This is a genomic window from Paenibacillus dauci (assembly GCF_000971985.1).
In the GTDB taxonomy this organism is placed as follows: domain Bacteria; phylum Bacillota; class Bacilli; order Paenibacillales; family Paenibacillaceae; genus Saccharibacillus; species Saccharibacillus dauci.
This window is the reverse complement of sequence record NZ_KQ040799.1, coordinates 115,344-230,686: the sequence shown is the minus strand read 5'-3', so window position 1 is coordinate 230,686 and position 115,343 is coordinate 115,344. Positions and strand designations below refer to the sequence as shown.

The following is a 115,343-nucleotide window of genomic DNA, read 5'->3' as shown; positions in this document are numbered from 1 at the left end:
GCTAATCGGACGATTTGTACTGCTGGATATAAGCAATACAGCCGGACTATATGCCGGAATAGCAATGCTCATTCTGGCTTTTGTGCTTTCGGGTGCTTTATTTGACGGGAAGCATAATCACTCTTGGAAGCGGTGGGTTATTGTTGTCGGAAGCAGCATGATTTTGCCCGGTCTACCTGTATATATGACGTATGACGGCAATATTATGCTGCCATTTTTGCTTGTTATGTTTGTTTATACGCTTGGTGGGTTATTTACGTATCTACTGCTGACTTATCTGAGCCGTTCGAATCGATCTATTTATCTGCTCAAGGAAAGCGCCAGTCGTGACTATTTGACCGGACTGCATAATCCGCGGGCATTTGAAGCGATCTTTGAGCAAAAGGTGCTGCATGCGACGCGTACCGGGGAGCCGTTTGCCCTGCTGATGCTGGATATTGATCATTTCAAATCTGTAAATGATACATATGGTCATAGTGCAGGGGACGCTGTATTGGCGGGAATGGGAGAGCTGCTGCATCATTTTGTACGTTCCTCGGATGATTGTGCACGCAAAGGTGGAGAAGAGTTTGTTGTGTTGCTGCATTGCTGCAATTACAATCAGGCCAGGCAGGCAGGTGAACGCCTGCGTCAGCAGATTGAGCAGCATGTCTTCCTGCTGCCGGATGATCAGCAGCTGAGAATTACTGCTTCGATCGGAGTATCTGTTTTTCCGGATCGATCAGCAAGGGAACTGTTGGATGAGGCGGATCAGGCACTATACCGGGCCAAACACGAAGGACGCAACCGGGTATGTGCAGCCGGTATATGAAGCAAATGAAAGGGCACCTGTGCGCGTTTTTTGACAGGTGGTTATACAGCACGGGATAATAGATGTAAAGACAAGTATTCATTACAAGGAGGTGAACCAAAGTCTAATCTTAGGCTTTGGAACATAATGAAAATTACAGATACAATACAAGTTATTGAACTCAAGTCGAAATATGGCGAGCATGAAATGGTCATTCATCCGGTAGTAATCTATGAAGGAGATCAGGCCGTATTGATCGATACCGGAATTCCAGGTGGCTACAATACCATGATGCAGCATATTCGTCCAGGATCCACGATAAGTTCCGTTATTCTGACACATCAGGATCTGGATCATGTGGGTACTCTGCCACAGCTGCTGGATGCGGCACCCGGCAAGCTGAATGTCTATGCGCATATCGGTGATCAGCCGACGATTGACGGAAGAGCGCCATTTCTCAAAGCTTCACCGGAACGCTTGAAAGGGATGCTGTCTGAACTACCGGAGTCAGAGCGCGATGCATTTTATTCGGTCTTCTCGCCGGAGACGCCGGGCAATGTAACCCATACCTTGCATGGCGGGGAATTGCTGCCATTCGCAGGTGGTCTTCAGGTTATTCACACACCGGGACATACGCCGGGTCATATCAGTCTGTACCATCCTGCGAGCAAAACGCTGATTACTGCGGATGCCATGGCCATCGAGGAGGGTCAGCTGATGGGGCCAGTTCCTAATTTCACACCGAATATAGATCAGGCACTGCAATCACTGAATGCGTTTCGCGAGCTCGATGTAGATACTGTCGTCTGCTATCATGGTGGATTGTTCCGTGGCGATTTGCAGCAGCGGCTGGATGAGCTGGTACCTTCTTCGTGAGCAGCCGCTTCCCATGGCTGAGCTGGGGATATACGCTGCTGCTGGCAATGGTTGGCGGTCTCCTGTTCAAATGGTTTAATCTGCCGGTGCCTTGGCTTCTTGGTCCGATGATTCTGATATTTATCGGCTCCCGATTGCTCCGCGGGCGCAGGCTGCAGCTGGCCTGGCCCGCAGCAGCAAGAGATGCCGGTACGATCATTGTTGGCTACTCGCTGGGATTATCACTGACATTCTCTACGCTATCCCGGATCGGGCAGCAGCTACCGTCAATGATCGTTATGACGGTGCTGCTGCTTTTGTTCTCTACGGCGACCGCTTATCTGATTTCCCGGTGGACACGTATTCCTTTTCCGACTGTACTGATCGGTAGTATACCCGGCGGACTCACCCAGATGGTACTGCTGGCACAGGAACTAAAAGGTATTGACCTTACCGTAGTCACTTTCCTGCAGGTCTCACGCTTGATGATGATCGTTATTTTTGTGCCGCTGCTTATTTTTAGTCCACTGTTTGGCGTGGATCTGAATACGGTCACGGAGGCGATTACCCATTCTTCGCCAGGCTGGTCATCATTGCCACCGACGATCTGGCTGTTTGTTGTTGTCTGTCCTGTCGCGGCAGTGATCGGCAAGCGGTTTAATTTTCCGACAGCCTATATGCTTCTGCCTATGCTGGTCACGGCAGTCATCCAGCTGGCCGGCATCCCGGGTCCTGCACTTCCGGCAACTATACTGGATGCGGCGCAGCTGATGATTGGCAGCTCGATCGGGCTGATGCTGCACCCCGAGCAGCTGGAACGCAAATTGCAGATGATTATACTCGCTGTCGGCAGCGGGGTAGTACTGCTGATTTTTGCCTGTGTTATGAGTATTATTCTGATCCAGTGGCATCATCTTACACCGGCGACAGCACTGCTCAGTATGGCTCCCGGTGGCATGGACCAGATGGGGATTATTGCGCATGAGGTCAGTGCCGATATTGCTACAGTCAGCTGCTATCAATTGTTCCGTACACTGCTGATTTTCCTGGCTGTCCCAACCTTTTTACGTATGTTTATCCGTAGGATATCGATGCACTGATGATTCATCCCCTCGCAGAATCGGTATTAATTAGAGAATGAATACGCCTGCTGCATCATATAGAAGCAGGCAGGCGAATACGGATACGAGAGGGGAATAATCATGTCAGTAACCGATAATCAGGTATGGATGTACATTGGTACATACGCAGGCAAGGAAGAAGCCGGTATACATGTCGCTGTGATGAATCAGGAAACAGGAGAGCTGCATATCACCTCGGAGACAGCGGGAGTAGAGAATCCATCTTACTTGGCGTTGTCTGCGGATGGCCGCCATCTCTATGCAGCATGTGAGATCGATGAAGGAGAGATTGCTGCCTATACGATCGACGAGCAGACCCATGAGCTGCATCTGATCGATCGCAAAGCCACCGGTGGAGGCGCTCCCTGCTACGTACAGCTGACACCGGACGGTCAGTATCTGCTGGCAGCCAATTATACCGGTAAGAATGCCAACATTTTCCCGGTACAGGAAGATGGAAGTCTCGGCGAAATGAGTGGCGAAGTGCATCACGAGGGCAGTGGTACGCATCCCGAACGCCAAGATGCTCCGCATCTTCACTCTGCTGTATCCTCTCTGGATAGCGGGATGGCTTATGTATCCGATCTGGGCCTGGATCAGATTGTCAGCTATGCGATCGAGAATGGTGCACTGGTCAAAGCCGGTGTAACCGAACTTCCGCCTCAATCCGGACCGCGTCATCTGGTGTTTCATCCGAATGGACAGCTTGCCTATGGTATTAACGAGCTGAACAGTACAGTCACTTCGTATGCCCGTAATGTCGAGAACGGCGTCTTGGAGATTCTGGGGACCGTATCGACATTGCCAGACGATTTCGAGGGCGAAAATACAGGCGGTGATATTCGTCTGTCCCTGTGCGGTCGCCATGTGTACGCGTCTAATCGTGGACATGACAGTCTCGTCCACTATCATATCGATGAGCAATCCGGCGAGCTGACACCTGTAGAATGGGTACCTGTCAAAGGGAAGACACCGCGTAATTTTGCCGTTGTGCCTGGTGGTTATGTACTTGTCTGCAATCAGGACAGCAATAATATCGTCCAGTTTGCCGCTGAACCGGATACCGGCCGTCTGACGCCTACCGGACACGAGCTGACGCTGAATCGTCCAGTCTGCCTGATGGCAGATCTGAATGAAGTAGAAGGCTGATTGGATTACGATTCAGCCGACTATTTTTAATAAAGGTTCCTGTTTAACCTATCAAAAAAGGTGCAGTATCTGAATAACCCGATCCAGGTTATGGCAGATACTGCACCTTTTTTATTCATATTCTCCCGCATAGGGACGTTCCTTGCGCTTGGGTTCCCGGGTGAGCCGGTATCCGGCGGCATACATCAGCACCTGCGCAACCAGAATATACGGCGCAGCTGTTAGTCCGAGAAGATGCAGCAAGGCCAGCCCGCAAATCATCAGCGTCACGATGACAAAGGAAGCCCGGCGTCCGCTTTCCCGGAATTCGGCGCTAATCACACCGTACAGCAGTAGCAGCGCTCCGCTGCAGGACACAAACCGCAGAATAGCAAATAATGATGCAGCCGGTCCCGGCAGTGCCGCATTGTACAAATCGGCAATCAGCTGCCAGCAGAAGATCATCTCTACAATCAGCGCTGTAAATGGCAGCAATGGACGGAGAGTTACCCAGTACAGCATCCCCCAGCGAGGATGCTCGCCGCGTGTCAGCAATCCGCTGCGCTCCCGGGTCAGCCGACTGATCTCCATCTCAAGTGTACGATAAAGCAGTAGTGTAGACTGCCGATCCGGACGCTGCAGATATTCGTCAACCCGTTTCACTAGCTCATCCGAAGCATATGGAGCCGCCTTACAGCCCAGAATGGTTGCTGAAGCCGAACTCTCATCATTGGTCACCTTATAGGAATTGGCTACAGCGACAGACTGCGTAGTGGCAGGCATAACAACAGCCGGATACAGTTGTCCGGCTGCTTGGGTAAAATAATCCAGACTGGATTGAATCCGGCGCATGCGTTCCCGATCCGTACTGTACCGCTGTCTGGCAGACAGGCCGTACGTCAGGGCAAGCAGCGCAAATCCGGCAAGACTGACCGTAACTAGCAGTGCCGGATAATGTTGAAGCAATGTCCATTCCAGTGATCCCACCCGATTCACTCCTTTATTGATCCATTGATACGAATGATATGGTTATGCTGATGATATCACTATTTATGATACAAGAACAGGTGGGAGACTAACACTTCCTGACTCAGTAACGACGGTAACGATCCGTGCTGCGGGTTCCGGTGACTGCGATAGATTCGATCAGCAGCAGAACGGCAGCGATACAGTGCATGATCCAGCCAAGGAATGGAATCCAGGCAAGTGCCGAAGTAATCACACCAAAAGCGTTCCCGAACGGCGAGCGCCCAAGACGTACCGCCAGCACCAATGCTACCAGATGCAGTACAAAAGCGATAAACAGCGGTGAATATCCGTAAGAGATGACAAAGGTTCCTCCAATGATCGGAATGGCCATCAATGCTTCCAGCGCGAAGGTGATCCATTTTAAAACAGGCAATGCGGTTGACATCGTATCAGCTTCCTTTCTGGATAGGTCTATATCGAACCGACAGTATGATAAAATACTCACTTCTATTCTATTAAACGAAAAATTAGCTTTTGAGTTTCAAAAAGAGACCGATATTCGGTAGATCTACTGTTACAATCGCTGATTCCCTCTTTTCTCCATGAAATGTATCTACAAAAAGCACGGTTTGTCCCTACCCGATGGATAAACCGTATTGGTTTTGCGCCAATTGCTGGTATACTGAATTATGGACTGGAATTGTAATCATTATAAATAAACAATTATTCATATAAATGGGAACCTGATCATTGGATCAGAATGCCAGCAGGAAAGGAGGAACCCAAATGGCGTACAATAGCCGATTCGCTGTAGCCATTCATACATTGTCGCTGCTTGATTCTACAGAGGGGCGTATTACTTCGGAGATGATTGCGGGCAGCGTCAATACCAATCCGGTGGTGATCCGCCGAATGATTAGTCAGTTGACCAAATCGGGTCTGCTGCGTACCCAGCCAGGGGTAGCCGGTGCACAGTTGACACGTCCGGCTGGTGAGATCACACTGCTCGATATTTACCGGGCTGCACAGAATGAAGCACGGGATGAATTATTCGCGATTCATGATAATCCCAATCCGAATTGTGAAGTTGGGCGCAATATCCAGCAGGAACTGGAACAGGTATTTGCCCGTGCCCAGCGTGCGATGGAGCAGGAGCTGGAACAGATTACACTTCGCCAGATTACGACCGATATCCAGCAGATGGAAGAGGTTCGTCAGGCGATCCGCAGCTAAGATTGAATCATGAGCAGCTGCTCAGGGTATGTAAAAGACAGAAACAGGCATAACCTGTCATGACGGAAAGGATGAATAACAATGAAAGTAATTATTATTGGTGCAACAGGCACGATTGGACAGCGTCTCGTACAGGAGGGGCTGCGCCGCGGTTATGAAGTCACTGCCGCTACACGCGATTCTTCCAAAATTGATCCGAATACCGAGCGTCTGAGTGGCATTCGTCTGGATGTAATGGAGCCATCCAGTGTTGAAGCGGCTGTCGCCGGACACGATGTAGTTATTAATGCATTTGGTCCACAATTTGGACAGGAATCCGATCTGCCGGAAGCAGCGCGTTCCATTGTGGAAGGGATGAAAAATGCCGGCGTTTCCCGGCTGGTTATCGTAGGCGGAGCAGGTAGTCTGGAAGTAGAGCCGGGTGTGCGCCTGATGGACACGCCCGATTTCCCGGCAGAGATCAAGCCGCTCGCATTGGCACATGTAGAAGCCTACGACGTATACCGTCACAGCGATCTGGAATGGACATATGTCAGTCCTGCCAGCTGGATCGAACCCGGCAAGCGTACAGGCAATTTCCGTATCGGTACATCCCGTCTGATCACGGATGATGACGGAGCCAGCCGTATCTCTGCGGAGGATTACGCAGCTGCATTGTTCGATGAAGTAGAAGATCCACAATTTGTTCACGACCGCTTTACGGTAGCTTACTGATCCGCCAGTTAGCTAGCAAAAAGTGTGGCTGACCAGATATTTTTTCAAATGAATACTTTAGAAAATAATAAGCAGTATTGGCCGGATTCGTTATAAGGTCAATGCTGCTTATTTAATATGTTCAGTAAGGTAAGCAGGATACTCTCGGCATAAAATAAAAAACCTTTTCTCTTTTTAGCGAGAAAAGGTTTTTTATTTGACAGCATTATCAGCTAATCCTGGAAATCTCATTTGTATTTGCTGAACAAGCCAGATTTTTGTATACCTGCAATTACGGTTATATAGTAAGAGAACGTCTTATACGGTGAATCAGGAAAGGAGCAGAACCATGTACATTGTAACCGCGCAGCAGATGCGTGATCTGGATCAATATACGATTGAACAGCTGGGAATTCCGGCGATGTCCCTGATGGAGAGTGCAGGCAAAGCAATTGCGGAGGAAGTGATTGCCTGGTGCGGCGGACAGCAAGATGAGCAGGCTGATGTGCCGCGCGGACGGGCACTGACCAATGAAGGAGGCATCCGCAGTGATGAGAAAGTCATTCCGGACCGCTCCCGTCAGCACTGGCTCGTACTGGTGGGCAAAGGCAATAATGGTGGAGACGGACTGGTTGCTGCCCGTTATCTGACCAATGCCGGTATAGCCGTAACGCTGCTGTATGCCTATGATCCACAGGAACTGACAGGAGGCGCAGCACTTCAGCGGGATGCTGCGCAGCGCTCAGGTATTCCTCATCTGGTCTGGAATGAAGAATGGAATCTGCATCCGCAAGAATCTGATCCTGATGCAAAGGGAACCCATACCGGGCATGCCGCTTCACAATCAGAAGAGATATTCTCCAGTCATTGGAGCCGCTATACCGGTATTATCGATGCTCTGCTTGGCACAGGCAGCAAGGGAGAACCCCGTGAACCGTATGCATCGATAATCCGATCCGCTAACACATCGGGTAAACCGATTATTGCTGCGGATATTCCGAGCGGCCTGAACGCAGATACCGGAGAGCTGGCGGACAACTGTATTCAAGCCAAATTGACAGTCTGTCTGGCCTTTCTCAAGCAGGGACTTACCCAGTATCCCGGCGCTGGAGCAGCCGGTGAAGTAGTTGTGCGTTCTATAGGGATTCCGCGCTCTACAGCTCAGCATGCTGGATTACGCACCCATCTGATCACGGATGATGTGCTGCAGGATGTGCTGAAGATCGATACGAGCCGTTCACGGGCGATTGATGGTCACAAGGGGACATATGGTCATGTGATGGTGATTGGCGGGAGTATGAATATGAGTGGTGCCGGATTGATGGCTTCGCGTTCTGCGCTGCGTATCGGGAGTGGTTTGGTAACGTGGGCTCTGCCGGAGCAGCTGATGAAGCATATGGTTGGGCATGTGCCTGAGCTGATGATGATCCCTGCTTCCGAGGACCCGGATGGACAATGGAAGGCCGATACTGCACGAACAATCATCGAGCAGACTGCCAAAGCGGATGTACTCGCAATCGGTCCGGGACTGGGCCGATTCGAACAGGATGGAGAATGGCTCCATACCTTGTGGGAAGAGACCAAGCAACCCTGGGTACTGGATGCAGACGGACTGAACATATTATCCGAAGCCGGAGGATTGTCTCATTGGTCCCGCCGAACGGCAGATACGGTACTGACACCGCATCCAGGGGAAATGGCAAGGCTGGCTGGTGTATCCACTGCGGATATTCAGCGCAACCGGATCGGTATCGCTCGTGACTTTGCGCAAGAGCATGGCGTAGTGCTGGTACTCAAAGGTGCGCGAACAATCGTCGCTTCGCCGCAGGGAGATATACTGGTGAACACTACCGGTCATCCGGGGATGGCTACCGGCGGTTCGGGGGATGTACTGACTGGCGTAATCTCCGGACTCATGGCCCAGGGACTAAGTGGACTGCAGGCAGCTGCTTTTGGTGTGCATTTGCATGGACATGCCGGAGAAGAAGCCGCTCGCAAGCGGACGGGTCACCCGGCGTCCCTACTGGCAGGTGATATTATCGAATCGTTGTAACTAGTAAATCAGGCCTTATACATCAAAGCATCCTCCTGTACCGCTGCAAAGTACTCAGCGAACAGAAGGATGCTTTATTTCTTTATTTGGAATTAGATTTTGAATGTATTGATGGATGAATGCAGACGGTCAGCGAGCTGTGCCAGATCCTGGGAAGAACTTGCTGTCTGTTCACAGGCTGAAGCGACTTCTTCACTAGCGGAAGCAATCTCTGTGACAGAATGCATGACTTCGACCGACTGTGCACTTTGTTCTTCACTGGCTGCGGCGATTCCATTGATTTTCATTGCGGAATCACTGACGCGATTTATAATATCGGTAAAAGCTTCACTTGTATGAATGGAATGCTGCGCATTGTGTTCAACAGCGCTCAGACTCTGCTTCATATTGGACTGCATGGAGCGGATAATACCGGTGATTTCTTTGGTAGCAGCGCTGCTGCGTTCAGCCAGTTTGCGTACTTCGTCAGCCACGACAGCGAACCCAAGACCTTGTTCTCCGGCACGTGCCGCTTCAATCGCAGCATTGAGTGCGAGCAGGTTGGTCTGATCGGCGATATCATCGATCACCCCGATAATCTCACCAATCTGATTGGAATCTTTTTCGAGCTTGCACATCTGCTGATTCATTTCCTGCATACCTGTAGTGGACTGAGCGACAATTTCGCCACCTTTTTGTGCTTTGTTTACTGTGTTATTGGACAGCTCAGCGGCTTCTTCTGCACTATGGGCGACATCATCAATAGCTACCGACATATCTTTGAACAATTGGGCGATCGATTGGGCATATTGGGACTGATTGGCACTGCTGCCGGCGATTTCTTCGGTGCTGGCAGAGATTTGTTCGGAAGTGGCAGCTACAGTCTGGGCAGAATCGATAATTTCGGATACTAGTACGTTCAGGCGTTCGGTCATTTCATTGGCAGCTGTAGCAAGCTGGCCGATTTCGTCCTGACCTGTCAGGTTGGAACGTTCACGGAGGTCACCTGAAGCTACTTTTTTGAGCAATCCGGCAATATTTTTGAGTGGAGCACTAATCATTCGGGCAATAACGGTTCCGAGCAGCAGACAGAACAGGAAAGCGACGACAATCCAGATCGTTGTCCACAGCTTTGCACTATTGAATACATCATTGGCTTTATTATAAGATACTCCGGCTTGCTGAATATTCAATTCATTCAGCGTACCGATACTTTTGTACATTTCGGTTCCGGCAGGCAGTACCTGGGTTTGTACAAAACGCTGGAATTGTGCAGGAGAAGCATTCTCGGCCAGCTTGATAGCACGGTTATATAACTCATGATAAACAGCCCACGATTTATCAAAGTTCTTCAGTTCTGTACTTTCAGCAGTACTCAGTGGAGTATTGCGGTATTTATCTATATTTTCATTCACGGTAGCAATCAGATCAGGGACGGTATCGAGTACTTTTTGCTTGTCGGCCGTACTGCTGCTCAGGGCAATATCACGAGAGGCTACACGCATTTTTTGAAGAGAAAGTTCGGCAGCGGACAGGGCTTGTACAGAAACGAGGTTGTTCGTATATAAACTATCGATGTTTTTCTTCATAACATTCTGATTGTTCAGTCCATAGATTCCTATCGCTGCAAGGATAAGAGCTACTAAAATAAAGGCACTGATCAATTTGGTGAATGTTTTGAAATTACTGGCTAGGCGCATAATATTCACTCCAATGTATGATAGTGTGAGTGTCTTGCAGAGCTTATGTAACACAGTTATCCAAATTATATAAATATCAATCTTTTAATTTCTATAATTTGAAATATAATCCATCTATAGCTCTGAAGAACTCACCTAAGTTAAGCTTGTATGTTTATTATTTCGTCCATAAATTCAAAATTATAATAGTTAATTCAAAATTATGGAAAATTAATTAGTGAGTCTATGTATATCGAATTTCTAAGTATCGACCTAACCAAATTACATAAAAAAAAGCGAAGCTCCAAATGGAGACTTCGCTTGAAGGAACCTGTTTACAGATCCTGTTTGATTTCTTCTTTGACTTCTTTAACTGCATTCTCATCTTCTGTGATTGTCTTTTTACTGGACAGGAACCAGCCAGCCAGTGCGATGCCGACGAGGACGATATAGAAGCTTAGCTTCCAGATCGAGTTTTCCGGGAAATGTTCCGGCAGAATAGCCAGAGACGGATGCGCCAGTGTGATCACAGTCAGCTTGATACCTACCCAGCCGACGATAACGAATGCTGCAACTTCCAGACCCGGACGCTCTTGCAACAGTTTGACGAAGAAGGAAGCAGCGAAACGCATGATGATCAATCCAATCAGACCACCCAGGAAGATAACAATAAACTGTCCGCCATCGAGTCCGCCGATAGGTGGCAATCCACTGGCTGGTAGAGCAACTGCCAGTGCTACTGCTGCCAGAATCGAGTCTACGGCAAAAGCGATATCGGCTACTTCGACCTTGAATACAGTCATCCAGAAGCCGGACTTCTTTTTCGGATTGGCTGCAGGACCTTTATCATCGGCAGCTTCCTCGGTCTCACTCCGCCTGGAGAGAAACGCACGGACGATGTGATTGATGGAAATGTACAACAGATAAAGAGCACCAATCGCCTGCACCTGCCATACATCTACGAGGAACGAGATAACGAACAGGGAGCCGAATCGGAAAATAAATGCTCCAAACAATCCATAAAACAATGCCTTTTTCCGCTGATCGTCCGGCAGATGTTTAACCATAATCGCCAGTACAAGCGCGTTATCTGCGGCCAGCAAACCTTCCAGTGCAATCAGCACGAGTAATACCCAGCCATACTCTAACAACAAAGCTGCATCCATGAGACTCCTCCTAAAAATAGAATATATTTCAGCCATGTAGCTCGGCTGTGTATAAAAAAGACCTTTACCACAAAGGTAAAGGTCTCTCGAAAAATAGCGAGTCTTCACCAATTTGTGGTAAAGGTCTCGCTAACAATGTTTGTTATTCATTGCCAGGCAGAACCGGGGTTATTCACCCGTAATGACGACTGTGCCTGTACAGCTACTCCCCTTTAACAGGAATAGAATTATGAGGTTAATACCGCTGCTTGTGCCCGGTATGGATAACGCCTGTTTTTTGCAAAATTAATCTACTATAAGCAAATCATATGCAATTCAATCGCGAAAGTCAATCTTTTTATTTCCAGCATTTTTCTAATATAGCATAATTTACATACTAGTTATTTCAGAAATAGGATTAAAGTAAGCATACTGCTTTCCCCTGATCCATGCTGCGATTAATATCAACTATACGCTGATTACGGCTTCCCCGATAGAGCAGTGATACATCGCGCTGCTGCTGAACGAATCGACCATCTATCAATACGTCGCATAATTGCAAAAGTTTCAAATATTCCGGAATCGCAGAATGAATAAGTTCTTCCCATGTATATCCACTGTAGATCCAGATCGAGAAGTTCGGGATAGCCTCCCGCACACGCTGTACAAATTCACTTACTTCCGCAGCGGAAAAGAAAGGATCGCCGCCAGCAATTGTCAGACCGCTGAGCAATGGATTCTCTGCCATTTCTTCAATAATCTGCTGCTGCAGCTCCGGGGTAAATGGCTCACCGGCACGAAAAGACCATGTATGCGGGCTGAAGCAGCCAGGACAGCGGTGGGTGCAGCCGCTAATAAATACAACTGCGCGCAGCCCCGGCCCTTCATTGATCGACTCGGGAATATAACCACAAATATTCATCAGCTGTGCTTCAGTCGGTCACGGACTTCAGCCTGTTTGGCTGGATTGAACCGGGTCTGATAATCGCCTGTCAGATAGCCGGTTACCCGGCGTAGTCTGGCAATATGCACTTCCTGTTCGGAAGCACCGCAGTCCGGACAATGAGAACCGATGATACCCTCGTATCCGCAGGAAGTGCAGCGGTCAATAGGGTGATTAATGCTAAAGTAACTGATATTCTGCGACAATGCATACCGGATAATGGACGTCATCGCTTCCGGATTCTGTCTTGCGTTGCCATCCAGCTCAATATAGGAGATGGACCCGGCGTTGCAGTGATGATGAAACGGAGCTTCCATCCGGATTTTACGTGCTGCCGTTACCGGATAATAGACCGGAATATGAAATGAATTGGTGTAATATTCCCGGTCGGTCACGCCTTCAATCGAGCCGTATATCTGACGATCCATTTGCACGAATTTGCCGGATAATCCTTCGGCAGGTGTTGCCATCAGCGAGAAGTTCAGATTATGCCGCTCACTCAGTGCGTCACAGGCACGACGCATATAGGTGATCAGTTCCAGTGCATGTTCATAGACCTGTTCATCCTCACCATGATGCGCACCATATAGAGCTTTCATACATTCGGCCAGCCCGATAAATCCGATCGACAGCGTGCCATGCTTGAGACAATCGCCGACCGGCTCGTCCGGCTGTAGATGATCTCCACCTTCCCATACGCCTTCCCGCATCATAAAGTCCGATGCTTTGGCAGGTTGCACCGCCTGAATCCGGTAACGATGCAGCAGCGCTTCTGCGGCAATCGCAATACACTCATCCAAGGCACGATAGAATTCTTTTTCGTCTGGCAGTGCAAGAGTAGAATCAGTCAGATGGATAGGAGCATCCGTGAACTTGGAATTCTCCAGTCGGCTGTCTATTCGCTGCGCCTGCTGACGATTGACAGAAGCAAGCTGGTGGCGGTGAATCCCATGATCTATCCCCAGCTTCACCAGATTAATCGTATTAAATGAAAGGTTTCCTTTGCCGGACAGATGGTTGCGTCCGAATCGATCAGCTACGACCCGTGTACGGCAACCCATGGTAGCAAATTCGGTATCGGGTTCGCCGGGAATCATATATTCCGCATTCAGAGGTGCATCCAGATTGGCGAAGTTCGGATACAATCTCCGGGATGAACATTCCACAGCCTGCAGGAACAGATCATAATTGGGCTCGCCGGGTTGTTGATTAATACCCTGTTTGCATTTGAAGATCTGTATCGGGAAAATCGGTGTCTCGCCATGCCCCAGTCCGCGTACCGTAGCCGCCAGCAGACTCTGTACAACAAGCCGTCCTTCCGGTGATGTGCAGGTACCATAATTGATGCTGGTAAATGGAATCTGGCCACCGCCGCGGCTGGACATCGTATTCAGGTTATGAATCAGGCTCTCTGCCGCCTGATACGTCTCGGTACGGGTTTCTTCCACCGCATAGGCATAAGCATGAGGATAACGGACAGCCAGCTGCTCATCGCCCATAGAGGCGGTCAGAATCAACTCTTCCCAATCATTTCTAAGTGTATCCTGGAACAGCGTGGACTCCGGCTGCTCTATCAAACCGGATGACTGGGCAGCAGATACAGAGGAGACAGCCGATGAACCGGTCGACGCTGCAAAGTCGACTTCTCCTGCAGCAGCATTGGCGCTGGTATGTATTGCAGCCGATTCAAAATAGCGCAGGCCTTTACGCAGATGCTTGCGGAAGGAACGGGTCACATAGGGAGCCAGATCATAATCCAGCTTGTTGGCGGCGACGCCTCCATACTGGGCATTTTGCTGACATTGGAAAATGATTGCGACTTGCGCCATCGCGGTCATGATGGAGTTGGGTGTACGCAGGCTGCCGTTGCCGCTGCTGAATCCGTCCCGCAGCAGTTTCTCAAATGGAATAAAGATGCAATTCGTCGTGCCCAGAGCATAATGGTCCAGGTCATGGATATAAATGCGATTCTGCTGTACAGCTTGCAGGACCGGTGCAGGCAGCACGTTCTGGCGAGTATACCAGCGGGCATATTCACTGCCGAGACGGCTCATTTTACCGGAAAAGCTGTCACCATTCAGGTTGGCGTTCTCTCGGGCAGACTCGTGTTCACCGTGAATAATATGATCTCCCAGTTCGGCCAGAGGCAGCAGATGGGCATAGGAATCCGAAGTAGCCGCCGGTGAGGCGGAAGGGTAAGTGGAAGAAGGTCGCAGTATAGTCATAGGTCATCATCCTTTTCCGATATAGTATAGGATCAAGCAGTTCCGTCATTAGACAACAAAATCTCATCTTATTCTATATATAGATGTGTATGCGATGATATGACCCAATATATTGACAAAATGAACGAAAGAAGCATAGGCAGATAAGCAAAGAACAGGCTAGAAAAATAGCGAACAAACAAAGCAGGCTGTCCGGCTGAAAATCATGGAAAGACAGTCTGCTTCTGATCGAATAGACTATCTAAGAAGATGTTGTACGGTTCCTTTCCTACAGCGCATAGTTGGAAAGGGGACTCAACAGGTTTAATATAAGAATAGACCTATTTTGATTTGACCAAGGAGGAGATCGTATGGCAATTGCAGAAGTAACTGTTATCCCGATCGGTACAGGCAGTACGAGTCTGAGTGCTTATGTCGCGCAGATGCAGCGAGTACTGAATAGCCAGCAGGGAATCACATTTCAGCTGACACCAATGAGTACGATTATTGAGGGAGATATCAAGGATGTGATGCAGGCTATTCTGGCGCTGCATGAATGTCCATTTGATGAGGGAGCAGGCCGGGTATCGACTTCTGTCAAAATTGATGATCGACGTGATCACCCTACATCTGCCCAATATAAAATCGAGTCGGTTCGGCAAAAATTGGCGGATTCCTAAAGGGATTCCGGGCAGAATAGTGCCTTTGCCAATAGCTTTCGACAAAATTAATGCGATTTTTAGGTACCATTCATGAACCTTTAAGATAACCCGGTTATAGTAAATGCATACCCCTTTTGAATATATAAACGAATTGAACGCCATGGACTGCGACCGTGGCGTTCACTTTTTTTGGCATAATATTATAAAAGAAGATACCTAAAAATCGAAAATTAATGTTTCTTTCAGGTTTCTCTCAGGTTATTTTAAGATGAGCAAGCTACAATGTCTGTAATAACCCCTTTTGAATTACTATATCTGGACTCCATCAGCTGCGAATGATGGAGTCCCTTTTTTTGTTCTTTTATGAAATTCCGTTTTCCGCAGACTGAATTGTAGATGAAGAGGATGATTTGGAACCGATCAACCATTTGCCAAGCCATACTGCTGTTGCAAATAAGACATAACCGATTATACCGCCTGCTGTATTGAGCATCAGATCATCTACATCAAATATGCCCATACCGGTCAGCAGCTGTGTACCTTCGTAAATCAGACTGAGCAGCAGCGAAATGGGTAGTACCAGAATGCCTGACCATACCGGATGGCGCATCAGCAAAGGAATAAACATCCCAAGCGGTACAAATGCCAGCACATTGCCGATAAGCTGAATCGATGTACCGGTCGGATGAAGGGACAGTCTGCTCCAGTCTCTGGAAATTTCCTGAAACGGTGTTAGATTGATGGTACGTGTATAGATTAGATCGGGCTGCTGCAGCCATTCGAGTAGTCGTTCCTTGATTAGCCCAGGGTCGATAGGACCTCCTTTGAACAGAATCATCTGGGTAAGCAAATACAGATAGGTGACGAGCAGGATAAACGGAATGATCCGAAAGCCGTTTTTGTTGTGGCGGCCAGTTGGTGCTGAGGTATGCTTCATGCTAGGTTCCTTTCCGGTACATGACCATTAATCACTGGCGGTTACAATGATACCTTCCATATTATCTCCGGATATTTCGTACGAGTCCTTTCGAGGAACATAAATGGTCGTTTCGGAGTCGAGAGGATAATAGCGGATATTATAATTATGATCGTCGAGTGTGCACGAGATTTCTTTCTTTTCCCTGAGCAATTGCAGATACTGTTCGAGTACCAGCTGCTTTTTGTACATAATAGCGCTGTGCGGTAGTCCTACATAACGAAAATGCCACGGCTCATACTGAATGCCTGTAATCTCGACTTTATCCTTGGGATAGCGCAGAATGAAGCCGTATTTCCATGCATTTTTCTCCAGCCATTCTCCTTCGGGAGCTTCATCCATCGTGGTCAGGGAAGATCCAATATCAAGCGACAGGCCCGAATTATGTTCACTATACCCCGCAGGTAGTGCATACTCGGCTCCTTTTTCCTGATATAGCTCATCCTGTTTGTCCAGATCACGATATCCACTGCTCATCAAAAAGGAATGAACCCCTTCCTCGGCAGCTGCTGTAGTCATTTTCTGAAATTGCTCGGCAACGTGACGGGACAGCATCATATTCCGATCCAGCAGCACAAAGCCGGAGTTCAGTTCATCTTCGTCTGCAAGGGTGATAATATCTTTTTTCACACTTTCCGGGCGGATTGCATATGATGTATTGACGAGCACCAAGTCGCCTTTATGTACCCAGTTCTGCAGATTTGTAGTCAACGGTATACTGTAGTCCCAATCGTTTTTTCGGGTAGACTCCAGATCAATCAACAATCTATCTTTATATTTGAACCATATTGCCGCTTCCAGTATCGCGCAGCCCAGCAGTATGGCAACAATCCAAATACCCCACTTTTTCTTCATCCGTGATCCTCCTTATCCTGTATAGAATCAAGGATAACGGAAACGGATTAAAGAAATTATCAAGACTATAATAAGAAGAAGGATGCAACGTATTTTACGTTAGTATTTCCTATCCGTACTTTCATCACATACAAATTATGTATACCTGTGTAAAGTAAGTATTTAACGTATCCATCGATAGGAGGAATTAGATGAATCAAGTGATTAAAATACCATATGGAGGAGGAAGCCGATGGGTTGTAATCGATGAACATCAACAGATGATTAATCCTATCATGAAGTATATTAAATACTTGGATCAGATTGGTCGTTCAGCGAATACATTGAAGTCATATGCTTACCAATTGAAGGTATATTGGGACTTCCTAAAGGATATTCAGGAGAGCTATGAAAACCTAGATCTTAATCTACTGGCTAAGTTCATGGCTTGGTTAAGAAATCCTATGCCAATCGATAAAGTGTCTTATATCGAAGCTACTACAGCAAAAAGAAGAGAACGAACCATTAATCTAATGATCCAATGCGTGATTAATTTTTATGATTACCTACACCGTATAGACGAATTCGAAAAGAATATTAAAGTATCTTTGACAAAGCAAATCAAACGGTTTAGACACTCCTATCGTCCCTTTTTAGACCATGTTTCGCAGGATCATACTTTACGAAAGAATATTCTTAAAGTGAAAGAACCACGACGAGCACATAAAACACTAACTAAGCAGCAACTTCATCATCTTGAAATGCAGGAGTTGCATATTCGTGATCGATTAATCATCCGGATTTTACTTGAAACCGGCATCCGAGCCAGCGAATTACTTCAATTAGAGTTAGGTGATTTTGATATTGGCAATAAGAGTATCCTTATAAGAGCCTCCAAAACGAAAGCTGGTGAGAATCGACTGGTATATATCACAGCAGATACGATGAATCTATTTCAGAATTATCTGTTGGACTTTCATTGTGTTCATACCTGGATTGATCGCGTCTTTTTTAATCGGAGTGGTAAGCACAAGGGAGAGGCCATGACGTATGAGTCTTTGCAGGCGTTGATCAAACGTTTAAATAAGCGAACCGGTTTACATTTTACTGCCCATATGTTTCGTCATACATGCGCTACTCATCTGTATGAACAAGGAATGAGCGCCGTTTCTTTACGAAAGCTGATAGGACACGCACACATCCAAACGACATTACACATGTACGTGCATCCTTCAGAGGATCAGATTCGAAATGATTGGGAACAAGCCATGTCAAACGATCCAAAGGAGCCCTTATGAACTCGATATTACGTCAGTTGGTTCAAGAGCACAGCCATTTCACCCTCCCTCTTCCCCTCTATTTTCAGCAGGACATTTGGCAAACGGATCAGTTATCTGAAATGCTGCAGTTGCCTAGACCAGTAGGGTACAACAAGTATCTTCATTTTGATTACATTGAGAATCGATACCTACGTGAAGAGATTAAAAGATACTTCTATATCCATTTAATCAGTGGGCGATTGTCCTTACGATCAGCACTAGCTATGCCTTATACCTCCACTCTTTTATTCGCTCAGTTCTTCTCGAATGCTTATCCAGAGGCAAAAAGCTTACTAGATTACTCCTTCCCCGTGATTCAAGTTCGCTATGAACGATTTTTAAAAAAAGAAAGAAACAAAGCGCAGCATTTTGCTCGTTCAATCCCAAAATATAAAGCAGGTCACTACGACTATTACAAAAAAATCATAGGTAAACTATATACCTTCCTTCAAGACTACTATGATGATCGTCCTGAATATGAGAAAGACATGTGGCATCTCGATAAACTAGGACTACCTTATAATATGTCACGCCAAGAAACTCGGATTAATTTCACCTCGATCCTTCCTCCTTACCGGGATCTCGTCAAAAAATATTTTTACCATGTATTGATCCTTCAGCGTCAAATTACAGTAGCAACAGCTTTTAATATCCTTAAGAAAGTGTTCTTATTTTTCAACTTTATTCATGAACGTCATCCCAATTGGACAGGTTTACAACATTTACAGCGAAGTGATATTGAAGCCTTTTTAGCCTATATTTGGACGGTAGATATGGGAGGGAAAAGTCATTGTAAGAATCGTATGCCTAGCAATCGTCATGTGAGCGAGTGTCTGGCGAACAGCCGACGAATTATAGAATATGCCCAACTGTACGATTGGCCTGAAGCGCCAAAGCAACCGATCCATTTGCTTTTAGTCTGGGAAGATTTACCGAAGCGAGAAAAGAAAAATTATTATGACCATATTAAACATATCCCTGATCCCATTTGGGAACAAGTCCAGCATCATCTCCATTTGCTGCCTCCTGCTTTGGCTAGGCTTATTCTCGTCATGGAAGCCAGCGGTTTTCGGGTTTCGGATGTTTGCCAGTTACATCAAGATTGCTTAGTGTACAAAGCAAATGGGTGGTGGCTTAAAGGCGACCAGCGCAAAGTGAATCGTGTCGATCATCTTGTTCCTATTTCTGAAGAAATAGTTACGGTCATTAAGATTCAGCAAGAGTATGTACGGGATGAAAAGATCTATAATCCACATCATTTTTTATTTCCTCAATCCATTGGACGAAAAGCGTCTGGAAAAGCGATGTGTCAGCGCTCGGTAACTCATGCTCTTGCTCGCCTAGCCGAACAATTAGATTTACGAGATGCTACAGGAAATATCTATACTTTTAAAAATCACGCTTTTCGTCACAGGTACGGTGTCAACCTCATTAATAATGGAATGCAAATTTTGCATGTCCAAAAATTAATGGCTCATACCAGCTCTGAAATGACACTGACGTATGCTCGAATCCTGGATAGTACACTACGAAAAGAGTGGGAAAAAGTGCAAGCCTCTATTCGGCTTAGTGATACGGGAATGCCAGTTCGAACCGATCTGTCAATTCAAGCGGAAGAAAATGGCGTAGAATTAGACTGGATTCGTCACCATTTAGATGCGATTCGTATGGATCATGGGTTTTGCATTAAGAGTCCCAAGCTACACTGCGAATTTTTAGAACAGACACTGGAGCCTCCATGTATTAAGAATAATTGTCGCAGCTTTCATGTCGATCAAACTTTTCTACATTACTATCAAGAGCAAATTGAGCAATTATTACGGGATGTACAAGTATATGAAGCACAAGGAAGACTGCGATCTCTGGAATTGGTTCAACTCAAAATTAAGCGCTTTACGGATATTCGAGATTCGTTACTATCCGAAGTGCCAATTGTCGGAATTGCTAAAGAAAAACGTGAGTATGTAGGAGGAGAACGAAATGGCTAATGCCTATCCTAATCGGTCCGGACTGCAGCAGCATGCCATTCAAAAAAGAGAGCACGCTATAGCGTCTAGCTGGACAGCGATCCAGCAGCTGCAGCAAGCTGGGCTAAACATCAACTTCAACACCGTATCTTCTCACGCTAAGGTATCCAAGGCTTTTTTGTACGGGCATGATTCACTTCGATCTAAGATAGAAGAATTACGTCTTCAGAAACCTTCTAACGGTCGTATACAAGTTTTAAGCGATTCATCTAAGAATGTCATTATTGAATCTCTTCAGCAGCGTGTAGCAAACCTTACTATCCAAATAAATAAATTGCAAAATGAAAATAAAACCTTGCAGCAACGTTTACAAATGGATTTGAAACAGAATTACGAACAACTATAAGTTTAGAAAGGAACAACCCAATGAATGAATTTACTAGAAGGAGCAGAGATCCTAACAAAACGTGGAGTTCTGCTTTTATTTTGCCTGAACATCGTGAACGTCTTACTGCATTTTATGCATCTCAACAAGACATCTCTCGCCCTCGACTAGATCAGCAAAAATTTGAGGAACTACAATATACTACGCTAGAATATTTAAAGGATTCTAGCAACGTATGTATTGAATATTTTAATTATAACCGCATTCAACAAGTAACTGGACACTTAGTAAAGTATGATCTCATTACAAAAAAAATTGTTATTGAACCAATAGGTGAACATCCAATCTTCATTTCTCCTCAAGATATATTAAATATTTCCAAAATCTAACTACCTTTTATCCTCTTTTATTGTCCATATGCCATTCCAAATACATAATAGAGTGCATCTTCTATTTGAAGTGCACTCTATTATGTAGGTGTATCCTTATTTTCAATTTTCCAAGTATCGATAAAGCGTTGTTTTGCTAATACCGGTTTCTTCTCTAATTTGCAACAAACTATACTTTTTACTCTCATACATTTGGATGGCTTTTTTAATATTGTCATCTAACTTACGTGGTCGTCCCACTTTACTTCCTCTTTGCTTCGCTTCATACATACCCTTTTTTGTATTCTCGCTAATAATATCCGTCTGAAAATGTAAAAGTGAATGAATATTTTTGTAAAAATATTGACCTTCTTCAAGACGTGTATCAATCGATTCATACAGCGAAATAAAATTGATTTGTCGTTCATTAAAGTTGTGGAGTAACTCAGCTAAATGTCTTGTAGAATCCGCTAAAGCAAACAGTTTAGTAACAATCAAAACATCGTTAGATTGTAGTAGCTGTAGTAGCTCTTCCAACTTTATTCTTTGTTTAGGTGAAGCATGTTCCTCTATAACCCAATGATCGCAACCCGATTCTCTTAACTGGCTTGCTTGATCTTTACACTCCAAATCACCCTGATAAGGTCGCATATACCCAATTAACATTATCTATTCTCCTTACCCTATCTACGACGTAATAAAATTATAACACAAACAAGTACCAAAAAGGTTCCATTTTGGTACTTGTTGTGATAAGATCGATTTATCTTTAACGGACCTGACTTTTATGAGAGTTAAAAGTCACTATAAATAAAAAAGGAGTTGAATGTAAGGCAATGAACACAGTGAAAGAACAATGGTTTTCTAATGTAAGAGGTGACATACTTGCAGGTATCGTCGTTGCTCTTGCTCTTATCCCAGAAGCGATCGCTTTTTCAATTATCGCAGGTGTTGACCCCATGGTAGGTCTATATGCTTCATTTTGTATTGCTGTTATTACTGCTTTTATTGGCGGTCGTCCAGCCATGATTTCAGCAGCTACAGGGGCTATGGCTTTACTAATCGTTCCTTTAGTGCGCGAATACGGTGTCAATTATTTGCTTGCAGCAACGGTTCTTACCGGTTTCATCCAAATTTTGTTCGGAGTTTTTAAGGTGGCTAAATTAATGAAGTTTATTCCTAGAGCCGTCATGATTGGTTTTGTAAATGCTCTAGCCATTTTGATTTTCATGGCTCAGGTTCCTCACTTTTTTGGCATTTCAACTATAACATACTTGTTTGTGGGCATTACTTTACTCATTGTCTATATCGTACCTCGTTTTTTTAAAGCCATTCCAGCTCCACTTATTGCGATCGTCGTCTTGACTGCGGTTGCCATCTGGGGAAAGGTAACGGTCGGAACGGTTGGTGACCTAGGAACTATTACGCAAACGTTACCTTCATTTCTGATTCCTCATGTACCTTTTAACCTAGAAACATTGATGATTATCTTACCTTACTCGATCTCTTTAGCTATAGTGGGTTTGGTCGAATCGCTTTTAACAGCCTCCATTGTAGACGACATGACAGGTACAGGAAGTAATAAGAACAAAGAAGCACGAGGACAGGGTATCGCCAACGTTATCACTGGATTTTTTGGTGGTATGGCTGGCTGTGCTATGATTGGTCAATCGATCATCAATGTTAACTCAGGTGGGCGAACGCGATTATCTACACTTATTGCAGGTATCTTTCTCATGTTTTTAATCCTCGTTCTCGGTGGTCTGGTCATCCAGATCCCAATGCCAGTCTTGGCAGGGATTATGATTATGGTATCTGTTGGCACATTTGATTGGTCTTCCTTTTCCTATTTACGTAAAGCACCAAGGAGTGACGCAATAGTTATGCTGCTTACCGTTATCGTAGTTGTAGCCACACATAATCTAGCTCTTGGTGTTATGGCAGGAATTTTGCTCAGTGCTATTCTATTTGTAGCCAAAATTTCTAAAATTCATATCGCTACTCAACAGACTAACGATGCTGTTCTCTATCGTATCGAAGGACAATTATTTTTTGCTTCGGTTGAACGTTTTGTTGATGCGTTTGATTACACTATGAGTGATTCGGATATTATTCTTGATTTTACAGAAGCTCATGTCTGGGATGATTCTGGTGTAGGCGCTGTAGATAAAGTAGTAATTCGGCTACGAGCTCTTGGTAATCGGGTTGTTGTTAAAGGATTAAATGCGGCTAGCGAAAAGATTATTAACCGTGTGGGCTTATATCATGATGAGCATGCGAAGTTAAAAGCTCATTAATCTAAAGGAGAGATTGCTATGTATTCTCGTATTTTGCTTGCTGCAGATGGTTCGGATAATGCTGTACGTGCTGCTAAAGAAGCAGCGATCATTGCCTCATCTATGCCGGATGCTATAGTTGAAATTTTGTTTGTTGTTGATCCTTCTAAAGTCAAAGAAGAAGTCCTTCACTCGCAGAACCACAATGAAATTGAATTTAAACGTAAACAAAAATTGATTCCAATTCAAGAGCAGTTTGAACATAAAAGTGTTCCCTACCAGATCACTATCAAAACTGGTGATCCAGGACCAACAATTGTTGATTACGCTAAGCAACATCATCTCGAATTAATTGTCATGGGCAGCCGCGGTTTAAATGCGTTACAAGAATTTGTTCTTGGAAGTGTCAGTCACAAAGTCGTTAAACGAGCACACTGTCCTGTCATCGTTGTAAAATAAAATATTGACAGTGAATAGGATCTTTATCATTTGTAAAGATCCTATTCACTATATTTATTATTCCTTATATTGGAATATAGTTATACTGTAATTAAATGTTTTCCCTGTTTATAAAACGAGATCTGCTTTTGTACTCTCTCCTTTTTGAATTTAAACAATCCAAAATACGTACAGTACTGAGCTCCAAATAATTTAGACTTAATATAAGGACAAGATCAAATACATGATGCATATTTTTAAAACTATTAAACCCACTTCTAGAATAGTAATTATCTTCATCTAAAATGTAGCTTATAAGAGAAGGGAATGTATTCCACATGGAAATGATTCAAAAATTTGTTCATCATAGTTTAAACTCATTGGAAGGTAATTGTTATGAACGCAAGGCAGCACGAGCAATTGTTATGCGTGGCTCAGAAATATTGCTTTTATATACAAAAAGATACAATGATTATAGTTTTCCAGGCGGCGGTCTAGAATCTGATGAAGATCTGTATACAGGTCTTTGCCGTGAATTGACGGAGGAAACAGGAGCTACAGATGTTAAGATTCTACGAGAGCTTGGTTATATTGAAGAGTTTCGACCTTACTACAAACCAGAGTATGATCTAATCCATATGTTATCTTATTATTATGTATGCTCTATTAGTCAAGAGCTGAAAGCTACACAACTGGAAGATTATGAAATTTCAAACGGAATGTCTGCTGTGTGGATTGACATCAATCAAGCTATTCTGCATAACCGCCAGGTTATTATGAATCAAGAATCTTCAATGGGATTTTCCATTGAGCGCGAAACTTTTGTACTAGAATTAATTGCGGCGGAACAATTATTTTGAATTTAAAATCTTTTATAATACTCTACCTTGTAAAGAAACCTTATCTATATAAACAATGTGCTAGAACTAATAGAATAGTATTTTTTAAAAAAGAGTCTTGATAAATACTCCTTATTTTCATATTTTTCTCATTCCATATTGGATGATAATTCCCCAAAAATAAAAAGGCGCTCTTTATAGCAGAGCGTCTTTTTATCCTTCGTTTTTAAGTGTTTGGAAAAAGCAGTTGCAATGCTTCTCGCTGCGTCTCTTTAATAGAGATAACTGAGCGAATCTCTTTGGCCAGACGTTCAGCTTCTTCCAATGTATTCGCTTTGTCAAGAGCCAGCAGGGTTCCGATCGCTACAGCTCCAGTACGTCCTTTACCACCACCGCAGTGAAATCCGACCTTTTTCCCTTGACGATAATTTTCAACAATTTGGTCGATTGCCTGCTTAAATACTTCGGGCTGCGTCGTTTTGGCATGATCATCTAATGCGATTTGAATCCATTCCACTTGTTCTGAACCAGAATAAGCTATACCGGTTGCTTCTTCACGTAGATCCACGATGACTTCGCAGTGGGCATCTCTAATCATTTTTTCAACATCGGTAGCTCCGCCCATATAGATGTGTTCATCTATCAGTGCTTGATAAGTTTGAGTCATGTTATTCTCCTTTATTGGTGTAATGTTGCCAGCAGGACGGGCTAGATCAACTAGCAAATAAGATACCGTCAGATCTTTACCTGATTTCTAGTCCTTTTATTGACCGGTTTCAGAAAAGTGCTTAATACGTTCCCCAATCTCATCACGTACACGCTGGAAGAACGCCCACTTCTCTTCTTCTGTACCTTGAGCTTTGGCTGGATCTTCAAAGCCCCAGTGTTCCCGGCGTACGTGTGGCGGTGTCATGGGACATTTATCCGCTGCATCTCCACATAACGTTACAACAAAATCCGCATGATTTAGAATTTCCGGATCAATAATGTCTGAGGTTTGGTCGGAAATATCAATTCCAGCTTCTTGCATAGCTTTAACCGCATTAGGATTTAGACCATGAGCTTCAATCCCGGCGCTGTATACATTCCACTCCTCCCCTAGATACTTCTTCCCCCAACCTTCAGCCATTTGACTACGGCAAGAATTACCTGTGCATAAGAAATAAAGCGTTTTTTTAGACATGTTGATTCTCTCCTTTAATCGTTCTCTATTAATCAGTAAATCATTAGCCATAAATAAAGACCAAGCAACGTAATGAACAGCGTAGGAACAGTTAATATGATCCCTGTTTTAAAATAAGTCCCCCATGAAATCTTGATCCCTTTGGTGCTTAATACATGAAGCCACAGCAGTGTCGCCAGCGATCCGATCGGTGTGATTTTAGGACCCAAATCCGAGCCAATTACGTTGGCGTAAATCAATGCTTCTTTGATATTGCCTGAAGCATTGGTGGCATCAATGGCCAGCGCATCAATAAGTACAGTTGGCATATTGTTCATTATGGAGGAAATGACGGCTGCCAGAAATCCCATCCCCATGGTTGCTGCAAACATTCCCTGGTCCACGAAGCTTTGAATAACGACAGCCAGCAAGTCGGTAAGGCCTACATTACGTAATCCATAAATGACCACATACATACCAATAGAGAAGAATACAATCGCCCAGGGTGCGCTTTTAACCACATCAGGAACCGATACTGCCGGGCTGTGACCAGCGATGAGCAGAAATACAACAGCAATAATGCCTGCCACAATAGAGACCGGAATATTAAAGAATTCACTGGCAAAGTACCCCATGAGCAGCAACGCCAAGACACCCCAGGATAAGGTAAACATACGTTTATCCCGAATAGCATCTACCGGTTCTTTCAGCTGTGCAGCGTTAAAACGTACAGGAATACTCTTTCGGAAAAAGAGATACAACACCAGAATACTAGCAAGCAAGGAAAAGAAATTTGGAACAATCATATGACCGGCATACTCCATAAAAGTAATGCCAAAGAAATCAGCGGATACAATATTCACCAGATTGCTTACAATGAGCGGAAGCGATGTTGTATCCGCGATAAACCCACTCGCAATAATGAACGGAAATATCTGTTTCTCATCCAGATGAAGCGCACGTACCATAGCGAGCACAATAGGCGTTAGGATCAGTGCAGCTCCGTCATTAGCAAAAAAGGCAGCTACAATCGCACCGAGAATACTGACATAGACAAACATACGCAGACCATTTCCATGTGCTGCACGAGCCATATGAAGGGCTGCCCATTCAAAGAAACCAATACGATCCAGGATCAGTGAAATCAAAATAATAGCTACAAAGGCAAGCGTTGCATTCCAAACAATTTGCGTAACTTCCCATACATCTTGAAAATTAACGACTCCAACCAAAAGGGCAAGTATAGCACCACCGCAGGCCGACCAACCAATAGATAAATTCTTGGGCTGCCAGATCACAAGGGTTAACGTGATAATAAAAATGAGGCAAGCGAATACGACAGATACCACAAAGAAACCTCCAGTAAGATAATAAGTATACATTTCTTTTATTTCCGTACATCAACATATAAACATGTGATTATATATAAAATACAGCTATCCCACTTAGGGATAGTGTATGAGCCTTATAAAGCGCAGCTCGATGTTTCCGGATCACAAACAACAATCGATTCTTCTCTCCCCATCTTACGTACAATATCAGCCGGAGCTGGAAGCGATGACAATACAGCCTGTATATGAGGTTTATCTTTAATGTTTAGAGAATAATAGACCCATTGTCCACGCCGATCTTCTTTGACCAGATGAGCTGTTTTTAATTTACGCATATGTTGACTGATACTCGGCTGAGACATGTTGAATATCTCAACAAATTCACATACGCACCATTCGCGTTGTTGTAGAAGAGCCAGCATAGTTAAACGCGTTTTATCTCCTAATAATTTCAAATCATCTGCTATTGTTGCCATCAACTCCATAACCATTCCTTCTTTCCATATAAGTACATGCTTATATACTAATAGAATGTTCTCCTATATACAAGAGATTATATGTTCTAAATATAACTTGCATTATGCAAATAAAATGAGTTATAACAAGATAGAGGTGAAACGTAATGCATAATAAGCGCGAATTATTTCAAATCATGACTCGTCGATTTGGTCTATTGAATAAAAATTGTTGCACAATTGATGGTCACGACCTATCCGCTGCCCAAAGTCATATCCTGTATGAAATTGATCGCCAGGCGGAGGCTTCGATGCAGCAGATTGCAGAAACACTCGGAACAGATATCACTACTTTTAGTCGACAAGTTCAAGCCCTTATTAAAATAGAACTTGTACAAAAAGAACCTGATCCTATGGATCGACGAGTCTCCCTTCTTTCTTTAACAATGACAGGCAAGTCTATTGCCGATACGATTGATGAACAGATGAATAGTTATTTGGATGAAGTATTCTCCTATCTCACAGAATTTGAGCAGGAAACGATTTTACGCTCCATTTATTTGTTGAATGAAGCGATGGCAAAGTCTAGCCGTTGTTGTTCTCCAGTAGGTGAAAAGCAGCTTTTTTAATTGCTTTTTGCAAATAAAAAAGCTGCTTTAATTTTGAATATCCAATCTTCAAAGGAGCGATTTAAATGACACATACTAACCCTAATGAGATTCGCAACTATGTGCGGGAACGATATGAAGAAATTGCCTTACAAACTGTAGAGCCAACTTCCTGCTGTCAGACTAATTCTTCTTATGACCCTATTAAAGATGTAACTAGTGTATCGGCAAAACTAGGATACTCTGCCGAGGAACTACAAGCTGTTCCCGAAGGAGCCAATTTAGGACTCGGATGCGGCAATCCGCAAGCAATTGCTAGTTTGCAACCAGGTGAAACTGTACTGGATCTGGGAAGCGGTGCCGGCTTTGACTGCTTTCTTGCTGCTCGGCAGGTAGGGACAAAGGGAAAAGTCGTTGGTGTGGATATGACACCTGCTATGATCACCAAAGCTCGCTCTAACGCAGAAAAGGCTCAAAATACCATTGTCGATTTTCGTCTTGGAGAAATTGAACACCTACCCGTGGCTAATGAGACGGCAGATGTCATTATTTCGAATTGTGTAATCAATCTCTCTCCCGCCAAAAGTCAGGTTTTTCATGAAGCTTACCGTGTACTTCGCTCGGGTGGTCGTCTCGCCATCTCTGATATCGTAACTACCGCGGAATTGCCACCGGCTATTAAAAATGATTTAAAAGAGTTGTACAGCGGCTGTATATCTGGAGCTTCTTCCATGCAAGAATTAACCCTAATGCTGGAACAAAGTGGTTTTACTCAAATCCGGATTGACCCCAAAGAAGAATCTCGAGAATTTTTGAAAGACTGGCTGCCTGAAGCTAATATTGAGGATTACATCGTATCTGCTGTTATACAAGCAGTGAAACCATAAAGAAAGGTGGAGGACATACCAATGGTCAATTTTACTTCGTCTACTCCGTCTCTTCTCATTCGGTCCGCACAGAAAGAAGATCTCCCGGCTATTCGGCAGATCTATAATCAAGGAATCGAAGATCGTATCGCTACGCTGGAATCAGAAGCCAAAGATCAACACTATATGGAAAATTGGTTTAAGAGCCATCAGGATCGTTATACTGTTTTAGTCGCCTATCAGCAAGAAAAAATGGCTGGATGGGCTTCTCTAAACCCGTATTCACAGCGCTGTGCTTACGATGGTGTAGCTGACTTATCTATTTATATTGCTCGAGATTGTAGAGGGAAGGGTATAGGAAGCCAATTGCTTTCTGCCTTGGAAGCATCAGCCAAATTACAGCAATTCTATAAAATTGTCCTGTTTACTTTTCCTTTTAACACAGCTGGGCAGCAGCTATATCAAAAACACGGTTACCGCACAGTCGGTACCTTTGAAAAGCAGGGCATATTAGACGGACAAATGATTGATGTCATGATTATGGAAAAATTGTTAGAGTAGAAAACGGGTTTAGCGCCTTTCACTATGCTTTTTCTTAATCACAACTTCTTAAAAGAGACAACGCTCTATCAATACATTTATGTATTCAATGATTTATTCTTGTTATTTAAAGGTTTTTTCAAAGTAAGTCTTGATAATCATAAAAAGTGGGGCATTTCTAAAGTTTTTCTTAAATTTGGTCGTTTATTCACGCCAGCAGAGGAAGGCGCACTTCAAACATGGTTTGTACAATATCGCTTTGGACCGAGATGGTACCGTCATGCTGTTCTACAATATTCCGGGCGATAAACAGTCCCAGACCTGTTCCGCCTTCTTGCGGAGTACGTGCACGATCTGCCGTATAATACATATCAAAGATATATGGCAGATCCTCGGGATGAATATAGCCACCATAATTAATCACACGAATAACGACCTGACCGGCTTCACGGAAGCCATGAATATCAACGTATACCCCGTCTTTGCCATGACGTGAAGCGTTCATCAACAAATTCTCAAATACACGTGCCAGCAGTTCACCATCACCGGAGACAACCAGCTCATTATCCAGTGTAAGCCGGGTAACGAGGTGGTTTTTCTCGAATACAGGATACAGTTCTTCATTCATCTGCTTCAGCAGTTCACTCAGATTCAGCCGGGATTTTTGAAGAGGCAGCATCCCATAATTCATACGCGTCATTTCAAACAAATTGTCAATTAGCTTCTCAAGCCGCCGGGATTTGGTAAAAGCGATCGAAGTGAAATGCCGTACCTGCTCATCAGTCAGCTGATCATCCTTCATCAGCAAATCGAGATAACCGAGTACCGAGGTTAACGGTGTTCGCAGATCATGCGCCAGATTCACAACCAGCTGATCCTTGCTGCTCTCGGCAAAATCGCCACGTTCGATCGCTTGCTGCAGCTTCTCACTTGCCAAATTTACATCCTCGGCGATCATCCCCAGCTCATCCCTGGATGAAATCTGCACCCGATGCTGAAAATCTCCATTCGCCAAATGGCTGATCCCTGCAGAAATATCGCGGAAATACGCTGCATACGGCTTGGTAAACCAGAAGAAAAACAAAATAGCGAGCGGTATAAACAGCAACAGAAAAAAATAAATATCTCCGATATTGCGCATGAAATGGCGGTATTGGGCAAGCGGATCTTCCGCTCGTACGCCCGAATAATAGGCCTGCATCAGTTTGTATACACCATATGTAATGGCGCCGGAAGCGAGCATGCTCAGACCAAGCAGCAGAATCATGGTTGTGCGGAAGCTTCTTCGTTTAGTCATTGAACGTATACCCCACACCCCAGATCGTTTTGATAAATTTGTTCTTATCCAGATCTTCTCCGAGTTTTTTGCGCAGAGTACGTATATGGACCATGACGGTATTGCCGCCCTCGTAATAAGCTTCTCCCCAGACCTGCTCAAAAATACTTTCTGCACTGAATACCTGCTTGCTGTGACTGGCGAGCAGATACAGAATATCGAATTCCTTGGGCGTAAGCTCCAGTGATTTGCCATAGAGCGTTACGCTGTGCTGATCCGGCATAATCACCAATCCGCCTTTTTCCAGGATGGCACGCTGCGCGGGAGCAGACTGGTTGAACTGTAGAGAGCGCCGCAATTGGGAATTCACGCGCGCGACCAGCTCCATGGGATTGAATGGTTTGGTCATATAATCGTCAGCTCCGGTAATAAGCCCTGTGATCTTGTCCATATCGGACGTTTTGGCACTAAGGAAAATAATCGGCATATGATGCTGTTCCCGTATTTTGCGGGTCACTTCGTAGCCGTCCATACCTGGCATCATAATATCCAGTACCGCCAAATCAATGGGCTGCGTCTGAACCGCATGCAGTGCCGATTGACCGTCCAATACTTTGACCGTGTGGTACCCTTCTTTTTGCAAATGCAGAGCAACCAGATCGGCGATCTCTGCTTCATCATCCGCAATCAGGATCGTAATTCGCTTCATGATGCAGTTCACCTCTGTATCTAATGGTCTATAACATAATCTATTTGAATGTAACAGATAGTGTAGAGCGGATACAATGTGGAAAATAGGAGAAGGGAGGGGATAGGAGGAGATGGTAGAGGAAAAATACCCCTATAAATTGGACGATCTCCGGAAGACAACCTGTTGGGTCGTCCTGCCGGAGATCTGTGGTGTTGCGTCTTATGTTTGATTTACTTGAAATGCCATAAGCCGTGATACAGCCTACGAGCCATATGTGAATTGCTTCATGCTCAACAATGTGTGTAATTGATGTTTCCGGATTTTGCAAAATGGCATATTGGTATGCCGTGGGGTGCAAAATGTACTGCTTTAGTTACAGAGTCAGGCTGCGTAATCCTGCTCTCCGGTATCCATATGGCTGCTTAACTGCAGCTATTATTAACCCGTAACCCCGTGTGCGGTGAATGTGAAATGTGTAGACGGGGACGGTTTTGGTTCGCTTGCTTGGTGTATACAGACGGGACATACATGGAATAGTCTATGTCTGAACACGTTGAATCCAAAACAACAAAAGCCCTACCTCTCTTCTGTCCTTGCGGCTCCGATGACCGCGCCAGTGTGAATCAGATCGTCAAATTTCAAATGAGTTTGGAATAAAAAGAAATTTGGGATGATTCCGGCAGCACCCGGAAAAATTTGCGAAGGATAAAACCGAGGGTTAAAAACAACTCTTCTATCGTAACATAGACCAAATATAAAGTCAAATTATTACAGTATAACCTGTATTATTAAATAAATAATCTAGTTTGCGTATAAAAAAACAGGTACTTCTCTACAGGAAAGTACCTGTTCAATCGATATATCGGAATAAAATTCACAATATTTTTCCTCAAATACTGTATCTGTACAGAATGACAAACATCCATCAAAACGAATTTTAATAGCGTTTGTAGAGTGTTATCAGTCCATTTTCATATACCAGTGTCCAATCCAGTGTATCTGCTACCCATGAAGCAGGAATCAATACATGACCTTCTCTGGACAGGATAGGCGCATCTGCACGCATCTCCATATTGTCTACTCTGTAACGGCTGCTGTTATCCCAGAATTCATAACGAGCAAGTCCTGTATCCAGCCAGGTTGTACCTGTTGCAGCATCGTAGGATACTGTAGCACCATCCATACTGTCAGCCAGATCGCGCAGAGGGATATAAGCGACATTGTTGTACACGGTCGCTTGGGTATCTACTGCTTCGAACAATCCATTAACCATATATCGATCACTGCCAATGGTAAATTGGATAACTTTGGTCTCCAGCTCCGGATTCTGGTCAGCCGTCGTCTCGGCAGCAAAGCCGTTGGCGGCAGGAAAAAGCAGGGAAAGCGATAAAACAGGGACGATCCATTTTCTTGATTTCATATGCACAGCTCCTTTTCAAATCACGAGATTGGAAAAGCATCGGAAACAGCGGCGGCATGGAAAATAGGAAAAATAGAACGCTTACTTGAGTAATCATTAATAAATAAACAGGGTGTAGAGCGCTTAATCAGAATGTGTAATAAATAGATACAAAAATGTAAACTTTTTCTATTTATAATGTGACTATTGTATACAGATTTTTTTATCCTTGTTAAGGAAGTGTGGAAGTGTGGAAGTGTGGAAGTGTGGAAGTGTGGAAGTGTGGAAGTGTGGAAGTGTGGAAGTGTGGAAGTGTGGAAGTGTGGAAGTGTGGAAGTGTGGAAGTGTGGAAGTGTGGAAGTGTGGACAGAAATTAAAAGCCCTGACCGCTATAAAGCAGTCAGGGCGAGAGAGCTGGGAAGATCATTCAATCTATCCGCAGCGCGTGTATTATAAGATGAAAATCAACCGGCTTAGTATGTTTTGGTAAGAGTGATCATACCTTTGTCATACATCAGATCCCATTCGAAGTTGTCTGCGAACCAGCGAACCGGTACGAGTACGTGTCCGTTGCGGGAGATCACCATATCGTTCATGCCTTTACGCATGTTGTCGACTTTGTATACTTTGGAGTTGACCCAGAATTCATAACGCTGAATACCTGTATCCAGCCATGTTGTGGAAGTCGCTTTGTCATAAGATACTTTCATGTTGGCATTGTTAGCCAGGTAACGAAGCGGCACATATGTAGTACCCATGTATTCAACAGGCATGATGCTCATGCTCATGGACTTGCCATTAACCATGTACATTTTGCTGCCCATATTGAATTGGATAGCTCTTGTTTTCAGTTCCGGATTGTAATCAGCAGTTGTACCTTCTGCAGCGAATGCGCCAGCAGCTGGCAGTAACAGGGAAAGTCCAAGAACGGGTGCGATCAATTTTCTCATTTTCATCGTGTATTGCTCCTTTGTGTATTGTATTTTTATGTCTGTACCTAGATGAGTGAATTTTAATTAAAGCGCTATCATTGATTGAGGTCAATGTAGTGGATCTTTCGGTCTTTGCCAGCCGTACTGGACTGCATATAGGAGCCAGGGCGGAGAGCCCGGAGATCAATGAATTACCTTGCTGTCTATGTATTGTATAAACCTATTAGAGAGTAGTTAATCAGATAGTACCAAAAAAGGTGAATTCAAGCGTTTCCTGCTATAGAAGACCCATGTCTCTGGAAATGGATTACAGTAAAAAGACTGTACAACTGCATAGCAGCTGCACAGTCCGGGATAGACATGGGTAGAATCACCCTGCTGTCTGATAATGAATGTTGAATAAGGATATCTCTGACTCATCCGTGAAAACCAGCAAATACGGATTAATACGTTTTGGTCAATGTAATCATACCGTTATCGTATGCCAGGTTCCATTCAAAGTTGTCTGCGAACCAGCGAACCGGTACGAGTACGTGTCCGTTTCGGGAGATTACCATATCGTTCATGCCTTTGCGCATGTTGTCGACTTTGTAGACTTTAGAATTCACCCAGAATTCATAACGCTGAATACCTGTATCCAGCCATGTTGTGGAAGTGGCTTTGTCATAGGATACTTTCATATTGGCATTGTTAGCCAGGTAACGCAGCGGTACATACGTTGTACCCATGTACTCAACAGGCATAATACCCATGCTCATGGACTTGCCATTGACCATATACGTCTTGCTGCCCAGTGTAAACTGGATCATACGCATTTTCAGCTCTGGGTTATAGTCAGCGGATGTTCCTGCTTCACCGCCACCCGTAGCAGGTTGCGATGGTGGGGTTGGAGTCATACCCGGCATATTGCTGTGATCCGGTTGTGCTGGAGTTGGAGCCGGAGCTGGAGCTGCCGGAGCACTTCCACCAAATTTATCAGGGAACTGCATCACGATTGCTTCGCTTAGTGTGTTACCGAACATGAACATATGGGCATAAGCCATGCGCTCCTGTGCATAAGCGGAAGTATAGTTTTTGCCAACATAATCATCAAAAGCTTTGAGCAGCATATTGATATGCTCTTCCAAACCTTGCTCCAGAGCAGCCTGTGGCAGATTTGGATTAGCATCAGCAAAGAACTTGGCCTGCTCAACTTTGTATTCTTTCAGCTCATCTTTGGCTTTTTGCTGTCCAGTTGTATCTTTGGCTGCTGTAGCTTTGACATAATCGACAAAGTAGCCGATATGGGAAGCCCAGATGGTTTTGAAGGCTTCGCCGGCTTTGTCGCCATATACGGAAGCAACAGCTGCGCTCAGTTCATTGGTATTTTGATTCAGTAGTCCGGCTGCTTGTTCAAAATCAGGAGCGCCGTCAATCCCTTTTTGCATCGCCCAGACAGCCAGAGTTGCGTGTTCGCCCAGTACGTTGCCCAGAGCAGAACGCAGATCGGAAGCAGGCATGCTGGACATGTCACCGGTGAATTTGTCCGGGAACTGCTTTACAATCGCAGCACTCAGAATATCGCCAAACATGAACATATGCTTGTAGGCTTTGTCGGCCATTTGATAAGCGCCGTTGTAATCTTTGGCTACATAATCATCAAAGGCGGTAAGCAGCATATTGATATGCTCTTCCAGACCTTGCTCCAGGGCAGCCTGTGGCAGATTAGGGTTGGCATCAGCGAAGAATTTGGCCTGCTCAACTTTATACTTGGCCAGTTCATCTTTGGCTTTTTGCTGACCTGCGGTGTCTTTGGCAGCTGTGGCTTTGACATAATCGACAAAGTAGCCGATATGGGAAGCCCAGATCGTTTTGAATGCAGCGCCGGCTTCATTGCCGTATACGGAAGCGACTGCAGCAGACAAATCATCGGTATTGGCATTCAGAGAAGCAGCAACCTGATCAAAATCGGCAGCGCCGTCGATTCCTTTTTGCATGGCGATTACGGCGAGCAGCGCATGCTCACCGAGAACTTGACCCAGTGCGGATCGAAGATCGGCACCTGCGCCTTTGGTGGTTGCTGCAGCGCCGGCGGTAGCCGGCAGGATCAGTATTACAGCCATCAGCAGAATACCGATTCTGGACAGAAAAGATTTGGACATTACTTCACACTCCTTCAGGATTAATGAACAGACCGGTATACAGTGAATTGCCAGCCTGCCCGGTATAACGAATAAAGCGAATAACCTGTTCATGCGAAACACCCTGATGCAAGAAAAGGGTAAGCGTGAACCTATTGTTTGATGAAGCTAATCAGTCACCATGTATGTAGAATCATGACGCGAAGTGTGACTACCCTTTCTATTACACGCAGCGTCTCAAAAACAAGCAGCCAAAACATATAAAATTAAGGAACTAAATTACTTGCTGAATACAGCTGTGATCTCAGTTATTGTTCTGCTCCATAGAGTGTGAATGCTGTAACAGAAAAGGATGGCAACCCAGCCAACGTACAAAATTGCTCGGAAAATGATAACGTTTACCCAAAAATAAGGATAATAAAAAAGAGCTGCTGCTTGATCTTTGCCAAAAAATAAATATTGCAAAAAGTCATCCATCGCAAAATTTTCTGCGAACGCTATAATATAAGGGAATGGGAAAGGAGCCCTTGGATGAATGACATAACTGATGATAGAGAGCTCATGCGGCGGATTGCCGAAAAAGACACCGACGCATTAGAGCATGTGTACGACCGTTATGAACGGGCTGTATACGCATTTGCCTACCGTATTGTACATGACACGATGGCGGCGGAAGAAGTTGTTCAGGAATTATTTCTCAGAGTATGGAATAACGCGGAACGTTATGACCGGAGCCAGGGGAAGCTCTCGACATGGATGTTCACGATTACGCGTAATATAGCAGTAGACATGCTGCGGCGCAAAGCATCGCGCGCTACAGTAGATCCGGCGGGTGATGAAGCACTTCAGGTATTACCGGATACCAAAACGGATGTACAGGAGCAGGTATCGCTGAACTGGGAGCGGCAGCGTATACGTGAAGCCATGATGGAACTCCGGGAGGAGCAACAGCAGGTGATTGAGTCTATCTATTTCCAGGGACTCACCCAGCATGAAGTATCTGAAAAGTTCAGCATTCCGCTTGGAACCGTCAAGAGCAGGGTACGCCTTGCCATACGGCAGCTTCATAACAAGCTTGCTGAAGCGGTAAAGGGGGGAAACGCATATGAGTAATGATTACAAAAAAAGCGATATGATGGATATGGTCGAAATGTATGTGCTCGGCGGTCTGGATCGTGAAGAACAGGAGCAGTTTGAAGCATATATGAGACAGGATGAAGATTGCCGTGCGGCTGTCGAAGAGCTTCAGGATATTATTGGTTTCCTTCCGCTGACTTCCGAGGTTGTGGAGCCGCCGCAGGGCATGAGAAACCGTGTTCTGGAACATGTATTCAGCAGTAGTGAGACAGGCAGTACAGTAGATAAAGTTGTACCGTTGGCACCGCGCAATGCCGAACCCGGTACGGTATCTACTTCACCGGCAGCCGTGCAGCAAGCGGCACAGTCGGCAGAAGTCGGTTCTGCAGAGAAATATAATTCTTCTGCAAGCTCTAATACGAGACGCAGAAAAGGGATATTCTGGCGGGTAGCAGCCATAGTAGTAGCAGCCAGTATTATAAGTGTGTATGCTGCTAATATGGAAGGGCAGATTCGTGATTTGCAGCAGCAGCTAGCGATCGCGAACAGCCAGAAGAACAGCCTGCAGGGACAGCTGGCGACAGTCTCTATGCCCACGCAGGGAGCGCGGGTCGATGAAGCGGTACAGCTGAGTCCGGCAGCCAAGGATATTGTGGCGCAGGGATTGGCGACGATTGTTATCGATGACAAAGGCACACATCTGCTGGTACAGGCGGATAATTTGCCAAAACTCCAGGGCAAGGAGGCGTTTCAGGTCTGGCTCATTAAGGGCGATGTGAAACAGAGCGCCGGTACTTTCTGGGCAAGTGATGGGAAGGGCGCGATGTACTATACCTTTAAACCGGAGGGATATGATACAGTAGCCATTACGCTGGAACCGGATGAGAAAGGCAGTCAGCCTCGCGGGCCGGTTATTCTCGCAGCAAGCATTCAGGGTCAGGGTTGATTGAATCACCTGCTGATCAGCAGGTCCATGATAAAAAAAGCAGCGCACCTTATTCAAAGGTACGCTGCTTTTATTTATGTCCAGCCCAATAAATAGCTGTATTCTGTTTACGTTCAGGACGTGCTAGGAGCATCGGCAGGAGGCTCACCGGTGAATAGGCGGCGGATATCTTCACGTTTGGCCTTGGGACCGAGCAGATACACTTTGTCCCCGGGAAGCAGAACCGTATCGCCGCGAGGCGTTACAATCTCTTCATTACGTAGTACAGCCGTAATCAGTACACTGGGCGGCAGATCAATCTCCTGCAGCTCACGATGGATCATGCGACTGCGGCTGGTCAGCGTCATATGGGTAATTTCGGAAGTGGTTCGGCCAGTCGCAACCAGCTCCAGAATCGATGGCTGCTGATCCAGTACTTTCTCGGTAAGCCCGAGCTTCTCGGCGAGCGGTGCAATGGTCGTCCCCTGAATCAGGGTAGAAGTCAGCACGATAAAGAAGACCACGTTGAAAAATAGCTGTCCGTGCTCTATCCCAGCCAGCAGCGGATAGGTCGCCAATACAATCGGTACGGCTCCACGCAGACCCGACCAGGATAGCAGCGTCTTTTCCCGAAACGAAAACTGGCTGAACAACAGTGACAGCAGTACGCCGATCGGACGAGCCACAATAATCAGCAGCAGCGACAGAGCAAGACCTTGCCAGATCACAGAGATTAATTGATCGGTAAATACGAGCAGACCGAGAAGTACAAACATCAGAATCTGCATAATCCAGCCAAAGCCCTGATTGAACTGCAGAATCGTCCGCCGGTAGGTCAGATCAGAATTCCCCATGACCAGTGCCATTACATAGACTCCGAGGAATCCGCTGGCATGCGTCAGGGAACTCACGCCATACGTGAACAGCGCGCTGGATACAGCGAGCACCGGATAGAGGCTGGAGGTCTCAAAATCGATTTTGTTAATGAGAAAGACCGCCAGCTTGCCACAGACAATCCCCAGTACGAGCCCGAATCCCATTTCCCAGAAAAAGGACAGAATCTCTCCCCATATACTGGTCTCGGGGTTGTTCAGCAGTTCGATAAACATCAGCGTCAGGAAGACCGCCATTGGATCGTTGCTGCCAGATTCGGCTTCCAGCGTAGAAGTGAGACGTTTGCGTACATTCTTGTTACCAAGTACAGAGAAAACGGCCGCCGCATCGGTAGAGCCGACAATCGAGCCGAACAGCATTCCTTCCAAAAGACTGACACCTAGGATCAGATGGGCAAAATATCCGATCACAAAGGCGGTCAGCAGTACACCGATGGTCGCAAGTGACAATGCCGGCCGGATGATCGGTTTGATCAGCTTCATGTCGGTCTGCATCCCGCCTTCAAACAGGATAATGACCAGCGCGAGCACGCCAAACCACTGGGTGATAAAGGCATTATCATAATAAATGAAACGACCGAGGATCATACCGGCTACGATAAAGAAGACGAGCGCCGGCATGCCAAACCGCGAGGAAAATTTGGTCGAGAGGACGCCAAGCAGCAGCAGCGTGCCAAGCAGCAGAATAAGATTACTGGTAAGTTCAATAGCTTGCATGAATAGCCCCCTCCTGTGAAATATAAATTTTTAAAAATATTCCCATAATAAATTGTGCACAAACAAATAATGGATTTGGCATCAACTTTTGTATGTTGAATTCCGAAATAAAGAAGTAGGTTAGGATAAACAGAAATCGAGTGAAACGGCGACAAAACAGAATACTTTCCTTAGACTATGTAATCCAAATGGATCGTAAATGAAACGTAACATATGTATGCGAACGGCAGGCAAAAGCTTTAGAAATGAGGAGAGCTCCGTGAATGAATATCAAAAATTTCTCCGTCAGGTGTTATTTAACTATATTCTGGGATCATTAATCGCCGTCATGGTCGTCGGTGGACTGCTTGTATGGAATACGATGGATACTTCAGTGCTTCAGAGCACACGGATGATCGGTATTATGCTGATTTCGTTTGTAGTTATGCTGATCGTGGAAGGATTGGTATTTCGCAAGCATATCCAACCGATTCGTGATGCCATGTGTGAAGAGAAGCCTACACAGGAACAGCTGGAGCATGCCTACAATCAGCTGCACCGTTTCCCAAAATTATCGATGTACCGGATCATGCTGCCGCATTTTTTGGGTCTGACGGTTCCATCGATGATTCTGTTTGTATTTGCCATGAACAGCGGATGGATCATTATTCCGGGATATTATCTGTGGATTGGTATTGCTGGCGCACTGATGGTTGCCAGTATGCATGCATTTATTGAATTTTTCCTGACCTCTTCGGCAATTCGGCCCATGCTGATTGCGGTCAAGGAACGTCTCAAAACGCTCTATGGTAAAGAAACACTGCTGCTCGGCAAAATTCACCTCACTGTCCGCCGGAAGTTTCAGCTGAGCATTTTTCTGATCGGTGTATTTCCGATTATGCTGTTCAGTCTGGCTGCGCAAATCCGGCTGCAGGAGATCACCGGCATGGAGGCTTTGGAGTACTGGAGCTGGGCAGGAATGGTCATTGTCGTCAGTATTGTTTTTAGTATTATTGGTGCACAGCTGCTGGCGCGTGATGTGGAGCATCCCATCAATAATCTGTACAATGCCATGTCCCGGATCAAGGATGGGGACTTCAGTGCCGATGCGCTGGATTATTACTCGGACGATTTCTCCCTGCTGATCTCAGGATTCAATCACATGGTGCAGGGACTCAAAATGCGCGATGAGCGCAATCAGCTACTGTTGGACAGCTACTTTGCTACGCTGGCAGCAGCACTGGATGCACGTGATCCGTATACAGCGGGTCATTCGCTGCGTGTCGCCGAATATGCGCTGGCTATCGGTAAACGTGCCGGATTGTGCTCCTATGATCTGGATCAGCTGCGCAAAACGGCCCTGCTCCATGATATTGGCAAAATTGGTGTACAGGACTCGGTGCTGCTCAAGGATGGCAAGCTGACAGATGAAGAGTTTGACCAGATCAAAAAGCATCCAGAAATGGGTGAAAGTATTCTGCGACAGGTCGAGCCTGCCGATGCGATGCGTCCTTATTTACCGGGTGTGCGTTCCCATCATGAACGTTTTGATGGGCGCGGTTATCCGGATGGATTGGCAGGGTACCATATTCCGCTATTCGGCCGTATTATCGCGGTAGCGGATGCGTTTGACGCGATGACATCGGATCGTCCTTATCGAAAAGGAATGCCCAAAGCCAAAGCGATTTCGATTCTGGAAGAAGGACGGGGCACCCAGTGGGACCCGCAGCTGGCGACGCTGTTTATTGAGTATTATTACACTACTGTGGAAGGGCCGCCCCTTATCCCCAATACAAAGGAACCGGATATCGCAAAGTATCCACGCAAAGAAAAAGACCTGATCTCCTGATCAGGTCCCGGTCTGCAGAAGAACAGCTGCAGGCTTTTTTTATGGAATCATTTTAGTCTTTTTGGCTTTTTCGGCCATTTTCTCTGTTAACGGACCGAGCGGTTTTTTGAATAGCAGGGCGAACAGGATAAACAGCAGCATAAAGATAATCAGATACGTGATATCCTTGTACACCGTCGTCATCAGCATGCCGCCCACCGTCTCGCGCAGCAGTTCGACCGCATAGGTGAACGGGAACCATGGATGAATCGCCTGGAAAAATGTACCCGTCATGCTCACCGGGAAAGTACCGCCCGAGCTGGAGAATTGAAGCACCAGCAGGATAATGGCCAGTCCTTTACCAATATTGCCAAATACGGATACCAGCGTATATACCATAGTCACAAATACCATACTGATCAGCATGCTCATCGTTACAAACCAGATCGGATCGGCGACGTAGGCTTTGAGAATAAACAGATCACCCATCGAGATAACAAAAGCCTGTACCAGGCCGATCGTCATAAACGTGAACAGGCGACCAAAATACACCTGATACGGACGGAAGCGGCGTTCCGGATTATCGACTTCTGCCTTGAACATGGAGATCAGCAGCATCCCGCCCACCCAGATCGAGAGCGTTGTATAAAATGGCGACATCGACGAACCGTAGTTTGGTATCGGATAGGTACGAACCTGCTTCAGATCAACAGGGTTCGCAAGGAAGTCGCTCTCCTGCTGGATATCGCCTTTGAGCCATTTAATAATCTGGGATAGCTCGCTATCGCTGTTTTTGAGCAGACGTACTTTGTCGGCGGCATTATGCACCGATTTCTCCAGACCCGGCAGATCATTGCGGACAAATTCACCGACTTTGTGCACGGCTTTTTCCGCTTCAGGCAGCTTGTTCTGGATCAGATCGGTAATTTTGTTCAATTCCTTCTCGGCACGAGGCAGATCGTTACGGACAAAATCAGCTGCCTGATGGACTTTGTCTTCTATTCCAGGCAGATCGGTTCGCACAAAGTTTGCCGCTTTGTCGACTACCTGGGTAAACTGGGCCATCCGGCTCTGGATCAGCTCATTGGCGTCATGCAGCTTCTGACGGATCTTCGGCAGGTCCTGTTTGAGCAGACCCAGCTCTTCCTGGCCGAATTGTACACCGTTCTGGGCATCGTTCAGTACGGCTTCTACATCGGGTAGTGTACTCTGCGCCGTATGAAGAACATCTGCGGCGTCACGGGCAGCGGTCTTGAGATTATCCAGTCCACGGTTGATATCCGGTACAATCTGTTCATCATACAGGGAGATGATATCGCCCAGCGTATCGCTGGCTTCAGTAGACAGCTGACGCAGATTTTCCAGAATCTCGCGCGCTGGCTGCTGTCCATTTTGTATCGCCTGACTGATACTGCGCACCAGTGTAATCTGGCGCTCCATCAGACTGTGCACATTGTCGAGACGACTGATTACACGATCAAGCGGATGATTGGGCAGCACATTGTTGATTCGGTTTAGCAAATCGGTTGTGCGCTCCAGAATAGCTGCACCGCGGGACAGACGCTGATCGAGAAATGACAGTGTATCAATGGCTGTCTGTGGATCAATATCCGCATTCTGTACAGCATCGACCAACTGTGTCGTCGCGTCGGCGGTCTGCTGAAGCAGTACCAGATTCTGGCGGATAATCGGCGCGATCGAATCAAAGGCGCCATCATTTTCATCGAGAAATGTATTCACCCGATCGGCAAATCCGGTGCCGATATCTGTAATTTCTTTGACTTTGGGCAGTGCCTGCTGGGCAGTACTGATAATATTCGCAAGTTTGTCGGCATCTTCAATGGCCTGATTCAGCGCATCCTCGACTTTGTAGAAATTCTGGTCCAGTTCGTTGACTTTGTCCGCAGCTTTCTGAATTTCCGGCAGCCGCTTTTGCAGCAGCAGAATCTGGTCGCCGGCTTCACGAATTTTGGGCAGATTATCCTCGACTTTGAGGATCATATCGCCCGCTTTCTTGATATCGGGAATACGCTTTTGGAGTTCAACAATTTTCTGGGCCTGCGCATTGATTTGCGGCAGCTTTTTCTCGAGCTCCAGCGCCTGGTCAGCAAATTGATCAATCTCCGGCAGTCTGGATTCGAGCGTCAGGATCTTGTTCTCGATATTGCGGATCGTTGGCAGTTCCTCCTCCAGCTTGATCCCGGCGTCCTGCATTTTGGTCAGCACGGCTTCACTGGCTGTACTGACAAACTCCTCGCTGATTTGCTGGGTGAGTGTAGTAGCGCCTTTATCCGTAATCTTGGGTGCAATCGCACTGATCTTCTCGTTTACGGTATACAGAATTTGCGGCTTGACCGGATCATCGGTCAGAATGCTGCCGATTTTTTTGGAAAAGTTGGACGGAATGAGCAGGGTGGCATAATAATCCCCATTATCCAATCCTTTTTGCGCATGGGTACGATCCACGAATGTCCATCCCAGTGTATGATTCTTTTTGAGATTATCGATCACCTGATCGCCAACATTTACTTTTTTGTCCTGAATGGTCGTACCTTTGTCTTCATTGGTTACGGCAATAACGATGCCCGAAGTATTGCTATACGGGTCCCACATCGCTTTGATATTGAACCAGGCATAGACAGAAGGCAGCAGCATAATTGCGATTACGAGCAGAATACCCGTAGAGACGCTGAATAGATTTTTCCAATCGGTTTTGTAGATTTCCCATATCTTTTTCATAACATGATTTTACCACCCGGTATTTAATATTCAAATCTGCAGCATGTCTTATTACCCTAGAAGTAAGCGAACTGCACGAATCATCTCATGATTGAACGGGAAAATCTATCTTTATCTATATATTGAGCTTTTACCGATTCAATGCACGAGTTAGAGATTGGCCGCAGATACTCGAAAACGGGTAACGGCAATGACCAGAATGATGATCATAATGATGATTGGAATCCAGATGCCGAGCAGCGTATGGGACTGCTCCATGAGTGTCGCAATAACTGCGCCCGATCCATAAATGATAACAGCAGCAAGACGCAGCAACGTATCTGCCTTTAGCCAGCGTGGGCGCTCTGCCGATTGGCCAAACCACTGGCGCACATGTGCTACCAGATCTTCAATTACACTGGCCAGATTGTTGGTGAGCACCGTAGTGGAGATTCCGGCTACAGCCAGCTTGCGGGCCATCGTCGTCTGCATGCCCATTGTAAAGCTGAGCAGGATGATCAGTACATATTCCATCGCAGGCACCAGCGGAGTGGAAGACAACCAGGCAAATACCAGGAAAAATACCAGCTGTACCGAAATAATAGCGGTCAGCCGGGGCGACCAGACGGATCCTGGATGCGATCGCCCGAGAAAAAGGGCAGCGGCAGCATTACCAATAATAAAACCGATAAAAGCAGCACCAGAACGCACCAGAGAGACGGTATGAAGATGTCCGAGTGCCATTCCCATAATAATAATGTTACCAGTCATATTGGCTGTAAATACGTGCCCCAGCTGCAGGTAGCCGATAACATCGACAATGCCCGACACCAGACAGAGCAGTAATATAATGAGGTTGCGATAAAAAACAGATTGCATAAGTAAGCTCCTTTTCAAACGTTAGTATCAATCATTAATCATACTACAAATACAGCTTTATATTCGACAGAAACTGCCTTTTTTAAATATGTAATATTTACCAAATGGCAATTAATTATCAAAAACCCTTGCCAGAATGCCAAAAGTACGTTAAGATTACTTTGCATGTAACTACGACATAGATGGCACATAATATAAAGGACGGCTGTAGAATCCTGGTTCAGGAGACTACAGCCGTCTATTTTTATTTGTACTTCATAATATATAAAATAGTAAAAAAACCGCGCCAGCAGGAAAATCTGCTGACGCGGTTTGCTGTGTAGGTCGGAATGATAAAATAAGAAATATTTATATATTCTATCTGTATATTTCGGTACTGCCGCATTCATCGGTATGGATATACACCTGCAACCTGATTGGGGCAAAGAGAAGATTACAGTGGCAGCAGAGCAACCTGATCGCGCTGTCCCACTTCATCTACCATCTGCTCCCACGCAGCAGGCTTCTGGGCCAGTACAGCATAATAACGACGCAGAAACTTCTCGATCAGTGCGCCTGGCAGGGAATGCGTAGCTGGGTCATAAGCGAGGAAACACAGATCCAGCTCGGATACAGCCTCGCCGTCATTGTTCCAGGATGGATGTACATAAGTAAAGTCCAGACGACGGTAGCCCAAATGTGCCAGCACTTCACGGCGTACGAACGGGTCCATCGGCTTCACGCCACCAAATTCATGACGCTCGGCGCGATACGGATCATAGATCTCCGCGAACATGCCGAATAATTCGTTGCCGGAAGATGTAGCCACCTCCCGCAGATCGGTCTGACGATGCTGTGCGAGGAAAGGTCCGATACCAAGTCCAGGCTCCCCAATAATCGTAAAGTCGGTCATGGCAACATTATCGTCTTCGTAGTAGCGATATTCGGTAGCACCAACTACACGGCCTTCGTGTACAGCTACGAATACACGGATACCGGGATCTTCTAGCGGTTCGCGCCATAATTCATACTCCAGTACTTCTTCTGCCGGGAAAATACGTCCCATCAATGCATGCATATCTGCGAATAGGGGATCATCGATATGAGTAATGCGTACATAATCCATCTGTTTAATTTCCTCCCTGAGTGGCTGCCGGTGGCAGCGGATTTTTCCATTCCATTAATACAGCGTAGTGAAGCGATTCTTCGTCTTCCAGATAATCGGGAATCACCGTCAGCGGTGTGCGTCCGCATCTCATTAGAAAAGAGATGACTGGATCATATAGCTCTCCGCTGGTAATGCGCTCCACGTATTGCTGGGGTGTACAGGTATCTGCAACCCGGTGATAGCCCGGCATTCGTCCTGCACCGAGCAGACGCTTCAGTCCAAGTGCAGCAGTCACTTCATACATCGACTGCATGAGCAGCTTACCGAGTCCCCACTGGCGGTAATCCGGATGGACACATAGATCGGCGACATACAGTGTATCTCCATCGGGCTGATGATTGCGGATATAGCCATGATCGGTGATCTCTTCCCAGGTATGCTCGGGATGACCTTCATCAAAATGAACAAGCAGACTGGTCATCGAACCGGCAATCACTCCATCTATTTCTATACATAGTGCCCCTTGCGGGAAACGGCTGATATGTTCCTGCAGTTGCTCCCGGTTCCACCACAGTTCGGACGGATAAGGCGGCGGGAAAGCAGCTGCCTGAATATCGATCAATCGTGCGAAATCCTTTTCCATATAAGAGCGAACAACAGCAGGATACGGACGCTGTTCATGGAATACATAACAGGACTTATGATATTGTCCTGCTCGATCGGACCGTACGTTCATGTTCCTCAGCTCCAGTCGGTATAGAGATCGGTACGGCGGTCACGCCAGGTAGTAACAGAGCCTTTCTCCCGTACTTTGTACAGCAGCTCCAGATCCAGGTCGGCTGTAATAATCATATCGTCATTAATTTCACCCTCGGCGAGAATACCACGCGGCGGGAAAGGTACATCATTCGGCGTAATCACAGCTGCCTGACCAAAATTGCCGCGCATAAAGTCTACGGTTGGCAGGGAGCCGATCGTACCGGTCGTCACCACATATACTTGATTCTCGACCGCACGGGCATGGCTTGTATAACGTACCCGGTGGAAGCCGTGCCGGTCATCTGTACAGGACGGGCAGAAAATAACATCGGCACCGCGTGCTTTGGCCATACGTACGATTTCAGGGAATTCAATATCGTAGCAGGTGAGCAGGGCAATCGTACCTTTGTCTGTCTCAAATACAGTCAGTCCGTCACCAGCTGACATATTCCATTCGGTCACTTCGGTAGGAGTGATATGGATTTTGGGCTGGGTGGCGACACGTCCGTCCGGATAAAATAGATGAGCGGTATTGTACAGCTTGCCTTCTTTTTCCGTGACATGGGTACCGCCAATAATGTGAGTGCCTGTCTCGCGGGCAAGTCCCTGGAACAGCTCCAGGTAGGCATCCGTGAATTCGGGCAGACGCTCGATTCCAAGCGCTGCACCGGATTCATCTCCAATCGACAGCAGCTGGGTTGTGAAGAATTCGGGGAACAGGATAAAATCGACATCGAATTCCTGGGCTGTCCGCACATAATGGGTTACCTGATCGGCAAATTGTTCAAAAGAAGATATGGTGTGAAGGTGATATTGCACCGCAGATACGCGAAATTTCATAATAAAGGCAAGACCTCCTGTAATATAATCATGGCAGTTGTAAGCAGTATATTCATATCGAAATACTACAGATATCATACCAGAAACGTACGATACGACAAAGTGAAGGAATCGCTTCATTTTTGTGTTATGATAGAAATAACTTTTTTCCATTTATTTTCAGTTTTATTAGAAGAACTGGAAGGTATAACGGCTGCTCAAATAATACTTATATATCTATCTGATCCTAATCAGGAGTGAGCATATGGGATTTGTGAAAAACTTCCTTATGAATGCAGGCATGATGGTAACGATCGCATACATAGCCAACCTGCTTTATAAATACGGACTGTCACGGATGTCCGGCAGAGCCAAATATGCCAGCTCGATCCTGCTGCTGATTTTTGCCGGTTGGATGAGTTCCTTTTTTGGATTCCGCCTGCCGGGTAATCTGATCTTCGATCTTCGGTTTATGCCAGTGATTGTGGCTGCCGCCGTCTATTCCCGTGCATGGGTAATTCTGCTGATCGGATTCGGGATCGGATTGACCCGGTTAACGTTTGGATTGAGCGAAGCAGCCTTTGTCGGGCTGCTTAATCTGACGATACTGGGTGCTGTCGGTGCGGTGCTGAATGTATGGATGCGCAGCAGTGCTGCCAAGTTGTTGGTCAAAGGAACAGTTACTGTGCTGGCGATTAATCTGGTGAACACGGTGAATATTGCAACATTTGGGGTGCTGCCCACCCGTACATATCTGACCGAAATTATGCCTATCATGCTGCCGGTATCGACTGTACTAAGTGCAGTACTGATGCTGCTGTTGCGTGAATTCCATTTGGAACAGCAGCGGATGATGCAGTTGGAGCACGCTAATCAGCTGCTGTCCGAGCAGACGAGAGAGCTGCAGCAGACCCATCATGTGCTGGAAGAACGTGCCAAGCAGCTCATGCTGGCTTCCCAGTACAAGTCGGAATTTCTGGCAAATATGTCGCATGAACTTCGAACGCCACTGAACAGTATTATCAATCTGGCGCAGCTCCTGTATGAACAGGAGGAAGAGCGTACACCCGGCGAGACCCGGGTATACAGCGAGATGATCTACCGCTCTGGACTCGATCTGCTGGGACTTGTCAATGATGTGCTGGATCTGTCCAAAGTAGAAGCAGGCAAGCTGGAGATTACCTATGAGGAAGTGAGTGTACAGGAGATCCCCGAGCTGCTGCAGATGCACTTTGAGATGATAGCGATCCGCAAAGGCATGGAGTTCAGAGTCATTCGGGAAGAAGACGTACCGGATACGATTATTTCGGATTCCCAGCGTATTCAGCAGATTCTGCGTAATCTGCTTGCCAACGCGTTCAAGTTTACCCAGCAGGGCAGCGTCACCCTGCACATTCACCGGGTAGTAGAAGGCGAAGAACAGCTAGGCTGGCTGGTATTTGACGTTACGGATACCGGTATTGGCATCGCGCAGGCACAGCATGAGCAGATTTTCGAAGCCTTCCAGCAAGCAGATGGCTCGATCGCCCGCCGATACGGAGGTACAGGGCTTGGCCTTTCGATCAGCCGTAATCTGGCCAATCTGCTCGGTGGCCATCTGCGGCTGCAGAGCAAGGAAGGCGAAGGCAGCGTATTTTCGTTGTATTTGCCGACGAGTTGATCGCCTCGAATTGAAAACGATATATTATTTCATTTGAAATACCATTACAAAAATCCCCGTGCATAGATTGGCAACAGTCTCATCCTATTGGATGATCTGGCTAATGAATCTATTGCTAAGGGGATTTTTTGGCATGAGTATCCGTTTTTTATGAATAAATTTTAGATGTAAAATAGGCGACAACCATAGTAATGTAAACGGTCACCTTAAAATCAAGATATTGTGATGGCCGTTTGGTATTGAATGAAAAGGGTAAAAAGAAACCATTATTCCAAAACAGGCACAATATCAAAAGTTTCATGCCGTCAAAGGAGGGATCGTTATTAAACGAAGACATGCTCTGGGGCTGAACCGATTGAATATGCAAAAGCGTCGTTATTCGATGTATCGCAAGCATCTGCGTATCGCGACGATAGAAGGGGTACCCTCAACGATATTTTCCACCCTGCTCGGGGGACCCTTCCTGACAGGGTTTTTGCTGTATCTGGGCGCGACTTCAAGCCAGATCGGATTCGTGATCGCGCTGACCACGCTGGTCAATGTGGCTCAGGTGATTATTGCCTTTTTGCTGCAGCGTCTGAATACGCGCAAATGGGTGCTTGTCCTGTTCACGATTCTGCAGCGGGTGCTGTGGGGAGCAACAGGACTTGTACCCTTTCTGTTCGACCGATCCGTATGGGTAAACTGGTTCATTATCCTGTATATAGCCGCGTTCCTATGTAATGCAGTGATCGGAGTCGTATGGGCGTCGCTAATCGGCGATATTGTACCGGGACGACTAAGAGGACGATACTTTGGTATCCGCAATACAATTCTGAATGCGCTGGGCAGTCTGACGCTGTTTGTCGGTGGGATGCTGCTGGATGCAGTTCCGGGTGGACAGGGATTCCTGCTGCTGTACATTATCGTCTGGACCTGTGCGGTTATCAATATTGGTGTCATTCTGTTTTATCCGGATGCACCGTTTGAACGCTCCACGGAGACCAAGTTTGTACCGATGCTGCGTCAGCCGTTGTATGATGGACCTTTTATCAAAGCATCGCTGTTTCTCGCGGTCTGGCTGCTGATGCAGACACTGGTCGTGCCCCTCTACTCATATGTCATGCTGGAAGTGCTCAAAGTAAGTTACTCGGTAACTACACTTATGACAGTAGTACAGACAATGTTCATGATGCTTGGATTTTATTTCTGGGGGAACCTCAATGCACGGTTTAGTAACAAGACACTGCTGTACTGGACGCTTCCGTTTATCGCTGTGGCCTGTATGGCATGGGGACTGCTTGCTTTTGTACCAGTGGTTGTAGGATTGCTGATTATTCATATGCTGCTAGGTATCGGAATTGGTGGATTCAACCAGCTGTCCTTTAACTTTATTATTGGAGATACCCCCAAAAATGCACGTCCCATGTTCATCGCGGTCTATTCCGGGATTACGGGACTGGCCTCCTTTATCGGGCCGCTGGTCGGCGGGCGGATCTTCGAATGGATGAAACCGATGCCGTTCTGGGTGCAGGCATATGGATTCCAGATGCTGGTCGGTGTACTGCTGATCCTGCTGGCGGTGACCGCCGGACGTCAGGTACTCAAAGCACCGGCAGCTGTCCCGATTCAACAATACCGGGAGATGGAAGCCTAACAAGTGGGGAAAAGGACAGATATAATAGCATTTCCTGCTCTATTCGGACAAAGTGGCGCTGTTGCCAAGCTGCGGACCGCCCTTTAGAATAAGGGGAGTCAGATGGCAGTACGACAACAGACTCCAATTCAGGAAAAGAGGGCATAATCTTATGAGTAAACAACCGATAGCAACCGACCGCGCACCGGGAGCGCTGGGTCCGTATTCACAGGCAATTGATACAGGCATGTTTATCTTTGCATCCGGCCAGCTTGGTCTGGACCCGGTTAGTGGAGACATGGCAGAAGGCGTACAGGAGCAGGCACGTGTTGCTCTGCAAAACGTAACAGCTGTGCTGGAAGCAGCGGGCAGCAGCCTGGATCAGGTCGTAAAGACCACGGTATTCCTGCAGGATATGAATGATTTTGCAGCGATGAACGAGATCTACGGTCAATTTTTCCAGGAGCCTTATCCAGCACGCAGTGCGGTACAGGTAGCCCGTTTGCCTAAGGATGCACTGGTAGAGATTGAAGTTATTGCACTGAAGAAATAAAAAGGGCCTGCTAACCAGCAGCCTAAAGTTAATAGCAAAATGGAATCAAGACAGACACTGCCACCTAACAGGGCAGTGTCTTTTTGTGTACAGCAGATTATATCCTGCAGGCAGAATTATCGGTATTAGCTTGTCTATCGAGCCTTTTGGGTCGTTCTGCATTATATAGTGGGTGAGAATCATAGAACCGATTTTGTAAGGAAGAAAGACAGAATTTGGGTAGCTAGTATGCCACTTTTTCCATAAATGACTTTAAGTGTTCTATCTATTTACATTAATGGATGTGATTTCTATAATAGGGCTTACCGACTTTACCAAGTTAATGGGTCGGAATAATATACTTTAGGAGCAGGAGAATGAGAAAAAGTGCAGCTTTACTATCCGGGGTGTTATTAACCTCGTTACTGTTTACAGCATGCTCCAATGAAGCATCGCAAGAGAGCACATCGGCGGCCGGAACGAGTTCTGCCCAGCAGCCTGCTGCATTGACGAGTCTATTCAAAGCACCGGATCTGTCCAAGCTTCCGGCGACAGCCCAGCAGCGTACCGATACAATTATTATGGCACTGACCGATCCGAGTGGAGCCTTCACCCCTTATTTTCACCAAAGTGGTTATGATGGCAACGTCTCTTCATTGATGTTTGCTCCTCTGGTCACTACAGATGACAAAGGACTTCCGGCGCCGAGTCTGGCAGACCATTGGGAATTATCCAAAGATCAGCGTACATACACGTTTCATTTGCAAAAAGATCTCAAATTCAGTGATGGATCGCCATTAACAGCTGATGATGTAGCCTTTACCTGGACGATTCTGCATGACAAAGCCTATGATGGCGATTCACTCATTCCGACGCTCGGGATCGAAGGTGGCAAGGCATATCATGAAGGTCAAGCAGATCATATCTCCGGAATCAAAATTACCGATCCGCAGACCATATCGGTAACTATTGCCAAGCCCAATGCAACTGCATTATTGACACTGGGGAGCGACGTATTATCCAAAGCTTATTACGGTAAAGACTACCGATTCGGTCATCTGGATTATATCAAGGATCTTCATCTGAAGCCTGTAGGCAACGGTCCTTATGTACTGGAGAAGTTTATCCCTGGCCAGGAAGTACGTTTCACTGCCAACCCTTATTATTTCAAAGGAGAACCCAAAACCAAAAACTTCATCTACAAAACATCCGAAGGTGATACCTGGCAGTATGTGGAGACCGGTGAGATTGATTTCGCCTCATTCAGTGCTACTCAGGAAAATATCGACAAGCTCAAAAGTCTGGGCTTTGTTAATATCCTGCCTTACACCCCAAGTACGTACAGCTTTCTGCAGGTGAATCTGGAACATCAGGCACTACAGGACAAAAAAGTTCGTCAGGCAATCACCTATGGACTGGATCGTCAAAGTATTTATGTGGATGCTAACCAGGGGGCAGGACAAATCGCCAATATTCCGGCACCGCCTATCTCATGGGCATATACGGAAGAAGGGATTAACCCCTATGCCTATGATCCCGAAAAAGCCGGTCAGCTGCTGGATGAAGCAGGCTGGTTACCTGGTGCTGATGGCATCCGCGAGAAAAATGGACAGAAACTAACTCTGCATTACCTGGGCTCCAAAAGTGCACAAACTGATGTGTTTATTGCGGTAGCAGAGGAAAATTTCAAAGCGATCGGAGTGGATTTCCAGCCGGAAGTATTCGCAGATTACAACTCGCTGGCATCCAAAGTAGAGGGTGGAGACTATGACCTGGCTTCTTTCTCCACACCGATGCTGACCGATCCATCGGACGGATTGGTCCAGTTTCTGGATGGAGAGATCAAAGGATATAACAATCCACAATTTGTGAAGCTGTACAATGAAGCACTGGCTACCAATGATCTGGATAAACGCAAACAAATCTATGCTGAATTGTTCAAACTGTTGAACGATGATCTGCCAGTGATTTTTACCAATTACAAAAAAATTGTCTATGCCTATAACGGACGGATTAATGATCTGACCGTAAGTCCGTTCAATGGTATTGCTTCGAGTGTGCCACAGTGGGCATTGAAATAATCCGCAGACAGATTCTTATGTTCGAATACAGAGAGGAGGGTAGCTTATGGGTGCGTATCTCACTCGCCGTCTGACTTATACGATCCTGATTCTGCTGGCAGCATCATTGCTAATCTTTTCTCTCTATGCGATGACACCCGGAGATTTTATTACCGGCAATATCAAATTGAGTCCGGAACGCAAAGCGGAGCTGCGCGAGCTGTACGGATTAAACAAGCCACTGCTGGAACGTTATCTAACCTGGATGAATCAGGCTTTTCACGGTAATTTCGGTTATTCGTTGGACAAGCAGCAGCCTGTGCTGACACTGTTCAACCAGTATATCTGGAATTCCTTTTTGCTGGCGATTGTATCGACTTTTCTGACATGGATCATAGCGGTGATTATCGGCGTAATTGCAGCCTATCGGCAGTACTCCTGGTTCGATACGTTGGTAATGATCTTTATCTTTGCAGCGATGTCTATTCCGTCCTTTTTTATCGGTCTGTTCCTGATTAAGATTCTGGCTGTAGATTGGAAATGGCTGCCGCCGGGCGGGATGCTGACTACAGGCAGTAATGCAACCGGAATCGCTTATATCCGGGAAGTCGTGCAGCATATGACGCTGCCAGTAATTGTAATGACGCTGCTCGGTGTCGGTTCACTAACACGCTATTTCCGCAGCAATATGATTGATGTGATTAAACAGGATTATATTCGTACTGCCCGTGCCAAAGGATTGAGCGAACGCAGGGTGCTTTTTACTCATGCACTCCGTAATGCCCTGCTGCCTGCGATTACACTGGTGGGGTTTGAACTGCCAGCACTGTTTGGAGGCTCGCTCATTATTGAACGAATCTTCAACTGGCCGGGAATCGGGCAGCTGTATATGCAGTCTTTTACTGTGCGGGATTATCCGCTTTTAATGGGATTTACGATGTTTATTGCTGTACTGACAGTGATTGGTACACTGCTCTCGGATATCTTGTATCATGCAGCCGATCCGCGTGTGAAGCTTTAAATAGTGGAGGAGAACGTACAAGTCATCCAGTGTCTAGCCAAATGAGTTTCCGAATCAAACCGGAACGTTCAAAATAAAAAAGTTCTCGTACCATCCATTCTGCTGTACTGCCGCCTGTTTTCTGTTGAACAGGAGCGGATAGACCTGCAGGAAGAATGGGAAAGGAGAGGTGTATGCCTTCAATACAAGCTGAACTCACAGGAGTGCCTGCGGCAAAACAGCGCGCTGTCAGATCGTCACTCTGGCGTCAATCCATGCGCAAGCTGATACGCAACAAGCTGGCGATCGCCGGACTGGTGGTCGTGATTAGTATGTTTTTGATCTGTTTTATCGGGCCCTTATTTTCTCCCTATACAGACAGTAAGGTTAATATGAGCATGATGAACCGATCGCCTAATATTCACCACTGGCTGGGAACGGACAAGCTTGGCAGGGATGTACTGACACGGGTTATGCAGGCGGGACGGATTTCTCTGACTGTTGGTATTGCCTCCATGTTTCTATCGGTATTTATCGGTACTCTGCTAGGCGCGATTGCCGGGTACTATCGGGGAATCGTAGACCAGATCATTATGCGCATCGCCGATCTGCTGCTGACGATTCCGAGTCTGCCACTACTATTTATTTTCGGGGCATTGTTATCGGAATGGAAAGTGCCTTCCGATTACCGGATGTATATCGTGATGCTGATTCTGAGCTTTGTTGGCTGGCCATCCCTGGCGCGGATGATTCGCGGTCAACTGCTGTCTTTGCGGGAACGAGAATTTATGCAGGCCACCGTGGTACTGGGTCTTCGAGACCGTCGTAAGCTGGTGAATCATCTGCTGCCGAATCTGGTACCGCTGCTGATTGTGATTGCGACTCTGAATATTGGGGGAGCGATTCTGAGCGAGTCGGTACTGAGCTTTTTCGGGCTGGGTGTAATGCCGCCTACACCAACATGGGGCAATATGATTGATACGGCTAATAATATGATTGATTTTCAGGAACGGCCTTGGCTGTGGGTCCCGCCGGGCTTTTCCATATTTATTACAGTGATTGCGATTAATATCTTCGGCGATGGACTGCGGGACGTACTCGATCCGAAGCAGAGAAAGTAGGTGACATCATGACAAATAATCTGCTGCATATCCGTAACCTGCGGACGCAATTTCAGACGGATGAAGGAGTTGTCCACGCTGTAGACGATGTCAGTATTTGAGTCAGATCGGGCGAGATCGTCTGTATCGTTGGGGAATCCGGCTGTGGCAAGAGTATCACGGCACTATCTGTGATGGGACTGATTGAAGAGCCAGCCGGACAAATTGCTGGAGGAGCTATCGAATTTGAAGGCGAGAACCTGCTGGAACTGAGCCGTAATCATCTGCGTGCGATCCGTGGTAATGAGATTTCAATGATTTTTCAGGAACCGATGTCGTCGCTTAATCCGGTATTAACTATTGGCGAACAGCTGGCCGAGCCGCTGATGATTCACCGCAAACTCGGCCGTAAAGCCGCTCAGCAGCGGGCACTGGAACTGATTACAGAGGTGGGGATTTCCCGTCCTGAGCAGATTATCCGTGCCTATCCGCATGAACTGAGCGGAGGTATGCTGCAGCGGATCATGATTGCTATTGCTATTTCTTGCGAACCCAAGTTGTTGATCGCAGACGAGCCGACGACAGCGCTGGATGTTACGATTCAGGCGCAAATTCTCGATATGCTGCGCAGCTTCCGGGAAGACCGGGGAATGTCGATTCTACTAATTACTCATGATCTGGGTGTTGTGGCCGAGATGGCGGATTATGTGATCGTTATGTATTCTGGCAAAGTGGTGGAAGAAGGCGGAGTCGTAGAACTATTTGAGCATCCTCGTCATCCTTATACCCAGGGGTTGCTGCGCTCCAAGCCGGTTATGAATCAACGGCAAAAAGCACTTTATTCCATCCCCGGCTATGTGCCCAATCCATTGGAACTGACAGCCTCCTGCTATTTTCATGATCGGTGCGAGCACTGCATGGATATTTGCCGGGAGCGACAGCCGCCGCTGCGAGAACTGGACAATGGGCAAAAGACAGCCTGTTGGCTGTATGAAAAGGAGGCCGCTGTTCATGTCTGAGGCACTGCTGGACATTCGTCATCTCAAGAAATATTTCCCGGTCAAATCCGGATTGTTCAGCCGTACCGTCGGTCATGTGAAAGCGGTCGACGATATCAGCTTTGCCATTCGTCCGGGAGAAACATTTGGTCTGGTCGGTGAGTCAGGCAGCGGCAAGTCTACTGTCGGACGAACAGCGATCCGGCTGATGGACAAGACAGCTGGGGATGTTCATTTCCAGGGGATTGATCTGTACGAGCTATCCGAGCAAAAGCTGCGCCGACTGCGTCCGCGCATGCAGCTTATTTTCCAGGACCCGTACAGCTCACTGAATCCGCGTGTGCGGATCGGAGATGCGATTGGAGAGGCACTGCTGGATCATGAACTGGCTTCTCCGGCTGAAGTACGGGAGCAGGTACAGGATGTACTGGCATCCTGCGGATTGTCTTCGTATCACATGGATCGGTTTCCACATGAGTTCTCCGGTGGACAGCGGCAGCGTATTGGGATTGCCCGCGCGTTGATTCTGAATCCGGATCTCATTATTGCGGATGAACCGGTATCGGCACTGGATGTGTCGATTCAGGCGCAGATTATTAACCTGTTCAGTCATCTGCAGGAGACACGAGGGCTTACCTATTTGTTTATCTCCCATGATCTTAGCGTGGTGGAACATCTCTGCTCCACTATAGGGGTAATGTATCTCGGTTCGATGGTAGAGAAAGCTTCCCGGGACGAATTATTCCTTCATCCGCTGCATCCATATACAAAAGCCTTGCTGTCTGCTGTACCTGTACCTATTCCAAAGCTGAAGCGTGAACGGATTGTACTTAAGGGCGATATCCCGAGTCCCGCGAATCCACCATCCGGTTGTAAATTCCATACCCGTTGTCCTTTTGCAGAGAAGCGCTGTCGAGAAGAGATACCTGTATTTCGCGATGCCGGCAATGATCACTGGGTCGCCTGCCATCTGGTCTAAACTACGCATGGTTGATCATGAGAACCATATTGTTATCCCTGCACCGCTAACTACACTGCATTATACGTAAAAGGCTGCTCTCCTCAAATGGAGAACAGCCTTTTATGATTGTAATCAGGATCAATCCCGTGATTTGTTACGTACGAAGAAAATCCAGATCGAATATACAAACAGCAGAATGGCAGCGATCAGTGCTGTCCAGTGAGTGACCTGAAGATCAGGATGTTTCACAGCAATCGCGATATACGCCCAGACGAATACGAGCGGATAGATGCTGTCCCGGAACCGGTAGCTGATAATAATAGCTAGCAGCGCACCGCCTACCAGTGCAATGACTGACCAGACAGTCGGTGATAATCCAAAGCCGTCCCATCCATTTTTGTTCAGTGCGATCCCTGTATTCAGAATCGTAGCGACAGATACCCAGCCCATATAAATGCTATAAGGCAGTTTCACAAGCAGAATCTGTGCCATTGTTGGCTGAACGATTTTGCGGATGCGCAGATAAGGAATGATCAGAGTGATGAGCATCAGAGCAATAACGAGTACGCCCCATTCCAGTTCAAGCGAATGCCAGAGCATCAGCCAGCCCATATTACAGAGGGAATTCAGGAATAGCCACGGACCAACAGCGCTGACCGATTCGCGACTCTCATCCGTATTGCGGAACTGATAGATAATGAATCCGATCAGCAGCACATAGATCAGCGACCAGATCGAAAAGGCATAGCCTGCCGGAGTAATGTACAGTTCATACTGATCCGAGATATCGCCTGTGTCTCTTCCGAACAGGGTAAGCGCGCTTGCCATGTAATTGACAATCAGTACGCCTACAATTCCCAGCACGTTGAGCCAGCGGTAAATATTCAGTTTTGCCAAGAGTATTGCCTCCTTTGGTGGGATATGTAGTGTGAAAAAAAACAGTACTCTCTTTATATACCCGCAGTTTGGCTTATTGTAAAGGCTGATAGCAGATTATTTTGTGAACGTTACTGTGATAAGACACTTATTTCGGTTCGGATATCCCCGTACTGTCCAAAATGATGGCGTTTACAAAAAAAGATGATCAAGTGACATCATTCTGTCAAACTTTGGGTATATAACAATATATTGCGAATAAGAATATGGAAAAAGTCGATTATCAAAAGGGGTTGGAAATATGAACGATACCAGAGCGGCTCAGGCAACACGCCATGTTACCCGGACATCGGGCCAGCGCAAGTTGTCGCAGTGGATTCAGCAGCTTGTATTTGTAGGACCGGCTACATTCTTTTTTATTCTGATTGTTATTATTCCTTTCTTCCTGGGCGTCTATTACTCCTTCACAGACTGGAACGGCATCTCCCGCCAGATCAACTGGATCGGAATTGAGAACTATACCCACATCCTGACCAAAGATCCCGATTTCCGTAACGCGTTCTGGTTTACCGTCAGATTCACCGTCGTCGGCATTATTGTGACCAATTTGCTTGGATTTATCCTCGCGTACTTACTGACCAAACCGCTCCGCACGAGAAACATACTTAGAACGGTCTTCTTTATGCCGAATATGATTGGTGGTCTGCTGCTCGGTTTTATCTGGCAGTTTATCTTTATCCGTGGTTTTGCTGCTGTGGGGGAAGCGACAGGCTGGAGCTTGTTCAATCTGCCATGGCTTGGTGACCGGGCAACTTCCTTCTGGGGCATTGTTATTGTATTTGTCTGGCAGACAGCCGGTTATCTGATGGTTATCTACATCTCCGCGCTGAACAATATTCCCAAGGATGTACTGGAATCGGCTGAGATTGATGGAGCCAGCCGCTGGCAGGTGATTCGCAATATTATACTGCCGCTGATCATGCCTGCGGTAACGATCTGTCTGTTCCTGGCAATTTCCTGGGCATTCAAAATGTTCGATCTGAACCTCGCACTGACTGGCGGTGGACCGTTCAAGGCTACCGAATCGGTCGCACTGGATATTTACAACGAAGCCTTTACCAATAACCGTCTCGGATTGGGTACCGCCAAAGCGGTTATCTTCTTCGTAATTGTTGCCATCATTACAAGTATTCAGGTACGTGCTACCAAGAGCAGGGAGGTTGAGATGTAATGGACGTACAAAGCAAATACAGCGCCCGTACATTGATTCTGGAAATTATCGTTATTTTACTGGGACTGGTGTTCCTGATTCCGTTTTATTTTCTGATTATTAACTCGGTCAAATCGTTTGGTGATATCTTGTCCAATTCGGCGTCCTGGCCGCAACAGTTCGTGTGGAGCAACTATGTAGATGCATGGAAAGCAATCGATTTCCCGTCTGCGCTCAAAAATTCGCTGATCGTTACTATCGCGAGCAATCTGCTGCTGGTGCTGATCAGCGCCATGGCAGCCTACCAGATGGTGCGTCATCCGAGCCGGTTCAACCGGATTCTGTATTTTGTACTCGTCGCTGCAATGGTTATTCCTTTTCAATCGATCATGCTGCCGCTGATGGAGATGGCCAGTGCATATCGTCTGAGTAACAGCATGCTTGGTCTGATCGTCAGCTATCTGGGATTTGGTGCTCCGCTGTCGATCTTCCTGTTCCATGGATTCGTCAAAAATGTACCGCTGGAGATTGAGCAGGCGGCACGGGTCGATGGCTCCAACCGTTATGGTGTATTTTTCCGTATCGTGTGTCCGCTGATGATGCCGATGTTCGTAACAGTCATTATTCTGAATACACTGTGGATCTGGAACGATTATCTGCTGCCATCCCTGATGCTGTCGAGTCCGGAGATGCGTACGATTCCGCTTGCGACGTACAGCTTCTTTGGCCAATACACCAAGCAGTGGGATATGGCGCTGCCGGCACTGGTGCTGGGTATCACGCCGATTATTATCTTCTTCCTTTTCCTGCAGCGTTATATTATCCAGGGAATCACCGCCGGTTCGGTAAAAGGATAAGATCTGCAAATATTGCACAGTTCATGCGACAGCTATCAATTCTCTGCTCATTCCATACCAAAACCAATAAGCAGGATATCCTGAACTAGCCGGTATGCATTAACTATGCCAGCCAAGATATCCTGTATAGTGCCAGCCAAGCCCAGAAAGACAGGAGGACCCTCAATGAAAAAGTTATGGCTTATCCCGCTCACCTTGCTGCTCAGCCTGTCTGTGCTGATCGCCGGATGCGGGAACCAGCAGGGCGGGAATGTAACCGCCGATGGCAAAAAGGTAATCCACATCTATCAGGGAAAAGTCGAGATTGCGGACGCTCTGAACAAGCTCAAAGCGGAATATGAGAAACAGCATCCTGATGTGGAGCTGGAGATTCAATCGGTCGGCGGTGGAGCCGATTATGCGGCTTCTCTCAAAGCCAAATTCGCTGCCGGTGACGAACCGGATATTTTCACCAACGGTGGAGATGAAGAGATGAATCTGTGGCTCGAATATCTCGAAGATATGTCCGACCAGCCATGGGTCAAAAATATCGTAGATGGTGCCGCAGAGCAGATCAGCAAGGATGGCCATATTTATGGTCAGCCGAATGGTCTGGAAGGCTACGGATTTATTTACAACAAGGATATTTTCAAAAAAGTAGGCATTACCGAATTGCCTACCACGATTGATGAACTGCGTGCCGCTTGCGAGAAGCTCAAGGCAGCAGGCTATACCCCATTTTCAAATGGATTCCAGGAATGGTGGGTGCTCGGCAATCATAACGTAACCATTCCATTTGCCCATCAAGATGATCCTACTGCCTTCCTGAAGCAGCTGGATAACGGTACAGCACAGATTCCGGGTAACGAGAAGTTCGATGAGTGGCTCAATCTGCTTGATTTGATGGTCAAATATGGTAACCCGAATCCGCTCACAACCGATTATAATACCCAGGTGACACTGTTCGCGAACGGCAAAGCTGCCATGATGCAGCAGGGCAACTGGACGCAGGTACAGATTGACGGAATCAAACCGGATATGAATATTGGTCTGATGCCTATGCCAATTAATAACAACAAGGAAGAGAATGACCGCGTCTTTGTACGTGTACCGAACAACTGGGTCGTTAACAAAAACTCTCCTGTCAAAGCAGAAGCCAAAGAGTTCCTGAACTGGCTGGTCAGCTCGGACACAGGTAAACATTACATTACCGACGAATTTAAATTTATTCCGGCCTTTAAAAATATCCAGACCTCCGACAAGCAGCTGGGACCAATCGGAGCGGATATTGTGAAATACAACAATGCAGGCAAGATTCTGCCATGGATTTTCCCGAAATTCCCGATGGGATTAAGCAAAGACTATGCCAGCACGATGCAGGCTTATCTGGCTGGCGAGTTGAACCGTCAGAGTATGCTGCAGCAGATGCAGGAGCAGTGGGTGAATCTGCAGCTGCGTTAGTAGATAGACAGGTGAAGTGGCTTACAAATCAAAAAAGCAGCCGGTGGATTTCTCTGCTGGCTGCTTTTTTTGGATATAAAATGATATTTGTAACGCTAGCTGTACAAAAATAGCTTTATTCGTAAATCAACGCATAAGCACGTATAGGAGCTTATATCGTAGAAATACATTATTTTATAAGCTGAAAGAGGTGCATATTAGCTATTGTGCAAACGTTACCACAGATGATATGATGCAAAATATCATGGATTTCTACATAGTCGATTAATGAGAGTTACATAGCTTAATATACTTTTGGAATGAGCATGCATTGTACTCTTATTGAATTAGTGAAGCCAGCAGCCCCTATATTCAACAGGTTCAGTCATTCCGTAATTTATACACACACCACCACAGACGGAGGGAATACACAATGATGCAAGATACAAGCGAAGCTATACATCCTGATCATGTAGAAGGCCGAATTATCCAGCAAGTATGGAGTTCATTTGGCCAGCTAAAAGAATGGGAAGAACACGAAGGTACTTATCTGTGTCATGGCCAGATGGCAAGTGCTGCACTGGTTTTTTTGTCGGATGCGGAGTTTCGTTTCAAAGTGTTTGATAATCAGAGCCTTGATTTGTCCACGACGATTGCTGTTCTGCCACAGCAGCAAAAAGTGCGTCCCGAGGTCAAAGAGAATGAACAGGAGCTGGTTTTTCGTACGGGAATGCTTATTGTCACCCTAAATAAGCAAACGTTTGCATTAACGGTGGCGGATCATGAAGGTCATGAGATTGCCCATCAGGAAAGCGTAAGCTGGACACCGCGCGGCGCTATTAATGCACTGTTCAATATGCAGGACGATTCGCATTTCTACGGGCTGGGAGAGAAGTCCAGCTTTCTGGATAAGCGCGGCGAGCGCTATACCATGTGGAATACGGATGTTTATGCTCCCCATATGCCGGAGATCGAAGCATTGTATGAATCTATTCCGCTGCTGATCCATATGCATAATCACTCGACCTATGGAATATTCTTGGATAATCCGGGCCGTTCGGATTTTGATATGCGCTCTCATGGAGTCGCTTACATGATAGGATGTACGACTGGTGCGTACGATATTTACTTTATTCATGGCCCTGAGATCAAAGATGTCGTGCGACGTTATACAGCGCTGACCGGCCGTATTGCGCTGCCTCCGAAATGGGCACTCGGCTATCATCAGTCCCGGTACAGCTATATGGATCAAAAGGAAGTCATGGATCTGGCGCACAGCTTCCGCGACAAAAATATTCCGTGCGATGTAATCTATCTGGATATTCATTATATGGATGAATATCGTGTGTTTACCTTTGACAAGACTCGTTTCCCCGATCCGCAGGGCATGATTGAAGAGCTCAAGAAGATGGGCATCCGTATCATACCGATCGTCGATCCTGGCGTGAAAAAAGATCCCAAATATCCGATCTACCGGGAAGGTGTGGAAGAAGAACATTTCTGCCGCCGACTGGAAGGAGATATTTATCTGGGTAAAGTATGGCCGGGGATCAGTGCCTTTCCTGATTTTACAGACACCAAGACGGCCCTGTGGTGGGGTGATCATCATGCCTTTTATACAAGGCTTGGCATTGATGGGATCTGGAATGATATGAACGAGCCGGCTGTATTTAATGAGCTGAAAACGATGGACCCGGATGTTATGCACCACAATGACGGTAATCCGGTCACCCATGAGGAGATTCATAATCTGTACGGTATGCTGATGTCCAAAGCTACCTATGAAGGCATGAAGCAGCATATGGATGGCAGACGTCCTTTTGTACTGACACGGGCAGGATATTCCGGTATTCAGCGCTATGCTGCAATATGGACAGGTGATAATCGCAGTTTCTGGGAGCATATGGCCATGGCAATGCCAATGATTCTGAATATGGGACTGTCCGGACTGCCATTTGCCGGACCGGATATTGGCGGATTTGCGCATGATACTTCGGGTCAGCTGCTGGTACGCTGGACACAGATGGGTGCTTTTTTTCCATATTGTCGCAATCATTCTTCGATTGGAACAGTAAGACAGGAGCCATGGTCGTTTGGCGAACAGATGGAAGATATTATCCGGGAGTACATCAGTCTACGCTACCGCTGGATGCCGCATCTGTATAATCTGTTTTACGAATCGTCCCAGACAGGGATGCCGATCCTGCGTCCGGTACTGCTGGAGTACCCGAGAGATCCCAAAGTGACCAATCTATGTGATCAATTCCTGGTTGGTCCGGATGTAATGGTTGCTCCGGTCTATCGTCCGGATACCGATTATCGCACTGTCTATCTGCCGGAAGGCATCTGGTACGATTACTGGACCGGTGAAAAACAGGAAGGTGGACGGCCGGTTCTGGCTCATGCTCCGCTGGATATTATGCCGATATATATTCGTGGCGGAGCGATCGTAGCCGAAGGCGAACTGCGTCAGCATGCTGCAGACCATCATGTGGATGATCTGGTCAACTTCCATATTTATGGAGCGGAAGCAACCGATACATTCCAGGCGGAATATACGCTGTATGAAGATGATGGAGAGACATTTGCCCATGAGAAGGGGGAATACTCCAGATTGCATGTGCAGGCAAATGGTGCGGAGGGAGTGCTGACCCTATCGATCCGTTACCTGGAAGATAGTTATCAGCCGCAGCGTCAGCATCTTCGGTTTACGCTCCGGCAGCCGGGTTTCACGCCTGCCGCTATTGATCAGCTGCAGCAACTTACAGCAGATGAGCTAGCTGCCGGGCAGACAGGCTGGAGTATAGATAAACATAGTGGAGATATACTGATCCGTATTCAGGATCGTCAGCTGGATGAATTGACACTGCGGGTCTGAACAAGATAATGATCAGCTCCGCTGGAGTTACACCCGTACTATAAAGTACTAATACCCAAAAAGAGCGTATTGCCGAAAAAAAGGTGGTACGCTCTTTTTGGGTTTCAGAAGCGGGCAATAAATATATTACACCTGTTTTATATTCCTTTATAAGTAAATAATGGTAATTGTTATAAAAGTACGCGAATAGCGTATAATGGATAGGGTCAGTAGTTCACGGAAAAGCTAACTTTTTTGCTAAAAATACACGATAACATGATATAGATCCCTGTTAGTACATAACACATTTAAGCTCATGGAGATGATCAATATGGAATCTTGCTGGATTGGTATAGATATCGGTGGCACTGGAATCAAGGGTGCGCTGGTGAACGAACAGGGTCAGATGATTGAGCGAATGGAACTGCCTACACAGGCGGAACAGGGTGCGGAATTTATCCTGAGCCGTGTTCTCTATATTGCGAATGAACTAAAAAGTATTGTCTACGACAGTATCAAAAAGCAGTTTATTACCATACATGGTATCGGTATTGGATCAGCTGGACGGATTGATCGGGAAAAAGGAATTGTTATTGATGCGACCGACAATCTACCCGGATGGAAAGGACTGCATCTGGCACAGCGTGTCATGGAAGCAACGGGATTGCCGGTCTACACGGTCAATGATGCCCATGCTGCTGCTGCAGGAGAAGACTGGATTGGTGCAGCGGCAGTGATCCGTTCCTGGATCATGCTGACGATCGGAACCGGTGTGGGTGGAGCACTGGTACATTACGGTGAGATTATCTCGGGACAGTATGGCGGAGCCGGCGAGCTGGGTCATATGATTCTTCATCCCGGCGGTCGTCCGTGCAACTGCGGCAAAAAAGGCTGTGTAGAGCAGTATATTTCCGGCAAGGCACTGAACCAGATTGCAGCGAATTATCATACAGGCTGGGGATTGTCCGATCTGATGGATGCTGCGCGGGCAGGCGATGCCGAAGCCCGTTATTTGCTGGATAACTGGATCAACGATTTTGCGAGTACGATTATCAATATGGATCAGATTTTCGATCCGCAGGCTATCATTATTGGTGGCGGAGTTATTGTTACACGTGAAACATGGTGGCCGCAGCTGGTACAGCGTATCGATGAACTGGGCGGACGACCAGTGCTGCTGGAACCTGCACTGCTCGGTAATCAGGCAGGCATGGTCGGAGCAGCACGGATTGCGATGCAAAACCATCGACTGCGGCATCAATCCTGATTTATCAAAAAGACCCGGTTCGCAGCACTGCTTGTGCGGATCGGGTCTTTTTGCTGTGTAAATGGACCAATTAGGTAGTTAGAGTGTCATGATTGCTGCTTTGGCCTGACGGATACGGGCTGCATCCAGAGGCAGATGAATATTACTTTCCTGACGGACTGCACTGCCCAGATGAACCTCTTGTACGCCGGTATCACGGACGAATTCACCAAGTGTCTCCAGGGTAAGTCCTGCACCGGCAATCAGACTGATCTGGTGCTGACGGGCAATTTGGTTTAACCGGGTAATAGTATCCCGTGCATCCAGTACGGTATCATGGCCGCCCGAGGTCAGAATACGTGTGATCGCCGGATAGCGGGATAAGGTATATAGCGCCTTTTCCTGATCACTGATTTCATCAAACGCCCTGTGAAAGGTAACCGGCAATTCTCCTGCTGCCGCAAGCAGTTGCTGCAGTGCTGTTTCGTCAATATGCCCGGAAGCATTCAGTATACCCAGTACGAGAGCTGATGCACTGGTATGGGCTGTGATTTGCCGGATATCATGTACCATCTGCTCCAGCTCGGCAGAGTTATAATGAAAGCTTCGGCTATGTGGACGAATCATAACATTGACCGGTATGGGACTCTCTGCCGTAATCTGTTGTATCAAATCCAGAGAAGGAGTCAATCCGCCTTCCTCTTGGGAGGCAATCAATTCAATTCGGTCGGCTCCTGCTGCGGCTGCAATTCGCGCATCTTCCAGAGTCGTCGCAATCACTTCAAGCAAGATGGTAGGACTCATGATCATCTTCCTCCTGATATTTATTGTATTTTTGACAGTGTATATGGAATTTTCGAACATCCAACCTTATAATAGATAAGATACCTGCTTTATTTGCATTTATCCAGAAAGCAGATGCCATGCACAGGATGGCCTGAAAGCTTGCTTACCGTAAGGAGAGGAATATCCTGTTATGAGAATACACACTAACTATTACAATCGTAAAGATTTGACCGAGATGGACGGGAGACAATGATGGATCAACCGTTATATGGAATATGGATTGGAGACGTATTTTTTTGTTTTTCCGGTGAAATGTCGGAACCCAAAGTGGATGCATGGATGAAAGTAATGCGCAGAATGGAACTGCCTGCAGGGCGGCGTCCGTTTGCCCAATCGGGACTTCGTCTAGCCGAACTGAAGTCGGGTCCGGTCAGTGCCGCTTCCAAAGAGACATTTTCACGCCGGGCAGGCCGCAACAAAAGGCTGCCGGGACGTATGGTAGAAGGACTGGCACTCTCCGCCGAGCAGGCGTACGATCTGCTGCTCGAATGGGATGAGAAGCTGGTAGCCCGTCAGGGAATTCAGGCTGGTGCAGAGATGCGGTACTGGCATATTGCTGCGAAATTCGCCGAAAAGCTGCTGCGTGAAGGCAAGATTCTGCCGGATAGCCGCGTCATTGCCGGTACCGGCAGACGCAGTTCACAAGCGTCACTGCGCGGTGTATGGAAGCCGCTGCTGACAGGCGAAGACCGTGAGATGTTCGCACGTCTGGCGGAGTCGATTCCGATGATCGGATTGTCTGCCCTGTCACTGTTTGCAGCCGGAGAACCTGCCGGCATTTCCCAGGCAAAAGCAGAGGTGCTGTATTCGTTCCTGGTAGCAATGATGGATGCGGAAGTCCGCCGGATGTTCCGTGATGCCGGCTATGGCAAGTTCCGTGCGTATCAGGCGAATTACCGCCGGGGTTCTTCCCCGCATGCACATCTCTGGTGGAACAGCATGTTCGATGCTACGGCAGAACTGGCTGTTCAGGGAACGGCAGAAGACATGGCAGAGCTGGAAGAAGAGATTCGTGATCATAATGGTGCAGAAGTTCCTCTCCCCGAGGCAGGTGTTCTGGAAGAGCGCATTGGCGAGCTGGGACTCGTCGTTCGTCTGGAACCTCCGCTGGAGAACCGGGAATCCAAAGCTGTAGAGATGCCATCGGATATGTTGCCGCAGTGGCGGATGTCTTTCTGGGCGACCGATGAGTCCGATCCTGCAGTGCTGCTGCCAGCGGCGATGCTATGGAAGCAGCCGGAGCCCCGTATGGTTGTGCGCGGCCGGACGTATGAGCATGTGCAACAGCGCCTATTGATGCAGCTTGGGCGCGCTGCGGAGTGTTCATCCATTGTGTCATTATTTATTCGCACCGCAAGTCCGGTAGGCGGGATGATGGAAGCAGGCGATGTGTATGCTTTCCTCAAGGAAGATATTCCTCGTCTGCGCAAAGCCGGCATTACGGTACAGATACCGTCCCGCTGGACACGCGAAGGCAAAAAGCGCGCAGGACTGAAGCTGAAGGTGAAATCACCCCAGCCGCAGGAAAACCGCAGTTCCAGTGAAAATACCCGCCTGGGCATGGAGCAGATGGTATCCTTTGAACCACAGGCTGTGCTGGATGGCAGAACGTTGACTGCTGCGGAAATGGCCGAGATTGTCAAAAATGGAGTGCCGATTATTCCGCTTGATGGCGGCTGGATCGAAGTGGATCTGAATGAGATCAAACAGGTGCTGCGTTTTATCCGTCGTCATGAAGAAGGCGAGATTTCCTTTAATGAACTGATGCATATCTATGCCGAAGAAGAGGATGCACTCTGGAATGGGCTGCATATTTTCGAAATCGAGACCAATCCGATGCTAACGAACCTGATGGAAGGCAGCGGATGGCGGGATGTAGAGAAACGAACGGTACCCGAGGGACTGCATGGTACACTTCGCCCTTATCAGGAGCGGGGATTCCAGTGGTTGGCCACGATGCGGGATCTGGGATTTGGTGCGTGTCTGGCGGATGATATGGGTCTGGGTAAAACCGTCCAGGTCATTACCTGTATGCTGGATCAGCCGGTGACAGCGCCAAGACTGATTGTCTGCCCGACCTCACTGCTCGGCAACTGGCAGCGTGAGTTGGAACGCTTCGCACCGGAGATGCAGCTGTACATTCACCATGGTAGTCGTCGTCCACGCGGCGAGGAATTTGCCGCAGAAGCCCGATCGCATGATATCGTGTTGACCACGTATCACCTGGCTGGACGGGATGGAGAAGATCTGCGCCAGATTGAATGGTCATCGATCATACTCGATGAAGCGCAGTATATCAAAAACTACCGGACCAAGCAGGCGCAGAGCGTTATGAAGCTGAATGCGCCGCACCGGATTGCCATGACGGGTACCCCGGTAGAGAACCGTCTGAGTGAACTATGGTCTATTTTCCAATTTCTTAATCCAGGTTATCTGGGAACGGCATCTTCGTTCCGGCATAACTACAATACAGGCGCAGGTCCTGAAATGGAGAACAAGCTGACTACACTTCGCAAGCTCGTATCTCCATTCATGCTGCGCCGTCTTAAAAGCGATCCGGATATCCGGCGCGATCTGCCGGACAAGATCGAGCTGAAGTCGTACTGCTACATGACCGTGGAGCAGGCAGGCATGTATCAGAGCGTCGTCTCCGACATGCTGGGACGCATGAGCAATACCGAAGGTATTACCCGCAAAGGGATTGTGCTGTCTTCACTGACCAAGCTCAAGCAAATCTGTGATCATCCATATTTGCTGCATAATACGGGCAAAGGGGACACAGGCAAGCAGGAACGCTCCGGCAAAATGGCGCGTCTGATCGAACTGCTCGATATGATTCGTGACAGCGGAGAAGCAGCGCTTGTATTTACCCAATATGTCGAAATGGGTGAGTTGCTGACAGCGCGTCTGAGCAAGCATTATGGCCAGGAGCCGTTCTTTCTGCATGGTGGCGTCAGTAAATCGAACCGTGACGATATGATTAGTCTGTTCCAACAGGGCGAAGGTCCTCCGCTGTTCGTGCTGTCGCTCAAAGCTGGCGGTGTCGGACTGAATCTGACCCGTGCCAACCATGTTATTCACTATGACCGCTGGTGGAATCCGGCGGTTGAGAACCAGGCGACTGACCGGGTCTTCCGAATCGGACAGCAGCGCAATGTACAAGTACACAAGCTAATCTGTCAGGGAACTCTGGAAGAGCGGATCGATGAATTGATCGAAAGCAAGAAATCACTGGCCGAGCAGGTCGTGGGTGCAGGTGAACAGTGGCTGACCGAGATGTCGGATGAAGAACTGAAGCAGCTGGTCTCCCTGCAATCGGCAGAATGGGGGGCTGACGAATGAGTACACAGGAATGGATTGTCCAGGACTGCCGCATTGCAGAGGGCATGATTCATGGAACCATCCAGCGTTCCGGTGATGCAAAAGAGTCTGCCGAACCGGTAGAGATTCCGATTCAGCCGCCTTCTGCGCAGGAACAACGTCATCTGCTGAACAGCCTTAGTGCTTCGGCGCAAAAGGTATATTTATTGCTACGGGATGTATTGCGTGAAGAAGCTGGCGAGAACGAGAACGGATCATCATCGGTCAGTTCTTCGCTTCTGTCCGCGATTGGACTGGAATATGTACATGAACTGCCGGCAGATGCGACGGTAGCCGAAGTGCTGTCTGCCTGTACACCTTATCTGCATACGAGCGAGGGTTTGTCTGCTTACTACACAGCCGGAGCTGATCTGCAGATCGGGGAACAACAGATACAGACACTGCTTGCTCACGCTTGGGAGCAGCTGCATCATCAACCGCTGCTCGCCTGGCATTTGTCTGGCTGGAGTACGGAGAAGCTGCTGCGTGAAATTTGGCAGCAGTGGGGACAACAACTGCCTGCACCTGCCGAATGGAATATCTCCGAGCAGGAAGATGAGGCTGTAGCTACACTATCCGATGAACCGAGTCTGGGCAGTCTGCTGGCCGAATCTGCGGCAGCAGGTACACTGCATCAACTGGGTGAAGGTTTGACCGAAGTTGAAGAATATTTACAAAATGCCAATAAAAGCTGGCAGCAACAATTAAAGAAGAACGCTACACTGGTTGTATATACGCCATCTCCCGATGAGGAGACGATGCCGGATCTACAGACATTGCTGCCCGAAGTCAAAGGCGCCATGGATGGATATGAGGAAGTACGCCGTAAAGTGGCTGATCGTATTAGACAACGTCATGTATCCCGGCAGAGCAAAAAATAAGGATCACCGTATGGAGCCGGTAGGTAGAACCGGCTCTGTTTTCTTCCCGATGGAGGCAGTGAGCAAAGGAGATTTATCATGATGGATAAGCAAAAACGAACAGGATGGAAAGTAATGATTCCGGCAGGTGTACTGGTGTCCGGTCTGCTGTTGGCAGGCTGCGGAGCAGCAGATAGTGGTAACGATTCAGCTGCTGCTCCCCAGACAGACGCATCGAAACCAGTAGCTCAAGGAACCACAACTGGCGAGACCAACGGGAGTACAGGTGGTAATACTGCTGCTCCAGGCGACAACACGGCAGCTCAACCGTCGGCAACCAGCAGTGAGCAGACAGGCGCTTCTACGGACAGTAGTACCGATCTGGCCGCGCAGCGTGAAGAGAGTTCCCTGCAATCCACGATTAAAAAGGTAGATGGCAAGGATGTAGTAACTAATCCGGAATCCATGACCGTGATCGTGAACAAGGATCGCTATCTGCCGGAAGGTTACGAGCCGCCGGATCTGGTCGTTCCCGATGTTGCTTTTTCCTATGATGGTGTACTGGAGAAGAGCCATATGCGTAAGGAAGCTGCTGAAGCACTGGAAGAGCTCTTCAAAGCTTCCAAGTCTGATGGACTGGATCTGCGCGCCGTATCCGGCTATCGTTCCTACAAACGTCAGGTCACCATCTACAATAACAATGTAGCTACCAAAGGCAAAGCGTATACCGACCGTGTCAGCGCAAGCCCCGGTACCAGTGAGCATCAGACCGGTCTGGCTATTGATGTATCCGGCCCGGGTATCGGATACGGACTGGAACAGAGCTTTGGCAAAACCGCTGAAGGTAAATGGTTGAAGCAGCATGCCGCAGAATACGGATTCGTGATTCGTTACAAAAAAGGCGCCGATGCCATCACCGGATACACATGGGAGCCGTGGCATATCCGCTATATCGGCAAAGAGCTGGCACAAGACGTGGCCGCCAAGGATCTGACGCTGGAAGAATATTTTGACCAGGACAAGATCAAGCAGTAAACTAAAACGACGCAAGCCTATCTGGCACACTCAGATTTACTCCATAAATGAATTCAGCTTTTCATGAAATAAGCGATAGTAATCCTACTTTATTCTGAGGCTGGTATGGTGATCTGCATTTATCTTCAGAGCAAAGGGGGAACATTCATGAACCATCGGCGGTTTTTGACGATACTTGCCGCTTTCGTGCTGCTGGAAACGACAGGATGCACATTCAGTCCGGCTCCATCTCCGGATGATTCGTCTTCACCAGCCCATTCGTCAGCTGCGCCACTGGTTCAGGAAGGGCCTATTCGTCTGTATGCGAGTCAGAACAGCGATGGGGTCTATCATCACATAACCGTTGAAGATGAAAAAACCGGCAGAAGCCGGGGCTATGATTGGCAGACTGTCAGCAGTCCCGGTTATGAACCGCTGGTCTATCAGACCGATCTTAATGAAGATGGTGAAGCAGAAGCGGTGGTAATAACGACCCGGGGATACGGAACAGGTACGTATATTACCGAACCGCATATTGTAGACTGGAACAGTACCCGTGAGCTGGACGTGCAAGACCCGCTGGACTATACACGTGATCAGGTATCCTTTTCCATCTTGCATCAAGAAGGCAAACAGATTGTGCAAGCACGTGTTCCCGGACAGCCAGCTGTAGCGCTGCCCGTTAATACGTCCCATTCGGCAGAACTGCCGCAGTTCGGTTCGGTGATCCGCTATTATGTGGATGATCATAACAAGCTGAATGCCGAAGTCGCGGCCCAGATGTCCGATGGTGTAGCGGTCGGTACCGTCATTCTGCAGTATGGCTGGCAGACAGGTGCTCTGCGAGTCGAAGATATTATGCTGGAAGCAGTAGCTTCCTGATTGAAACCGATAATGGAAACACAAAAAAACTGCCTGCTGAATAAGATCAGCGGCAGTTTTTTTGTGCTTTATCGGGCATTATTCTATGGGATTATTCTTACTGAATTTATCGATGTTACTGAAATGCTTCCAGCAAAAAGCGTGAAGGCGGTACGGTTTTGCCATGATGCATGACAGGTGACGAAATATACAGCTCATGCTTGGCACGGGTGACAGCGACGTAGGCGATTCGGCGTTCTTCCTCGAGCGCTGCCTGCATCAGCTTGCCCTCGGGATCAGGTCCGGTAACACCCTGTCCGGCTTTGACATCTTCGGGAGCTTCTTCCTGCAGGGCTGCTTTGTGCGGCAGTATGCCTTCCGAAGCGCCGAGCAGATAGACACACGGGAATTCCAGTCCTTTGGCCCGGTGAACCGTCATCAGATGCACGCCTTCCGGGGCTTCCTGCTTCATCAGCTCCAGCATTTGCTCTCGCTTGGCAGACAGTTCATCAGCAAATTTGACCATTTCTTCCACCGTGCCAAATTTGCCGGCTGCACTTTCCAGCTCATCGAGTGTCTCGCGGATATTATCTTTATGACGTGTAGCCGGTCCGCTAAAGTCTGCACTGGCGAATTTGTCATAAAAGACGCGGCGAATCTCGCGAATCGCGTACAGTGGCTTCATTTCCTTGATTTTCTTCAGGAATACGATCCGGTCCTTGACCTGCTGCCGCTGGAATGATTGGAGCCGCTCCCAGTGAAACAGGTGGATCAGCGGATATTTTTTGGCCTGCTTCTGTTCCTGGCTCATAATATGCTCTATACCGGCATCGCGTGAGATATAGAGCGGCCCGATCACGCCCGGCAGTGCATCCATGCGCCGTGAATTGACAGATAGCCGCAGATGATCCATAACCGGCCGGATTAGTGCATGATCGTAAAATACTGGCGCTTCTCCGTACTGGATAAAAGGAATATCTTCCATCAGCAGCCGCTCGGCAATTGCTCGTGTACCGCTGACGGTCCGGTGCAAGATAGCGACATCGCCCAGTGAGCGACCTTCGGTCTGCTGGATTTTGAGCCTTTTCACAATCTCGTCGGCTTCTTCATCGGCATGGGCGGGCCGTATATACAGTGGACTCTGACCTGCAGATGCCCCGGCCTGCAGCGTTTTTTCATGCCGGGCTTCGTTACGGGCAATCAGCTTGACGCCGAGTCCCAGAATCTGTGGATGACTGCGATAATTGATATCCAGCGCGATAATGCGTGTACCGGGATATTCTTTGGGGAAATCGAGAATATATTCCTGTCTCGCTCCATTAAAGGAATAAATCGTCTGGTCATCATCACCCACCACCATCAGATTACGGTGATTCGCTGCCAGTCGGCGAACCATCTCATATTGAAGCCGGTTCGTATCCTGGAATTCATCGACCATAATATAGCGAAAACGTTCCTGCAGCATCGCCAGTAGATCCGGGTCTTTGAGCAGCTGCTCGGTGCGCAGCAGAATATCATCAAAATCAATTTTGCGATGCTCTTGTTTCCATTCTTCGTAGCGGCACAACAGAGCACAGCGATCACGTTCTTCCGGCGTATCCTTGGGCAGATCATCGGCCGATCCACCTTCCAGCTTGATCGCGGACAAGGTAGCGAGCAGTGTCTCGGGCGGTGTAATACTGGTGGAACCAATTTCACGGCGCAACCGCTGAAGTACAGCATGCTGGGCACGGGCATCACCAAAAATATCTTCCTTGAGATTACCGTAACGGCGCAGCAGTAGCAGACCAAAAGCATGAAAAGTCCGTGCTTCGATAGCACGTGCCGTTCTTACGCTGACACCCGGCAAGGCGGCGATACGTGATTTCATTTCGGCAGCAGCCTTGGTGGTAAAAGTAACCAGCAGAATATGCTGGGGATCGACCTTGCGTACGGATAACAGGTAACCGGCGCGTGCCGTAAGTACGGTTGTTTTGCCGCACCCTGCACCAGCCAGTGTAAGCAGAGGTCCTTCGCCATGACGAACCGCTTCAATCTGCGGCGCATTCAGCAGAATGCCCTGCTGTTCCAATGCACGGAAAAAGGCTGCGTCTTCCGCATCATCGGGAACAAGGGTAATGCTTGTATCGGCAGGAGCCGGTTTGGCGGCCGGCAGCGGGGTATGAACAGGGATACCTTGAGGTCGGAGAGCTTGTTTGGTCATCGTGTCTTTCAACAGGTAATCTTCCTTTCCGGCGTCGCTTTTTTCAAGTGAGGCAGAAATTTGGTATGATAGGGTTGTATCAACCTATATACGGGTACTGTTATGCATATCCTTCTATTATAATGGATGTATAACCGATGAGTAATCCCCAATATGGAACTTCATCAAAAAATGTAATGTAAACAGGTACAACCGTTCACTATAGGTGTACAGTGAGATGGTGGAATTAGAGGAGGAGAACAGTCATGAATTTGTTACAACGGCTGAAAAGCGGTGCCGGGAAAGCAACCGAACGGGCGCAAAATGCAGTGGAAGTGAACCGCATGAACGGCCATATTGTGGATATTGAGCGGGAGATCGGGGTTCATTATCTACGCATGGGTGAAGTTTTTTACGAAGGATACCGCGCTGGCGATATGTCTATTGCCGAAGAAGAGATGACTGAACTGTGCAAGGCATGTGATCTTCTTAATGAAGAAATTGAAGAAATCCGTACACGGATAGCGATACTTAGAAATGAGCGCGTATGCGAATGCGGAGCGGTCGTGGCGCTGGATGCGAATTTCTGCCCGAATTGCGGACGCAAAATGGAAAAACTGGCGATTCCGAGTGAAGATCGGGCAGAATTCCAGCGCGAACGGGATATTATACGCGACGAGCCTGTAGTGTTCCCGACCGATTCGTCGGCACGCGAACAGGAAGAAGAGGAATACGAGCAGGAGGAATTGACGGCAGACGAAGCGGAACGCCGCCGGGCAGCCCGTCTGCGCGAAGAACACGAGCGTCAGGAAGAACTGGATCGCCTCGTTCGCTCTTGGAAGCAGGATCTTGGAATTGAACATGATGAAGAACCGGAAGAAGAAGTGCCTGCTGTCGCTGCAACAGCTGCTCCAAAGCAGCAGAATCCGCTGCAGAGCGAACCGCAGACGGTGCGCCAGGAACCTATCCAAAAGGTAGTTACCGTTACCGAGCCGCTGGAAATGGAAGTCGATGACGATATCGATGCGGATACATTCAGCTGCCAGACATGTGGACAAGTGCTGCAAAAGGGCTCCAAATGGTGCCCGCATTGTGGAACAGAGCAGATATAAGGCAACAGGCAGGCTGATCAAAGCAAGGTGATCAGCCTGTTGTCCCATACATACACATCACTTGGATCAGACTGCAAGCCAACCGGAGAGGATGGAATGCCTGATGGAACAATTACTCAATCATTTGCGTAATCTGGGATTTACCGAGCTAGAAGCCAAAGTGATTATAGCACTGGCACAGCAGGGAACCCAGTCGGGATATGAGGTTGCCAAGCGAATCGGCGTGTCCCGTTCCAATGTATATGCTACTTTGCAGCGTCTGTCGACAAGAGGTGTAGTACAGCTGACACCGGGTGAACCAGCGCGTTACAGTGTACTTCCCGTCAAGGAACTCACCCGCATGATTGCCGGTCAGATCGGTGAGTCGCTCTCTTATCTGGAACAGGCGATGCCCACTCGTATGGAGGAACCGCCTGCTTTTTACAGTGTGGAGGGGGAACGCCGGATTATGGAGATTATGAGCAGGGAGCTGGACCGGGCAGAGGATGAGATTATCGCTGCGATCTGGCAGCAGGAAGCTGCTTGGTTCCGGCCGCAGCTGGAACAGGCGGAGAAGCGCGGTGTACGGGTACTCTGGTCTTTTGAAGATGTGGATGATGAAGCTCATCCTGGTATCCGGCTGCTGCGTGAAGGAACCAGTGGCCGCAAGTTCTGGCTGGTGATCGACCGTCGCTGGTGTATTGTAGGTATGAGAGGAGATAGTATGCCTGCTCAGGCATTGGTCACCGAGCATCCATTGATGGCTGAGCTGCTGCTTCAGCATTTTTCCCAGGAAGTGATCCTGTATGAGATGGAGAATGATCTGGGCGAAGAATTGATCCGGCGTTATGGAAAAGGCTATGGTCGTATTCTGGAGCGTTATCTGCCAGGTCTGCTACCGCTGGAGGAGTAAATCAATACTGAACAGGCATCTTAAAGAGGCAAAAAAATACTCCTTTTTATCCTTTCCGGTTGCTTAAAAGTTAAATAATTCATATTCTTTTAAACGAGTTTCTTCTATTATAATAGGGAGCCGATCAACATGTGGCTGTTCATTGTAAAGGAGAAGTAATCTTCTGCTATTATCTCCGGATCATACGTAGCGGAGAGGACGGAATATTTACAATTCCGTAACACACCACGAATGAAAGGATGATAATCATTATGGAATGCATAGTAAAGTTTGACGTTGTCTATACCGAGGAGACCAAATCTCTGCGAGGACTGGTTTTTGTAGACCGGGATACAATGCCGGGAACCGAACAATTAATCGGAATGTTCAAGGATATGAGCTATCAGGTAGCTGCCGATCCGGCAGATCCTATGCGATTTTTGCCTGCTGGCGGACAGTCCCACTTTGAATATATTCGTATTCGAGAGCTGGATACGGGGGAACAGAAGTATACCGAGGACCGGGACCTTAAGAACCTGTTATCCAATCTTCTGCCTAACCAGAATCGTCCCATCTAAAAAAGTACTGATCCTGCAGGATCAGAAAAATAAGCTGGTAGATGTGTATCAAGTCCAAAACAAAGCGCCCTCTGTTTCCTTTAGCGGAAAAGGGCGCTTTTTTTGCGTGTTTGTGCAATAAGGGGGAATTTGTGCAATGACTTCACAAAAACCAGTATAAATAGAAGGTGGTTTTTTACACTTCGGAGGTACAATGCGAGCAGCGTGTTGCTTTGAGAGCAATCTCGTTGAGGCAGTATGGACATTCTTTGGTCGTTTTCTCCGGTTCCGGTTTGGCATGCTCTTTGCGTTTGAGCATATTAACACCTTTGACGAGGAAAAATACACACATAGCTACGATCAAGAAGTCGATTACCGTATTAATAAACTGTCCATACGCAATAACAGCGGCTCCAGCCTGCTGTGCTTCCGCCAGTGAAGCATATTCCTTGGTACTGGTGCCCGTTATTCTATCCAGATCCCAGAATAGATCGGCAAAGTTTACACCCCCAAGCAGCTTGCCGACAGGAGGCATAATAATATCATTTACCAGGGATGTTACAATTTTACCGAAGGCTGCACCGATGATTACACCTACTGCAAGGTCAATTACATTGCCTCGAACTGCAAATTCCTTAAATTCCTTGATTAAACCCATAGTTCTTAGCTCCTTTTTATCGGAAAACCGGCCAATCTCTCCGAAATAATAGAAAATGTTGTCGTTTCTACGAATATGGAGGATTTCGGCTCTCCTTTTGAATAAATTCAATTTTAGCACAGATTATAAAAAAATCATCTGCTTCCAATCATTTTCATAACAATGCTATATACAGCAAGAAATGAAAACGGATACATGAGTAACACAAATATAGCTAAGCGAATGAATTAACAAATATTACCTGCTTCAGAATTAAAAAACTGTTTAAATTACCAAATAAGCCTTTTTTGATAAAGGACTAGACAAAAAGGCCTGTAAACTTTTTGTAACCAATTAAAACCAAGACTATAGGTGATAAATACGACATTTTCTGTTTCTTAGTGCTCACTACTAAAGATATAGAAAGTCGAAAATTAAATAAATAAAGTTTTATTTTTATCCTAGCGTTCGACATGATTTTTAGATAACCTATTTTATAATTATTCAAAACGAATAAAAAGATACGCGGATTTATAGGAGGGAATTGATGGTGAGAAATCAGCACGTCCTTAATAAGAACTGGATTGAAAAGAAGCATGAGGTCAAAACATTTTTTCACAAACTTGCGGCAGACCCTACGCTCCAGCCTACGCAGACATCGAACACGATCGAACCTCTAACAGAGTTGTTGTCTCTGGCCCAGTATCCTTCAAACCATGAAATTACCTACTACCACGGGATTTACGAGGATAAAACATATCGTCCATTACCAGACAATGGCAAACAAAGCATCAACGTAGCACTGCTGCTCGACATGATCTTCCAGAACATGGGTATGAAATGCAGCGTCGGCGATCTGATGGAACATATAAATAGTGGTGGTACACTGGAAGAATTCATTACAACACAAGGGAATCAATCTATCTGAAAACGAGAAATGTAATCATTTGCGCAAGTAGAGGTGGTTTACAAAGTTTTCATGAAGGATTATAATGAGCGCATAAGTTATTCAAAATGAATAACATTTGGATTTAAATCGAAACCAGTAAGGCAGTGCTGCCAGCTCGCAGATTTTTACGCTGGAGAGGCTGCCATATCGGTTGCGGAAATCACTAACAGATGAACAGGCGCGGAGTGAAACTTGATTCCGTTGTAACCAATCTGTTATAAAATTAAAAATAAACATGGATGTAAAAAGCAACTTTTTCAGCTTTACGACAGTCATACTATACAGGACGGCATTCTCTCTTATTCAGCAATGAAGTGATCGCCGTTATTTTCTATTTTGAATATGTTACAAATTTGTAATTTGGAAGTGACAAAATGTAACTAAGAGGGATACACGTTCTTCAAGGGGTATGGAAGAAGCGACTGTTTCCTTACAAATTGGTTAGGCGAAAGGGGAATGCAGGAACTTTTACTCATCAGGCAGACATGGTTCAAACCAGCCTAATGCACTGCTTAATTTAAAAGTAATTGGAGGAACTATAGTGGAGATTAAACAGTATTTTAATATCATCAAGAAGCGTCTCTGGCTGGTGCTTCTCATTGTCGTGGTGATTACGGCAGGAACCGGAATCTACGGTTTCATGACGAACACGCCGATGTACACCGCCACAGCCAAGCTGGTGGTGAACAGCACACCGAGCAATACGAAAGGTGAACCGGCCAATCAGCTGGATCTGGGAACGATCAATTCCAATATTCAACTGATCAAGACGTATGAGCAGATTATCAAAACACCTGCCATCATGAATAAAGTAGCGAAAGAGAATCCGGAACTCGGATTAACGGCTAATCAGCTGATTAACAGCATTAATGTAAATTCAGTGGATGAGACACAGGTTATGTCGTTGACGGTAACGGATACTTCTTACCAGCGTGCTGCAGAAACAGTAAATGCTGTAGCTACTGTATTCAAGCGCGAGATTCCGCAGATCATGAAACTTGATAATATTACGGTGCTGGATCAGGCAGATCCGTCATCATCCGCATCACCAATTACGAAGAGCCCGCTGTTGTTCGTACTGATTGCTCTTGTACTATCTGTAGTAATTGGCATTGCAGTTGTCTTCCTGCTGGAGTACATGGATGATTCGATCAAAAGCGAGGAAGATATCCGTGATGTACTGGGGCTGCCAGTACTGGGCGTTATCGCCAAAATGAAAGAGGAAGACATGGAAGCCAAGAACACCATGCCTGCCAAACCTCTTGTAGGAGGTGGAGAACGTGCCAACCACACTTAAATGGCCGCTGATTACAAAACAGAATCCCAAGTCGTTGATCGCAGAATCCTATAAAGGACTGCGTACCAATATAGATTTTTCCCGGCTGGATGCCAGAGTGAAGAGCATTATGGTCACCTCGGCAGCACTCGGTGAAGGCAAGAGTACGACCGTCGCCAATCTGGCGATCGCTTATGCGGAGACTGGACGCAGCGTACTGATCGTCGATGGCGATCTGCGTAATCCGGCAATGCACAAAATTTTTAATGTCTCTAATGAAAAAGGATTATCCAATGTATTGTTCAATACCGCCGAGCTGGAGAAAAATATCCAGCAGAGCCGGACGATGAACCTGAGTGTACTGACATCGGGTCCTGTCCCGCCAAACCCATCCGAGATTCTGGGGTCGCGTCAAATGGAATCCCTGATGGATGAAGTGAAGTCGCAATACGATCTGGTTATTCTGGATACGCCGCCGATTCTGCCATTTACGGATGCCCAGGTAGCCACACCGCTGTGTGATGGTGTGGTACTGGTTATCAAAGCAGGAGGCGAAAGCCGCAAGGATATTGCCAAAGCGATGTCCAGCCTGGAATTTGTAGGCGCCCAGCTGTTGGGAGCCGTACTGAATCAGGCAAGCCGTAAGACACTGGCGAGCGCGTACCACGAACAATAAATAAGGCAATTCCATCTCCATGTATTTTGCTTCTCATCTGTACAGGCCAAGCTTGGGGTAATGTCTCCTGCACCCATATCACCGGAGGCACTCGGTCATGCTGTGGGCTGCCATGCAGCCTTAGACGTTTATCGTCAAAGGTATGATGATGAGGACGGGTTGAATGCCCGGCGTCTATTTGAAGCCGGCCCGATGAATGACGCTGAAAACACGCGTTATAGGTAAACATACATGGAGAGGCTATAACGCGTATTTTTAGATCTTCTGTGCTTTAATGGACCGGCAGGCGCTGTGATTGCCAGAACAAGGGGTTCTGGGATTACGGTTCCTACATAAGTGCAACTTGGTCAGCATGACAGAACCAACAAAAAAAGGATAGGGTGTGATCTTATGAAGAAGGTTCGTAAAGCAATCATTCCGGCTGCAGGACTTGGAACTCGCTTTTTACCTGCAACAAAGGCTATGCCCAAAGAAATGCTTCCCATCGTGGACAAGCCAACGATTCAGTACATTGTAGAAGAAGCAATTGCTTCGGGTATTGAAGACATCATTATCGTAACCGGTAAAGGAAAACGCGCAATTGAAGATCATTTTGACAACGCGTTTGAACTGGAAGCGACACTGCTGGAAAAAGGAAAGCTTGATCTGCTGGATGAAGTACAGAAGTCTTCCAAAGTGGATATTCACTATATCCGCCAAAAAGAACCAAAAGGTCTGGGTCATGCCGTATGGTGTGCACGTAACTTTATCGGAGATGAGCCGTTTGCGGTTCTGCTGGGCGATGATATCGTCGAATCCGATACACCTTGCACACGTCAGCTGATCGAGCAATATGAAATGACGGAAAAATCTGTGATCGGCGTACAGACTGTACCTCAGGATCAGACACACCGTTATGGCATTATCGATCCGATTGAACAATTTGGCCGTCTGCATCAGGTGCGCCAATTCGTGGAGAAACCTGCCGCTGGTACAGCACCATCCAATCTGGCGATCATGGGCCGCTATGTACTGACACCGGAAATTTTCGAATTCCTCGGTGCACAGGAAGTGGGAGCTGGTGGTGAAATTCAGCTCACAGATGCAATTCAGCGTCTGAATGAATTGCAGGAAGTATTTGCTTATGACTTCCAGGGAACCCGCTTTGATGTGGGTGAGAAACTGGGCTTTATTCAAACTACTATTGAATTCGCTTTGAAGAATGATGATCTTAAGGCGCCTCTTCTGTCTTCTCTCAAAGCTGTAATCGAGCGGGAGATGCAGGAGGAAGCGCTCATAGCAAGAGGTGAGAGCTAATGACTCCAAGACAAGGGAGTGAAGCGGAAGCTTTAGCGAGCTATAGCGAGTTTTATGCGACACATGTCGGTAGTATGTCGGCCAAGCTCCGGTTCTACATGATGGTCAAACGCACACTCGATATCATTTGCTCTTTGCTGGGCTTGATCGTGCTATCACCACTCTTTATTGTACTTGGCATTTTGATCAAGCTGGAAGACCCGAAAGGAAAGGTGTTCTTTTACCAGACCCGCGTCGGTAAAGATGAACAGACTTTCCGGATGTACAAATTCAGGTCCATGGTGTCAGACGCGGAAGAACGGCTCAAAGAGCTGCTGGCCCAGAATGAAATTCAGGGTGCCATGTTCAAAATGAAGAATGATCCGCGTATTACCCGGATCGGACGCTTCATTCGCAAAACGAGTATTGATGAGCTTCCTCAACTCTGGAATGTGCTGCGCGGAGATATGAGTCTGGTTGGACCAAGACCGCCGCTGCCAAGAGAAGTGGAAGAATACAGCCAGCGCGACAAACTGCGCCTGAGCGTAACACCGGGATGTACCGGATTATGGCAGGTCAGTGGCCGCAACGAGCTCAGCTTTGAAGAAATGGTAGATCTCGATCTGCACTATATCAAGAAACGGGGAATTTTGTTCGATCTGTTTATTCTCCTGAAAACCGTGAAGGTACTGTTTGGTGCCAAGGACGCGTTTTAACAAAATAATCATACCGACGATGATGAGGTGACCATTAATGAATAAAGATTCCAAAATTTACGTAGCAGGACATCGTGGTCTGGTAGGATCAGCGATCCTGAGAGCACTGGAAAATCAGGGTTATACCAATCTGGTAACCCGGACAAGTTCCGAACTCGATCTGCGCAAGCTGCCCGAGGTATACGCGTTTTTCGAACAGGAAAAGATTGATTATGTCTTCCTGGCCGCGGCAAAAGTTGGCGGAATTGCGGCTAACAACGATTTCCCTGCAGACTTCATTCGTGACAATCTGCTGATTCAAACCAATGTTATTGATGCAGCGCACTTTAACGGCGTACAGAAATTGCTGTTCCTGGGCTCTACCTGTATCTATCCAAAATTCGCTCCACAGCCGCTCAAAGAAGAATATCTGCTGACAGGCGAGTTGGAGCCAACCAATGAGCCGTATGCAATCGCCAAGATTGCCGGTATCAAAATGTGCGAGTCTTACAACCGTCAGTACGGTTCCAAATTTATCTCGGCGATGCCAACAAACATGTATGGCCCGAACGATAACTTTGACCTGAAAACATCCCATGTACTGCCTGCACTGGTTCGTAAAATTCACGAAGCCAAAGAGCAGAGCTCCCCAACGGTTGAAATCTGGGGTACAGGTACACCGAAGCGTGAATTCCTGCATTCCGACGATCTGGCAGACGCTTGTATCTTCCTGATGAACAACTACGAAGGCAATGAAATTGTAAACGTGGGTGTGGGCGAGGATATCGCTATCAAGGATCTGGCAATGCTGATCAAGGATATCGTAGGTTACGAGGGTGAACTGGTGTTCAATTCTTCCGTACCGGATGGTACACCACGCAAGCTGGTGGATACGACGAAGATCAATGGTCTTGGCTGGAAAGCGAGCATTCCACTGGAAGAAGGAATTCGCGCAGTATACGAAGACTACCGCAGCAGCCTGGCTGTACAGCAGTAAGCTTTGAGCTGATTCGAAATCAACATCATATGTAATCCAAAACAAACTATAAAAAACATACTGTGGAGGGAATTAATTTATGAAAAGCGCATTAATCACTGGTGTTACAGGGCAAGACGGATCTTACCTGGCAGAGCTTCTGCTGGAAAAAGGCTACAAAGTATACGGCGTACGCCGCAGAACAAGTACACCAAACTACGAAAACGTAGAGCATATCAAAGATCAAATCGAATGGATCTCTGCTGATCTGGGCGATCTGGCTTCCCTGATCGAAGCCGTTCGTGTCTCCGATCCGGATGAAGTATACAACCTGGCAGCACAATCTTTCGTAGCGGCTTCTTGGCCACAACCAATTGCTACTGGCCAAATGACAGCTATGGGCGTAACCAACATGCTGGAAGCAGTACGTCTGGTAAAACCGGAAGCTCGCTTCTATCAAGCATCGAGCAGTGAGATGTTCGGTAAAGTACAAGCGATTCCGCAAGTGGAAACAACGCCTTTCTATCCACGCAGCCCTTATGGCGTAGCGAAACTGTACGGTCACTGGATCACAGTTAACTATCGTGAAAGCTTCGATATGTTCGCTTGCTCCGGTATCCTGTTCAACCATGAGTCACCACGTCGTGGTCTGGAATTCGTAACACGTAAAGTAACCGACGGTGTTGCTCAGATCAAACTGGGTCTGTCCAAAGAGCTGCGTCTGGGTAACCTGGATGCACAACGTGACTGGGGCTTTGCTGGTGACTACGTAAAAGCGATGTGGCTGATGCTGCAACAGGATACTCCGGATGATTATGTAATCTCCACTGGTGAGATGCACACCGTTGAAGAACTGGTACAAATTGCGTTCGACCATGTAGGTCTGAACTGGAGAGACTATGTTGTAATCGATGAGAAATTCGTACGTCCGGCTGAAGTAGATCTGCTGCTCGGCGACTGCACCAAAGCCAAAGAACAACTGGGCTGGGAGCTGGAAGTTGGATTTGATCAGCTGGTAAAAAATATGGTTGACGCTGACCTGAAGAGACATTCTCTGAAGCCGTCCGCTGTACCTGTCTACTAAGTGAGATGATTATGAATGGCTAATGCAATTGCCAAGATAAAGAATAAATTCTCCATGACACCGGAGAAACGCAAAATCTTCTTTAACAGTAACTGGCAGTTGATGGACAAATTCCTGCGACTGGGGATTAACCTGATCGTCAGTATCTGGATTGCGCGCTATCTGGGTCCGGAACAGTTTGGACAGTATAATTTTGCGATATCTTTTGTAACGATTATTGCTGCCGTCGTTCCGCTGGGTCTGGCCAACATTATCGTCAAAGAGCTGGTACAGGATCCCGGTAACAAGAATGAGATATTGGGAACCGTATCTACGCTGCGTCTGTGCAGCGGATTGATTGCCTTTGCCATTACGATTGTGCTGGCTTTCATGATTCCCGGTCAGGATCCAATGGTTCGCTGGAGTATCGTTATCATCGCAGCGAATATGCTGTTCCAGCCATTGGACGTCATTTCCCAGTGGTTTGACTCTACGGTCGAAGCCAAGTATGCGGTCTATGCCAAAGGCATCGCTTTTGCGATGACTTCCGTGATGAAGGTTCTGCTGATTGTGTTCCATTCATCTCTGATCTGGTTCGCCGCATCCTATGCACTGGAATTGATTCTCGGGTACCTCTTCTTGTTATTTACCCAGAGAAAGAAGATTTCACTAACAAAATGGACATTTAATTGGAAATTAGGTAAAAGATTAACAAATAGCTCGTGGCCGCTGATTGTAGCGGGTATCTCAACAATCATTTATCTGAAAATTGACCAAGTCATGCTCAGCTATATGATCAACGATACGGCTGTAGGGATCTACGCGGTGGCTGCACGATTGTCGGAAGTCTGGTACGTGATTCCGACCGTCGTCGCCGCATCCTATTTTCCAAGTATGATCAAAAACAAGCAGCTCGGTCCGGAAGTCTACAAGACGGAGCTGCAAAAGCTGTACAATCTGCTGTTCTGGTTCGCACTGTGTATCTGTATCGCGGTAACCTTGATGGCCAAGCCGGTCATCTCCATTCTGTACGGTCAGGAATATATCGAGTCCATCGGTATCCTGGTCATTCACGTCTGGGCCTGCCTGTTCATCTTTATGAGAGCAGCGCTGAACAAATGGATTATCAGCGAAGGCATGTACCGGTTCGAACTGATCAGCCAGGTAATGGGCGCAGTAACCAAGATCGTCGTCAACCTGATTCTGATTCCGCTGTTTGGCGGTGTCGGAGCAGCGATTGGTACTGTACTGGCTTTCATCGTCTCCAGCTACGCATTTACTTTCCTGTTCAAGGAAACACGCGTATCCGGCGTGATGATGTCCAAGACACTGATCTCCCCGGTTACGGCGATCATCGCCAAACTCAAACCCGGCAAGGCCAAGCTGCCTGCCAACCAGGAATAAAGAAGCGGCGGTTCCCCTTCACCGGGGAACCTTCCATTCTTAACGCCAGTCATTGAAAATGCTTGAAATCAATATGAAATAACGCACAAATGACATAGCAACAAATGACATAACACAACGAACATACACATCAACCAACGATCGGTTACCCCAGAGGTAAGCCGACGCAATATCTTCTCTTAAATATTTTTGAATGTGATGCAGAGGGTGGGTAGAGCACCGGAGCGGAGGCAAGAGAATCGTTCCGGAAGAAGCCTTTAAAAATAAATATCCCCTGCTGAAAGCAGTAGTTCAGGATATTCATTTTTAACAGCGCCTGAAGGAATGATCTCATGCCGAAGCGGTGTCTCATACCACACTGCTTCATATTCAAGTGAATTTAAGCAAAGAAATTCAAGCAAAGAAACAAGGAGGCGTAGGCATTGAAAAAAGTACTGTATGTCCATCATTCGGGGTACATGGGTGGAGCACCGAGAAGTTTGACCTACCTGATCAGCCATCTGGACAAGCAAAAGTTCCAGGGAAATGTGCTCACGATTCGAAATGGTCCTGCGGTGAAGCTGCTGGAATCCGGCGGACTGCCGGTAGAAGTGGCGAAAGGCATGTTTCCTTTCCACGGATCGACGGTATCCGGCATGACGCCGAAGCTGTTTGTCCGTAACCTGATCGGCGCACTGCCTACTTATTTTCAGGCTAAAAAATACATTCGCAAATATCAGCCGGACATCATTCATCTGAATAGCACCTGTCTGTTCCAGGTAGCGCGTGCAGCCAAAAAAGTATCTCCGGATACCAAAGTGGTCTGCCATGTGCGTGAGCCGCTGTTGAATTCATTCGCCGGTAATATTCTGAAGCGTATGAATCATAAATACGTGGATGGTTACATCTCCATCGATCAGTTTGATTCCGAGACGGTAGATAGTGCAGACCGTGAGCTGGAAGTCGTATATAACTTTGTGGATTTCAAATCCTATAACCCGGATGTGAGTGGTGCCGGCGTACGCAGAGAGCTGGGACTGGCTGATGACGATATCGTGTTCCTGTATATCGGCCGGATCGTTAGCGGCAATGGCGTACTGGATATGGTCAAAGCATTCAATAAAATCAGCAAGGATCATCCGAAGTTCAAATTGATCGTTGGCGGATTTTACTTTAACAAGAACAATGCATATGAAGACAAAGTAATGGAAGCCTGCAAAGGCAATGACCAGATCTATCCGCTGGCCTTCCGTGATGATGTACCACAGATGATCGCTGCCAGCAACGTCATGATGTGCCCGTTCGTAGAACCGCATTTCTCGCGCAGCATTATCGAAGCGGCTGCGATGAAGAAACCGGCGATCGGCACCAACATCGGCGGACCGAATGAACTGATTCTGCAAGGCAAGACCGGTTATCTGTTTGAAGCCGGTGATTACAGTGCAATGGCACAGTACATGATCAAGATCGGTACAGATCCTGCCTTGTACGAGAAGCTGGGACAGAATGCATTGTCCTTTGCCGAAGAGAACTTTGATGCACGTAAAAATGCCAAGCGCACCTTTGACTTCTACAACCGTTTCTTTGTTAGGGAGCCAGTATGATTAATTCTTTTATCAAAGTAAAACGCAAAGTAGCCAAGAAATGTTCGACCTGGATGACTCGCCGGATATTCAAGGAACAGCGGATTTCCTTTGGTCCCAATCTGATCGCAGTCGGTATGCCGATTGTGGATCAGGAGCCGGGCAGCCAGATTACGATTGGCAGCAATGCGATTCTGTGTTCATCGGATTACAGTAATCCGATCGGACTGAATCACCGGACTGTGATTCGTACACTGCGCAGCGGCGCCCGTATTACGATCGGCAACGATGTGGGAATTAGCGGAGCAAGTATCTGCGCCATGTCGAGTGTTCATATCGGCAACGAAGTCATGCTGGGTGTGAACGTGCAGATTAGCGATACGGATTTTCATCCGATCAAGCCGGAAGGACGGCGCTTCAACAAGCAGCCTGACGATATCGGCACAGCGGCAACGACCATCGAAGACAATGTATGGGTCGGCGCCAACTCGATTGTGTTAAAAGGTGTGACGATTGGCAAAAACAGCATCATCGGCGCAGGCAGTATCGTCTCAAGCTCGATCCCTCCGAACTGTATTGCAGCCGGAGTGCCTGCCAAAGTGATCAAACGTTTGGAAGTGAATGATAATGACGTTAAATCCATATACGCTGTCCAATCCTAATGACATCACGGTCAAAAGCAAGTTCCTGACGTTTTTGACCGTCATGCTCATTGTGATTACATCGGGCTCTGTATTATTCGGTAAACTGATGTACTCCGAATTCATCATGATTTTATTCGCGATTGCGCTGGTGTTCTATTTTCCGAAACGGATTGAACCCAAACAGTTCCTGATTCTGCTGCTAATCGTTATCTTTCTCCTGTTTAATATGCTGATGTATCAGAATAATCTGAATGGCTATATCGGGTTGATTCTCAAGATGGCGGCGGTATTCATGGTTCTGAACCGGATCGATCTCCGCCAGGCAGCCAAAAGTTATCAATGGCTGATCGTGGCGCTTGCCCTGCTGGGCATGCCGTTTTATCTGGCAGGTGTGCTGGATGCGGCGCTGGTGCGCCAGCTCGTTCCACCGACTCCGGTATGGGGAGGCGCTTATCGGATTACGCCTTTTCATGTATACGGATTGTGGAACATGACACGTAACCAGGGAATCTTCTGGGAGCCGGGCGCTTATCAGGTATTTCTGAATTTGGGCATTTTCCTGATGCTGTTCACCAACCGGAAAGTGCCGAAATGGAAACTGCTTATCCTGACGGCTACCCTGCTGACGACCATGTCTACCTCGGGGTATATGATCTGCGCACTGATTTACCTGGCTTATGTGATTCGCAATGGCAAGCGCGAGCAGATGGCACGAATGGTCATGTCACTGATTGTATTTATCCCGCTCGCACTGTTCATTGTCCAGAGCGGCGTTATTACCGACAAGTTCCAGGATGATAATGCTTCCTTTAACCGGCGTTCACTGGATACCACATCCAATCTGCAGCTGCTGGTGGAGAAGCCGCTTGTTGGCTGGGGATTCCAGAATAATGAAGTGCTGATGGAACGATACGGTATACCCGATTCTTCCAACTCGCTGCTGACTTTTGGATACCAGTTCGGACTGCCATTGCTGCTGATTCTGATGATTTATTATTTCTTTCAACTGCTCAGGCCGATTGGCGGCGTGTTTCAGACACTGCTCATCTTTATCGGTCTGGTGATTGTCTTCTCAACGGAGAATATGCTGTTCCAGCCCGTGTTCATCGTACTGATGTTCCTGGATACCAGCAGAATGAGACTAAACGAAAAGATAGAGAGTGGTGAAATCCGTGGAAACGAAGTCAGTCGCATACGTCGCCCCTTACGTCAACACCCAGTTACAGCAAAAGAGGGGATATAGCGCCAAGCATACGGCGGGTAACAAGAAAATCGATTGCATTTTGCTGGCCATGGAAGAGAGCGGCAATGATATTACCGTGATCTCTCCGCTGCTGCTCAAGCAAAACACGATGAAATGGTTTAGCAGGGATGCTTATCCAATCGGTAACAACAGTGAAGTAGTTTATCCCGGAACAGTGGATCTCAAAGGCGTGAGCCTGCTGATGACGTTGTTCACTACCTTTTTCCAGCTCGTACGCTGGAACCGGGAACACAAAAAGGAACCAAGAGCGGTTGTCTTTTACAACTACCGTCTGGAGACGGCGCTGCCGGCGATCCTGTTCAAACTGCTGTATCGTGTACCACTGATCGTGGAATACGAAGATGGTATCTACGCTGTTACCGAGACTAACAAACACTACAAAAAATTGTCCGTGGCAGTTGAGAAATTTGCGAACAAGCTGCTGGATGGTGCCGTACTCGTTACATCGGTACTGAAGAAAAGAGTCAGCACGGACAACTACACCGTCGTACGCGGCGGTACGGTTCATCCGTCCAGACTGAAACCGGTCCGCGAAGTCGATCTGGGAACGGACGAGCGCCCGTTCCGGATGGTCTACTCCGGACGACTGGATTATGATCGCGGTATTGAGATTCTGCTGGATGCCCTTCCTTATGTGAACACCGGCCGCAAGCTGGAGCTGGATATTACCGGCTACGGTCCGTTGGAAGACAAGCTCAAGCAGTTTATCCAGAGCCATCAGAATCCACAAATTAAGATTACCTTCCATGGATTCCTGGATGATCACGATTATGCACAGCTGATGGAGACCGCTGACCTGTTCGTTAACACGCAGCGCGAGAAAATCAGCTTCAGTGAATGTTCGTTCCCGTCCAAAGTCGTGGAATACATCAAATACGGCAAGCTGGTTCTCACCTCCGGCGTGTCTGATATCAATGTGATTAACCAGAATATGTTTGTTACTTATGATAATGATGATCCCAAAGAGCTGGCTGCCGGATTGAACGAGATTCTTGCTCATCCACAGCAGTACAGCCTGTATCCTGTCAGAGCCATGGAATGGCTGGTCAGCGACTGTGCCCACGAAGTGGTAGCCGGTAAGCTCGACAAAGTACTGCGCCGCGCTATCAGCGGCAAGCCGGAAGCATCGGTATATTCCGAGTCCGCACCGGCAGAGTAGAGCGGCAGCAGCCCTGCCGCCGGAAGGGAGGAGACGGAAATGACGCAAATCAGACTGGATCAATACACACAGGCAGAATACTCGCGTGGCAAACCCGGCTGGTACTGCCTGATCTGGTGGTTCATTCAAGGGACGCTGTTCCGTTTCTCGCTGCATAATATGTACGGCTGGAGACGATTCCTGCTTAATGCTTTTGGTGCCAGGTTGGCACCGGGCGTAAGAGTTCGTCCAACCGCCAAATTCACCTATCCATGGAAAGTCACGATCGGTGAACACTCCTGGATTGGAGACAACGTTGAATTCTACAGTCTGGATGAGATCGTAATCGGTAGCCAGTGTGTCATCTCACAGAATTCCTATCTGTGCACCGGCAGCCACAAGCTCAGCGACCCTACGTTCGGCCTGATTACCAAGCCGATCATCATCAAGGATGGCGCATGGGTGGCAAGCGACGTATTTGTCTATCCAGGCATCACTATCCATGAACTGGGAGTCGCCGGAGCACGCAGTACAGTAGTCAAAGACATTCCGAGAAACGAAGTCCACATCGGCTTCCCCGCTGCTTTTCATAAGCACCGGTTCCCGGAAGAACAACAGACTCCTGCTGTACACATCGTAAAGTAGTAACGTGCATACGCACCAAGCACTATGGAACATCGCGTTTTAAAATCCAAACGCTAGAGAGGGATAAATGTGAAGGATAAACCGAAAATCGTATTTGTCATTAACTACTTTTATCCCGATTATGCTTCAACGGGACAATTGTTGACCGAGTTGTGTCTGTATCTGCAGCATGACTTTGATATCACAGTCATTGCCGAATGTCCTCCGGGTTATGTAAGTCCTTCCGGTGCCAAAGGCCGGGTACTTCGTGACCGTCTGGAGAATATAGAGGTTGTCCGTATTCGTCTGCCAGAGGTAGACAAGCAGAACAAGCTGAGCCGGATCAAGTACATCTCGACGTACTTCTGGTTCGCAACGTATCAGCTGCTCAAAGAGAAAAACACCGACTTTATCTACACGATCTCGACACCGCCGGTACTGGGTGGACTGATCGGTACAATCGGTAAACTATTCAAACGTTCCAAGCATATTTACAACATTCAGGATTTCAATCCCGAGCAGGCCGAAGCGGTCGGTTATACGGATCGTAAATGGATTTTCAATATCGCCCGGGCGATTGATAATATCAACTGCTCCATGTCCGATCATGTGATTACGGTCGGCAAGGATATGCAGGAGACACTGGACAAGCGGTTCGGCGGTCGCAAACAGATTGCCAATACAGTGATTAACAACTGGACCAATGAGCAGGAGATTGTGCCGGTTGGCAAAGACCATCCGCGTGTCGCCCAGTTTATTCGTGAGAACGGCTGGGAAGGCAAATTCGTCGTTATGTACTCCGGTAATCTGGGATTGTACTATGACCTCGAAAACCTGATCAGCGTCGTACCGAAACTGAAAGAATGCAAAGACATGGTATTCGCCTTCATCGGCGAAGGGGCCATGAAGAAGAAAATGATGGATTATGCTGAACAACACGGATTGATTCAATCCGGTCAGGTGTGTTTTCTCCCCTTTCAACCGAAAGAGGATTTGAAATATTCACTCAATGCCGCTGACGTTCATCTGGTTGTCAATCAGAAGGGAATCAAGGGTGTATCGGTTCCCAGCAAAATCTACGGAGTCATGGCTGCCGGTAAAGCGGTACTCGGTGTACTCGAGGAAGGAAGTGAAGCGCATCGCCTGATTGTGGAAAGCTACTGTGGTCTGGTGGCAGAGCCTCAAAATTATGATGATGTCGCTGTAAAACTCCGGACATTGTATGCAATGGATCGTCTGGAACTGCAAACAGTCGGTCAAAACGGAAGAGACTATCTGGAGAAACATCTCCGCCGTGATGTATCGCTGGAGAAATACCGCCAGCTGCTGCTGTCCATGGTTGCTCCATCCTCGTCACCAAGCATGCTGCCTGAATCCAGGTAAGCCGTATCACCGATGATTCGCCAGTAAGACAACAAATACACAGAAAACATAGGAGGGATCGGAGTGAAACTTATCCTTTTATCCGGAGGTTCAGGAAAGCGTCTGTGGCCTCTATCCAATGATGCGAGATCCAAACAGTTTTTGAGAGTGCTGGAAAATGAGCAGGGTGAGCTGGTATCGATGGTTCAGCGTGTATGGAATCAGCTGGACATCAGCGGACTGAGCGATTCCAGCTATATTGCCACCGGCAAGTCTCAGGTGGAGATTATGCGCAGTCAAGTCGGAGCCGATGTACCACTGATCATTGAACCGGAAAGAAGGGATACGTTTCCTGCCATTGCACTGGCAGCAACCTATCTGTATTCCATTCAGGGTGTAAGCCTGGATGAAGTCGTTACGATTCTCCCGGTCGATCCTTATGTCGATAATCATTTCTTTGAAACGGTACGCAGCCTTGAAGACGCGATTGAAGAGTCCAATGCGGATCTGGCGCTGATTGGCGTAGAGCCAACGTATCCGTCTTCCAAATATGGATATATCATCCCGTCCGGCGAAACAAGCGTGACCGGCCTTCGTTCGGTCAGCCGCTTTCAGGAAAAGCCGACGGAAGAATATGCAGAACAGCTGATTGCCGAGAAAGCTCTTTGGAACTGCGGCGTATTCGCCTTCAAGCTCGGGTACATTATTAACCTGCTGGAGCAAAAAGGCATGCCGATCCAATATGAGCAATTCCTGCGCAGCTATGAAGCTCTGCCGAAGATCAGCTTTGACTATGAAGTCGTGGAAAAAGCAGAAAATATCGTAGCGGTTCCTTATACCGGCTACTGGAAAGATCTTGGTACATGGAACACATTGACCGAGGAAATGAGCAGCGTACAGATCGGACGCGGGATTATCAGCGTTGACTGTGAAAATACGCATCTGGTCAATGAGACGAATATTCCGGTTACTGTACTCGGCATGAAAGATGTCGTAGTAGCAGTTAGCCCGGATGGTATCCTCGTCTCTGATAAAGCCAGCAGCCCCAAGCTGAAAGAACTGGTTAATTTTGATCAGGGCCCAATGTTCGAAGAACGCCAATGGGGATGGGTTCATGTGCTGGACGATCAGCAGTATGAAGATGGACGCTGCGTATCGACCAAGCGTATTGGACTCAAAGAAGCCCATAACCTCAGCTATCGCAGCCATACCGAACGCGAAGAAGTATGGACGATCGTCAAAGGTGAGGGCGAATTTGTTCTTAACGGCAATGTGATGCAGGTAAGTGCAGGTAATGTACTGCATATTCCAGTCAAAGCCATGCACAGTATGCGCGCTTCAAGCGCAATGGAATTTATCGTCGTTCAGACAGGAATGTATGAACGCAACAATCAACTGGTGGAGCTGTTCCATTCATGGGAAGATATCGCTCAAAACTGCCTGAAGATCTGACGACTATCTGTTACTACGTCTCTGATTATGGATATGGACATGCAACGCGCAGTATTGCCGTCATTCGGCAAATGCTGGAAAGCTGTACTGGGACGCCGATGCGACTGATTATCAACTCAGGCCGGGCACTGTCTTTTCTGCAGGAATCCCTGCAGACTAGCGGACCGCATGAGCTGGAGTTCCGGCGTACATTCTCGGATACAGGATATGTACTGCAGACGGATTCGATTGCAGCTGATATTCCTCGTCTACGCGAACAATATAATAGCGACATGTCGTTGTTTGAAGAAAAATTAGTTATGGAAGTACGATTTTTGCAGGAAAGCGGTGCACAGCTGGTAATCAGTGACATTTCGCCGATTCCAATTGCTGCTGCATGGAGAGTAGGCGTAGAATCGCTTGGCATTTCCAACTTCACCTGGTATACGGCCTACCGCGATATGCTGGAGCTGCATGAACTGAACGGACTACGTGAAGCTTATGCACGGATGGATCATTTTATTGGCCTCGCAGGCTGCGCCGAACCGGCGTGGGGCTGTAAAGGCAGGATTAATACCGGATTTTTCTGCCGGCGTCCTGATCAGCTCGAAGTCCAGCGTATCCGTGAGGAACTGAATCCGGATGGACAAAGCAAATTGATCTTTTTCGCACTGGGCATGAGTATTCAGGTAGACGAATTGTCTGCGCTGAAGCTATGGGACAGTGAGAACTGCCGGTTTATCGTATCGGCAAATATGGATATCGAGCGACCGAATATTTCACATATTCCTGCCGACTATAGCGAGTCACAGAATTATGTGGCTGCTGCCGACCTCGTGATTACCAAGCCAGGCTGGGGCACGATATGTGAAGCGGTAGAGCTGAACAAGCCGCTGGTTCTGCTGAACCGAAGCAGTTTCTATGAAGACCGTCATACGATTGCGGCTATTCCGCTGGAACATCCGGTAACGTTAATGTCTTGGGAAGAAATACAGCAGCTCGATCTGATGTCGGAACAGGGCCTGGAAGTATGGAACGATGAACCGTCTGATGCTTTTCCATACACCAGGGAAGATAAAACTTCCGGTGCGTCACTGACTGATATTACGGATTATATTCATAATCTTTTACAGCATGTAAAAGTATAGTGGATCAGACGTATTGCTGATGGGTCAGTGCATGACCATCCAGAGGATAGCGGCCCACAGCAGCAGAGACAGGGCAGTGCCCCACAGACAACCTTTGGCAAATGTCGGATTTCCCTGATTTCTCATAATGATCAGCCTCCAAATATAGATATGAGATTGGATACACCAATTCTTATACAGACTATATCGGTTGATTAACATTATACGTGAATAGAGGTTGCCCAATCGCTTGGTGAAAATAGCATGGATTTCAGTACTCAACTACAAACAGAAATGGGAGTGTGAATAATGAAAATTACAGTTATTGGTACAGGTTATGTTGGTCTAGTGTCTGGTGTATGCTTTGCAGAAGTCGGAAATACCGTAACATGTGTAGATAAAATCCCGGCTAAAATCGAAACATTGAAAAATGGCGGCGTTCCAATCTATGAGCCAGGCCTTCAGGAAATTATGCTGCGTAATGTAGAGGAAGGTCGTCTTTCTTTCACAACAGATCTGAGTGCTTCTGTACCGGAATCTGATCTGGTTATCATTGCTGTAGGTACACCACCACTGCCATCCGGTGAAGCGAATCTTGAATATATCGAGGCCGCTGCACGCGAGATTGCGCTTTCAATTAACGGTTACACCGTAGTAGCTGTGAAAAGTACCGTACCTGTCGGCACGAACGAACGTGTTAACAGCATCATTGCCAGCCTGACAGATCAACCATTTGCAACAGCTTCCATGCCGGAATTCCTGCGTGAAGGATCTGCTGTCAAAGATGCATTCAACCCGGATCGTCTCGTTATCGGTGTAGAGACACAACAAGCAGCCGATATGCTGATTGCTCTGCACAGACCACTGACCGAAAACCTGGTTATTACGGATATCCGTAGTGCCGAGATGATCAAATACGCTTCCAACGCGTTCCTTGCTACCAAAATCTCCTTTATCAATGAGATTGCCAATATCTGCGACAAAGTAGGCGCTGATGTGGATCAGGTAGCCAAAGGTATGGGTATGGACCGTCGTATCGGCGCTTCCTTCCTGAATGCAGGTATCGGTTATGGCGGTTCTTGCTTCCCGAAAGATACACATGCACTGATCCAGATTGCCGGTAACGTGGAATATGATTTCAAACTGCTCAAATCTGTAGTTGAAGTGAACCAGTCCCAGCGCTGGGCCGTGATCGACAAGCTGCTGGATTCACTCGGTACCCTCAGTGGCAAGAAGATTGCAGTATGGGGTCTGGCATTCAAACCGGATACCGATGATGTTCGTGATGCACCATCCCTGGAGATCGTGCCAAAACTGGTTGAATTCGGTGCGTTGCCACAGGTATTCGATCCAGTAGCAGCAGATAACTTCCGTCGTGAGTACGATCACCCATCCGTGACTTATGCAGAAAATGCCATCGAAGCTGCGCGCGGCTGCGATGCAATCTGCCTGCTTACCGAATGGGGCGAGTTTGTAAATGTCGATCTGGTAGAAGTTCAGGCGGTTATGAACAATCCTGTACTGATCGACGGACGCAATGTATACAGTGCCGAACGGATCAAAGCAACTGGCCTGGATTACCATTCCATGGGTCGTCCAGCACTCTTGCGTGATAGTTTTATAGTAGCCAATTAACCTAAATTTGAACCAATTTTTGTCAAAAAACCACCGGGTCGCTATTATTGCGATCCGGTGGTTTTTTGGATTTCATTGGTATTCGACAAAAGCTATATAAGAAGACACGAATAAGCCGGCCTGCTTATGACCGATCAGACCGGCTTATATTGCTGCATATAGTATAAAGAAACAGGTAGGTAGGAATCTATATTCTAATCATGATGTTGGGCAGGAATGAAGTGAAATATTAATGATGTTCTTCTTCAGAGTGCGCACGATCCCGTACGACACGCTCCAGCAGCTGACGGATCAACTGAAGATCATCAGCCTCGAGGGGAACGCCATCCCAGTGCAAATGGGCATGGTTGAGAAATTCACGAGCGTTCGTATTTGAGGAAATGGGATCATACTGCTCTGTCAAGCCAAGCAGATAATCGGAAGTTGTATTCAGCTTACGGGCAATAGCCTGAATCGTTTCGAGTGTGGGTTGACGATAGCCGGACTCGTAGCCTGCGTAAGTACTTTTGGCTACTCCAATATAATCTGCGACTTCTTTCATCGACATATTTCGTCGTTTGCGAAGTTGTTTGAGGCGTTGGGCGAACAATACAAAGACCTCCTAGTGAAGCTATGATGTATGCGACCTGAATAATAACAGAAGTAGGAGAAAAGCCGCAGACAATACATAAAGTATAGCACGGTGTGATATGATTGCCTACTTTGGATAACTTCCGTAACAGTGCTGCACAACCAATATACTTCCATTTTCAATAGTATACGCCTATTCACTACTATATAGGCAATTTTTACAAAAAATATAAATAATAGATTTAAAAGTATTATAATACGCTGGCAAGGAAAACGGAGAAGTCTACAGTATGTAATACTTTTGCTAACTATTATTCAATTTGCGAACAATCTATAACAAGATACTGGAATAATAGAACATCCAGATGAATGCAGTCCTTATTATATATCGGATTTGATTCTAAATTTATAAGTTTTCACGTGATTTATCGGCACACTCCCAAAGAATCTACCAAACAGAGGAGCGTTCACTAGTATTCACGCCTATACGTTTTGACAGCGAACAGGTAATTTGATGCGTTTTGTCATTGTTAGATGAATGAATCCGGATTAATTATAATTCTTGCAAATACGACTAAATGCATCAAAACTCGATAGTATTAACGATTTGTGCCATAGGGTACCAATCTATTCAATTGTTAAAGTAGGAAAGAAATGCTGAAGAGAGATGGCAGAAGAGTAGACAGAGATACGCAGCTCCTGCAGTTCGCTGTAGATGTTGGACTATGAATGTGGTATATACAATGTAATTAAAAAGAGATGGAGATGAGTCCTATGGAATTGTTACGCAATAAGGTAATTAATGAAGGAATTGCGCTCGAAGGCAATGTACTCAAAGTCGATTCCTTTCTGAATCACCAGATGGACCCTGTACTGATGAAAGAGATTGGCAGAGAATTTACCAACCGTTTTTCCGATGAACAAATTACACGTGTACTTACAATTGAATCATCGGGCATAGCACCGGGCATTATGACCGCGCTGGAACTGAATGTGCCGCTGATTTTTGCACGCAAACAAAAGTCACTGACATTGACCGAAGATATCTATGTAGAAACGGCCTACTCTTATACCAAGCAGCAGAGCAATGATATTACGGTCTCCAAAAAATTTATGCATCCCGGAGACCGGGTACTGATTATCGATGATTTTCTGGCCAATGGAGAGGCAGCTTTTGCACTGGCACGGATTGTACAGCAGGCCGGTGCCCAGGTGGCCGGCATTGGTATCGTCATCGAAAAGTCCTTCCAACCTGGAGCCAAGCTGCTGACGGATGAAGGTTATCGACTCGAATCTTTGGTTCGTATTGCCGGTCTTGCAGATGGACAGGTACAGTTTGCCGACTGAATCTACAGCTGCTGCCTGCAGGATCAGACATAACGGCTGTTCCGAAAAGCCAATCTGGGCCGTATAGCAGCTGTTTCATCATTAAGGTGGGTAAGATAGCGGCTCACCAGATCTTCGGCGATCTGTAACGAGGCAGGAGGCGTACGCAGCGCGTCTATATGCTGCTGCATCTGTTCCAGAAGCTCTGGCTGATCCAGCACGCTATGGAGTACCCCGTGCAGCTCCTGCGGAGAATAGCATATTCGTGCAGCCTGCTTGGCTTCCAGATATCGTGCATTTTCCAGTTCCTGTCCGGGAACGGGATGAAGCAGCAATGCCGGCAGTCGGCAGCTAATGCATTCTGCCATCGTCAGGCCGCCGGGCTTGGTGATAACACAATCACTCATCGTCATCCATTCCTTCATCCTGTCGGTAAATCCTTCGATTCGTATATGGGCATGGTGCTGATAACGTTGGCCCAATTCCTCGCATAGCGTTTTGTTTTTGCCGCAAATAACAATCAGCTGTGTATCATCACGCTGCTGAATCATTTCACATATTTCCTGTACATGTTGCAGTACCCCATAGGCACCTGCCAGCAGCAGAACCGTTTTGCGCTTCGGATCAAGTCCAGCCTGCAGCAGGAGCTGTCTTCGATAGACTGGAGCCGGCTCCTGCTGTTCAAAGCTGTGATGAAGCGGAATCCCCGCCACACTGATTCGCTCTGCTGCAATCCCTCGGCGTACAGCTTCTATTTTCATTTCTCCGGAAGGGACATAATAATGATCGATATGGGGATGCAGCCAGCGTCCGTGCAGATCATAATCGGTCAGTATGGTCACCAGTGGCGTCGTTAGTTCCCGGCGGGCTTTTAGATGAGGGAGTGCCAGCTGTGGAAAGGTATGTATAACCAGATGCGGTTGTTCGTACTCCATTACTTCACGCATGCGCCGTGTACCAAATGAATGCAGCCAGTTGGAAAGCACAGTCCCTGTTTTCATTTTCCGCGTTTTGTAGTAGACCCAGCCATATAGACGGGGAATAGTCTTGAAGCTCTGCATATAGATCCATCGGGTCATCTCATTGATCCAGGGGTGGGACTCTGCCATCAGATCCAGCAGAACGACCCGCTGGATGCCCTGCTCGTACAGACTGCTCTGAAGAGAGCGGGCAGCCTGCAGATGTCCATCACCATAACTCGCATATACAATCAGAACACAGGGGAAATCACGCTGCATAGGGATAGTCCTTTCCGGCTCGGATTCATGTACTATCAGCTTGCTGTGCCTCCTGAAGGGCAGGGAACAGCATCTCCGGCAGCAGATGCCGGGGATTTTTGTACTTGCGGACTTTGCTGTCCGATGTAAATACGACTACCGTATCCAGCTGCGGCAAAATAATAATCTCCTGCCCGCCATGACCATGAGCGCAGGCATAGTCGAGCCCGTCCTGCTTGCCTGTCCACCAACCGTATCCGTAATAACCATAACCCGCATAACCTTCAGACTGGGGAGTAAAGGACTCTTCCAGCCAATCGGCAGGAATGACCTGCTGCTCCTGCCATTTCCCCTGCTGCAGACAGCAGATACCAAAGCGCAGCATATCCCGTGGTGTCAGGCAGAGACCCACATGACCCATCGAATCTCCCTCCGGAGAGGGTGACCATGCAGCCTGCTCAATACCCAGTGGTCCGAATAAATGCTCTCTCGCATACGTAAAAGCATCCTGTCCGGTCCAGCGGCTGATAAGTACCGAGAGCAGATGGGAGTCAATACTGCGATACTGGAAATGATCCCTTGTCTCCGGCATAATCGGGCGCTTCAGCGCAGCACGTGCCCAGTGACGTGTACGGTGAAATTGGTGAATATCCGGCTCACCCAGCTTTTTGCCGGTTTGCCAGTCAAATCCTGCTGTCATGGTAAGCAGATGCCGAATGGTCGTAGAGCGCAGTTCGGCAGACGGATGTGCCGGAAACTGATCGGCCAGATAACGCTCGATCTTCTCATCAATATCCTGGAACAGCCCTTGTTGTTTGGCAATACCGACCAGCACCGAGGTGAAGCTCTTGGTCGCTGAGCGCAGATCCGCCAGATTACTGGCTGTATTGCCATTATAATAGCTCTCGTATACCAGTTGTCCACTTTGGGCGACGAGGAAGCTGTTGATACGTGGATATTCCTGCTCCAGCCGCTGATCCGTTTTGCGAAGCTGTTGTTCATCAATCTTAGGATTCACAGCCATGGCGGCAGGCAGAGCAGGACGAAGCAGATTGGATGAGATTAGAATGGGTATTTTCTCGTTCATCGGGATTCTCCTTCAGATAGGTTACTGTCTTTTACCCGAATTTGCATAGAATGTCATGATTACTGCCAAATCTCTGCTTTTTGAGGCAGTCCTACCTAAAATTAAAACCAATTTCGCTAAATAACTTATGCCAGAAAGATGATATGCCGCCACAATATGTGGTATGATAAAGCTAGATGGTGCTTAGATAAGTACTGATTGTAGACAGCCATGCCTGAACAGTCAGTGCGCCAGAGAGGCACAGTCATTACAGAGATTCCAGAATTATGCAGGCAAGATCGGCCTTGTTAAGCAAGATAGGAGCGGGCAGCCGGAATGATTCAGCACGACTTTGCAGGGGTATTGTTAAGGATAAATGCCTACCGAAAGTGCTAAAAGATCACAGACGAGACACAACTTCATATCACACTACACATCACGGATCTTTTCGGCGTTCTCAAAAACAAGGCACGTTTTGGGGAGGGAATTCCATGGCAACTAAAGGTCATAACGAAGTCAAGGAAAGTCTACGGGAGATGACAAGAATTTTCCGGCCTAAGGATCCAAAGAAATTCGTGAAGGAATATGTGCGAAAATACCACATAACTGGAGGATACGAAGAAGAACTCACGCTTCTTGTTGAGGATGAACTGATTCGACTGAATTCATCCGTCTCTTAATGAACCCGTGTATCAGCACATTGAAAGGAGCGGCTACCGCTCATATTACACGCACCACCTGAAATTGATTGTAACCATACTGAAATTGTAAAATACATGTCCTCTGGCAGCTCCTGCCAGGGGACTTTTTTTATTTATTTTCCAAAAAGGGGTTGTGTACTGTGTATAGTGTGTATATACTGTGCTTAAGGATATACACACTATACACAATGATCACAGAGAGGGTGTAATCATGTTTGATTTCAAAAATGGCTGGGTGCTAACCCGCAAGGAAATTTCACAGAACCGGATTATGTTTGTATGGGCTGCTGCATTCATGCTATATATGAGCCTGCTTGTAGGAGGTCTGTATTTTATAAGTATTGGCGAAGTGCTGGATTCCGGAATGATCGACTTTATTATGCTGATCTCGGCACTGATGCTGGGCACCGATTATTCCCGCAGGGCTTTCCGTATGATGCGTGAGGATATGTACACCGAGCTGCTTGCATACTATCGCACTCTTCCTATTCCGTTTGCTGCAGTTCTGGGCAGCAGGCTGCAGCAGATGATCATTATGTTTATCTATAACTGGGTTATCTTTTTCACTATTGTATATGGGTTTGGAGCACGGCATATCCCGAATATGACACTGAGTGGTTATCTTGCTTTTGCCCTCTCCTGGGGAGGAATCGGACTGTTGCTGCTGAGCGTCTATATTTATTGGGAATTTACTACGAATTACAAGCAATATCGTACCTATAACCTGATTGTGCTGGTCGTGCTAATTATTGTTGGCGCTGTAGGAACATTCACCCACAACAACATATCGGGTCAGCTGCTGCGAATCTCCGTTGAGGACAGACTGGGTTCGCCGATAGTCTGGATTCTGCTGGCAGCGGGAATTGCAGCCATGTTTATTGCATTCTGGTGGACAGATCGGAAGGCCAAAAAGCGTGATCTGATGTGAATACAGCACAGGGAGGTCGAGAAGTATACGATACGGAGGAAACAACCATGAGAATACCGGTACAAATTAATGAGAACAGCGCAGAGCCGCTGTATCGACAGGTGGAGAATCAGCTGCGTGCACTGATTATCAGCGGCCAGTTGGAAGAAGGCACCCTGCTTCCCTCGATTCGGGAGTTTGCCTCTGATCTTAGATGCAGTGTCATTACCGTACGAAGGGTCTATCAGGATCTGGAGAACGAAGGACTGCTGCGTACAAGGCAGGGAACCGGAACCTTTGTCACTGGTGTGGAACAGGAAGTGCGAACGCGAATGGGCGAAGAGAATGTGAGGCAACTCATGAATGAGATGATCAGTCGCAGCTACAATATGGGCTGGAATCGTCAGCAGCTGGAACAGCTTTTTCAGGAGATACTGGATACTAGGGAATCAGATTCGTAGACAGGAGATGATGAATAATGAACAAGACGACAGCTCATCATATATCGGACAACTATTATATGGAAGATACGGATTCGGTCATCGTATTGAAAGATGTATGCAAGCAGCGCCGACAGCATAAGGTGGGACCGCTGAACTGGTCTCTGCCACACGGCTGCATTACCGCACTTGTCGGCGAGAATGGAACAGGTAAAAGCACGCTACTGCATATGCTGCTTCGCACTCTGTATCCAGATAGCGGAGAGATTAGCTGGTTTGGACAGAGCGTTCAGGGAGAGATGCCACTGGAGCTGAGACAGCAAATAGCCTATGTCTCGGAAAAACCTTCCCGCGAAGAAGACCGTATGACTGCCCGCACAGCAGGTGGATTTCGTGCTTACTGGTATCCTGATTGGGATGAGCAGCAATTTGATCAGCTGCTGCAGGCATTTGACGTACCGGCCGATGTGCAGCTATCCAAAATCTCCAAAGGGCAGCGGCAGAAGTTCGAACTGGCAGCAGCGATTGCAGCCAAGCCGAGATTGCTGCTGCTGGATGAACCTTCTTCCGGACTGGACCCTTTTGCCTGGAAAGACATGATTATTATGCTGAACCAGGCCATGGAACAGAGAGATCTGACGATTCTAATTACGACGCATCGAATGGAAGAAGTTAAGCGGCTGGCCGACTATGTCGTGCTGATGCATCAGGGACAGATCTGCGGTATGCAGGAAAAAGATGAATTGTACCAGCAGTGGAAGGAAGTATGGATCAATCCTGTACAGGATATACAGACGCTGAACTGGCTGAGGGAGTGCCCAGGTATTATCGAATGGGATGATAAGCCGGATGGTTCGGTTCGCATCCTGACAGCAGATGCGCAGATTCTCCAGCAGACTGCGGAGGAGAGCGGCATTACCACTCAGGTACACGGACTGGAATGGGAAGAACTTCTGTCCTGCTGGGTTAAGGATCATCATCTGAAAACAGACAGGGAGGCACGTTTATGAATCCGTTAATGCTGGACCAAATTGTCAAACAATATGCCGGTCATACCGCTGTAGACCATTTGTCACTGCAAGTGGAAGAAGGCGAGATCTACGGACTATTGGGAGCCAATGGGGCAGGCAAAACAACAACGATGCGCATGGTGCTGGGACTGATTCATCCGGATGAAGGCAGTATTCGCTATCACGGACAGCCCTACCGGACCGAGCTGCAGGCGATGATGGGATATTTGCCCGAAGAACGGGGACTGTATCCGAAGGTCAAAATAAGTGATCAGATGCTGTATCTGGCTCAGCTACGCGGTATGAAAGCTACCGATGCGCGCCAGAGTCTGGATTACTGGCTGCAACGCTTTGATGCGATGGAATACCGGGAGAAGCGGATCGAAGAACTATCCAAGGGCAATCAGCAAAAAATGGGCTTTGTCGCTGCTGTTATTCACCGGCCGAAGATTCTGATTCTGGATGAGGCATTCAGCGGGCTGGACCCGGTCAATGTAGAGATGCTCAAACAGGTCGTGCTGGAGCTGCGCAAGGAAGGGACGGCGATCTTGTTCTCCACCCACCGGATGGAGCATGTCGAGGAGTTGTGCCGTCATATTACTGTCCTGCGCCGCTCCAAGCCGGTGCTGCAGGGAGATCTGAATGAGATCAAGAACAGCTATCCCCGGGAAAAGGTTGTGCTGCGGACTGCCAGCGAAATTCAGGGTCTGGACACGATCGAAGGAGTCACCGAAGTGGTGCGTCAGGACAATGGACGTTACATGATCCGGATCGAACAGGAGCAGGCAGCCCAGCAGATTCTGCAGCTGGCCATGTCGCAAGGAGCTGTCGACCAATTTGAGGTCAAAGAACCGACGCTGAATGAAATCTTCATTAAGGTGGTGGGATCCTCTCATGAATAAATTAGGTGCAGTTATTGGATTTACCTATCGAAACAAAACCAAGACCAAGTCTTTTCGCTGGACGACGCTTGTGCTGCTGATGCTGTTGGTCGTAGGCCTGAATATTCCTTATTTTATCCAGTTATTCTCCGGACAGTCGGACAAAGATCTGGTTCGTATTGGTATCGCAAGCGGATCGTATCAGCAGATCGCCGAGCAGATCAAGGAAGCCGCGGACAAAACAGCTGCAACGAAACCGGCAGCTGCCAACAATACCGGTAATGCAGGGGCCGCAGAAGTGAACGCACTCAGAGGAACAGGGGTAACCCGGATCGAATGGGAGGCGGAACCGACAGATGCCGCGAAGCTGCGCCAGCAGATCGAAGCCGGCAAGCTGGATGGGTATCTGCAGCTGCAAAAGCCGGCGGCTGGAGAGACATTCCCTTCCATCACCTATGTCAGCGAGAAAAATAACGCGGGTGTTCAGGCTATGCTGCAGGCCGCAGCGCAGACAGCCAAGGTTCGTTCGGTCACCAGCGGACAATTGACAGAAGCCCAGCTGAATGAAATCGGCACGCCGGTCAGTCTGACACGTGTTGCGCTGGATGATATGAAAGGCACAGATAGCAAGTCGGGCGCGCTGACCATGGAAAATTATATACTGGTCTATCTGCTGCTGATTCTGTTCTTTATTTCCCTGACGATGACCGGGAATATGATCGCGTCGGAGATTACAGCGGAGAAAAGTTCAAGAGTGATGGAGATTCTGATTACCAGTGTGTCGCCGCTAACACAGATGTTCGGCAAGATCATCGGCATTTTCCTGGTAGGACTGACACAGATGGGACTGTATGCCATTGTCTTTATCGTCCATCTTATGCTGCCTTACTATCAGCAGGTGCTGGCGCAATTTGATATTCACATCAGCAATCTGTCATGGGAAGTAGCTGTACTAGGTCTTGTCTATTATGTATTGGGCTATTTCCTGTACTCTACACTGTATGCGGCTGTGGGATCGATTGTCAGCCGTACAGAAGATCTGGGACAGGCAGTTTCCCTTTTGACCGTATTGACGCTGGCAGCTTTTTATATCGGCATCTTCAGTATGACCAATCCGGATTCGATGCTGATGAAGATTTCCTCCTATATCCCATTCTTCTCACCAACAACAGCGATTGTGCGGATCGGGCTTGGCAATATGCCATGGTGGGAGCTAACCATTTCGCTCATTATTCTGGTGATTGCCATCTTCATATTTGGATGGTTGTCCGCCAAGATTTATCGTACCGGTGTACTGATGTATGGCAAGCGTCCAAGCTGGAAAGAAATCCGCAAAGCGATGAAAGCCTACAAGATATAAAAAGAAGCAATCATCGTATGACCAGCCACTAGGTATCTATATTTCATCTTGTTGTCACGCCGTACTATTCCGCAGGTGAACAGGCCGTTTTATCTAACCAGACTCCACGATAAGCTTCAGCCATTCATCCTGTCATCCCACTCTCAAAGGAGAAATCACCCATGCAAATGAAACTCTGGAGAAAAATGCTTTTGTCCCTTACCGTATCCGCCAGTCTGCTGACCGCTGCTTCTGCACCCGCTATGGCTGCGCCGCAGCCGGCTAGTGTCAAAGTAGACGAGCAAAAAGTAGATTATGGTACAGGCGCACCGGTAATCAGTGACAAGACTACCCTGGTACCACTTCGCTCTACACTGAAGGCAATGGATACAGAGCTGAAGGGAGCGACAGCAGACAGTATTACTGTAGTGGTGAATGGCAAAAGTATTACCCTGCAGAGTAAACTAACCGAGATCAACGGTGTTACCTATGTGCCTGTTCGGATTATCGGTGATGCAGCAGGTTATAGTGTTCACTGGGATGCCCGGACTCGTACGGTACAGCTGGTATCTGCAAGTATCGATGCAGGTACGACGACCGCTCCGGCAGCTGAAGTTTCACAAGCAGGCCGCGGGTTTATGTGGGAAGTACAAAGTAACGGCAATACGGTCTACCTGGTCGGTTCTATGCATCTGGCGGATAAAAGCTTTTATCCACTGCGTGAAGAATATGAAGAAGCCTTTGCCAAAGCAGATCATCTGGGGGTAGAAGTAGATATCAGCAAAGCGGCTGGCGAAGAGCAGCAGAAGCTGATTATGCAGCTGGGGATGTACCAGGATGGCAGCACGCTCAAAGATCATATTTCCAGCGAGACGTACACCAAGCTCGGTGATGTGCTGGAGAAAAACAAAATGAAACGGGATGCACTGGATCCTTTCAAACCATGGGTCGCTGAAGTAATGATCGGTACCCTCAAACCGATGGAAGCTGGTTATGAAGCCTCTGCCGGTATTGATCTGTATTTTATCCAGAAAGCCGTAGAACGCAAGATTCCAGTTGTTGAGCTGGAAAGCTATGAGTCCCAGCTGAGCATGTTCAATAACTTCTCCAAAGAACTACAAGAGAAAAATCTCAATACTGCGCTGGACAGCTACGATCAAATGGATACAGCCATGGATCAAATGGCAGACATGTGGAAAACCGGCAATGATCAGGCACTCCTGGAGTTCACCAACAGTATGTCCGATAATGCAGAGTACAACAAGGCTATGCTGACTGACCGCAATATCGGAATGGTGAATAAAATTGACGGATATCTCAAAAACGGTAAAAAGGAAGAATACTTCATCGTGGTTGGCGCAGGTCACTATCTGGGAGAGCAGGGAATTGTTCAACTGCTGGAGAATAAAGGCTACAAAGTCGTACGGAAATAAAGGGTTTCCGGCAGGAGACATTATCCGGAATGCTGGCATATAGAAAAGGCAGATATAAAATGCTCCAATAGGGATCAACATCTGTAAAAGAGCTGTTTGATATCAGACAGCTCTTTCTTTTTATCCATTACATTGTATATGCATAATTTGGGAGGGACAGATATGAAAATTAGGAACAGGAAATCAACAAACAACGTATATACATCAAGAGCGAATTATTTACTGTCTTCAGGTATATTGGCAGCAGTACTGCTTGCTGGCTGTGGGCAAGAAAGTACCACCCCTGCAAAGCCTGCTCCAGGTACAGAAGCAGGCTCTACTACATCACAACAGAATGGAGGCACAACGACTATGACAGATAATAATCATCAGGAGACGGCAGCAGGCAAGCTGCAGGCCGAAGATATTCCCGCGGCGCTGCTGGATGGACGAACCGATCAGGTTCATGCCCGGATGACCGATGAATTCCAGAAGCTTGTATCCGCAAAGGACCTGGAAGCCACCTCCAAGTCCATGCTGCAGGGAATTCAGTCTTTCCGTTCACTGGGCATCTCAAAGATGAATGGATATGAGCAGTACAATTGGATCAGCGATAACAGGAAACTGGGCCTGACAGGCACTATCGATGAACAAGGCCGAATCGCCGGTCTGCAGCTGCAGCCGCTAGAGAGCTTTCCGGCGACAGACAAAGCGCTGAGCAAGAATACGTATCGAATGCCACTGGATGAAGAATGGTATGTATTCTGGGGTGGCACCAACGTCTTGCAAAATTATCACTATGCTGTAGAATCTCAGCGCTACGCCTATGATTTGGTACAGGTTAAGGATGGCATGTCCTATAGCGGCGATCCCAAGAAGAATGAGAGTTATTATGCTTTTGGTCAGCCAGTAATCGCTCCGGCAGCCGGTAAAGTGGTATCAGTAGTTAATACGATTGCAGATAACGAACCGGTAGGTGTCATGAATCCCAATCAGCCTGGCGGCAATATGGTCGTTATTGATCATGGCGGCGAATACAGTATGCTGGGACATCTGCAAAAAGGCTCCGTTACCGTTAAGCCAGGTGATACGGTTCAGGCAGGCGACCCGATTGGCAAAGTGGGCAATTCCGGTAATTCCAGCGAAGCACATATGCATTTCCAGGTATCGGATGGACCGGATCTGATGACGTGGAAATCGCTTCGTATTCATTGGTCCAATGATATGCAGCCTGTTAAAGGCCAAATCGTAGATGCTTCGAGCAGCAAAGTGATAAAGGAGAGTAAATAAGATATTATCACGTGAATCTGTATTCCCTGGTACAAATCACAATATCTTCTTATTCTGCAAGAATATATTGTGATTACCAGGCGGATATGCAATAGTTAGAGAGACACGTCAAGCTTTGCCTCTATGCCGGAATTCACAAGCTTGTAATCGCTTTTTTACACTCAGAAAAAAACATTCAAAAGGAGTTTTGCGATGAAATCCTGGCATAAGAAAATAATGACCCTGGTACTGGCAGCAGGCCTGCTGACCACTACAGCACCAACGATGGCTGGCGCAGCACAGCCGCTTGTGGTCAAAGTTAATGACCATAAGGTCGAGTATCGCTCCGGCGGCGCACCGACTGTACAGAAGCAAGTCACACTGGTACCACTCCGCTCTACCCTCAAAGCCATGGGCATCCAACTGTCCTCGGTTACCAAAGACAGTATTAAGGTCGTTGTCGATGGCAAAAGTCTTACCATCAAAAGCAAGTTAACCCAGATCAAAGGTGTTACCTACGTACCGATTCGTACATTTGGCGAACTGCCAGGTTACACGGTAAGCTGGAATGCCAAATCCCGTACCATCCAGCTGGTATCCGCTCCGGCAACGGCAGTACAGGAACCGGTTAGCAGTCCGGCAGAAATGACACCAGCACCAACTACATCCCCTACAGACAGCAGTACAACAAGCACAGAACCTACAACAATTACACCACCAGCACCAACGAATACTCCAGCAGTCAATAATACTACAACTGCGCCAGCACCTGTTCAGACCGGCGCACGCGGATTTATGTGGGAAGTCCAAAGCAATGGCAATACCGTCTATCTGGTAGGCTCCATGCATGTAGCGGATGACAGCTTCTACCCACTGCGTCAGGAATATGAGCAGGCATTTGCCGAAGCCGATTCACTGAGTGTAGAAGTCGATATTACCAGAGATTCTTCGGAAGACTTCCAAAAGCGTGTACTGGATACAGGTATGTATCATGATGGAAGTACGCTGCGCAATCATATCTCCTCCTATACATACGAGAAGCTTGGCCGGGTTCTGGAGGAGAACGACTGGAAGTCCGGTGCACTGGACCGCTTCAAACCATGGGTCGCCGAGATGATCGTTTCTTCCTTTGCTACCGATGATTCCGGATATGATGCCGATCTGGGTATTGATCTGCATTTTATCAAAAAAGCAGCAGAACGCGATATTCCGGTGATCGGACTGGAGACCGAAGAATCGCAGCTTCGGATGCTGAATAATTTCTCCGATGAATTGCAGGAAAAATTGCTGTATTCCACACTGGCTTCCTTTGACGACAAGCAGAATCAGTCCAGTGCTGATGCCGATAAGGAACTGGGCGAAATGTGGAAAACCGGCGATGAAAAAGCGCTGATGGAAGTGACCAACAGTTCGCTGGTCGAGCCGGAATACCACAAAGCCATCCTTGTTGATCGTAATATCAATATGGCAAACAAGATCGACGCTTATCTGAAAAATGGCAACAATCAGCAGTACTTTGTTGTAGTCGGAGCCGCCCATTATCTGGGCAATGACGGTATTATCAAACTGCTCGAAAACAAAGGATATACCGTTACACGCAAATAATCACAGACTGATTTTTTATGAGAATTCTGCACCGTGTTAGAGGCAAAGTAGGACGCTGTCAAAAATTTTCCGATATTATAAAGGTTCAGATACAAACATAAATACACCCGGAAGAGTCTTATGCTCTCCCGGGTGTATTTGTATATGGGCTTATTTGGTTTTGCTGGTTGGCATCACGCGATCTAACATGACGTTGAAATTGTCAGAATCATTGGCATCATTTATGACTTTCCATGTTCCATCCATCTGCTGCAGCTGCAGGGTACCCCGCAAAGGTAGTTGTTCCTTGCTTCGATCCAGCTGTAATTTCATCGTGTACTCGATTTCCAGGATACCTTTGACCTTGAGAACCGGATCGGCATGAAGCTCCAGATGCTGCGGGCTAATCGACGACTTTTCCATCAGAGCTAGTTGCAGCGGCAAATAAATGAGTCGATTGCGCAAACTGTTGTCCAGGGCTGTTGAGGTAGCGTATGGAAGCAGAGTGTCATACTGCTGCCGCAGAGAAGGCGGGAGCTCGACCGGATCTGTTGTTTTCTTTGGAGTTTTGAACTCCAGATCCAGATTTTTGTAATCAGGTATGGTGTATTCTGTTTCTTTGTATTTTTTGGCTACTTCGATCGCTGCTTTAAGTTGTTCTTCGTTTACAGTGTCTCCTTGTTTGCCTGCAACAGCAGGTTCACTTGTCGTCTCTGTCGGTGCGGTTGTGGTCGTTGCCGGTGCAGCAGCTTCTGTACCACCTGTGCCTGCTGATTCGTTGTTACTTGCTGGTTTACTGCTTTGCTCGGTGCATCCAAGCAGGGATGTACTCATGACCAGTGTTAATAGTAGTAGCGTATATTTCTTCATATGTAACCTTCCTCCTTTTGCATAATACATAGATGTTTAGGTAGACTTTACCATTAAACGGGAGAAGGATCAAATGTGGTCCATATACAAAAAGGCTTTTGCAGCATCAAATTGCTACAAAAGCCTGAACGAAACTAATCGTTATTGTAAAAAGAAGAACGAAGCTTAGAACTGGGCTACATAATTTAGCATTGCTGCGTTGTATTTATCAAGTATATGCTTGCCTGAACGAATCTTATCGTTAGCTTTATAAAAAAGAGAGTCATTACGTTTCGCCTGACTGAAATATTTTTGCAGTAACTTAAAGCCTTCTAGCTGTAGAGTAGCACCCTTGATAAACTGTTGATGAAGTTTACTGATTTGAGGTTCAGCAGGCTTTATTGTTTTCATCAAATCAATAAATTTCTGATAATTGGGGATAACAGTCCGGGTCATACCGTTGTAGGATTGCACACGCGTCTTTACCGAGTCCACCCGGCATTTTTCGTAAGCTTTAATAGCCAAAGCCTCATACTTCCGGTGTTTTGTACTGGTGATCAGATAGTATACATAATCATCATAAGCATCCAGCATATCCGGTTCTACCAGTTCACGATAATCGCTCAAATACTGTTTTAACTCTGTCTGCAGCTCAGGATGATTTAGGATGTCTTCGTACGTAATAGCCGGGACTGATGAAGAATCTGCTTCGGATTCTGCTCCAGCCAGGGATGGTAAGGTAAACATGGCAGAGAATAGCAGTACAGTACTGAGTATTCCTGCAAGTAGACGATATTTTTTCATTTTTATCTCCTTTGAATCTATGTATAGTTGTGTTCTATATTCTTATCGGCAGATTGGAAAGAAAATGGAAGATCTGCCATCTATTTAGAACGAAATGGAATATCTATAATGATTCGCTGATCCGTCTTTACAGGATACGGGTGGTTATTCGTCAGTTCGGACGATACAATAGAATCAGGTGCTGCGTGCAGCCAATGTTACCATGGACGGGAGAATGAATGATTGTGTATCAGATTACAGCCCGAACGTTAAAACGGCAGGTGTATGATCGGATAGCCGTTCAGGATGATGTTTACAAGCTTGAATTGATGAAGGATATCGATATTACGAGCAGCAGTCTGAATAGGACGCTGGATGAACTTCTGCATGAAGGATGGATTGTGGAATCCGGCCTTGGTCCGTCTACAGGCGGCCGAAGACCGACATTATACCGGATGAACACCGGTCATCGGTATATTTTCGGATTGGATATTTCACGTATTTATTCGGTGCTCGGATTATATGATCTGCGGATGAACGCATTATATACCCATCGCTGGCAGATGGATGAACAGATGGAACCGGCAGTGCTGGCCGATTATGTAGCAGCCCGTATTCAGGAAGCACTGGCGGAGCGGCATCTAAGCCGTCAGCGCATTATGGGAATCGGCATTGGAGCCGTCGGCCCGCTGGATCATGAGCGGGGAACGATCCTGAATCCAGCCTATTTCCCGGCTGCAGGCTGGCAGAATGTAAATATCTGCAGGATGCTGACTGAACGTACTGGTCTTGCGGCTACGCTGGATAATGGAGCGAACACAGCATTGATCGGAGAACACTGGGCAATGCGCGAGAGCAATATACAGCATATGCTGTACGTTAATGCCGGAGCAGGAATTCGCTCGGCAATTCTGTCCTCCGGCCAGCTGGTACGCGGAGCGATGGACAAAGAGGGTGCTGTCGGACAGATGGTTGTACAGGCTGGCGGTGCGCGGCTGCAGGAGCAGGGCAATTACGGTGCACTGGAAGCTTATGTATCTATTCAGGCATTGGAGCAGCAGGTACGTCAGCGGAGCCGGATAGGACTGGAATTCAGCAAAGATGGACAGCCTCTACTGCCGGAACAGATCCATTTTGATACGCTGGTCGATGCACTGCGAAGCGGCAATACCGTTCTGAGGGAGTTGTTTAACCAATCAGCCGGTTATATGGGTATCGGACTCGCTAATCTGATCAATACCCTGCAGCCGGAAAAGGTTATTCTGGGCGGTGCGCTGATCAATGCGGACCCGGGTTACTATGATACGGCTATCGCTGTTGCGAAAAAACAGATCTATGGAGAAGAACGCCTGCAACCGGTCTTTTCCAGAGGGATTTTACAGGAAAATGCTGTATCTGTAGGTGCCGCTGTTATGATTCTGTCACAGATGGAAATGTAGTAAGACAAGGTATTAATACTGTACGGTCTTCATCCTAACCAATCTCCAATATTACAAAGCAAAAAGCCCGGATCAGCTGTTCCTTTACAGGAGGAGCATGATCCGGGCTTTTTATTGGGCAACATATTATGCTGTTAGATGTTCATCATGATAGCCTATTATTCAAATTTGTCCAAATAATCATCCATGTTATCCCGGTATACTTTCAACATTTTGATACCTGCATCGACCTTCAGGTTAGCCTGTTTGAGAGTAGCTACTTTGAGCTGGGGAGTGGATACATATTTCTTGAACAAAGTTAGCGCCTGCAGCTGCAGGGAAGCGGCTTTGACATACTGATCATGAATTTTGGCAAGTTCAGGTGTCTCGGGTTTGATCTGCTTGAGACCGACAACAAATTTGGTGTAGTTAGGAACTACAGTATTGTTCATGGCTGCATAAGTTTTTTTACGATTTGACGATGTAACATAACGGAAAGAGTTATAGGTATCTACCGCTTTGTCTTCATAGGAAGCAATCGTTTTGAGCTGATCCAGATAGTCCAGCAGCTGGGTAGCTTCTGCTGCGAGTGCCGGGTCGAGATCGGCATAATCTTCGGCCAGATCATCGCTGAGATCCTCACTGGTAGTATCTTCCGTAGAGACGGAACTGTTGGAAGCCGAGTCGTCTGCAGCATAGACAGCGCCGGTAGAGAACAGGCTGGTACTGGTCAGCAATAAGGAAAAAGCCAGCACAAATAACATTTTTTTGGTGAACATTTTATTCGCTCCTTGGTATATGAGTAGGATATTATAAAATACAGAGAATTATTGCAGCGCGTCGAATTTGGTAATGTATTTGT

Annotated in this window: 103 protein-coding genes and 1 pseudogene (2 of these 104 cut by a window edge); 69 read left to right on the top strand and 35 right to left on the bottom strand. The window is 47.1% G+C overall.

Translation table 11 applies throughout. The annotated features are described in order from the left end of the window. The 4 genes from WH46_RS04505 to WH46_RS04490 form a co-directional block, all read left to right on the top strand. Positions 1-811, top strand: partial view of a GGDEF domain-containing protein gene (locus WH46_RS04505; protein ID WP_197088245.1) — the 3' portion only. Its footprint begins 257 nt before the window's first position; 811 of the gene's 1,068 nt are visible here — the last part of the coding sequence; its start codon lies off the left edge, out of view; the stop codon is at positions 809-811. Between the two features lie 126 nt (positions 812-937). Continuing rightward, entirely contained in the window at positions 938-1,666 is a 729-nt protein-coding gene (locus WH46_RS04500) for an MBL fold metallo-hydrolase (RefSeq protein ID WP_046225874.1), read from the top strand. Next, a complete protein-coding gene (locus WH46_RS04495; protein ID WP_052714114.1) occupies positions 1,663-2,745 on the top strand; it encodes an AbrB family transcriptional regulator in 1,083 nt (360 codons plus the stop codon). The genes WH46_RS04500 and WH46_RS04495 overlap by 4 nt, the downstream gene beginning before the upstream one ends. Positions 2,746-2,847: 102 nt before the next feature. Next, positions 2,848-3,915 (top strand): lactonase family protein, encoded by a 1,068-nt coding sequence (locus WH46_RS04490; RefSeq protein ID WP_046225873.1) that lies wholly within the window; start codon positions 2,848-2,850, stop codon positions 3,913-3,915. 111 nt (positions 3,916-4,026) lie between these two features. Here WH46_RS04490 and WH46_RS04485 read toward each other — a convergent pair whose 3' ends face one another. Further along, positions 4,027-4,881: a hypothetical protein gene (locus WH46_RS04485; RefSeq protein ID WP_046225872.1), complete on the bottom strand. Its 855-nt coding sequence runs from the start codon at positions 4,879-4,881 to the stop codon at positions 4,027-4,029. 103 nt (positions 4,882-4,984) lie between these two features. Next, positions 4,985-5,308: a hypothetical protein gene (locus tag WH46_RS04480; protein ID WP_046225871.1), complete on the bottom strand. Its 324-nt coding sequence runs from the start codon at positions 5,306-5,308 to the stop codon at positions 4,985-4,987. A 341-nt stretch (positions 5,309-5,649) separates the two neighbouring features. On the opposite strand from WH46_RS04480, the gene WH46_RS04475 reads away from it, so the two are divergent. The 3 genes from WH46_RS04475 (at position 5,650) to WH46_RS04465 (ending at position 8,842) form a co-directional block, all read left to right on the top strand. Continuing rightward, positions 5,650-6,096: an Rrf2 family transcriptional regulator gene (locus tag WH46_RS04475; RefSeq protein ID WP_046225870.1), complete on the top strand. Its 447-nt coding sequence runs from the start codon at positions 5,650-5,652 to the stop codon at positions 6,094-6,096. 81 nt (positions 6,097-6,177) lie between these two features. Beyond that, the gene (locus WH46_RS04470; protein WP_046225869.1) at positions 6,178-6,810 is read left to right on the top strand and encodes an NAD(P)-dependent oxidoreductase; all 633 of its coding nucleotides are present in this window, start codon (positions 6,178-6,180) and stop codon (positions 6,808-6,810) included. A 328-nt stretch (positions 6,811-7,138) separates the two neighbouring features. Further along, positions 7,139-8,842, top strand: a complete 1,704-nt coding sequence (locus tag WH46_RS04465; protein WP_046225868.1) for a bifunctional ADP-dependent NAD(P)H-hydrate dehydratase/NAD(P)H-hydrate epimerase — start codon at positions 7,139-7,141, stop codon at positions 8,840-8,842. 92 nt (positions 8,843-8,934) lie between these two features. Here WH46_RS04465 and WH46_RS04460 read toward each other — a convergent pair whose 3' ends face one another. The 4 genes from WH46_RS04460 to WH46_RS04445 form a co-directional block, all read right to left on the bottom strand. Then, the gene (locus WH46_RS04460) at positions 8,935-10,521 is read right to left on the bottom strand and encodes a methyl-accepting chemotaxis protein (protein WP_046225867.1); all 1,587 of its coding nucleotides are present in this window, start codon (positions 10,519-10,521) and stop codon (positions 8,935-8,937) included. 314 nt (positions 10,522-10,835) lie between these two features. Further along, positions 10,836-11,666 carry a TerC family protein gene (locus tag WH46_RS04455; protein WP_046225866.1) on the bottom strand — a complete coding sequence of 277 codons (831 nt, stop codon included), beginning with the start codon at positions 11,664-11,666 and terminating at the stop codon, positions 10,836-10,838. Positions 11,667-12,063: 397 nt separating this feature from the next. Further along, complete coding sequence (nrdG, locus tag WH46_RS04450; protein ID WP_046225865.1) at positions 12,064-12,567, bottom strand: anaerobic ribonucleoside-triphosphate reductase activating protein; 504 nt, start codon at positions 12,565-12,567, stop codon at positions 12,064-12,066. After that, positions 12,567-14,813, bottom strand: a complete 2,247-nt coding sequence (locus WH46_RS04445; protein WP_046225864.1) for an anaerobic ribonucleoside triphosphate reductase — start codon at positions 14,811-14,813, stop codon at positions 12,567-12,569. Before WH46_RS04445 ends, nrdG begins: the two co-directional genes overlap by 1 nt. A 350-nt stretch (positions 14,814-15,163) precedes the next feature. On the opposite strand from WH46_RS04445, the gene WH46_RS04440 reads away from it, so the two are divergent. Next, entirely contained in the window at positions 15,164-15,472 is a 309-nt protein-coding gene (locus tag WH46_RS04440; protein WP_017812536.1) for an MTH1187 family thiamine-binding protein, read from the top strand. A gap of 343 nt (positions 15,473-15,815) precedes the next feature. Here WH46_RS04440 and WH46_RS04435 read toward each other — a convergent pair whose 3' ends face one another. Continuing rightward, positions 15,816-16,391: a VanZ family protein gene (locus WH46_RS04435; RefSeq protein ID WP_017812537.1), complete on the bottom strand. Its 576-nt coding sequence runs from the start codon at positions 16,389-16,391 to the stop codon at positions 15,816-15,818. A 27-nt stretch (positions 16,392-16,418) separates the two neighbouring features. Next, a complete protein-coding gene (locus WH46_RS04430; protein ID WP_046225863.1) occupies positions 16,419-17,285 on the bottom strand; it encodes a D-Ala-D-Ala carboxypeptidase VanY in 867 nt (288 codons plus the stop codon). Between the two features lie 191 nt (positions 17,286-17,476). Between WH46_RS04430 and WH46_RS04425 the strand changes: the two genes are divergently transcribed. The 4 genes from WH46_RS04425 to WH46_RS04410 are packed head-to-tail and all read left to right on the top strand — an operon-like array spanning position 17,477 to position 21,324. After that, positions 17,477-18,562 carry a tyrosine-type recombinase/integrase gene (locus WH46_RS04425; protein WP_046225862.1) on the top strand — a complete coding sequence of 362 codons (1,086 nt, stop codon included), beginning with the start codon at positions 17,477-17,479 and terminating at the stop codon, positions 18,560-18,562. Further along, positions 18,559-20,571, top strand: coding sequence for a tyrosine-type recombinase/integrase (locus WH46_RS04420; RefSeq protein WP_046225861.1), 2,013 nt, complete (start codon positions 18,559-18,561; stop codon positions 20,569-20,571). The genes WH46_RS04425 and WH46_RS04420 overlap by 4 nt, the downstream gene beginning before the upstream one ends. After that, positions 20,564-20,956 (top strand): DUF6262 family protein, encoded by a 393-nt coding sequence (locus WH46_RS04415; RefSeq protein ID WP_046225860.1) that lies wholly within the window; start codon positions 20,564-20,566, stop codon positions 20,954-20,956. Before WH46_RS04420 ends, WH46_RS04415 begins: the two co-directional genes overlap by 8 nt. 20 nt (positions 20,957-20,976) lie before the next feature. Next, positions 20,977-21,324, top strand: a complete 348-nt coding sequence (locus WH46_RS04410; protein WP_046225859.1) for a YolD-like family protein — start codon at positions 20,977-20,979, stop codon at positions 21,322-21,324. 102 nt (positions 21,325-21,426) lie between these two features. Here the strand turns inward: WH46_RS04410 and WH46_RS04405 are convergent, their stop codons facing one another. Beyond that, a complete protein-coding gene (locus tag WH46_RS04405) occupies positions 21,427-21,969 on the bottom strand; it encodes a recombinase family protein (protein WP_046225858.1) in 543 nt (180 codons plus the stop codon). 170 nt (positions 21,970-22,139) lie between these two features. Between WH46_RS04405 and WH46_RS04400 the strand changes: the two genes are divergently transcribed. The 3 genes from WH46_RS04400 to WH46_RS04390 all read left to right on the top strand — a co-directional run bounded on the left by WH46_RS04400 (position 22,140) and on the right by WH46_RS04390 (position 24,877). Beyond that, a complete protein-coding gene (locus tag WH46_RS04400; RefSeq protein ID WP_046225857.1) occupies positions 22,140-23,600 on the top strand; it encodes a SulP family inorganic anion transporter in 1,461 nt (486 codons plus the stop codon). Positions 23,601-23,618: 18 nt separating this feature from the next. After that, positions 23,619-24,038: a universal stress protein gene (locus WH46_RS04395; protein WP_046225856.1), complete on the top strand. Its 420-nt coding sequence runs from the start codon at positions 23,619-23,621 to the stop codon at positions 24,036-24,038. A 317-nt stretch (positions 24,039-24,355) separates the two neighbouring features. Next, on the top strand, positions 24,356-24,877 hold the full coding sequence (locus WH46_RS04390) for an NUDIX hydrolase (RefSeq protein WP_046225855.1): 522 nt from the start codon (positions 24,356-24,358) through the stop codon (positions 24,875-24,877). A gap of 205 nt (positions 24,878-25,082) precedes the next feature. On the opposite strand, the gene WH46_RS04385 is transcribed toward WH46_RS04390, so the two are convergent. The 4 genes from WH46_RS04385 to WH46_RS04370 form a co-directional block, all read right to left on the bottom strand. Further along, complete coding sequence (locus WH46_RS04385) at positions 25,083-25,523, bottom strand: protein-tyrosine phosphatase family protein (RefSeq protein ID WP_046225854.1); 441 nt, start codon at positions 25,521-25,523, stop codon at positions 25,083-25,085. 96 nt (positions 25,524-25,619) lie between these two features. Next, positions 25,620-26,039, bottom strand: coding sequence for an arsenate reductase (thioredoxin) (arsC, locus tag WH46_RS04380; protein WP_046225853.1), 420 nt, complete (start codon positions 26,037-26,039; stop codon positions 25,620-25,622). A 32-nt stretch (positions 26,040-26,071) separates the two neighbouring features. Further along, complete coding sequence (locus WH46_RS04375; protein ID WP_046225852.1) at positions 26,072-27,367, bottom strand: arsenical efflux pump membrane protein ArsB; 1,296 nt, start codon at positions 27,365-27,367, stop codon at positions 26,072-26,074. A 116-nt stretch (positions 27,368-27,483) separates the two neighbouring features. Next, a complete protein-coding gene (locus tag WH46_RS04370) occupies positions 27,484-27,834 on the bottom strand; it encodes an ArsR/SmtB family transcription factor (RefSeq protein ID WP_046225851.1) in 351 nt (116 codons plus the stop codon). Between the two features lie 137 nt (positions 27,835-27,971). Between WH46_RS04370 and WH46_RS04365 the strand changes: the two genes are divergently transcribed. The 3 genes from WH46_RS04365 (at position 27,972) to WH46_RS04355 (ending at position 29,839) form a co-directional block, all read left to right on the top strand. After that, the gene (locus WH46_RS04365) at positions 27,972-28,433 is read left to right on the top strand and encodes a MarR family winged helix-turn-helix transcriptional regulator (protein ID WP_046225850.1); all 462 of its coding nucleotides are present in this window, start codon (positions 27,972-27,974) and stop codon (positions 28,431-28,433) included. Between the two features lie 65 nt (positions 28,434-28,498). Beyond that, entirely contained in the window at positions 28,499-29,299 is an 801-nt protein-coding gene (locus tag WH46_RS04360) for an arsenite methyltransferase (protein ID WP_046225849.1), read from the top strand. Between the two features lie 21 nt (positions 29,300-29,320). Beyond that, positions 29,321-29,839 carry an arsinothricin resistance N-acetyltransferase ArsN1 family A gene (locus WH46_RS04355; RefSeq protein ID WP_046225848.1) on the top strand — a complete coding sequence of 173 codons (519 nt, stop codon included), beginning with the start codon at positions 29,321-29,323 and terminating at the stop codon, positions 29,837-29,839. Between the two features lie 187 nt (positions 29,840-30,026). On the opposite strand, the gene WH46_RS04350 is transcribed toward WH46_RS04355, so the two are convergent. From WH46_RS04350 to WH46_RS04325, 5 genes are all read right to left on the bottom strand, one after another. Continuing rightward, positions 30,027-31,115 (bottom strand): HAMP domain-containing sensor histidine kinase, encoded by a 1,089-nt coding sequence (locus WH46_RS04350; RefSeq protein WP_046225847.1) that lies wholly within the window; start codon positions 31,113-31,115, stop codon positions 30,027-30,029. Then, a complete protein-coding gene (locus tag WH46_RS04345) occupies positions 31,108-31,803 on the bottom strand; it encodes a response regulator transcription factor (protein WP_017812540.1) in 696 nt (231 codons plus the stop codon). The genes WH46_RS04350 and WH46_RS04345 overlap by 8 nt, the downstream gene beginning before the upstream one ends. Before the next feature lie 919 nt (positions 31,804-32,722). Next, positions 32,723-33,205, bottom strand: a complete 483-nt coding sequence (locus WH46_RS04340; protein ID WP_046225846.1) for a stalk domain-containing protein — start codon at positions 33,203-33,205, stop codon at positions 32,723-32,725. 452 nt (positions 33,206-33,657) lie between these two features. Further along, entirely contained in the window at positions 33,658-34,140 is a 483-nt protein-coding gene (locus WH46_RS04330; protein WP_046225845.1) for a copper amine oxidase N-terminal domain-containing protein, read from the bottom strand. Positions 34,141-34,559: 419 nt separating this feature from the next. Beyond that, positions 34,560-36,257: a copper amine oxidase N-terminal domain-containing protein gene (locus WH46_RS04325; protein WP_017812542.1), complete on the bottom strand. Its 1,698-nt coding sequence runs from the start codon at positions 36,255-36,257 to the stop codon at positions 34,560-34,562. Positions 36,258-36,767: 510 nt separating this feature from the next. Here WH46_RS04325 and WH46_RS04320 point away from each other — a divergent pair. Both WH46_RS04320 and WH46_RS04315 read left to right on the top strand, forming a co-directional pair. Next, entirely contained in the window at positions 36,768-37,349 is a 582-nt protein-coding gene (locus tag WH46_RS04320; RefSeq protein WP_017812543.1) for an RNA polymerase sigma factor, read from the top strand. Next, positions 37,342-38,259 carry an anti-sigma factor gene (locus WH46_RS04315; protein WP_046225844.1) on the top strand — a complete coding sequence of 306 codons (918 nt, stop codon included), beginning with the start codon at positions 37,342-37,344 and terminating at the stop codon, positions 38,257-38,259. Before WH46_RS04320 ends, WH46_RS04315 begins: the two co-directional genes overlap by 8 nt. A 113-nt stretch (positions 38,260-38,372) precedes the next feature. On the opposite strand, the gene WH46_RS04310 is transcribed toward WH46_RS04315, so the two are convergent. Continuing rightward, the gene (locus WH46_RS04310; protein WP_017812545.1) at positions 38,373-39,848 is read right to left on the bottom strand and encodes a potassium/proton antiporter; all 1,476 of its coding nucleotides are present in this window, start codon (positions 39,846-39,848) and stop codon (positions 38,373-38,375) included. A 259-nt stretch (positions 39,849-40,107) separates the two neighbouring features. Here WH46_RS04310 and WH46_RS04305 point away from each other — a divergent pair, with 259 nt between their 5' ends. Further along, positions 40,108-41,676 (top strand): HD-GYP domain-containing protein, encoded by a 1,569-nt coding sequence (locus WH46_RS04305; RefSeq protein WP_017812546.1) that lies wholly within the window; start codon positions 40,108-40,110, stop codon positions 41,674-41,676. A gap of 39 nt (positions 41,677-41,715) precedes the next feature. Here WH46_RS04305 and WH46_RS04300 read toward each other — a convergent pair whose 3' ends face one another. The 5 genes from WH46_RS04300 to WH46_RS04275 form a co-directional block, all read right to left on the bottom strand. Further along, complete coding sequence (locus WH46_RS04300) at positions 41,716-44,394, bottom strand: YhgE/Pip domain-containing protein (protein WP_046225842.1); 2,679 nt, start codon at positions 44,392-44,394, stop codon at positions 41,716-41,718. A 150-nt stretch (positions 44,395-44,544) separates the two neighbouring features. Further along, positions 44,545-45,252, bottom strand: a complete 708-nt coding sequence (locus WH46_RS04295; RefSeq protein ID WP_046225841.1) for a YoaK family protein — start codon at positions 45,250-45,252, stop codon at positions 44,545-44,547. Between the two features lie 433 nt (positions 45,253-45,685). Continuing rightward, positions 45,686-46,357 (bottom strand): hypothetical protein, encoded by a 672-nt coding sequence (locus WH46_RS04285; protein ID WP_046225839.1) that lies wholly within the window; start codon positions 46,355-46,357, stop codon positions 45,686-45,688. Positions 46,358-46,361: 4 nt separating this feature from the next. Next, the gene (locus WH46_RS04280; protein ID WP_046225838.1) at positions 46,362-47,075 is read right to left on the bottom strand and encodes a GNAT family N-acetyltransferase; all 714 of its coding nucleotides are present in this window, start codon (positions 47,073-47,075) and stop codon (positions 46,362-46,364) included. 5 nt (positions 47,076-47,080) lie between these two features. Next, positions 47,081-47,938 carry a carbon-nitrogen hydrolase family protein gene (locus WH46_RS04275; protein ID WP_046225837.1) on the bottom strand — a complete coding sequence of 286 codons (858 nt, stop codon included), beginning with the start codon at positions 47,936-47,938 and terminating at the stop codon, positions 47,081-47,083. 244 nt (positions 47,939-48,182) lie between these two features. Between WH46_RS04275 and WH46_RS04270 the strand changes: the two genes are divergently transcribed. The 8 genes and pseudogenes from WH46_RS04270 (at position 48,183) to WH46_RS04235 (ending at position 57,861) form a co-directional block, all read left to right on the top strand. Then, positions 48,183-49,577: a sensor histidine kinase gene (locus WH46_RS04270; RefSeq protein ID WP_046225836.1), complete on the top strand. Its 1,395-nt coding sequence runs from the start codon at positions 48,183-48,185 to the stop codon at positions 49,575-49,577. Positions 49,578-49,938: 361 nt separating this feature from the next. After that, a complete protein-coding gene (locus WH46_RS04265) occupies positions 49,939-51,213 on the top strand; it encodes an MFS transporter (protein ID WP_046225999.1) in 1,275 nt (424 codons plus the stop codon). A gap of 151 nt (positions 51,214-51,364) precedes the next feature. Beyond that, positions 51,365-51,745, top strand: a complete 381-nt coding sequence (locus WH46_RS04260; protein WP_017812556.1) for a RidA family protein — start codon at positions 51,365-51,367, stop codon at positions 51,743-51,745. A 356-nt stretch (positions 51,746-52,101) separates the two neighbouring features. Beyond that, the gene (locus WH46_RS04255; protein ID WP_046225835.1) at positions 52,102-53,805 is read left to right on the top strand and encodes an ABC transporter substrate-binding protein; all 1,704 of its coding nucleotides are present in this window, start codon (positions 52,102-52,104) and stop codon (positions 53,803-53,805) included. A 46-nt stretch (positions 53,806-53,851) separates the two neighbouring features. Further along, complete coding sequence (locus WH46_RS04250; RefSeq protein ID WP_046225834.1) at positions 53,852-54,805, top strand: ABC transporter permease; 954 nt, start codon at positions 53,852-53,854, stop codon at positions 54,803-54,805. Between the two features lie 173 nt (positions 54,806-54,978). Next, entirely contained in the window at positions 54,979-55,905 is a 927-nt protein-coding gene (opp4C, locus tag WH46_RS04245) for an oligopeptide ABC transporter permease (protein WP_046225833.1), read from the top strand. Between the two features lie 8 nt (positions 55,906-55,913). Next, a pseudogene (locus WH46_RS04240) lies at positions 55,914-56,903 on the top strand (ABC transporter ATP-binding protein). After that, on the top strand, positions 56,896-57,861 hold the full coding sequence (locus WH46_RS04235) for an ABC transporter ATP-binding protein (protein ID WP_046225832.1): 966 nt from the start codon (positions 56,896-56,898) through the stop codon (positions 57,859-57,861). Before WH46_RS04240 ends, WH46_RS04235 begins: the two are co-directional and overlap by 8 nt. Before the next feature lie 120 nt (positions 57,862-57,981). Here WH46_RS04235 and WH46_RS04230 read toward each other — a convergent pair whose 3' ends face one another. After that, positions 57,982-58,740 (bottom strand): tryptophan-rich sensory protein, encoded by a 759-nt coding sequence (locus WH46_RS04230; protein ID WP_046225831.1) that lies wholly within the window; start codon positions 58,738-58,740, stop codon positions 57,982-57,984. Between the two features lie 280 nt (positions 58,741-59,020). On the opposite strand from WH46_RS04230, the gene WH46_RS04225 reads away from it, so the two are divergent. The 5 genes from WH46_RS04225 (at position 59,021) to WH46_RS04205 (ending at position 66,329) form a co-directional block, all read left to right on the top strand. Next, positions 59,021-59,950, top strand: coding sequence for a carbohydrate ABC transporter permease (locus tag WH46_RS04225; RefSeq protein WP_017812563.1), 930 nt, complete (start codon positions 59,021-59,023; stop codon positions 59,948-59,950). Beyond that, positions 59,950-60,786: a carbohydrate ABC transporter permease gene (locus WH46_RS04220; protein WP_017812564.1), complete on the top strand. Its 837-nt coding sequence runs from the start codon at positions 59,950-59,952 to the stop codon at positions 60,784-60,786. Before WH46_RS04225 ends, WH46_RS04220 begins: the two co-directional genes overlap by 1 nt. A 165-nt stretch (positions 60,787-60,951) precedes the next feature. Beyond that, positions 60,952-62,226, top strand: a complete 1,275-nt coding sequence (locus tag WH46_RS04215; protein WP_017812565.1) for an ABC transporter substrate-binding protein — start codon at positions 60,952-60,954, stop codon at positions 62,224-62,226. A gap of 412 nt (positions 62,227-62,638) precedes the next feature. Then, the gene (locus WH46_RS04210; RefSeq protein WP_017812566.1) at positions 62,639-65,083 is read left to right on the top strand and encodes a glycoside hydrolase family 31 protein; all 2,445 of its coding nucleotides are present in this window, start codon (positions 62,639-62,641) and stop codon (positions 65,081-65,083) included. Positions 65,084-65,393: 310 nt separating this feature from the next. Beyond that, positions 65,394-66,329 carry an ROK family protein gene (locus WH46_RS04205; RefSeq protein ID WP_017812567.1) on the top strand — a complete coding sequence of 312 codons (936 nt, stop codon included), beginning with the start codon at positions 65,394-65,396 and terminating at the stop codon, positions 66,327-66,329. A gap of 78 nt (positions 66,330-66,407) precedes the next feature. Here the strand turns inward: WH46_RS04205 and WH46_RS04200 are convergent, their stop codons facing one another. Continuing rightward, a complete protein-coding gene (locus WH46_RS04200; protein ID WP_231584289.1) occupies positions 66,408-67,112 on the bottom strand; it encodes a copper homeostasis protein CutC in 705 nt (234 codons plus the stop codon). A gap of 234 nt (positions 67,113-67,346) precedes the next feature. Here WH46_RS04200 and WH46_RS04195 point away from each other — a divergent pair, with 234 nt between their 5' ends. From WH46_RS04195 to WH46_RS04180, 4 genes are all read left to right on the top strand, one after another. Continuing rightward, positions 67,347-70,496 (top strand): DEAD/DEAH box helicase, encoded by a 3,150-nt coding sequence (locus tag WH46_RS04195; protein ID WP_046225830.1) that lies wholly within the window; start codon positions 67,347-67,349, stop codon positions 70,494-70,496. Next, positions 70,493-71,395: a hypothetical protein gene (locus WH46_RS04190; protein ID WP_046225829.1), complete on the top strand. Its 903-nt coding sequence runs from the start codon at positions 70,493-70,495 to the stop codon at positions 71,393-71,395. Before WH46_RS04195 ends, WH46_RS04190 begins: the two co-directional genes overlap by 4 nt. Positions 71,396-71,473: 78 nt before the next feature. Next, a complete protein-coding gene (locus WH46_RS04185) occupies positions 71,474-72,409 on the top strand; it encodes a M15 family metallopeptidase (protein WP_046225828.1) in 936 nt (311 codons plus the stop codon). 147 nt (positions 72,410-72,556) lie between these two features. Further along, on the top strand, positions 72,557-73,270 hold the full coding sequence (locus WH46_RS04180; RefSeq protein WP_046225827.1) for a hypothetical protein: 714 nt from the start codon (positions 72,557-72,559) through the stop codon (positions 73,268-73,270). Positions 73,271-73,385: 115 nt separating this feature from the next. Here WH46_RS04180 and WH46_RS04175 read toward each other — a convergent pair whose 3' ends face one another. Then, positions 73,386-75,464 (bottom strand): ATP-dependent helicase, encoded by a 2,079-nt coding sequence (locus tag WH46_RS04175; RefSeq protein ID WP_052714112.1) that lies wholly within the window; start codon positions 75,462-75,464, stop codon positions 73,386-73,388. 233 nt (positions 75,465-75,697) lie between these two features. Between WH46_RS04175 and WH46_RS04170 the strand changes: the two genes are divergently transcribed. From WH46_RS04170 to WH46_RS04160, 3 genes are all read left to right on the top strand, one after another. Beyond that, the gene (locus WH46_RS04170) at positions 75,698-76,543 is read left to right on the top strand and encodes a zinc ribbon domain-containing protein (RefSeq protein ID WP_017812574.1); all 846 of its coding nucleotides are present in this window, start codon (positions 75,698-75,700) and stop codon (positions 76,541-76,543) included. Positions 76,544-76,646: 103 nt separating this feature from the next. Continuing rightward, complete coding sequence (locus tag WH46_RS04165) at positions 76,647-77,435, top strand: TrmB family transcriptional regulator (protein ID WP_017812575.1); 789 nt, start codon at positions 76,647-76,649, stop codon at positions 77,433-77,435. 251 nt (positions 77,436-77,686) lie between these two features. Further along, positions 77,687-77,992: a hypothetical protein gene (locus tag WH46_RS04160; RefSeq protein WP_017812576.1), complete on the top strand. Its 306-nt coding sequence runs from the start codon at positions 77,687-77,689 to the stop codon at positions 77,990-77,992. Between the two features lie 175 nt (positions 77,993-78,167). Here WH46_RS04160 and mscL read toward each other — a convergent pair whose 3' ends face one another. Beyond that, complete coding sequence (gene mscL / locus WH46_RS04155) at positions 78,168-78,629, bottom strand: large conductance mechanosensitive channel protein MscL (RefSeq protein ID WP_017812577.1); 462 nt, start codon at positions 78,627-78,629, stop codon at positions 78,168-78,170. 526 nt (positions 78,630-79,155) lie between these two features. On the opposite strand from mscL, the gene WH46_RS04150 reads away from it, so the two are divergent. From WH46_RS04150 to WH46_RS04070, 17 genes are all read left to right on the top strand, one after another. Continuing rightward, complete coding sequence (locus WH46_RS04150) at positions 79,156-79,536, top strand: hypothetical protein (protein ID WP_017812578.1); 381 nt, start codon at positions 79,156-79,158, stop codon at positions 79,534-79,536. 562 nt (positions 79,537-80,098) lie between these two features. Continuing rightward, on the top strand, positions 80,099-80,854 hold the full coding sequence (locus WH46_RS04145; RefSeq protein ID WP_046225826.1) for a YveK family protein: 756 nt from the start codon (positions 80,099-80,101) through the stop codon (positions 80,852-80,854). Further along, on the top strand, positions 80,838-81,509 hold the full coding sequence (locus tag WH46_RS04140; RefSeq protein WP_046225825.1) for a CpsD/CapB family tyrosine-protein kinase: 672 nt from the start codon (positions 80,838-80,840) through the stop codon (positions 81,507-81,509). Before WH46_RS04145 ends, WH46_RS04140 begins: the two co-directional genes overlap by 17 nt. A gap of 390 nt (positions 81,510-81,899) precedes the next feature. Next, positions 81,900-82,805 carry a UTP--glucose-1-phosphate uridylyltransferase GalU gene (galU, locus tag WH46_RS04135; RefSeq protein WP_046225824.1) on the top strand — a complete coding sequence of 302 codons (906 nt, stop codon included), beginning with the start codon at positions 81,900-81,902 and terminating at the stop codon, positions 82,803-82,805. Beyond that, a complete protein-coding gene (locus WH46_RS04130; protein WP_017812582.1) occupies positions 82,805-83,500 on the top strand; it encodes a sugar transferase in 696 nt (231 codons plus the stop codon). The genes galU and WH46_RS04130 overlap by 1 nt, the downstream gene beginning before the upstream one ends. Positions 83,501-83,537: 37 nt before the next feature. Next, entirely contained in the window at positions 83,538-84,476 is a 939-nt protein-coding gene (locus WH46_RS04125) for a GDP-L-fucose synthase family protein (RefSeq protein WP_017812583.1), read from the top strand. A gap of 79 nt (positions 84,477-84,555) precedes the next feature. Continuing rightward, the gene (gmd, locus tag WH46_RS04120) at positions 84,556-85,539 is read left to right on the top strand and encodes a GDP-mannose 4,6-dehydratase (protein WP_017812584.1); all 984 of its coding nucleotides are present in this window, start codon (positions 84,556-84,558) and stop codon (positions 85,537-85,539) included. Positions 85,540-85,554: 15 nt separating this feature from the next. Then, complete coding sequence (locus tag WH46_RS04115; protein ID WP_017812585.1) at positions 85,555-86,922, top strand: flippase; 1,368 nt, start codon at positions 85,555-85,557, stop codon at positions 86,920-86,922. Positions 86,923-87,344: 422 nt separating this feature from the next. Further along, positions 87,345-88,505: a glycosyltransferase family 4 protein gene (locus tag WH46_RS04110; RefSeq protein WP_046225823.1), complete on the top strand. Its 1,161-nt coding sequence runs from the start codon at positions 87,345-87,347 to the stop codon at positions 88,503-88,505. Next, positions 88,502-89,146: a DapH/DapD/GlmU-related protein gene (locus WH46_RS04105; protein WP_017812587.1), complete on the top strand. Its 645-nt coding sequence runs from the start codon at positions 88,502-88,504 to the stop codon at positions 89,144-89,146. The genes WH46_RS04110 and WH46_RS04105 overlap by 4 nt, the downstream gene beginning before the upstream one ends. Continuing rightward, positions 89,112-90,371: an O-antigen ligase family protein gene (locus WH46_RS04100; RefSeq protein ID WP_017812588.1), complete on the top strand. Its 1,260-nt coding sequence runs from the start codon at positions 89,112-89,114 to the stop codon at positions 90,369-90,371. Before WH46_RS04105 ends, WH46_RS04100 begins: the two co-directional genes overlap by 35 nt. Continuing rightward, entirely contained in the window at positions 90,301-91,551 is a 1,251-nt protein-coding gene (locus WH46_RS04095; RefSeq protein WP_152425839.1) for a glycosyltransferase family 4 protein, read from the top strand. The genes WH46_RS04100 and WH46_RS04095 overlap by 71 nt, the downstream gene beginning before the upstream one ends. A gap of 39 nt (positions 91,552-91,590) precedes the next feature. Then, positions 91,591-92,175 (top strand): WcaF family extracellular polysaccharide biosynthesis acetyltransferase, encoded by a 585-nt coding sequence (locus tag WH46_RS04090; protein ID WP_017812590.1) that lies wholly within the window; start codon positions 91,591-91,593, stop codon positions 92,173-92,175. Between the two features lie 69 nt (positions 92,176-92,244). After that, positions 92,245-93,537, top strand: a complete 1,293-nt coding sequence (locus WH46_RS04085; protein ID WP_017812591.1) for a glycosyltransferase family 4 protein — start codon at positions 92,245-92,247, stop codon at positions 93,535-93,537. Between the two features lie 63 nt (positions 93,538-93,600). Continuing rightward, on the top strand, positions 93,601-94,968 hold the full coding sequence (locus WH46_RS04080; protein ID WP_017812592.1) for a sugar phosphate nucleotidyltransferase: 1,368 nt from the start codon (positions 93,601-93,603) through the stop codon (positions 94,966-94,968). Next, positions 94,932-96,095 carry a glycosyltransferase gene (locus tag WH46_RS04075; RefSeq protein WP_052714111.1) on the top strand — a complete coding sequence of 388 codons (1,164 nt, stop codon included), beginning with the start codon at positions 94,932-94,934 and terminating at the stop codon, positions 96,093-96,095. Before WH46_RS04080 ends, WH46_RS04075 begins: the two co-directional genes overlap by 37 nt. 288 nt (positions 96,096-96,383) lie before the next feature. Beyond that, complete coding sequence (locus WH46_RS04070; protein WP_017812595.1) at positions 96,384-97,709, top strand: UDP-glucose dehydrogenase family protein; 1,326 nt, start codon at positions 96,384-96,386, stop codon at positions 97,707-97,709. A gap of 229 nt (positions 97,710-97,938) precedes the next feature. Here WH46_RS04070 and WH46_RS04065 read toward each other — a convergent pair whose 3' ends face one another. Further along, on the bottom strand, positions 97,939-98,298 hold the full coding sequence (locus WH46_RS04065) for a helix-turn-helix domain-containing protein (RefSeq protein WP_017812596.1): 360 nt from the start codon (positions 98,296-98,298) through the stop codon (positions 97,939-97,941). Between the two features lie 755 nt (positions 98,299-99,053). Here WH46_RS04065 and WH46_RS04060 point away from each other — a divergent pair. Then, positions 99,054-99,626, top strand: a complete 573-nt coding sequence (locus WH46_RS04060; RefSeq protein ID WP_046225822.1) for a xanthine phosphoribosyltransferase — start codon at positions 99,054-99,056, stop codon at positions 99,624-99,626. A 23-nt stretch (positions 99,627-99,649) separates the two neighbouring features. On the opposite strand, the gene WH46_RS04055 is transcribed toward WH46_RS04060, so the two are convergent. Continuing rightward, positions 99,650-100,843, bottom strand: a complete 1,194-nt coding sequence (locus WH46_RS04055; protein ID WP_046225821.1) for an MGDG synthase family glycosyltransferase — start codon at positions 100,841-100,843, stop codon at positions 99,650-99,652. A gap of 25 nt (positions 100,844-100,868) precedes the next feature. After that, positions 100,869-101,909 (bottom strand): serine hydrolase domain-containing protein, encoded by a 1,041-nt coding sequence (locus WH46_RS04050; RefSeq protein ID WP_052714110.1) that lies wholly within the window; start codon positions 101,907-101,909, stop codon positions 100,869-100,871. A gap of 470 nt (positions 101,910-102,379) precedes the next feature. Between WH46_RS04050 and WH46_RS04045 the strand changes: the two genes are divergently transcribed. The 9 genes from WH46_RS04045 (at position 102,380) to WH46_RS04005 (ending at position 111,452) form a co-directional block, all read left to right on the top strand. Beyond that, complete coding sequence (locus tag WH46_RS04045; protein WP_017812600.1) at positions 102,380-102,568, top strand: hypothetical protein; 189 nt, start codon at positions 102,380-102,382, stop codon at positions 102,566-102,568. Between the two features lie 232 nt (positions 102,569-102,800). Beyond that, a complete protein-coding gene (locus WH46_RS04040) occupies positions 102,801-103,517 on the top strand; it encodes an ABC-2 transporter permease (RefSeq protein ID WP_046225820.1) in 717 nt (238 codons plus the stop codon). Between the two features lie 47 nt (positions 103,518-103,564). Beyond that, complete coding sequence (locus WH46_RS04035) at positions 103,565-103,957, top strand: GntR family transcriptional regulator (protein ID WP_017812602.1); 393 nt, start codon at positions 103,565-103,567, stop codon at positions 103,955-103,957. Between the two features lie 17 nt (positions 103,958-103,974). Further along, positions 103,975-104,946, top strand: a complete 972-nt coding sequence (locus WH46_RS04030; protein ID WP_231584288.1) for an ABC transporter ATP-binding protein — start codon at positions 103,975-103,977, stop codon at positions 104,944-104,946. Beyond that, complete coding sequence (locus tag WH46_RS04025; RefSeq protein ID WP_046225819.1) at positions 104,943-105,848, top strand: ABC transporter ATP-binding protein; 906 nt, start codon at positions 104,943-104,945, stop codon at positions 105,846-105,848. The genes WH46_RS04030 and WH46_RS04025 overlap by 4 nt, the downstream gene beginning before the upstream one ends. After that, positions 105,841-107,187: an ABC transporter permease gene (locus WH46_RS04020; protein ID WP_046225818.1), complete on the top strand. Its 1,347-nt coding sequence runs from the start codon at positions 105,841-105,843 to the stop codon at positions 107,185-107,187. Before WH46_RS04025 ends, WH46_RS04020 begins: the two co-directional genes overlap by 8 nt. 167 nt (positions 107,188-107,354) lie before the next feature. Continuing rightward, positions 107,355-108,599 (top strand): TraB/GumN family protein, encoded by a 1,245-nt coding sequence (locus WH46_RS04015; RefSeq protein WP_046225991.1) that lies wholly within the window; start codon positions 107,355-107,357, stop codon positions 108,597-108,599. A 162-nt stretch (positions 108,600-108,761) separates the two neighbouring features. Then, positions 108,762-109,868, top strand: a complete 1,107-nt coding sequence (locus tag WH46_RS04010; protein WP_231584287.1) for a peptidoglycan DD-metalloendopeptidase family protein — start codon at positions 108,762-108,764, stop codon at positions 109,866-109,868. 192 nt (positions 109,869-110,060) lie between these two features. Beyond that, complete coding sequence (locus WH46_RS04005; protein ID WP_046225816.1) at positions 110,061-111,452, top strand: TraB/GumN family protein; 1,392 nt, start codon at positions 110,061-110,063, stop codon at positions 111,450-111,452. 150 nt (positions 111,453-111,602) lie between these two features. Here the strand turns inward: WH46_RS04005 and WH46_RS04000 are convergent, their stop codons facing one another. Both WH46_RS04000 and WH46_RS03995 read right to left on the bottom strand, forming a co-directional pair. Next, complete coding sequence (locus WH46_RS04000; RefSeq protein WP_046225815.1) at positions 111,603-112,301, bottom strand: hypothetical protein; 699 nt, start codon at positions 112,299-112,301, stop codon at positions 111,603-111,605. Between the two features lie 165 nt (positions 112,302-112,466). Then, positions 112,467-113,084 carry a hypothetical protein gene (locus tag WH46_RS03995; RefSeq protein WP_046225814.1) on the bottom strand — a complete coding sequence of 206 codons (618 nt, stop codon included), beginning with the start codon at positions 113,082-113,084 and terminating at the stop codon, positions 112,467-112,469. 218 nt (positions 113,085-113,302) lie between these two features. On the opposite strand from WH46_RS03995, the gene WH46_RS03990 reads away from it, so the two are divergent. Continuing rightward, entirely contained in the window at positions 113,303-114,502 is a 1,200-nt protein-coding gene (locus WH46_RS03990; protein WP_046225813.1) for an ROK family protein, read from the top strand. 158 nt (positions 114,503-114,660) lie between these two features. Here WH46_RS03990 and WH46_RS03985 read toward each other — a convergent pair whose 3' ends face one another. Both WH46_RS03985 and WH46_RS03980 read right to left on the bottom strand, forming a co-directional pair. Beyond that, positions 114,661-115,260 (bottom strand): hypothetical protein, encoded by a 600-nt coding sequence (locus tag WH46_RS03985; protein ID WP_046225812.1) that lies wholly within the window; start codon positions 115,258-115,260, stop codon positions 114,661-114,663. Positions 115,261-115,308: 48 nt separating this feature from the next. Continuing rightward, positions 115,309-115,343: the final stretch of a hypothetical protein gene (locus tag WH46_RS03980; RefSeq protein ID WP_046225811.1), read on the bottom strand. 613 nt of this gene lie beyond the right edge of the window; 35 of the gene's 648 nt are visible here — the last part of the coding sequence; the start codon falls outside the window, past its right edge — the gene reads right to left on this strand; its stop codon occupies positions 115,309-115,311.

Coding starts and splice junctions, on each gene's coding strand:
- WH46_RS04500 (WP_046225874.1), top strand. CDS start 938: ATGAAAATTACAGATACAATACAAGTTATTGAACTCAAGTCGAAATAT.
- WH46_RS04490 (WP_046225873.1), top strand. CDS start 2,848: ATGTCAGTAACCGATAATCAGGTATGGATGTACATTGGTACATACGCA.
- WH46_RS04480 (WP_046225871.1), bottom strand. CDS start 5,308: ATGTCAACCGCATTGCCTGTTTTAAAATGGATCACCTTCGCGCTGGAA.
- WH46_RS04475 (WP_046225870.1), top strand. CDS start 5,650: ATGGCGTACAATAGCCGATTCGCTGTAGCCATTCATACATTGTCGCTG.
- WH46_RS04470 (WP_046225869.1), top strand. CDS start 6,178: ATGAAAGTAATTATTATTGGTGCAACAGGCACGATTGGACAGCGTCTC.
- WH46_RS04465 (WP_046225868.1), top strand. CDS start 7,139: ATGTACATTGTAACCGCGCAGCAGATGCGTGATCTGGATCAATATACG.
- WH46_RS04460 (WP_046225867.1), bottom strand. CDS start 10,521: ATGCGCCTAGCCAGTAATTTCAAAACATTCACCAAATTGATCAGTGCC.
- WH46_RS04455 (WP_046225866.1), bottom strand. CDS start 11,666: ATGGATGCAGCTTTGTTGTTAGAGTATGGCTGGGTATTACTCGTGCTG.
- nrdG (WP_046225865.1), bottom strand. CDS start 12,567: ATGAATATTTGTGGTTATATTCCCGAGTCGATCAATGAAGGGCCGGGG.
- WH46_RS04445 (WP_046225864.1), bottom strand. CDS start 14,813: ATGACTATACTGCGACCTTCTTCCACTTACCCTTCCGCCTCACCGGCG.
- WH46_RS04440 (WP_017812536.1), top strand. CDS start 15,164: ATGGCAATTGCAGAAGTAACTGTTATCCCGATCGGTACAGGCAGTACG.
- WH46_RS04435 (WP_017812537.1), bottom strand. CDS start 16,391: ATGAAGCATACCTCAGCACCAACTGGCCGCCACAACAAAAACGGCTTT.
- WH46_RS04430 (WP_046225863.1), bottom strand. CDS start 17,285: ATGAAGAAAAAGTGGGGTATTTGGATTGTTGCCATACTGCTGGGCTGC.
- WH46_RS04425 (WP_046225862.1), top strand. CDS start 17,477: ATGAATCAAGTGATTAAAATACCATATGGAGGAGGAAGCCGATGGGTT.
- WH46_RS04420 (WP_046225861.1), top strand. CDS start 18,559: ATGAACTCGATATTACGTCAGTTGGTTCAAGAGCACAGCCATTTCACC.
- WH46_RS04415 (WP_046225860.1), top strand. CDS start 20,564: ATGGCTAATGCCTATCCTAATCGGTCCGGACTGCAGCAGCATGCCATT.
- WH46_RS04410 (WP_046225859.1), top strand. CDS start 20,977: ATGAATGAATTTACTAGAAGGAGCAGAGATCCTAACAAAACGTGGAGT.
- WH46_RS04405 (WP_046225858.1), bottom strand. CDS start 21,969: ATGTTAATTGGGTATATGCGACCTTATCAGGGTGATTTGGAGTGTAAA.
- WH46_RS04400 (WP_046225857.1), top strand. CDS start 22,140: ATGAACACAGTGAAAGAACAATGGTTTTCTAATGTAAGAGGTGACATA.
- WH46_RS04395 (WP_046225856.1), top strand. CDS start 23,619: ATGTATTCTCGTATTTTGCTTGCTGCAGATGGTTCGGATAATGCTGTA.
- WH46_RS04390 (WP_046225855.1), top strand. CDS start 24,356: ATGGAAATGATTCAAAAATTTGTTCATCATAGTTTAAACTCATTGGAA.
- WH46_RS04385 (WP_046225854.1), bottom strand. CDS start 25,523: ATGACTCAAACTTATCAAGCACTGATAGATGAACACATCTATATGGGC.
- arsC (WP_046225853.1), bottom strand. CDS start 26,039: ATGTCTAAAAAAACGCTTTATTTCTTATGCACAGGTAATTCTTGCCGT.
- WH46_RS04370 (WP_046225851.1), bottom strand. CDS start 27,834: ATGGAGTTGATGGCAACAATAGCAGATGATTTGAAATTATTAGGAGAT.
- WH46_RS04365 (WP_046225850.1), top strand. CDS start 27,972: ATGCATAATAAGCGCGAATTATTTCAAATCATGACTCGTCGATTTGGT.
- WH46_RS04360 (WP_046225849.1), top strand. CDS start 28,499: ATGACACATACTAACCCTAATGAGATTCGCAACTATGTGCGGGAACGA.
- WH46_RS04355 (WP_046225848.1), top strand. CDS start 29,321: ATGGTCAATTTTACTTCGTCTACTCCGTCTCTTCTCATTCGGTCCGCA.
- WH46_RS04350 (WP_046225847.1), bottom strand. CDS start 31,115: ATGACTAAACGAAGAAGCTTCCGCACAACCATGATTCTGCTGCTTGGT.
- WH46_RS04345 (WP_017812540.1), bottom strand. CDS start 31,803: ATGAAGCGAATTACGATCCTGATTGCGGATGATGAAGCAGAGATCGCC.
- WH46_RS04340 (WP_046225846.1), bottom strand. CDS start 33,205: ATGAAATCAAGAAAATGGATCGTCCCTGTTTTATCGCTTTCCCTGCTT.
- WH46_RS04330 (WP_046225845.1), bottom strand. CDS start 34,140: ATGAAAATGAGAAAATTGATCGCACCCGTTCTTGGACTTTCCCTGTTA.
- WH46_RS04325 (WP_017812542.1), bottom strand. CDS start 36,257: ATGTCCAAATCTTTTCTGTCCAGAATCGGTATTCTGCTGATGGCTGTA.
- WH46_RS04320 (WP_017812543.1), top strand. CDS start 36,768: ATGAATGACATAACTGATGATAGAGAGCTCATGCGGCGGATTGCCGAA.
- WH46_RS04315 (WP_046225844.1), top strand. CDS start 37,342: ATGAGTAATGATTACAAAAAAAGCGATATGATGGATATGGTCGAAATG.
- WH46_RS04310 (WP_017812545.1), bottom strand. CDS start 39,848: ATGCAAGCTATTGAACTTACCAGTAATCTTATTCTGCTGCTTGGCACG.
- WH46_RS04300 (WP_046225842.1), bottom strand. CDS start 44,394: ATGAAAAAGATATGGGAAATCTACAAAACCGATTGGAAAAATCTATTC.
- WH46_RS04295 (WP_046225841.1), bottom strand. CDS start 45,252: ATGCAATCTGTTTTTTATCGCAACCTCATTATATTACTGCTCTGTCTG.
- WH46_RS04285 (WP_046225839.1), bottom strand. CDS start 46,357: ATGGATTATGTACGCATTACTCATATCGATGATCCCCTATTCGCAGAT.
- WH46_RS04280 (WP_046225838.1), bottom strand. CDS start 47,075: ATGAACGTACGGTCCGATCGAGCAGGACAATATCATAAGTCCTGTTAT.
- WH46_RS04275 (WP_046225837.1), bottom strand. CDS start 47,938: ATGAAATTTCGCGTATCTGCGGTGCAATATCACCTTCACACCATATCT.
- WH46_RS04270 (WP_046225836.1), top strand. CDS start 48,183: ATGGGATTTGTGAAAAACTTCCTTATGAATGCAGGCATGATGGTAACG.
- WH46_RS04265 (WP_046225999.1), top strand. CDS start 49,939: ATGCAAAAGCGTCGTTATTCGATGTATCGCAAGCATCTGCGTATCGCG.
- WH46_RS04260 (WP_017812556.1), top strand. CDS start 51,365: ATGAGTAAACAACCGATAGCAACCGACCGCGCACCGGGAGCGCTGGGT.
- WH46_RS04255 (WP_046225835.1), top strand. CDS start 52,102: ATGAGAAAAAGTGCAGCTTTACTATCCGGGGTGTTATTAACCTCGTTA.
- WH46_RS04250 (WP_046225834.1), top strand. CDS start 53,852: ATGGGTGCGTATCTCACTCGCCGTCTGACTTATACGATCCTGATTCTG.
- opp4C (WP_046225833.1), top strand. CDS start 54,979: ATGCCTTCAATACAAGCTGAACTCACAGGAGTGCCTGCGGCAAAACAG.
- WH46_RS04235 (WP_046225832.1), top strand. CDS start 56,896: ATGTCTGAGGCACTGCTGGACATTCGTCATCTCAAGAAATATTTCCCG.
- WH46_RS04225 (WP_017812563.1), top strand. CDS start 59,021: ATGAACGATACCAGAGCGGCTCAGGCAACACGCCATGTTACCCGGACA.
- WH46_RS04220 (WP_017812564.1), top strand. CDS start 59,950: ATGGACGTACAAAGCAAATACAGCGCCCGTACATTGATTCTGGAAATT.
- WH46_RS04215 (WP_017812565.1), top strand. CDS start 60,952: ATGAAAAAGTTATGGCTTATCCCGCTCACCTTGCTGCTCAGCCTGTCT.
- WH46_RS04210 (WP_017812566.1), top strand. CDS start 62,639: ATGATGCAAGATACAAGCGAAGCTATACATCCTGATCATGTAGAAGGC.
- WH46_RS04205 (WP_017812567.1), top strand. CDS start 65,394: ATGGAATCTTGCTGGATTGGTATAGATATCGGTGGCACTGGAATCAAG.
- WH46_RS04200 (WP_231584289.1), bottom strand. CDS start 67,112: ATGAGTCCTACCATCTTGCTTGAAGTGATTGCGACGACTCTGGAAGAT.
- WH46_RS04195 (WP_046225830.1), top strand. CDS start 67,347: ATGGATCAACCGTTATATGGAATATGGATTGGAGACGTATTTTTTTGT.
- WH46_RS04190 (WP_046225829.1), top strand. CDS start 70,493: ATGAGTACACAGGAATGGATTGTCCAGGACTGCCGCATTGCAGAGGGC.
- WH46_RS04185 (WP_046225828.1), top strand. CDS start 71,474: ATGATGGATAAGCAAAAACGAACAGGATGGAAAGTAATGATTCCGGCA.
- WH46_RS04180 (WP_046225827.1), top strand. CDS start 72,557: ATGAACCATCGGCGGTTTTTGACGATACTTGCCGCTTTCGTGCTGCTG.
- WH46_RS04170 (WP_017812574.1), top strand. CDS start 75,698: ATGAATTTGTTACAACGGCTGAAAAGCGGTGCCGGGAAAGCAACCGAA.
- WH46_RS04165 (WP_017812575.1), top strand. CDS start 76,647: ATGGAACAATTACTCAATCATTTGCGTAATCTGGGATTTACCGAGCTA.
- WH46_RS04160 (WP_017812576.1), top strand. CDS start 77,687: ATGGAATGCATAGTAAAGTTTGACGTTGTCTATACCGAGGAGACCAAA.
- mscL (WP_017812577.1), bottom strand. CDS start 78,629: ATGGGTTTAATCAAGGAATTTAAGGAATTTGCAGTTCGAGGCAATGTA.
- WH46_RS04150 (WP_017812578.1), top strand. CDS start 79,156: ATGGTGAGAAATCAGCACGTCCTTAATAAGAACTGGATTGAAAAGAAG.
- galU (WP_046225824.1), top strand. CDS start 81,900: ATGAAGAAGGTTCGTAAAGCAATCATTCCGGCTGCAGGACTTGGAACT.
- WH46_RS04130 (WP_017812582.1), top strand. CDS start 82,805: ATGACTCCAAGACAAGGGAGTGAAGCGGAAGCTTTAGCGAGCTATAGC.
- WH46_RS04125 (WP_017812583.1), top strand. CDS start 83,538: ATGAATAAAGATTCCAAAATTTACGTAGCAGGACATCGTGGTCTGGTA.
- gmd (WP_017812584.1), top strand. CDS start 84,556: ATGAAAAGCGCATTAATCACTGGTGTTACAGGGCAAGACGGATCTTAC.
- WH46_RS04115 (WP_017812585.1), top strand. CDS start 85,555: ATGGCTAATGCAATTGCCAAGATAAAGAATAAATTCTCCATGACACCG.
- WH46_RS04105 (WP_017812587.1), top strand. CDS start 88,502: ATGATTAATTCTTTTATCAAAGTAAAACGCAAAGTAGCCAAGAAATGT.
- WH46_RS04100 (WP_017812588.1), top strand. CDS start 89,112: ATGACGTTAAATCCATATACGCTGTCCAATCCTAATGACATCACGGTC.
- WH46_RS04090 (WP_017812590.1), top strand. CDS start 91,591: ATGACGCAAATCAGACTGGATCAATACACACAGGCAGAATACTCGCGT.
- WH46_RS04075 (WP_052714111.1), top strand. CDS start 94,932: ATGGGAAGATATCGCTCAAAACTGCCTGAAGATCTGACGACTATCTGT.
- WH46_RS04070 (WP_017812595.1), top strand. CDS start 96,384: ATGAAAATTACAGTTATTGGTACAGGTTATGTTGGTCTAGTGTCTGGT.
- WH46_RS04060 (WP_046225822.1), top strand. CDS start 99,054: ATGGAATTGTTACGCAATAAGGTAATTAATGAAGGAATTGCGCTCGAA.
- WH46_RS04055 (WP_046225821.1), bottom strand. CDS start 100,843: ATGCAGCGTGATTTCCCCTGTGTTCTGATTGTATATGCGAGTTATGGT.
- WH46_RS04050 (WP_052714110.1), bottom strand. CDS start 101,909: ATGAACGAGAAAATACCCATTCTAATCTCATCCAATCTGCTTCGTCCT.
- WH46_RS04045 (WP_017812600.1), top strand. CDS start 102,380: ATGGCAACTAAAGGTCATAACGAAGTCAAGGAAAGTCTACGGGAGATG.
- WH46_RS04040 (WP_046225820.1), top strand. CDS start 102,801: ATGTTTGATTTCAAAAATGGCTGGGTGCTAACCCGCAAGGAAATTTCA.
- WH46_RS04035 (WP_017812602.1), top strand. CDS start 103,565: ATGAGAATACCGGTACAAATTAATGAGAACAGCGCAGAGCCGCTGTAT.
- WH46_RS04030 (WP_231584288.1), top strand. CDS start 103,975: ATGAACAAGACGACAGCTCATCATATATCGGACAACTATTATATGGAA.
- WH46_RS04025 (WP_046225819.1), top strand. CDS start 104,943: ATGAATCCGTTAATGCTGGACCAAATTGTCAAACAATATGCCGGTCAT.
- WH46_RS04020 (WP_046225818.1), top strand. CDS start 105,841: ATGAATAAATTAGGTGCAGTTATTGGATTTACCTATCGAAACAAAACC.
- WH46_RS04015 (WP_046225991.1), top strand. CDS start 107,355: ATGAAACTCTGGAGAAAAATGCTTTTGTCCCTTACCGTATCCGCCAGT.
- WH46_RS04010 (WP_231584287.1), top strand. CDS start 108,762: ATGAAAATTAGGAACAGGAAATCAACAAACAACGTATATACATCAAGA.
- WH46_RS04005 (WP_046225816.1), top strand. CDS start 110,061: ATGAAATCCTGGCATAAGAAAATAATGACCCTGGTACTGGCAGCAGGC.
- WH46_RS04000 (WP_046225815.1), bottom strand. CDS start 112,301: ATGAAGAAATATACGCTACTACTATTAACACTGGTCATGAGTACATCC.
- WH46_RS03995 (WP_046225814.1), bottom strand. CDS start 113,084: ATGAAAAAATATCGTCTACTTGCAGGAATACTCAGTACTGTACTGCTA.
- WH46_RS03990 (WP_046225813.1), top strand. CDS start 113,303: ATGATTGTGTATCAGATTACAGCCCGAACGTTAAAACGGCAGGTGTAT.
- WH46_RS03985 (WP_046225812.1), bottom strand. CDS start 115,260: ATGTTCACCAAAAAAATGTTATTTGTGCTGGCTTTTTCCTTATTGCTG.